Here is a 115,343-nt window from a genome sequence, read left to right as displayed (position 1 = left end):
CCCCATACCTCGATGCCGCGCCACGGATCAGGCGCATACAATGCTTCGCGAACAATGCCACCGTCTATGACAAGTTTGCCTCCGGGATGCACCACGATGCGTGCCTGCGGCACCATGTGCAACTCATCCTGCACGGTGAGGGTGACACCAGCGGGTATCTCGATGTCCTGATAGAATTTCAAGGGGAAGTCCCAGGTCTCGCTTTGCGGTATCGGGTACGGCACTGGATCGTAACCCCACCCGTACTTCGCGATGCTGGACGTCATCAGATTCCGGTGCATGCGGCCAATCTGTAGCGGTGTGAGGCTCATGTCGTTCGCATCGGGCGTCCCCACGGCCATCAGGTTGTTGTAGTACGTCAGGGCATAGCCCACATCGCAAGGCGGGCTTGGCGGCGTACTCAGCCAACTTGGATAGTCTGCAGCGCTGGTGCCATAAACATCATAGAGGAACTCAGCTTGGTTCGAGTAGGAGCAAGTCTCCATCGTAGATGAAGGGTTCAGATAGATGTGCCTTAGCCCAAGCGCGTGACCAAGCTCATGCACCATTTCGTCCGCGTATTGCGCGAGTGCGAATTGGCTCAAGTAGATTGACCCATTGCACATCGAAACAGCTGCGTATGTATCACCCACAAAGGTGTTCTGTGTTACTGGGCAAGGTGGAGGTCCAGCGAATGGATTAGGCCCTCCGCATCTTCCGACATGTACATGCAGGGTGCCCACCGAATTTGGGTCCTCGATCAGTGCGGCGGTGGTGAGCAGATTTCCAAAGGTGGGGTTCCAGCTATTTTCGTACAGATAGGTGTCGTAGATGAAGCGGACATCCACCACCTTGAACCGAATCTTGATGTCCGTGTCCGGATAGCTGAAGCCGGGAATCAAGGAACTCGGCGCCTCGAGCTGCGCGAAGTAGGGCAGCGTGTACTGCTCGACCAGATCCGTTAACTCCTGTCGGCCCTCAGGAGTATCAGAGAACGAGAGAAATGGAATAACCGCTGCATCCCCATCCTCGTGCCGCCAGACATGCACGGTAACACTCACCGTCTTGTAGGCGGTTGGGGAATAGTTCAAGGCCGTGCCCAGTTTGTAGCTCCCTTGCTGGCCGTAATAGTTGCTCGCCCACGGGTTCACGGCATCGCAGGGTAATACTTGGCCCGAAGAGGTCGAAGACGTGATGGCAAGTGTGGCTATCGCAGCTAGGCGGACCAAGCGCTTATTCTGTATCGGCTTCATGATGTTCACGTTCATTGGAATGGCACAACGAACCTAGCTCACGGCCCCGATACTGACAAGCTCGCCCGATGGCTCCATTGGACCTTCTTGCGGACCACCATCGCTCATCCCCACCCTCATCCAGCCTTCAACCCACCCAACCTGTCATTGCGAGGCTCTGCGAAGCAACATCCCCTACGACTAAGTTTGCGCCCCATGGACCTCAGCAAGATCATCACTGTTGCCGGCAAGCCCGGTCTGCACCGCGTAGTGGCTCAGGCGCGTCAGGCGCTCATCACCGAATCGCTCATGGATGGCAAGCGTGCACCGGTGCCCTTGAGCGTGAAGGTGAGCAGCCTCGATGAGATCAGCATGTTCACCACCGGCGACGATGTGCTGCTGAAGGACGTGCTCGCGAAACTGCACGAGGTGAACGGCGGAGGCGCCGCCGTTGATTCGAAGAGCGACGACAACACCCTCTGGGAAGCGCTCCTCAAGGCCCTGCCCACTGCCGACCGCTCGCGCATCTATGCCAGCGACGTGCGCAAGCTCTTCACCTGGTACGGCCAGTTACTGAAGGCTGGCGAGTTCGAGAAGAAGGAGGAGGAGCCAGCGAAAGAGGCTGAGCACAAAGAGGCCGCTCCGGAGAAGAAGACCGTGGAGAAGGCCGCGAAGAAGAAGGCCGACAAGGCCGCCAAGGTGAAGCCGGCGAGCAGCGGCGCGCCCAAGGCAGCGGCCGTTCGCCGGGGTGGCCAGCGCGGCAGCTAGGCCGCCGCGATCCAAGCCCGGCCCGGAAGGGTTTCAAGGCAATCCATGAGGCGCGTCAGGCAGCAGGCTCTGCGCCCGGCTATCTTGCTCGCCCAACGCCACGCATGAAACTCCTCCGTACGCTCTCGGCCCGCACCCTCGCTCTTGCTGCCATCATCGGATTGGTCGCCGTATTGGTGGCCTGGAGCCAGGATCAGCTGCCGCGAGCAGCCGCCTATCACTCGCAGGCCGAGATCGACGCCTTCCGAGGCGGCGGCCAGGGGCTCTCCAGCGGCGCCAACAACTTCTTCCGCGCCAGCGGCGATTGCTACGGCTGCCACGGCCCGGACAACATCGGACCGGTGTTCGCCAACCGCGATGCCAACGGCAACGACGTGAACCCGATCGATGCCTGGCGCAGCAGCATGATGGGCAACAGTGCCCGTGATCCCTTCTGGCGCGCCAAGGTGAGCCATGAGGTGACCGTGAATCCGGCGCACCAAGAAGCGCTCGAGGACAAGTGCACCAGTTGCCACGCGCCGATGGGCCGGTACGATAAGCACCTCATGGGCGCTGGCCCGTTCAGCATCGCCGAGCTCGTGCAGGATCCCATCGCCCTCGATGGCGTGAGCTGCCTGGCCTGCCACATGCAGAAGCCGGACAGCCTGGGCTTGCTTTTCAGCGGCAACCTGAAGTTCGAGACGAGCGGCATCCTCTACGGCCCCTACGGCGGACCGGAGGAAGAGCCCATCTTCGGATCGCCCATGGCCGGCTTCGTGGGCTACGAGCCGCTTTGGGGGCCTCACCTAAGTGATGCAGGCACCTGCGCCGGCTGCCATACGCTGATCACCGAGACCGCCGACCTCGATGGCAACCTCACGGGCGATGAGTTCGTGGAGCAGGCCACCTACCACGAGTGGCTCAACTCGTCCTACAACACCGATGCGGATCCCGAGAACGGCCTCAGCTGCCAGGCCTGCCACATGCCGCGGATCGATGACGCCGTGGTGATTTCCGCTCTGTACGACTTCCTCACGCCGCGCACGCCTTTCGGTAAGCACCACCTTGTCGGCGCCAACGTGTTCATGCTGAACCTGCTCAAGCACAATAACACCGCGCTCGAGCTCACGGCCAACCAGGTGCATTTCGACAGCACCATCGCCCGCACCGAGCGCATGCTGCAGCAGCAGAGCTTGTTGATCGAGACCCAGGTGGTGGACCGTAACGCGGATCTCGCTTCCATCGATGTGAAGCTCACCAACCTCGCCGGCCACAAGTTCCCCAGCGGTTACCCAGCGCGCCGCGCCTTCATCGAGCTGCATGTGCAGGACGATGCGGGCAACACCCTCTTCCGCAGCGGCAACTGGGACGGCACGTACGAGGTCGTGGGTCACGATGCCGATTGGGAGCCGCACCACGATGTGATCACCAGCGAGGACCAGGCGCAGATCTACGAGATGGTCATGGGCGATGTGAATGGCGATAAGACGACCGTCCTCGAGCGCGCGAAGGAGCCCTTGAAGGATAACCGCCTCGCTCCGCTCGGATTCACCACCTCGCACATCAGCTACGACACCACGCTGATCGCCGGTGTCCCGCCGGACGACCTCGACTTCAACAAGTATCCCAACGGCACCGAGGGCAGCGGAACCGACATCACGCATTACCAGATCGCCATGGGTGGATATTCCGGCGCGATCACCATCACCGCGCGCGTGTGGTACCAGAGCGCGCCGCCGCGCTGGATGGAGGAGATGTTCGAGTTCAACACGCCCGCCATCGACACCTTCCGGGACATGTACGAGGCCGAGGACGGCAGCCCGACGCTGGTGAAGGAGGAGGTGATCGTGGATACGAGCCTCGAGATCGACAACCTCGCCGAAGCAGGGATCCGCATCTTCCCCAATCCAGTGCGCGATGGCCTGCTCCGCTGCGAAGGTCTCACCGAGAAGGTGCAGAGCATCGAAGTGCTCGATGTGAAAGGCGCACGCGTGGCCATGCTGCGTCCGAACGGAGAGCGCAGCTTCACCGTGCGACTGCCCGACGCGCCCGGCACCTACCTGGTGGTGATCGAAGTGGCCGGCAAGCGCTTCGTGGAGCGCGTGGTGAGGCCCTAGCGCTTCTACCTTGCCGCCATGAAGACCAGAAGCCTGCTGCTCGTCGCCGCGTTCGCGCCATTGCTCGCGGGCGCCCAGCATCCCGTGATCCAAGGCATCCTCGATGAGGTGCGCATCGACAGCATGATGCTTTGGGTGAGCGAGGTCAGCGGCGAGGTGCCTGTGATGATCGATGGGCAGGAGCACACCCTGCTGAGCCGGCACAAGAACAGCGAAGGCAACAACCTCGCGCAGGCGTGGCTGATGCAGAAGCTCGTGCAGCTCGGCTATGCGCCCTTGGAGCAGCCCTTCAACAGCACGGGAAGGAACATCCTGGTGACCAAGCCCGGCAATGGGAGCACCGAGGAGATCGTGATCATCTGCGCGCACTACGATGCCATGCCCGCCGGCATCGTGAACGCACCGGCGGCCGACGATGACGGCAGCGGCGTGGCTGCGGTCCTGGAGGCGGCGCGGGTGCTGCGCGACATCGACTTCGTGCATCCCATCGTGTTCGCGCTCTGGGACGAAGAGGAGCAAGGCAAGGTGGGCAGCGCATTCTATGCAGGCGCGATGGCCGCGAACGATGCGCTCATCAAGGCCGCGATCAACATGGACGCCATCGCCTACGACGGCAATGCCGATGCAAAGGCGCGCATCCACACGCGGCCCATCGCCAACTCGCTAGCCATCGCCGATACGGTCTTCAGCGTGCATCAGCAATACGGCATCGGCCTCGACCTGATCCTCACCAACCCGGGCGCAACCTACAGCGACCACGCTTCGTTCTGGAACGAGGGCTACGGTTCCGTGCTCGTGATCGAGGAGTTCACCAACGACGGCAACCCGCATTACCACACGCCCACCGACCTCACGCAATACTTCGACGTGCCGTATTATGAGAAGCTCGCCAAGCTGAGCATCGCCAGCACGGCCGCGCTTGCGATCCCGGTCACGGTCGACATGAACGTGGTGGAGGTCAACGCCGCGCCCCTGGCGCTATACGCGTACCCGAACCCCACCGGGGATGCCGCAGGGCTATGGATCGAAATGCCCGTTGCCAGCCGTGCGCGCCTTTCGATCCACGATGCGCTTGGCCGCGAGCTGGACCTGCTTCATGACGGCATGCTCCCGAGTGGGAAGTCGGCGTTCACGGTTGACCTACACGGGCTGCCGGCCGGCGGTTATGTGGCCCGCGCCGCGATTGAGGGCCGCGAGGTCAGGTCGGTGCGGTTGATGAAGCTGCCCTGATCAGTCCTTGGTGAAGGGCTTGGCCAACACCCGGCCATCGCGCTCGGTGATCAACAGGAAGTAATTCGAGGGCTTCAGCGCGCTCACATCAAGCGCGAGCACGCGATTCGCCACGATGCCCTGTTCCATCACGACCTCGCCGCTGAGGTTGATCACGGAGATCGATCGCGCATCTACGCCACCCAGATCAACGGTCAGCCGGTCGGCGGCGGGTATCGGGCTCAGGCGCACGTCGGCGGATTCCCTCACCTCGGCCACGCCCGTGGGGTCGATCACCGTGATGGTGCCGAACTGCGTAGCCGCATGCCCATTCCCATCGCATTCGTAGTTGTACACGCCCGGGATGGTGAAGGTGAAGGTGTACGTCCAATTCCCGCTTGCGGTGTTGCCGCTGGTGAAGCCTTGCGGGTTGCTCGGGAAATCGCTCAAGGTGCCATTCACGTTGTGCGTGCCGCTCTGGTTCTCCCAGCGCACCTGATCGCCCACGTCGATGGTGAGGAATTGCGGGCTGTAGTAGGGGTCGGTGCTGCCGATGGTGCTGCCTCCGGATTGCACGATCCAGAGTGCGGCGGAAGCGGTGAAGGGGAGCAGAAGAAGGATGGAGGCGAGAAGACGCATGCGGTTCTTGAGTTTGGCGCGAAAGATACCCGGGGTACTAACCGGGCCCGATCTTCCTGCGCACCATGCTTGGCATCGCACTCACCGGACGTCCGGCCGCACGTGTTCGTCGATATAGCCCAGCACCTTCTCCATCAGGTGCAGGCGGTCCTTGCCGCGCACGTTATGGCCATGGCCCGGGTAGTTGAAGAAATCCACCTGCACGCCAGCGGCCACGCAGGCCTTCAGGAACTGGTAGCTGTGCTCGGGCACAACCGTGTCGTCCTTGCCGCCAGTGATGATCAGCAACGGATCCTTCAGGTCCTTGGCGATGTTGCTCAAGGTGGTGGCGGCATAGCCTTCAGGGTTCTCCTGTGGCGTGTCCATGTAACGTTCGCCGTACATCACCTCATACAGGCTCCAATCGATCACCGGCCCACCGGCTGCGCCGGCCTTGAACACGCCGGGATGCCGCGTGAGCATGGCGGTGGTCATGTGCCCGCCGTAGCTCCATCCGTGGACGGCTAAGCGGTCGCCATCCACCCAAGGCTGTTCCTTCAGCCAGGCCACGCCGCGCATCTGGTCCTTCACCTCCACCACGCCGAGCTGGCGGTGCACCACTTGCTCGAAGTCACGGCCACGGCTCGGCGTCCCATGCCCATCCACGGTGAAGACCACATAGCCGCGCTCGGCCGCGTGCAGCATCCATGCGGGCGCGCCTCCGAGGAAGGAGTTGCTCACCAGCTGCACATGCGGTCCGTTATAGACGTAGATCAGCACCGGGTAGCGCTGCCGCGATTGGAAGGTGCTCGGCTTGATCACGCGCGCGTTGAGCCTGTCGCCGTTCTCGCCTTCGATGCTGAGGAGTTCGATGGTGCCCACCTGATGCCCCGCGAACGGGTCCTTCGCGTCAACGAGGGTCTTCATCGCTGAGCCATCGCGCGTGTTGCGGATCATGCTGCGGTTGGGCACCGTGAGGCTGCTCCACGTGTCGAGGAGGTATTTGCCATCGCTGCTGAGCTGGCCGTGGTGCGTGCCAGGCTCGCTCGTGAGCCGCGTGGTGCGCCCGCTGGCGAGGTCGATGCGGAAGAGGTGCGTCTCCATTGCACCGGCGGGATTCTTCGGGTCGATGTTGCCCGTGCCCTCGACGATCGCGAATGACTCCTTGGGGTCGAGGCCCACGATGCGCTCCACTTCCCACGCGCCCTGGGTGAGCTGGCGCACGAGCCCTTTCTTCACATCGTAGAGGTAGAGGTGCTGCCAGCCATCGCGACGGCTGCGCCAGATGAACTGCGTGGGCCGTGTCTTCAGGTGGCGCGCGGCCTGAAGCGGCTCGATGTACTTCTCGTCGCGCTCGGTGAACACAGTGCCTTCGGCTTCGCCGGTGGCGGCATCGTAGCGCACCATGCGCAGGTTCTGCGTGGCGCGGTCGATGTGGGCCACGAGCAAGTGCTGCTCGTCGGGCTCCCAACTGATGTTGGTGAGGTACTGGTCCAGCGGCTCGCCCGTCTTCAGGAACACGGTGCTGCCTGTGTTCATGTCGTGCACGCCGATGGTGACGTGGTGGCTGGCCTGCCCCGCCATCGGGTAGCGGATGGGCTCGAATGTGCTGGGCTTGGTGCCGATGTCCTCGAGCATGTAGGTGCTCACCATGGATTCATCCATGCGGTAGAAGGCGAGCTTGCCGCCCTTCGGCCCCCAGAAGAGGCCTTTCTCCACGCCGTATTCCTGCCGGTGCACGCTCTGGCCGTTCACGATGCCGTTGCCGCCATCGCTCGTGATTGGCGTGGGCTTGTTCTTGCCCTGGCCGGCGCGCATCACCAGGATGTTATCGTCCTTCACGAAGGCCACGGCTCCAGTGCTGGGCTCGATCTCCTCATGACCGGCACCGGCCTCGATCCTCGTCACGTCCTGCAATTCGGCTTTCGCGAGGTCGTAGGCGTAGAAGCGCTGGTTGTGAACGAAGGTGAAGCGGTTCGCATTGCTCCAGGTGATTGGCAACCACGCTTTCAGTTTGGCGCTATCCGGAAGCTGCGCATTGATCGCGCTCAATTCCACCAGCACGCGGTCCATGCTCTTGCCGATGTCGCCGCGCATGAGCTGCTCGCCCTTCACGTAGCTGTAGCGTTGCGCGCCTTCGATCCATTGCAGGCCGCGCAGGCGCTCCGGCGCGAGTTCGGTGCCGGCCTTCAGAACGGCATCTTTCAAGGTGAGCGGTTGCAGCTGCGCGGAAAGCAGCAGGGCTGTGCCAACGAATGAGGGCGCCAGGAGCGCGCGGAGTGCGAGCATGAGATTCGGGTTGCGGTGGGCGAAGATGCCGAAAGCGCCTGATCACTCCGGATCACTGAACGCCGGATCGTTCAGGAAGCGCTCATCGGTGAGGGCCATGGGCTCAGCACCACAACATCACCGGTGCGCAGGCAGCTCCTTCATCACCATGTACCTGAACCGCAGGTCCATCTCCCGGCCCTCCAAGGTATCGAGCATGGTTTCCGTTACCCGCAGGGGGTACAGCACTGGCCCATCGGGGCCTTTCATGATGCACAGCCATTGGTCCCAGCTCAACCCCTTAGGCTGGTTGGCGAGCAGCACGGCCAGGGTGGTGGCGTTCAATGGCGAGGGCTGCTTCGCAAGCACTGGCTGCTCCGGTTGAGGCGGCGCTAGTGCCAACACCCAAATGGGCAGCAGCGCAAGCAAGAGAACGAGTGTGCGCTGTCTCATGGCTCCATAAGGATGATGCGTGTGCTCAGCAATCGTGATCCCCAAACGAGACGGCACTGGTACATCCCCGATGCCGCTTTCAGGTCCAGCGCATGCTCACCGGTCCATGGCGAGATGCGCCGCCGCAGCAGCGCGCGGCCCTCCGTATCCAGCACCTCCAAATTGCCCGCCTCCGGCTGCCCGGGCCAGCGCAAGAGCACCGTGCCGGTGGTTGGGTTTGGGCTGGCGCGCAGCACTGCATCGCCGGGCCATTCCAAAGCGCCGGTGCTCAGATCAAGGCTGTCGCAAACGCTGCCCACAACCGGGCCTAGGCCGTAATTGGGGCGGTAGGGAATTGAGTTCGCTGACCATGTTGCGCGGTGGTGCCCATGCTGCACCACACCGCAGGCATCGCCAGGCAGGTCCGGCTCGTTGATCACGTGCATGTAGCGGGTGCTGTTGCCGGTGCTGATGTAGATGCGGCCATCGCGGGCCAGCATGGGGTAAACGAAATAGGTGGCGAAGACGGGGTTGTCGTCATAGAAGCCGTCGTAGAAAGCCACCGTATCGATCGCTGCCAGGTCGCCATCCGGCTCGAGCTGCAATTGGTAGATGTAGATCCCAGCGGGCACGTAGATCTTGGAGCCATCGGGGGAGAACTGGCCCACACGGAATGTTGCTTGTTCAGTGAAATTCACGTTGCGCCGGTTCGAAAGGATCCCGGTGCATCGATCGAAATCGTAGATGTCCAAGCCGCTGACGAATTGCCCGTATGCTAGGCGATCACCTTGCATGGAGAAGATGGCAGCTGGAGTTGAGCCCTCCATCACATCACCGATAGCCTGATAGAACGGGCCATCGATCCCGCTAGGCGAAAGGAGAAAGAGCACGAATTCATCGTTCATCATGCCATGGCTCAATAGCCACCAATCGCGCCCATTGGCGTGCTTTACTACGCCCAGCCCACCCCTGAGCATCGGTTCCTCAAGCAGCACATTGTTCTTCGAGGAAACACCAGCCAGGGTATCGCCATCAAGGCCTTGAACGATCACCGAGTAGTACAGCTTGCTTGAATAGACATTGTTCGAAACCGGCCAGTACGCATCCGGTACATTGTGGAAGAGCAGGAACGAATCCGGATGCGCGGGCCAGGGCACGATCAGTTGTGAATAACTGGCGCGGAGCCCATCATCGGTGCTGCCTATTGAGGATGGATTGAAGCCATCCCCGTTGAGCATGGGCAAATGTGCCGCATTGTTGAAGCGCCAACCGTTCATGTACGCGAATAGCGAATCCTCTTCATTGGTGATCATCGCCACACCTTCTTCCATGAAGAGGGAATGAGGCTCCTGCACGCTGTACGTGACCTCATCGGAAAGGAAGAGGGTCTTGTTCCCGCCAAATGCTGGTGCTGGACCACCCGGATACCCTCCCGCCCATCGGGCATCGTATTGCTGGCAGTGACCAACGCAAACGAAGAATAGAGCATGCCATAGGGCCATGCAGCAGCAAACGACTGAGCCTCGTTCATTGGACCGCGAAGCCCAGGGATGCAAGACAGCGGACATGAGCCTAGCGCTCAACCGCCAACTTGCCACGACCTATTACTCCCGTAGCTCCGACCAAGGTGTAGTGGTAGATGCCTGATGCCAAGCCTGCAAGGTTTACTTCGGTTCGGGGTTGATCTGCAGGGATCAAGGTGCGGAGCACCTCAGCGCCCATGGCATTCACCATCACCAACGAAGAGGGATCCTTCAGCGCGGCATCAAGGATCAGCAATGCTTGGTCCTTCGCCGGGTTGGGCACTAAGGCGCATAGAAGCTGCGCAGCCATGGGCCTGCGTTTCGTGATCAAGCCTTGCTGCAGGCAAAGCGCGGCATCGTCGTACTCGTGGGCATCGTCGATCAGGCTGTAGAGGGAGCGCGCGCGGAACACGGCATTCCCGCCAGAGAGCGGGCACTGGTCGGCGACGGCCAGCAGCGCTTCAGCTTGGGCAGGTGTGAAGTCCGTGATGTTCTTCGCGAGCGTAGCCAGATGCACCTCGTTCACCGTCTTGTTGTTCGCTTCGATGTGGTCGCCCGTTGCGATGGCTGCGTTGGTGGCCCGCACGCCTTCGGCGGTGAGGGCGCGGCTGTTCGTGGCCAGGCTCAGCGCATCGCCATGGTAGGCCAGCAAGGCCGCGATGGAGGCTTGCAGCGTATTGATCGCCTGTGCATGTGCTAGCCGCTGCGCGGCCGTGATACTCTCATCACCTACGGCTTGGACTTCGGCATGCAACTGCAACCGCAAGGCGACCAGTTGCGCAGCGCCCAATGCCAGGGCCGCGCTCACGGTGGCATCCAGGCCATAGAGCGCCAGTTGCTCGCCTTCGAGCTGTTTCAGTTGCGCGAGCACCTCCGTCTCCACATCGGTGTAGAATTCCTGGAGCAAGGGGTTGCCGATCAAGCGCTCAGGCTCCTCCGTAAGCAGTTCGTACAGGTCGCCCTTCATGGTCCAGCGCGTCTCGGGCGTGTAATCCGCATTGTCCAAAGTGCCGTCTGCGATGCGTTGCATCAGTTCAGGGGAACAACCCGTGCAACGCTCGCCCAAGCCATCACACGCGAAATCACTTTCGCAATCGTAGTTCGGCTCTTCCTGCATATTCAGGAACCACCCGAAAGCAGGCCAGATTGAAGTAGGCACATAGCTGCCACCAGAAGGCGGCTGCAAAGACCCGTTCACCTTGAACTTATACAGGTCTGCATTGGTCGCATTCTCATAGTACGCCTGGTAACCACCACTTGGCGCGGCCTGTTGCCATGTATTCCCCTTGTAGAACTGCTCCCCGATGATGGCATCGAACTCCAGATGCAGTCCCCAGCGGTGGTTGCGGAAGGTGTTGCCCTTGAGATCGACGTCGCTGGCATAGCCGCTCAAGAGCATGCCGTTGGTGGTCCTATCCACAGTATTGCAACTGATCAGCATGTCCTGGCCCTCCCAGTTGCGAATGCCGCTCTGAGCCAGGTTGGGGTAGGTGGCGTATTGCGGATCCGTATTGTCCACCGTATTGCAGCTCAGCACAACGCGCTGGCAACCGCTGGTGATGATGCCATTGAGGCTGTGCTGCCGGTGAGTCATGCTGATGGTGTTGTCCAACGCCTGCCAGTTGGCGGCCGAGCTCAAGTTGATGCCGTGGCGCGAGGCGGGGTTGCTCACGAACTGCAGGGTGTTGTGGCGGATGATGGAGCTGGGGTTGGTGCCCAGCGCTTCGGCCACGCGAATGCCGCAGTAACCACGGCACGAGATGCACTCCTGGTCATCGCCGAAGGTGATGTGGTTGCCCTCGACGAGCACGCTATTGGCGCCATCGTTGAAGCGCAGATCCATGCCGTGGTACTTGCAATGGACGCGGTTGTCGAACACCCTCACCTCGCGGTAAAAACTGTGCTCGATCCGGTGTGCGGTGCCCATATCGGTCATGCGGTTGTGCGCGGAGACCACGTTCATGTTGTTGGTGTACAAGCCCCAGCGGCAATAGCTGAAGGAGGCTTGGTCGGTGGCCGCGCTGCCGTACCCGTACTGCTTCAAGCTGCTCCATGCGCCTTCGCTATCGGCGTAGATGGCGCTGCCGTTGGCCACGCCTAGGTCGGTGTATGCCGCGTCAGGTTGAATGTCATTGAAAGTGCAGCCCTCTTCGCTGACATCGCTTCCATGCGCCACGATTCCGTTGCTCATGTGGTGGATGCTGTTGCCACCGCCGGTGAAGTCCAGGCTCATGTCATTCACATCGAAAGCGGCGTAGCCCACATCGCCGAGCACGCTGGTCTGGTTGGCATACGGTTGCGCGAGCGGGCCTTCGGCATGCGCGCTTGTATTGCTCACGCTAATGCTCACGCTGTTGTACTGCCCTTGCCCGGGCACGCTGAAGGCCACGCGGTTGTTCACGAGCTCCGAGCCATCGACGATGAGGATGGCGCTGTTGAGCGCCTTGAATGCGTTCTCAGCATCGGCGATGCTCGATTCGTTCATCAGCACGATGCAGCCATCGTTGGCGGATATGCCTTTCCACATCACGTTGTTGCAGGCGGCGAACGAGCTGCTCTCGATGCGGAGGTAGCGGCCCGGTTCCATCAGCACCTGTGCGCCCGGCGCAACGGTCACCTCAGCATTTTCGAAGGTCACGTCCTGATCAATGAGGAAATCGCCCTGGATGGCCACGGGTCCGGTGAAATACGCATTAACTGAACTGGCCGTACTTCCAGCCGGGATGATGGTGGCCGCAGCACAGCACGGATACACATCCACCTGCTGGGTGCTGGTGCTGGCTACGCCGTTGAGGATCACGGTGTGGGTGATGGTGTAAGTACCCGGCGCGGCCGGTGGGATGGGGGCGCATGCAGTGCAGCCGTTGGTCGTGGTGATCTCCGCGAAGTAGTCGTAAGTGTAGCTGCTGGCACCATTGACGGGCGTGGTGCGGTTGTCACCCCAGGTCCAGATGTGGATGGCGGCGGGATCCTGGAAGTCGGCTTGCACGTTCACGATGCCCGTGCATGCGTCTTGTTGTATGGTGAATTGCGGGTTCGGACCATCGACAAGGCAATCCGTGAGGATGATGTTGGCGGCTTGCGTGAGGAAGCCCGGAGGGTCGACCTCGTTGCCTTGCGGATCGAACACCGTGGTGAAATTGAGCAGGCCGGCATTGCCGATCGTGCCGGTGTAGAACACGTTCTGGCTGGGTGGCGGCGCGCTGTTGACGGTGAAGGGGATGCAGACCACTCCGCCGAACCCGGCGAACAGCACGGGCGCATTCAAGAACTCGATATAGACATGCACCACGGCCATGCCGGGTGGCAACGTGAACGGCGGCGCCATCGCAGGGCCTATGTAGCTGTTCGAGCTCAGGGTGAAACTGCTCGTCGCGCCACTCAGGTCTGTTGGCGGTGACAGGAAGCTCGGATAGATCAAATCGAACTCCACTGCGCCCACATTGGGCACCACGCTGTGATAGGCCATGCAGAGCGTCACAGGGCCTTCGGTGCAGTCCCCAGCGCCACCCACGACTAAAGGGCATCCCTCGAGAATGTTCACGATGGCATTGTCCCAAGGGTCCTCGTTGCCGGGGCCGTCCACATGAACCTCGTTGAGGTAGGTGCCCAGGTTGGTGAAGAAGCCCACATAGGTGAAGGTCTGGCAGCCCGGCGGCAGGTCGATGGTGATGCCGCTGCCGGCGAGCGGGTTGGTGTAGCCCGGCCAGAGCTGGAAGTACTGCGGGTCACCGAACACGATGGCATCGGTGATGGTGACACCAGGGATGGTGCTGCCCGTGTTGTTGCACACCGTGATGGTGTAAGTGACGGGTGAGCCGGCGTAGGTCTGCGACGTGGAGACGGTCTTGGAGACGGTAATCGGGTCGCCGCAGAGCTGCGATCCCACGGTGAAGTTCGCCGTAGCCGAGCAACCGAGCAGTGCATCTGTTACATCCACGGTGTAGTCGCCCGGAGCAAGCCCGGTTGGGTCTTCGTCAGTGGAACTGTTGCTCCAGCTGAACTCGTATGTCCCAGACCCACCCACAACAGTGATATCAATCAGCCCATCCTCCTGCCCAAAGCAGGCATTGGTGACCACGCCGGTGATCTCGATCACTGGGCGGATGCGCACATCGTCGATGTACACCGTGCCGTTCCCACCGTTCTGTGAAGCGTAGGCCACTAGCCAGTTCGCGCTCGGCCCGGGAGGGAAGGTGAATGGAGCCGTCGTGTAGTTCACCCACTGGTTGTTGAGCGGCTGGGCCGCCGTGAACGTGATAGCCGCGAACGTGGGACCACCGCCGCACGAAATGGCGCCCCCGTTCACGTCGGTTTGTCCTTGTGCTTGCGTGCACGGTTGCTGCTCGAATGCGCGGAAATCCACCACTGCGTTGCACGGTGATGCTGGCACTCGCGCCCAGAAGTCCAGGACATATTTCAAGTTGGGCTGCATGGGAACGCAGAGTTCGAATGCCAAGCCCTCTTGATTGAACGACGGGCTGCCAGGTGCGCCGGCTACCACCATGGCGGCGTAGTGCTGGTTGAGCGGCGCGCCATTATGAGAAGGAGGCACCGGCAGCGGGCTGGATGAGCAGAAGTTAAAGTAGGTGAGGTTGCCAGTTGGGGTTCCGGAATCCTCAACCCAATTCGTCCCATTGAAGTACATGTGGTCCGGTGTATTCCCTTGCATGGGTCCGGAGATCCTGAAATTCGAGTAGGGCATGCAGTACTCGGATGATATACTCTCCAAATCCCAGCCGTTCACGATGTTGCAGTCTTCGCAACTGGCAGATGGCTCGACCATGATGAAGATGTGCGCGTAGTTCCCGTGGGTGCCGTTGCTGGAGTTGATCGGATGGTATCGGAGTACGGCCCAGCCCAGGAAATCCGGATCCGGTGTGTAGTCGATGGAGGTGCTCGTTATATTGTTGACCACCCCGCCGCCAACGAGGATCTCCACGCAGGGGTCGTATTCATCTGCCACGGTATTGGGCTTCGCCTGGTCCTCATCATTCAGGAGGAAGTCGTCAATGATGAGTGGGGCCGCTTGTCCTTGCTGATAGGTGTACTGCTCGCCGGTGGCGTATCGGAACATGTCGTCCACTCCCGCAATGCGCGAACCGCAGGGTGGATAATTGGTGGCAACCGTGCCGATCCAGGCCGGGTCCGTGCCAACGGTCGTAGTTGTCCGGTAGCCCAGATCGCACAGGACCTGTGCCTCGGCAAGCGTGGGTATGCGGGTCTGGCCGGTGAACACCGCAGGCTCCATCAAGAACGCAAGGCCTCCGGAACACGTGCCGTCCAAGTGGCTGAGGCTGGTTCCTGGAATGAACCCGGCCGGTGAGAAGGCAGGCTCATTGGCGTTCGGGCCGGTGAAGGTCATGCCGCAGTTGCCATTGAGAGCAGCACCCGAATACGTTATCGCATTGCACACCCATTGATTCGTCACTACGGGTGCTCCAGCGACCTGCAAGCGAGTGTCCCAGCGAGAATAGTAATTCGAGCCACCGATCGCACTACCGCCGGCCGCATTGATCAATGAAGCGACACCAAGGGTGTGCAGCGCCTCGTGGAAGATGACCGAATGCAGGTCAAACGGCGGAACCGGGACGGGCGCCGCCGGGTTGAGGTGCCAACTGGTATTCGGGAATTGATTAAAGTCAACTTGGATCCGACCATGGAACAGTTGGCCTGCGAAATTCGGGAACGGTGCGCCTGCAGTGGTTTGCGGAATCCAAGAGTCATAGCCGCCGTTGATCGTTTTCCAGACCTCACCATCCAACACCCGGCGCTGCATGGTTGCTGGTGTGACATATTCTCCATTACTGAAATTGATCGGGCTATAAATAGACGTGCCTTGTGCCAATACGCCCGGGACCTGAAGCGGTGACAATCGCATCTGAATGTTCACGAAGCCCGTTGAAGGCGGCTGGAGTGTGTACGGATGATTGGCGGGCTCAATCAGCTCAGATAGGTCCCGGAATACACGGCACGCTATGTCGCGGTACGTTGGGCCCCATATTGGATCGTTGAAGCCCGTGTTATTGTCCGTGAACACCAGATTGAACCACCCGGCTACGCACGAGGTCGCCCCCCCCCCAAAGGCAGGGGCTGCTTCAGGCACAACCAGGTCGTGCATGGGGATGGCTTCTCCGAAACGGTCGTAGGCAACAACGTTGGCATGGTCAGGGATGCCATTGATCTGGGCGCACACAATGCCTGACAAGGGGAGCATGGTGCAGGTCATCCAGAATGAAGCAATAATCTCAGAGGTGCGGCTCAAGGGTTTCATGGCGCTTTCGTGTCGTGAATGCTTGATCGAGCGGCTCAAGGCGTGGCAACAAAGGAGAGGCGAAGCGCACGGCCGTCCGCGTAATTCAAAGTGGCGAGATGAACACCGGGCTTCAAAGCCCCGATCCCTATGCGGGATGCGTCGCCGAACGCACGTGAAAAGAGTCGTTTGCCGCAAGCATCGTACACGACCAGGGTCCCTGAACCATGGGGTGCATTGCCGAGGTCAACGACCCACCCATTGGCATCCATATAGATGCGAGGGACTGCCTGCGTCGAGTGATAGAAGCCTAGGCTGGGATCCAGGTTTATCGCGAATGGAATGACCTCCGTGCAGCCGTTCGCTGCGGTGACCGAAACGCTGTGCTCTCCAACGGGAAGGTCATTGCGACTGAAGAGGTCCGTTACGCCATCACTCCAAACAATCGTGTAAGGTCCGTACGCGTCATCTAGCAAGATGCTCGCTCCGCCTGGTGCAGACACCGCAGCAGCGTCGATCGTGTTGACTTCAAAAGGGAAGCAGAGCACCGGCGTGGGTGCTCCGTACGCATACACCTGCGGGGCGCAAGGTTGCCCTTCACCCCTGAGGCAGAAGGAGAACTGCGAGCTCGTGCTCAAGCTCGTGCTGCTGATCTGCAGGTAGTATGAACTGTTCTCGTAATTCCCTAACTCGGTTAAGATCGTGTCTGCAGGAGTAAGGCTGAAGCACTGCGCTGGCACGAGTTGGCTGCAATCCGGTCCATGCCATATCGTGATTTGCACCGAGTCCGTGGTATAGAATGGACCAGGACTGACTTCCAAGGTGAAATAGCAAAGGGGCTGGAAGCGGTACCAAACATCGTTCGAAGGAACCGTTTGATTCAACGCGTAACCCGAACAGGCCAATCCAGAAGAGGGATAAGGGAACTCTGGACCAGCTAAGGTGGTTGATTCGGTGAACACCTCGGTGCCCGGCACCCCGATCGGCTCCCAAATGCACATCGCTCCGGATTCGTTGATGATGAGATTGGTGGCGGATAAGCATGAATCGTTCGGAGCTTGCGCCAGGGCCGCAGCGGGCATCAACAGCAGCAGTGTTTGGAGCCGTTGCGTTGGTCTCATGCGTACAGGACATTTCGTGCAATTCATCCCGCAGTGGGCTGTTGAGCAGAAAAGGTCAATCCATCAATCCTCTGGTCGCACACCGGCAATCCCATAGATTCCTGCACCCTCGTTGCCGTCCGCTCCAATGGCCATTCGTGAAGCAGTCCCCTCTCCTTCAGAACAGCGCTTGCTCACCCGAGCGCTGCTCATATGAACGAAGGTATAAACATCTTCTTGTTTTGCCTAACGCGTGTCGGCAATTCGTTCTGCATCACTCACGGGTTGCCACACAGGTTGCTGCGCCGCGCCCCGCTTCCGCGTTCATGGATTGCGGTGTTACGCCTTTGGCTTCGGCTCATTCTGGCAAGCACGGAGTACTTACCAGGCAGTCATGAGGTCCGATCGAAGCGTAATTTCCTGCGAGGGTTGGGCAACGGTGGGTTCGTGCGAGATTTTACTTCGATGCCAAAAGGGGAACCGAGGCTGAATCTGTAGGGTTTGCCCGTGCCAGTGGACGCCCTCACTGCGGCTCGCTGAACGCCGGATCGTTCAGGAAGCGCTCATCGGTGAGGGCTTCCAGGAAGGCTTTGAGGTCGGCGCGCTCCTGCGCATCAAGGTCGATCTGGCCGCCGGTCCAGGGCCACATGTGATTATCGAGATTGGGCTCATTGATGTTCACGCTGTCTGCGTAGAAGTCGATCACTTCTTCCAGCATGGCGAAGCGCCCATCGTGCATGTAGGGCGCGGTGACGGCGATGTTGCGCAGGCTGTTCACCTTGAAGCGGCCGCGATCGCTCACGAGGCCAGTGATCTCCGCCAATCCTTGATCCGGTCCGGGCGCCATGCCGATGTTGCGCAGGTCGTGGTCCTGGAAGAGCGGCGCCATGTGGCAGAGGTCGCACTCGGCCTCGCCGAAGAAGAGGTCCATGCCGCGCACCTGGGCATCGGACATGGCCGTGGCATCACCGCTGTAGTAGTAGCGGTCGAAGGGCGAATCGAAGCTGAGCAGCGTGCGCTCGAATTGCGCGATGGCCTTCACCACGCGCACGCTGTCAATGTCCGGGGATCCGAAGGCGCGAGCGAAAAGCTCGGGATAGTTGGGCAGTCGGCGGAGCCGTTCCTCCACCACGGGCCAGCGGTTGCGCATCTCGAGGTGATTCACCACGGGGCCGAAGGCTTGCTCTTCCAACGAAGCCGCGCGGCCATCCCAGAAGAGGAGATGGTCCCAGAGCATGTTCTGCACGGGCATCGATTGCCGCCGCCCCACGGACCCATCCGATCCGAGCGAGAATCTACGCGGGTCGCTGAAGGCGAACTCCTGCTGGTGGCACGATCCGCAGCTGAGGCTATAGTTGTCCGACAGCGCTTTCTCATAGAACAGCTTGCGGCCCAGCGCAACGCCTTCCACGGTGAGCGGATTGTCGGCGGGCAGGTTCATCGGATGCGGCAGGTTCTGCGTCCAAGGCGGCAGTTCCAGCGCCAAGGGCGTGGGCCCCGTGAAGGCATCCGCCTGCTCCACGGCGGGATCCTTGCGGCACGCCGCGATGGCGAGCAAGGCGAATAGGAAGGGGAGGCGCCGCATGCGTGGCGAAGATCGATAGTGCGACGATCAATGGCGGTGGCCGGGAGGGCCGAAACGCGGATCAACGAGGAAGGCCGAATCGGTGAGCGTGCGCAGGAAGGCAACCAGGTCCGTGCGGTCCTGCTTGGAGAGCCGCACTTCGCCTTTGCGCCAGGGCAGCATGTGCTCATCGAGCGTGGGCGATGCCGTGAACACGTCATCCGCATAGAAATCGACGACCTGCTCCAGCGTGGCGAATCGGCCATCGTGCATGTATGGCGCCGTCACGGCGATGTTGCGGAGCGTAGGGGTCTTGAATCGCCCCGCGTGCCAGGGCAGGCCCGTGCGAGCACCCATGCCGAGGTCCGTGGGCACGCTGTCGAGCCCGATGTTCAGCACATGATGCCCCTTGAAGAGCGGCGGCTCGTGGCAATCGACGCAATGCGCGCGGGTGAAGAAGAGGTCCTTGCCTCGCTTCTCCTGCGCATTGAGCGCATCGGCCTGTTTCCCGTAGAAGTAGCGGTCGAATCGCGAATCGAGTGAGACCATGGTGCGCTCGAACTGCGCCAGGGCGAATGCGATGCGCAGGCTGTCGATGCGGGCATCGCCGAAGGCGGCGGCGAAGAGCGGCGGATAACGCTTGTCCTGCGCAAGGCGATGGCTCACTTCGATCCAGCGGCTCGCCATCTCGCGGTGCGCGGTCACCGGCTCGAAGGCCTGCAGCTCGAGGCTGAGGGCGCGGGCGTCCCAGAAGAAGAAATGGTCCCACGCCAGGTTCATCAAAGGCATGCTGTTGCGCGCCGTGCGCTGGCCGCTCATGCCGCTGGAGAAGCGCGCGCTGTCCGCGAAGGCGAAGCGCTGCAGGTGGCAACTGGCGCAAGAGAGCGAGCCATCGGCGCTCAGTGCTTTTTCATGAAAGAGCATGCGGCCCAGCGCTGCGCCTTCCACGGTGAGCGGATTATCGTAGGGGGAATCGAGGCGGAGCGCGGTGTCGGCGATAGCCCAAGCGGGGAGCTCGAGTCGCAGGGGTGTTGATCCGGTTGGTGCAGCGTTCTTGGGCGGATGATGGCATGACATCAGGGCCGCGAGAGCGGTCGGAAGTACGAATCGATTCGCTGACATAGCGGGGTCCGGATTCAGCGCCGCCGCTTCTTCGATCGCAATGGTCTGCGACTCATATGGAAAACACTGTACACAATGGCTAGGCCACCCGTCAACTCGAACACGATGCAATATGGGAAGTCCTGGACCGGGGCGTATCGGAAACCGTTCACCCGTTCAGGGTAGCTGCATGTCACGCGAACCAGGTCCTCAATGGCTTTGAGCACTGCTTTGTCGAAGCGCGCGCCAAGTTTCGGTTGCTCGAGCTCGTAGTGCAATGAGGCCTCCTGCCATTCCTGCCAAGCCAGGTCACGCAGCTCAATGGCCTTTGCCTTCATGCGCGCTTGCGCTTCAGCATGGCCTTCACCTCCTTCAGGGAGTATCCCTTGCCTTTGCCTTGCCGCCGCGCTTCTCGCCGCTCCTCGAGCATGGCCAATTGCTCCTTGGTGAATCGGAACTCGCCGGCCTCAGCCTCCAACGCCTTGCTCACCTTGGCCAGCACATGTTCATCATTGGTGGCAATGATGCGTTCGATCAGGTCGAGCTTCGTGAACATGATACCGTGTTTCCGCCAAAGCTATGCGCCGGGCATGCCCGTTGGATGCTGGTCATTGGCATTCAACCCTCAGCCCTCGAACGCTGCAGCATCAGTGACGGCTGTTTACCCTCAACCTGCCTTGTCATCCCGGGCTTGACCCGGGACAACCCCCAACCCCCAACCGCCTAGATGATATTCACCTCGCGCTCCAGCTCCACGCCGAAGCGCTCGCGCACACTGCGAAGCACTTGATCGCTCAGTTCCCAGACCTCAGCGCCCGTGGCGCCGCCGTGGTTCACCAGCACCAGTGCCTGCTTCTCATGCACCCCGCATGCGCCGATGCGCCTGCCCTTCCAGCCGCATTGCTCAATGAGCCAGCCTGCCGCAAGCTTGCTGTGGCCTTCGCCTGCTGGATAGACCGGTGCGTTCGGGTGAGCGAGCTTGATGCGCTCTGCGACGCGTGCATCCACCACCGGGTTCTTGAAGAAGCTCCCTGCGTTGCCCAGCACCTTGGGGTCCGGCAGTTTGCTGCTGCGGATGGCGATCACCGCGTCGCTCACATCCTTGATCGTCGGTTGCGCCACGCCCATCCGGGACAGCTCACCTTGGATGTCGCCGTAGGCGGTACGGATGAGGTGATCGCGCTTCGTGAGGGTAAAGCTGACATTCAGGATGATGAATCGATCCTTGCCTTCGCGTTTGAAGAAGCTCTCGCGGTAGCCGAATGAACAAGCCGAGCGATCGAAGCGAATGACCTCACCATCGCTCACGCGCAAGGCTTCCAACGAAACGAAGCAATCCTTGATCTCCACGCCGTACGCACCGATGTTCTGCATGGGCGCTGCGCCCACCTTGCCGGGAATCAGGCTGAGGTTCTCGAGCCCGCCCCAGCCCTTGGCCACGCAGTGCATCACCAGGTCATGCCACACCACGCCGGCGCCAGCGCGCACCACGACGCGATCGTCCATCTCGGCTTCGATTGCGATGCCCGGGACTTCATTCAGCAGCACCAGTCCTTCGAAATCGCGGGTGAAGAGGATGTTGCTGCCGCCGCCAAGCACGAGGCGCGGCAGGGCACTGAGCTCCGGCGCGGCCAGCAACGCGCGCAATTCTTCCACCGCTTGGAAGCTGCAGAGCGCATCCGCCTTAACGGCGATGCCGAAGGTGTTGAAGGGCTGGAGGTCGGCGTTGCGGAGCAGGGGCATAGGCGCGCAAGTTTACCGGTGAAGACTGACCGGTTCTCGTTACCGCGTTTTTTCCACGATCGCTTGCATTTGCCCGTCGAGCATATACATTCGTTCCACCAGTTAGCTATCGCTCGATTAGTTTGAACTTGAATGAAGCCTTTTGCATCACCTTCACCATGCCCAGCGATGCCTCATATCTGAGCGGCGTCCGCACCTTGAGCCTTGCGCCCTGCGCCTTGCGCCCTGCGCCCTGCGCCTTGCGCCCTGCGCCTTGCGCCTTGCGCCTTGCGCCTTGCGCCTTGCTTATTCTTCCAGCCCAACAAGGTAGGCCATGGCCTCCTTCACGAAAAAGCCCCCAGCGCTTGCGACGCCAGGGGCCGGTTGCTACATGTCCCACTAACACGCGAATGAAAATGGAAACGAGCTAGGCAAAGGTACCGACCCCGCCCGGAAGCAACCGCGAGCCGGGCGGGGCGGTGAGCACCCGGTATCTTCGAAATCGAAGCCGGAAGCGGAGGCAGCGCGCACGCCAGTGCCGCTGTCCTCCATGTGCCGAAGACGCGGTAGAAGGATTTGAACAAGATCGAGGAACATGCGCTCAGCGCTGCTGTCCATAATGCTGCTTTTTTCCGTGCTGCAAACGCGCGCACAGAATCTTGTGCCGAATTGGAGCTTCGAGGAGATCAGCAGTTGCCCGCAATACCAAGGCGATATCGAGAACGCCATCGGTTGGCTCACCTTCAGAGGCGAGTATTCCTGCGACCTCTATCATGTGTGCGGACATCCGGATTCGTGCGGAGTGCCAATCAATTTTGCGGGTGAGCAGCTGCCTTCCAGTGGGCAGGCCTATGCCGGCATCCACACATTCAGCGCGGATGACGCCTGGCCTTGGTACACGAGAGAGTGGGTAGGTGCGCAACTGACTACTCCGTTAGTTGTCGGCGCGACTTATCATGCTACGTTCAAGGTCAGTCTCACACTGGGTTGGGGAACTGGAGCCCCGTTGTTCGAGAGATGCCGCTTCGCCAATGACCGAACCGGATTGTTCTTCACCATGAGCCAATGGCTTCAGGACGACTTTGATCCTGTGCCTGGTTATGCCCACGTGTTCGGCACCGAAGTGGTTGAGGACACGGTGGGCTGGACCCTGATCAGCGGCAGTTTCGTGGCCGATAGCGCGTACCAGTACGTGGTGGTAGGCAACTTCTTCAGCGACGAGGAGACGAATTGGTCGCTAATGGACCCCAATGGCACCGGCTATCTGGCCTATTACTACATCGACGATGTGTGCGTCTCACCGAATCCGCAGTATTGTGCCATTGCGTCTGGCCTGGCGATCAGGCCGGGGCAAGGGTTCAGGGTTTGGAGCGACCTTTCGAGTGGCACCTTGAACGCCGCTGGAATTCAGGGGCTTGGTGTGGAGCGCATATCGGTGGTGGATGCAATCGGCAGATCAGTCGCACAGCCGCTGGCGGTTACTGGCTCGGATAGCTGGAGCGTTTCGGTCAGCACATGGGCGAGCGGTGCATACATCGTGGTAGTTGAACTCGATGATGGCAGTCGAATAGCTGAGCGTGTGTTCCTCGGTCGTTAAACCGAGAAAATGAGACAGATCAATCGAGCGTGGATCCTGGCACTGGGTTTCTGCGCGATGACGACGTGGGCAAATGCCCAATTCACCAATATCGGTGGAGGAGGTTGGTGGCGCACCAATCAGACGGGAGCGAATCTTGGTAGGGGTTTGGCGGTCGGCAACCTGACGACCACCCCGTTCCCGGCGGCCTTTCAGGTACATGGGGATCTAATGGCCACGTGGACTGGCGAAGTGTTCCGCACCAATACGTCCCAGACCATTCTTGGCGTGCCGAACCCCACGTACTGGCGCATGTTCCATGGCGGCTCTGGCGCGACCGATGAGAGAGGCCAGCTCTTCGCGGTTCCGAATCTGGGGCACTTCAACATCAATGCGCCCAATGGGCACTTCCAGTTGCATACCCAGAACGTGCAGCGCGCTCGCCTGAATGGCAACGTGACCAGTAACATGGGGCCGCCCACCGCACCGCCATTCCTGAACGTGAATCGCGATGGCTTCTTTGCCCTCAGCGGCACCGATAATGCCTTCAACAATGTGAATAGCCGCGCGCCGTTCACGCGGTTGCACCTTGTCGATAATGCCGTAGACCCCGCTAACCCGACCGTGTATGCGCAAGAGCATGGCTACCGGCCCTGGCAGCGCAATGGCGTCACCTTCACGGGCAACAGCGACCAGAGCTACATCGGCCATAAGTACGATGCCAATGACAACACGGATTTCGTGGTGCAGTGGAGCGATAATCCGAACGGGAGCCCTTGGGGTGTGGACCGCATGAAGTTCGTGTTCACCACGCAATACAATGCCGGTCAAGCGCGCGGCGCGCAATCGGTCAACGGCCTTGAAGCCATCCGGTTATGGCCAAGGAACAACTTCGATGTGAACGTTGGCATTGGTGATTTCTTCGCAGGCAACCAGTTGACACCGGCGGTGGTAACGGATCCAACTGAGCGTGTGGATATCCTGAATGGCCGCTTGCGGATCAGGCAGCTGCCGGATGATTCGGCGGCGGTCGATTCCTTCTACGTGATGGTGGTTGACCGTACAACACTTACCCCCGGCAATCAGGAGCGCGGCGTAGTGAAGTGGGTAGATCCATCAACCCTCGGCGGAGGCGGTGCTGATTGCGATTGGACCGTCGAGAATGACGGCACTTCTGGTCCAGCGGTTTCGCACAACGTGTACACGGCAGTTGGCGTCAGCGACGACTGCCCTGATGATGATGACGCGGTCGGCATCGGCTTGAACCTTCAGAACTCACAATCGCCTGGCAAACTAGCGGTGAGGAGCACTCAGTACAGCAAAGCCGTGCATGTTGATCAACTCTCGACAGAGCCAAACGTCCAAGGACTCGGAGTCGAAGTTGCAGGCGGCACAACCACCACCACGGGCATCCATGTCCAGACTGAGCAAGGCTCTGCGAGTGGGGCTCAGAACCGTGGAGTGGATATCAGCGCTGTGGGAACCGGGGCACCCGGGAATTCTTGGAATTACGGCCTGGTGGCGAATGTGGTCGGGAGCAGTAGCCGTACCCGCGGCATCACAGCCAATACGTTCGGTGGCACTGTCACTGGTTACGCGGGCTGGTTCCAGGCATTCGACCCCGCGCCATGGGTGTACGGCGTTTCGGGTCAAGCGCGCGGTGGCCAGCGCCGAATCGGCGTGGAGGGCTTAGCGGTTGGTTCTGACCTGAATCAGATTGGAGTCATGGGCGCATCAACTTCGGGGACAGGCAACTGGCCAATACCGTTGAATGTGCCTTACATCGGTACGGCCGGCTTTGCACGTCGCGCAGACTCTACCACCTATGCCATTGGCGTGTATGGCGATGCCGTAGGTCCGTTCTACGAGGACTCTCTGAATACCACGGCCTGGGCCGGATACTTCAACGGCGTAGTAAAGGCTACCGGCAAGATGATCTGCACTGAGCTGCATGAAGTCTCCGATGCCTCATTGAAGACGGATGTTGCGGAACTCACGGGGGCGATGGCAGTGGTGAATGAACTGCGGCCATCAACATACCACTTTGCCGCTCCGGTCGGCTTGGATATCGACCTGCCTACTCAACTTCAATACGGGTTCCTCGCGCAAGAAGTGGAGGAGGTTCTTCCCAGTTTGGTCGGGAGGACGACATTCCTGGGCGAGGTCGATTCCTTGGGCAATGTGCTCTCCACGCAGTCCACGGTGAGGACCCTGAACTACCAAGGGCTTATTCCTGTAGTGGTTGCGGCGCTTAAAGAACAGCATGCTACGATCGACAGCATGCAAGAGCAGCTCCAAGCGGCACAAAGCGCCATCGCCACCATGCAGCAGCAACTCGCCACCTGTTGCGCCCAGCCTCCGGTTGATAGCGACCAACGCTCCGGTTCCGGAGTGGAAGGCGAGAAACTCACCCCCAGCCAAGAGCGCCTGCTCCGCATCGCTCCCAATCCCTTCACCGACCGTACCACCTTGTTCTGCACGTTGGAGCGCGCGGGCCGCATGCAGTTGCTGGCCAACAGCGCCGATGGCCGCAGCTTGATGGTGCTGAGCGAGGGCCAGCGCGAGGCCGGTGAATTCCAGTACGAGTGGAGCACGGAGAAGCTCGCGCCCGGCGTGTACTACATCACCCTCTTGCTCGATGGCGAGCCGGTGGTGAAGCGCGCGGTGAAGGTGGGGAGGTAGTTCTTTTTCAGGCCCCGAAAGACGCGGCCCGGCGCTTACGCCCGGGCCGCGCCTATTTGGGTCCTCACTCCTCATGCTACCTTCGATGCCATGAAGAAGACCCCGGAACTGCTTGAGAAGAAGAGCGTGCTGCGTTCCCTCAAGGAGCTGCCAGATCGATTCTCTGCGGATGACGTGATGGAGCGCGTGATGCTGCTGGAAGCCATCGCTGAAGGGCTGGCCGATATCAAGGCAGGCCGCGTGGTGCCGATCGCCGAGGCGAAGAAGAAGCACCGGCAATGGCTGAAGTGAGCATTTCTGCCAGGGCCATGCGCGACATGGCACGGATACACCATTACATCGCTGAGCACGGGGCGGAGCGTTATGCGGACCGGATGATTCAGCGTTTCTACCGTTCCTTGGAGGCTGTGGCCTTGTTCCCTAGTGGCGGTCGCATGGTGCCGGAATTAGGCCTCCCATCGATTCGCGAGACCATCGTTGGGGATTATCGCCTCATTTACCTTGTTGGTGATCGCGATCGTTGCGACCTCATCACCATTTTCCATGGAGCTCGGCGCTTCCCCCATGGCGCCATGCGCGCGCGGAGGGAGTAAGCGGTTCGCACCACCAACGCCCATGCGCGCCCTCGTCTGCGTCACCAACGACCTCAGCACCGACAACCGCGTGCACCGCACCTGCGTGGTGCTGCGCGAGTTGGGCTACGAGGTCCTGCTGGTGGGGCGGCTGTTGCCCGATAGCCTTCCGCTCCAGCGGCCCTACGCCACCAAGCGCATGCGGCTGTTCTTCCGCAAGGGGCCGATCTTCTACGCCGAGTACAACCTGCGGCTCCTTTTCCTCCTGCTCTTCAGCAAGGCCAACCTGATCGTGGCCAACGACCTCGACACCTTGCTGGCCTGCTACCTGGCGAAGGGGAAACGCGCGCTGGTTTATGACAGCCACGAGTACTTCACCGAGGTGCCGGAGATCCAGGGCCGTTTCGCGAAGCGCGCATGGCTGGCCATCGAGCGCTGGATCTTCCCGAAGCTGAAGCACGTGATCACCGTGAACGGCAGCATTGCCAACGCCTACCGTGAGCGCTACGGAGTGCCTGTGGAGGTCGTGCGCAACATCCCCATGCACAAGGAGCTCGGGCCGTTGCCGTCGCGCAAGGACCTGGACCTCCCAGAGGACCGCTTCATCCTGGTGCTGCAGGGCAGCGGCATCAACGTGGACAGGGGAGGCGAAGAGGCGGTGCTGGCGATGAAGGAGCTGCCCGATGCCCTGCTGCTCATCATCGGCGGCGGTGATGCCTGGCCCGTGCTGGAGCGCATGGTGATTGATCACGGGATTCAGGACCGCGTGCGCCTCTTGCCGCGCATGCCCTACGAGCGCATGATGCAGTTCACGCGCAACGCCGACCTCGGCCTCTCGCTCGACAAGGACACCAGCCTCAACTACCGCTTCAGCCTGCCCAACAAGCTCTTCGACTACTTCCGCGCGCACATCCCGGCGCTGGTGAGCGAACTCCCGGAGGTCGCCGCGATCGTGCGTCGGTACGAGGCGGGCATCGTGATCCCGCGCGTGGAGCCTGCGCTGATCGCCGCCGAGGTGCGTCGCTTGATGCCCGACCGCGCGCGCCGTGACGCCATGCGGCTGAAGGCTATTTTCGCCGCCACCGAATTGGATGGCGAGCGCGAGAAGGAAGCGCTGATGGCCTTCCTGCAACGCGTTGTCTGAGCGCCATCTCCATATCATCAGCTTCGACGTGCCCGCCCCGCCGAGCTATGGCGGCGTGATTGACGTGTACTACAAGGCGAAGGCGCTCGCGGAGCTGGGCGTGAAGGTGCACCTGCACTGCTTCCACTACGGCCGTCCGAAGGCGAAGGAACTGGAGCGGTTCTGCGCCAGCGTCCACTACTACCCGCGCAACACCGGCAAACTGCAGTTGCTCAACGCGCTGCCCTACGTGGTGGTGAGCCGCCGCAGCGAAGCGCTGATGGAGCGCCTGCTCCAGGATGCGCATCCCATCCTCTTCGAGGGGCTGCACTGCTGCTACCACCTCGGCGATCCGCGCCTGCACGGCCGCATCCGGATCGTGCGCGCGCACAACGTGGAGCACGACTATTACGGCGCGCTCGCGAAGGCCGCGTCGAACACCTTCCGCCGCACCTACTTCATCAACGAGGCGCACAAGCTGCAGCGCTTCGAGCCGGTGCTGGCCGAAGCCTCGCGCGTGCTGGCCATTTCACCGAAGGATGAGGCCTACTTCGGCTCGCACTTCCACAACGTGGCGCATGTGCCAGCCTTCCATGCCAGCGAGAAGGTGGAGGTGCCCGATGGTCTCGGCGATTTCGCTTTCTACCACGGCGCGTTGGGCGTGGCGGAGAACGATCAGGCGGCGCTGTACCTGGTGAAAAAGGTATTCGATGGCCTGCCCGTGAAGCTCATCATCGCCGGCAGCGATGCCAGCGCAGAGCTGAAACGCGCGGTGGCCAAGGCACCGAACGTGGAATTGCGCGAGGGCATCGCCACAGAGCAGATCCATGCGCTGGTGCGCGCCGCCCAGGTGAACGTGCTGCCCACTTTCCAGGCCACGGGCATCAAATTGAAATTGCTGCTCTGCCTCTTCAACGGCCGCCACGTGGTGTGCAATACGCCGATGATCGAGGGCACGGGCCTCGAAGGGCTCTGCCATGTGCACGACGATCCGCAGGGCATGCGCGAGAGCATCTTGGCCTGCATGGGCAAACCCGCGAATGGCCAGGCGCTGGAAGCGCGCGCGCGCGTGCTGGAGGAGCGCTTCAGCAACCGCAGGAACGCGGAGCTGATCCTGGCGCTTCTCGCTTGATCACACCGCCCTTGCTGCGCTCAGCTCGAGCAGCTTCCCCTCCTCGCAGCGCACCACGCGCGCGGTGAGGCTCTTCATGTGCGAATAATCGTGCGTGGCCATGATCACGCTGCGGCCGGTGGTGCTGATGGAGAAGAGCAGGTCCACGATCTCGCCCGTGGTCTCAGGGTCGAGGTTGCCGGTGGGCTCGTCGGCCAGGATCAGCTCGGGATCGTTCACCAGCGCGCGGGCCACGCTCACGCGCTGCTGCTCGCCGCCGCTGAGCTCGTGCGGCATCTTGTAGCCCTTGTTCGCCAGCCCCACCTTCTCCAGCACCTCCTGGGCGCGGCGGTCCATCGCCTTGCGGTCGGTCCAGCCGGTGGCGCGCATCACGAAGAAGAGGTTCTCCTGCACCGTGCGGTCGCTCAGCAGCTGGAAGTCCTGGAACACGATGCCGATCTTCCGGCGCAGGTAGGGTACCTGCGCGCGCTTCAGTTTCCGCAGGTCGAAGCCGCAGCAGAAGCCCTCCCCCTCGGTGAGCGGCACGTCGCCGTAGAGCACGCGCATGAGGCTGCTCTTGCCGCTGCCGGTGCGTCCGATGAGGTACACGAACTCGCCCTTGTACACGGCGAAATCAACGTGGTTGAGCACCAGGTTCTCGCGCTGGAAGATGCGCGCGCTGTTGAGCTGGACGAGCGGGGCGGTGGACATGGGTGCGGGCAAAGGTGCGCACGTGGCCAATACCTGCGCCCATGATCGCGTTGGATTGAGCGGCCCAATGCTTGCGAAGCGCCAACACCTCCGGGTGGAAATCTCCGCAGCCCGATGCCTTAGCGCCGCATGCCGCCCCTTGACCTTTGAACGCAATGATGACCCTGATTCCGAGCCACGGCTGGCTGTCGCGCCTAACCGTGCTGCTGGCCGCGTTCGCCCTCGGCCTTTCCGCCAGCGCACAGCGACCCGCGCACTACACCCACCAGGATGCCGACCTGGGCAACGCCATCGAGCTTTTCGGCATGGAGAAGTACGGTGCCGCGCAGTATGAATTCCAGCGGGTGGCCGACCGCATCACGGACCTGCACGACCCGCGCCGCACCGAAGCGGAGTTCTACATCGCCCTTTGCAGCGTTCGGCTCTTCAACGACGATGCCGGCTACCGCCTCAAGCGCTTCATGACCGAGCACCCGGAGGACCTGCATGTGCCCTTGATCAAGCTCGAGCTCTTCCGGCACAGCTTCAACCAGAAGGACTGGAAGGACGTGATCGCCTGGAGCGAGCAGGTGGTGGCCTCCGACCTGAGCCCCGCCGATGCCGAGGAGTACCGCTTCAAGCGGGGCTACGCGTATTTCCAGGACGGCAATAGCGAGAAGGCCCTCGCCGAGTTCAGCCTGGTGAAGGACAGCGAAGGCCTATTCGGCGCTCCAGCGCTGTACTACGCCTCGCACATTCACTACGAGCGCGGCCACCATGAGACCGCTTTGCAGGGCTTCCGCAAGCTCGAGCAGAATGCGGATTTCGGCAAGCTGGTGCCCGTGTACATCGCGGAGATCCTCTTCGTGCAGGGCAAGTACGATGAACTGGCCGAGTACTTGAAGCCGCTGCTGAGCGACCCCGAGGGCGTGAAGCGGCAGGCGGAGCTCAATCGGCTGGCAGGCGAGGCGAATTACCGGCGCGGCAACTACGCCGAGGCATTGCCCTACCTGCAGAAGAGCGCGCAGCGCGTGGGCGTTGACCGCAGCGACCGCTACATCCTCGGCTACGCTTATTACAAGACCGGCGATTGCCCGAAGGCCCTCAACGAACTCGTGATCGTGGCCAATGCCGACGACAGCCTCGCGCAGCTGGCCAGCTACCACATGGCCGATTGCTACCTGAAGCTGAATGAGAAGAACTACGCGCGCAACGCGTTCAAGAAGGCCTACGAGATCGGCAAGCCGGGCGAGGGCGAGGCGAAGGGCGACCCGCAGGTGACCGAGGATGCGCTCTTCCAGTACGCCAAGCTGGCCTACGAGCTCAGCTTCGACCCCTACCACGAGGCCATCACCGCCCTCCGCAGCTACCTGCGCGCCTATCCGAACACGCCGCGCCGCGACGAGGCCTATGAATTCCTGCTGAACGTCTACCTGAAGACGCGCAACTACGAGGACGCGCTCGCCTCGCTCGATGAGATCCAGAACAAGGACCTGCGCTTGAAAGAGGCTTACCAGAAGCTGGCGTACAACCGCGGGGTGGAGTTGTACGAGGGCCGCAAGTACAGCGATGCTGCGCTCTTCTTCGAACGGGCGCTGAAGTACCCGGTGAACCAGGGCACCAATGCGCGCGCGCACTTCTGGATGGCCGAGAGCCATTACGGCAAGGGCGACCTCACGGCAGCGCTCCAGAAGTACGACGACCTGCGCAATTCACCCGGCGCGTACAGCACCGACCTGTATGAGCAGGCCGGCTATGGCATGGGCTACGCCTACCTGAAGCAGAAGGATTACACCGAGGCCACCGTGGCCTTCCGCCGCTATGTGCTGAGCAAGAAAGGGGAGGCGAGGCAGCGCGCGGATGCCATGCTGCGCACCGGCGATTGCTACTTCGTGCTGAAGGACAACGAGCAGGCCGTGAAGTGGTACGACGATGCCATGCGCACCGGATCGCCTGACCGCGACTACGCGATGTACCAGAAAGGCGTGTGCCAGGGACTGCTGCGCCGCTATCCGGAGAAGATCGCCACGCTGAAGGCGCTGCTCGCGGAGCTCCCCAACTCGCGCTACGCCGCCGATGCCAAGTTCCAGCTGGGTGAGACCTACATCGTGCAGGGCGGCGACAGCGAGGCGCTGAGCTATTACACCCAGGTGACCAACGTCCACCCGAACAGCCCGCTCGTGCGGCAGTCCATGCTGCAGAGCGCGCTCATCCACAAGCGCCAGGGCCGCACCGAGGAGGCCATCTCCGGCTTCAAGGCCGTGGTGGAGAAGTACCCGACGATGGACGGCGCGCGCGAGGCCCTGGCCGGCCTGGAGAACATCTATGTGGAGCTGGGACGCGTGAGCGAGTACGAGGCCTATGTGCGCTCGCTGAAATGGGTTGACCCCGGCACTTTGGAGTTCGACGAGAAGTACTACCAGAGCGCGGAGAAGCTCTACTTCGAGGAGAAGTGCCCGCAGGCCATCGGCGCCTTCGGCGACTACATCAGCAAGTACCCGAACGGCGGCTACGTGCTCAATGCGCTGTACTACCGCGGCGATTGCCACTACCGCGCAGGCAGCTACGAGCAGGCCCTGCCAGACCTGGAAGAGGTGATCCGCCGCGACGGCGTGCAATTCATGGAGAGCGCAACGGCCATGGCAGCCGACATCAACTTCCGCGACGAGCGCTGGGAAGGCGCGCTGGATCACTTCAGGCGCCTCGAGCCCATCGCGGCATCGCCGCAGAACACGCTGGTGGCGCAAGTGGGCCAGATGCGCTGCCTGCGCGAGCTGGGCCGCATCCCTGAGGCCGGGGCCGCAGCGGAGAAGGTCGTGGCCAACGAGCAATCGAACGCCGACCTCAAGAGCGAGGCCAACATCCTCATCGCCCGCAATCTGGCTGACAAGGGCGAGCTCGACGCGGCTTACACGAAGTTCAAGGCCGTGGCCACCGGAAGCACCACCGCGCGCGGCGCTGAGGCCAAGTACAACATGGCCTACATCCGCCACCTGCAGGCCCAGTACCGCAAAGCCGAGTCGGAGATCTTCGAGCTGGCGCAGAGATTCCCGAGCCACGATTACTGGAAGGCGAAGGCCTTCATCCTGCTCGGCGATGTGTACGTGCAGCTCAACGACATCTTCCAGGCGCGGGCCACCTTGCAGAGCGTGATCGACAATTGCCGCGAGCCGGAACTGGTGGCTGAGGCGCGCCAGCGTCTCGATGCCATCAATGCCAGTCAGGCGCCACGCGACCAGCTCGTGCCCGGAGGCTCAGACGACGTCATCATTCCCATGCCTGGCGGCAACGGCCAATAACCCATGAAGCGCATCATCTCCTTCCTCGTCGTCCTGCTGCCGTTCGCGCTCCTCGCCCAGAACGAAGGCCAGTACGTGATCCAAGGCATCTGGAACCCCACGCTCATCGATGCGCAGAAGATCGATCTGCGGCCCGAGGGCATCGACACCATCCTGCCCACCCTGCCCGTGAGCTATAACCTGTTGCCGGCCAAGGCCGATATCGCGCCGCGCGCCGACAGCCTGGCCGCCGCCAAGCTCAACGTGGAGAAGGCGCAGGCACGGCTCTACAAAGGCTTCGTGAAGGCCGGTTACGGTTTGTACAACACGCCCATCGGCGAGCTCTACTTCAACCAGGGCCGCTCGCGCAAGAATGGCTACGGCTTCCACCTGAAGCACATGAGCAGCAACGGCGGCCTCGACGATGTGGGTCCGAGCCGATACAGCAACAACAGCATCGATGCCTTCTACCGCCACATCATCCAGAAGAACGAGGCCAGCGGCAGGCTGATGTACGACCGGCGCCGCATCAGCTACTACGGCTACCCGAGCAACGACAAGCTTGAGGATTCGCTCAGCCTGCTCGGAGGCGACAAGGACCGCCTGAAGCAGTTCTACAACGACATCGGCTTCGCCGCGCGCGTGCGCAGCCTCTATGAGGACAGCAGCCGCATCGCGCACGATGTCGGCCTCGAGGCGCACACGTACAGCAATTTCAGCGGCAGCCGCGAGACCAACATCCGGGTGGTGGCGGAAGCCGGAAAGCAGGAGAAGACCGAGTACTACCACGCCACGCTGCTGATTGACAACAACGCCTTCCGCGGAAGGGTCTCGCCCGACTCATCGGAGTTCAGGCAGAACGGCACGCTCATCGGCCTCTTGCCCAGCGTGCGCACCGTGGGCCGCAAGTACTTCGTGCGCGCCGGCGTGGGCCTCTACCTCGATGCGCTCGGTGAGACCACCTTCCACTTCTTCCCGCAGGCCTACGCGCACTACGCGCTCTTCGACAATATCCTGGTGCCCTACGTGGGCCTCGATGGAGAGCGCCGGCGGAACAGCTTCCGCAGCCTCACGCGCGAGAACCCCTGGCTCAACCCCGCTCCGCGGCAGCGCAACACCAGCAAGCTGTTCGATGCGTATGGAGGCCTTCGCGGCAGCTTCGGCAACCACATCGGTTTCGATGTCCGCGCGAGTTTCAGCTCGCTTGACGACATGCCCTTGTACATCAACACGCCCAATACGCCCTTCGGCGACCGCATGGATGTGGTGTACGACGAAGTGGAGATCATGGACTTCAGCGGTGAGCTCACGTACAGCACCGCCAAGGACACGCGCCTGAGCGCCCGGATCGACGTGTACACCTACGCCACCCGCGTGGAGGACGAGCCCTGGAACCTGCCGCCCTACAAGATCACCTTCGCCGCACGCCACAACCTGCGCGATAAGCTCGTGCTGAAGGCCGAGGCCCTTTTCCTGGGCCGAAGAACCGCCTACCGCGCGCCCGAGGCCAGCACCGACAGCAGCGTGGTGGCCGTGAGCACCCGCACCCAGCTCGATGGCTTCCTCGATCTCTACCTCGGCGCCGAGTACCGCTACACCAAGCGCCTGAGCATGTTCCTCGACATCAGCAACCTCAGCGCGAGCAAATACGAGCGCTGGTACCGCCACCCCACGCAGCGGGGGCTGATCATGCTCGGGGCGACGTACGCATTCTGAGCGCCCGTGTTGGGCTCAGGAATCGGCGGAGAAGCTGGTCTTCAGCAGAGGTGAGGAACCAGTTTCAAGGGCTTCCATGCCCCCTGTAAACGCCCCCTTCTGAACAAGCGTTAATTATCAACAGAATCCGCGTCCGTGTTGGGAAAACGGCCCTGTTAACCGGGTGTGAAAAGGTACCTTTGGGAGCCTTTGAAAAAAGGGCGATTTGAGCATAGAAACCATGTCAGAGACAACCCTGGAAATGAGCGAGAAGAAGAAGGCGGCGGCGAGCTATTCAGCCGACAGCATACAGGTATTGGAAGGCCTCGAAGCGGTGCGTAAGCGCCCGGCCATGTACATCGGCGATGTGGGCGTGAAGGGCCTTCACCACTTGGTGTACGAGGTGGTCGATAACAGCATCGACGAGGCGCTGGCCGGCCACTGCGACACCGTGGAGGTGACCATCACCCCCCAGAACGGGATCCGCGTGAAGGATAACGGCCGCGGCATCCCGGTGGACATGCACGCCAAGGAGGGTCGTAGTGCTTTGGAGGTGGTGATGACCGTGCTGCACGCCGGAGGCAAATTCGACAAGGACAGCTACAAGGTCTCCGGCGGCCTGCACGGCGTGGGCGTGAGCTGCGTGAACGCGCTCAGCACCCTGTTGCGGGCCGAGGTGCACCGTGACGGCAAGAAGTACGAGCAGGAGTACAGCGAGGGCAAGCCCCAATACGCCGTGCGCGAGATCGGCACCACCGACTACCGTGGCACCATCGTCACTTTCCAGCCCGACCTGAGCATCTTCCAGGTGGGCGAGTACAACTTCGACACCCTTGCCGCACGCCTGCGCGAGCTCGCCTTCCTCAACAAGGGCATCCGCCTCAGGCTCACCGACGAGCGCCGCACCGGCGCCGACGGCAGCTTCGTGAGCGAAGAGTACTACAGTGACCTTGGCCTGGTGGAGTTCGTGAAGTACCTCGATGGCACGCGCATGCCGCTGATCGAGGATGTGATCTACATGGAGGGCGAGAAGCAGGGCATCCCGGTGGAGATCGCCATGGTGTACAATGACAGCTATAACGAGAACCTGCACTCGTACGTGAACAACATCAACACGCACGAAGGCGGAACGCACCTGGCCGGTTTCCGGCGCGGCCTCACCCGTACGCTGAAGAAGTACGCCGACAACAGCGGCGCCACGCAGAAGCTCAAGTTCGAGATAAGCGGCGACGACTTCCGCGAGGGGCTCACCGCCGTGATCAGCGTGAAGGTGCAGGAGCCCCAGTTCGAGGGGCAGACCAAGACCAAGCTGGGCAACAATGAGGTGATGGGCGCAGTGGACATCGCCGTGAGCGAGATGCTCGAGAATTACCTCGAGGAGCACCCGCGCGACGCCAAGCAGATCGTGGAGAAGGTGATCCTGGCCGCCACCGCGCGCCATGCCGCACGCAAGGCGCGCGAACTGGTGCAGCGCAAGGGTGCCTTCAGCGGCGGCGGCCTGCCCGGCAAGCTGGCCGATTGCCAGAGCAAGGATGCCGGCGCCAGTGAGCTCTTCCTGGTGGAGGGCGATTCAGCGGGCGGCACCGCCAAGCAGGGCCGCAACCGCGAGTTCCAGGCCATCCTGCCCCTGCGCGGCAAGATCCTCAATGTGGAGAAGGCCATGCAGCACAAGATCCTCGACAACGAGGAGATCCGGAACATCTACACCGCGCTCGGCGTGCACATCGGCACCGAAGAGGACAGCAAGGCGCTGAACATGACCAAATTGCGCTACCACAAGATCGTGATCATGTGCGACGCGGACGTGGACGGCAGCCACATCCAGACGCTGATCATGACCTTCTTCTTCCGTCACATGCAGGCGCTGATCGAAGGCGGCCACCTCTACATCGCCACCCCGCCGCTCTATCAGGTGAAGAAGGGCAAGGAGCAGGTGTACTGCTGGAATGAGAATGAGCGCGATGCGGTGATCGAGGCCATGAAGCGCGGCAACAAGGACGCCAGCGTGCATGTGCAGCGCTACAAGGGCCTGGGTGAGATGAACGCCGAGCAGCTATGGGAGACCACCATGGACCCCACGCGCCGGACCCTTCGTCAGGTGACCATCGAGAACGGCGCCGAGGCCGACCGCGTCTTCAGCATGCTCATGGGCGATGAAGTGCCTCCCCGCCGCGAGTTCATCGAGAAGAACGCGATCTACGCGAAGCTGGACGTGTAGCTCGACCCACCCCGTCAAAGCGAAGGCCCCAGAGTTTCTCTGGGGCCTTCGCTCTTCTCGTGGGATGCGGGAAATCTGGTCTTCTACTTCAGCACCGTCACATGCCCGACCCTTTCGGTCAGCTCGTTGGTGAGCTTGTTCTTGAACTTCATCTTCCACACATACACATCCTCCTGCACCACTTCGCCTTGGTAATCGCCGCTCCAGGGCGCATGCACCTGTTCACTCCGGGTGAGCAGCAATCCCCATCGGTCGAAGATCATGAACTCGTAGTCCTTCACGAGCTGCGGAAGGTTGAAGATGGGCATGAACGTGTCGTTCTCGCCGTCGCCATTCGGAGTGACGGCGTTGGGCACCCAGACCACGAGCGCGTCGAGCACCTCGACCGGCTCGCAATGCGTGTCGGCGCAGCCGTTGGCATCGTAGGCGGTGAGGCAGACCATGTACGTATCCCCTAGTCCGCCGGGGAAGGTGAACGATGGTGAGGTGGCTGTGCTGCTTCCCACGCCTCCGAAATCCCAAGAGAAGCTCACCGCATTCGGCGTGGAGGTGTTCGTGAAGTCCGCGGTTGATGAGCCTACGAAAAGCGTCTCTGGCGCGAAGTCGAAGTCGGCCACAACGGGTGCCGGACGCGTGATCGTGGCCATGCCGGTTGCCGAGCAGCCGTTCGCATCCTGCATCAGCACCACATATTGCCCGGGGCAGAGTCCGGTGAACACGTTGCCGGAGCCGAATGCGCCGCCGTTCAAGCTGAAGAGCGCACCTTCTGGATCGACCACGGTGATGCTGCCGTCGCAAGCGCCGGGGCAGGTCTCGTCGGTGACGAGGATCGTGTCGATCACAAGCGGTTCCGGTTCATCGATGCTGAACGGAACGATGGTGAAGCATCCGTTCTCGTCGAGGACGGTCACGGTGTATTCGCCAGCGCAGATGCCCGTTGCACTGGGCGAATTGCCCGCGATGGAGCCTGACCAAGCGTAGTCGTATGCACCGTTGCCGCCCGTTGCGGATACGCTTGCCGTTCCATCGCAAACGCCGTTGCAGATGGCGTCTGTCAAGGCGACTACGGGAACGATCGCATCCGTGAAGATGATCGTCACCTGATCCTGCGTGGCGCAGCCATCATTGGAGAGCACGCTCCAGGTTAGCGTGTATGGGCCGCCGGCGATCGCGGTCACGGTGCTCGTCGGCGAACCGGGATCGCTGAAGGTGATGCCGGCCGGGCCGCTCCACGAGCCGCTTGCCCAACTGCCCGTGGCGTTCAGTGTGTATTCGAGCGTGCAGCTCACTGCATCGGGCCCTGCGTTGGGCGGCGCGATGAAGAATACCGTGGCCGTTGAGCTCGCAGAGGCATTGGGGCAGGGCGACAGGCCGAGGACCGTGTAGGTGTAAACGCCTTGCGCGCTTGTCGCAGGGTCGAAGATGCCATTGCTCGCTTGGCCGCCGGGTCCGGTCCACGTGCCGCCGGGCATGGGCGTGCCGCCAAGGAGCGTGAAGAGCTGGATGGGCGCCGCCTCGGGGCACAGCGTGATGCTGCCGTTGGTTCCGGCATCGGGCAAGGGGTTCACCGCCATGTTGACCGTGGCGCTCTGGTCCAGGCAGGGTGCTGTGGCTTGCACGGTGTACACGTATGCGCCGGGCGCGTCGATCGCCGGATCGAAGGTGCTCTCCGTGGGCGTGCCATTGGGCGCGGTCCAATCGCCACCAGCGTCCGGCGTTCCGTTCAACAGGTTGAAGAGGGCGACGGGTGCATCATCGGAGCACAGCGTTGCGCTGCCGTCGCTTCCGGCGCTCACCGGTGCCACCACGTTCATGATCACTTCACTCGTGTCGTTCTCGCAGGGCGCAGGCACGAAGAGGATGTAGCTGTACGCGCCCGCAGGCTGGGTGCTTGGATCGAAGTTGCCTGGGGCCGGGCTTCCATCCGGCGCGAACCAAGAGCCTCCTGCGTCCGGGCTTCCGCCGAGAAGGTCGAAGAGGTCGATTGGCGCGTTGTTCCCGCAAAGCGTCGTTTCGCCATCGAGGCCGGCATCCGCGTTCGCGAGCACATTCACGGTGATCGCGGCCGATGCTGATGGACAAGGAGCGATGCCATTCACCGTGTAGGTGTAGTCGCCCGGTGCATTCGTTCCGGGCGTGAAGAGGCCGCTGGAAGCACCGCCACCGGGTGCGGTCCATGTGCCGCCGGGGTCCGCCGCGCCGAGTACCGGGAAGAGGTCCACCGGATCGCCCACCACGCACAGGTTGATGATGTCAGGCATGCCAGGGTTGGGCATCTGCGTCACCGCGACCGTGACGGTTGCGGCATCGGCCGGGCATGGCGCCGAGCCTTGAACCGTGTAGGTGTACGCATCGGGCGCATCGGTCGCTGGATCGAAGGTGCCGCTGAACGGGTCGCCGTTGCTCGATGTCCACGCGCCACCGGCATCGGGCGATCCACCCAAGCTGGGGAGGAGCAGCATGGGTGCATTGCTGATGCAGAGCGTGAGGGTGCCATCGAATCCCGCATCGGGCGGTGCGATCACATCCACGGTCACGGTCTGACTCACGCTCGCGCACGGCGGCGGAACGGTGATCGTGTACGTGTACACGCCTCCGCTCATCGTACCGGGATCGAACAGGCCATCGAATGATGCGCCGCCTGGCGTGGTCCATTGGCCACCTTGGTCCGGCGAGCCTTCGAGGTAGCTGAATAGCTCATCCGGCGCATCGGAGCCGCATATGCTCAGGAAGCCGGGGCCGCCCGCATAGGGCTCATCAACCACTGTCACCGTCACCTGCGATTGATCATCCGGGCAGGGCGCCGTTCCGTTCACCGTGTAGGTGTACACGCCAGCGTTCATGGTCGCGGGGTTGTACATCCCGCCCGCCACCGGCGAGGGACCGCTCCAAGTTCCACCCGCCTGCGCGCCACCACCGAGCTGCGCGAAGAGTGATGTTGCGGGGCTGCTGATGCAGAGGGTGAGGGTCCCATCGGTGCCTGCGTTCGGCGGTGCGATCTCGGTGATGGTCACGGTGCTGCTTGCGTTCACGCACGGCGGCGGAACGGTGATCGTGTAGGTGTACACGCCGGGGTCCATCGAGGCGGGGTCGTACAGGCCGCCAACTACCGGTGAAGGACCGCTCCAAGCGCCTCCGAGATCAGGTGTGCCGCCTAGTTCCGCAAAGAGGTCGATGGAGGCGTCCGTTGCGCAGAGCGTAGCGCTGCCGGGCGTGCCTGCGTCAGGCGCAGCCACCACGTTCACCGTCACCTGCGATTGATCATCCGGGCAGGGCGCTGTTCCGTTCACCGTGTAGGTGTAAACGCCAGCGTTCATGGTCGCGGGGTTGTACATCCCGCCCGCCACCGGCGAGGGACCGCTCCACGTTCCACCCGCGTGCGCGCCGCCGCCAAGCGCTGCGAACAGCGATGCCGGCGGACTGCTGATGCAGAGGGTGAGGGTCCCATCGGTGCCTGCGTTCGGCGGTGCGATCTCGGTGATGGTCACGGTGCTGCTTGCGTTCACGCACGGCGGCGGAACGATGATCGTGTAGGTGTACACGCCGGGGTCCATCGAGGCGGGGTCGTACAGGCCGCTAACTACCGGTGAAGGACCGCTCCAAGCGCCGCCGAGATCAGGTGTGCCGCCTAGTTCAGCGAAGAGGTCGATGGCGGCGTCCGTTGCGCAGAGCGTAGCGCTGCCGGGCGTGCCTGCGTCAGGCGCAGCCACCACGTTCACCGTCACCTGCGATTGATCATCCGGGCAGGGCGCCGTTCCAATCACCGTGTAGGTGTAAACGCCAGCGCTCATGGTCGCGGGGTTGAACATCCCGCCCGCCACCGGCGAAGGACCGCTCCACGTTCCACCCGCCTGCGCGCCACCACCGAGCTGGGTGAAGAGTGATGCCGCGGGGCTGCTGATGCATAGGGTGAGGGTCCCATCGGTGCCTGCGTTCGGCGGTGCGATCTCGGTGATGGTCACGGTGCTGCTTGCGTTCACGCACGGCGGCGGAACGGTGATCGTGTAGCTGTACACACCGGGGTTCATCGAGGCAGGGTCATACACGCCGCCGACTACCGGTGAAGGGCCGCTCCAAGCGCCGCCGAGATCAGGTGTGCCACCTAATTCAGCGAAGAGGTCGATGGCGGCGTCCGTTGCGCAGAGCGTAGCGCTGCCGGGCGTGCCAGCGTCAGGCGCAGCCACCACGTTCACCGTCACCTGCGATTGATCATCCGGGCAGGGCGCTGTTCCGTTCACCGTGTAGGTGTAAACGCCAGCGTTCATGGTCGCGGGGTTGAACATCCCGCCCGCCACCGGCGAGGGACCGCTCCACGTTCCACCCGCCTGCGCGCCACCACCCAGCGCTGCGAACAGCGATGCCGGCGGACTGCTGATGCAGAGCGTGATTGCCCCATCGGTGCCCGCGTTCGGCGGAGCGATCTCGGTGATGGTCACCGTGCTGCTGGCGTTCACGCACGGCGGCGGAACCGTGATCGTGTAGGTGTACACGCCGGGGTTCATCGTGGCAGGGTCATACACGCCGCCGACAGCAGGTGAAGGGCCGCTCCAAGCGCCGCCTGCATCGGGTGAACCGCCCAACTCACTGAAGAGCAAGAGTGAAGCATCGGTGGCACAAAGTGTCGCACTGCCAGGAGTCCCTGCATTCGGATTCGTCGCCACGCTCACATTAACTGTTGCGGAAACCGAGGGGCATGGGGCAGTTCCGTTGACCGTGTATGAGTACAAACCGACTGCATCCACACCGGGCGTGAAGCTTCCGGTGGAGGCGCCTCCTCCGGGCGCAGTCCAGCTTCCGCCGAGGTCAGGCGTACCATTCAGTCCTGTGATCAGTGCTGTGGCCGGGCTCGAAGAGCAGAGCGTGAGGCCGCCATTGATGCCCGCGTCGGGCATGGTGTTCACTGTGACTGTGACGAGCGCGATGTCAGCTGGACAGGGAGATGCGCCATTGACTGTATAGGAGTAAACGCCTGATGCATCGATCCCAGGGGTGAAGGTGCCCGAATGAGCGGCTGCATTGAAGCTCCATGCACCACCACCTTGCGGTGCACCATTCAACAAGCCGAACATGTCGAATGCCGCATCGATCTCACATACCGTGATTCCTCCATCGCCACCTGCATTGGGCGGGATGTTGATGGTGACCGTTACCGTAGAGGCTGCGTCAATGCACGGTGCAGCGCCGGCGACCGTGTAGGTGTACACGCCCGCGCTCATGGTCGCGGGATCGATCATGCCGCCGACAACCGGCGAAGGACCGCTCCAGGAGCCGCCAGCATCCGGCGTCCCGCCGAGCTGCGCGAAGAGTGAAGCAGGAGCATCACTCGAGCAGAGCGTGATCGCACCATCGGTTCCGGGATCGGGCGGCGCGTTGATCGTCACGGTCACCGTCGCGCTTTCGTCCGGGCATGGTGCGGTTCCGGTCACCGTGTAGGTGTACACGCCCGCGAGCATCGTGGCAGGATCGATCATGCCGCCGACGACCGGCGAAGGACCGCTCCATGTTCCACCGGCATCCGGTGTTTCGCCGAGCTGAGCGAAGAGACTTGCGGCAGCATCCGAGGAGCAGAGCGTGATCGCACCATCGGTACCGGGATCCGGGGGCGCATTGATCGTCACGGTCACCGTTGCGCTCTCGTCAGGGCATGGTGCGGTTCCGGTCACCGTGTAGGTGTACACGCCAGCACTCATCGTCGCGGGATCGATCATGCCGCCGATAACCGGCGAAGGACCGCTCCATGTTCCACCGGCATCCGGCGTTCCGCCGAGCTGCGCGAAGAGACTTGCGGCAGCATCCGAGGAGCAGAGCGTGATCGCACCATCGGTACCGGGATCGGGCGGCGCATTGATCGTCACCGTCACCGTCGCGCTTTCGTCCGGGCATGGTGCGGTTCCGGTCACCGTGTAGGTGTACACGCCCGCACTCATCGTCGCGGGGTCTATCATGCCGCCGACGACCGGCGAAGGCCCGCTCCATGTTCCACCGGCATCCGGCGTTCCGCCGAGCTGCGCGAAGAGTGAAGCAGGAGCATCACTCGAGCAGAGTGTGATCGCACCATCGGTTCCGGGATCGGGCGGCGCGTTGATCGTCACGGTCACCGTCGCGCTTTCGTCCGGGCAGGGTGCGGTTCCGGTCACCGTGTAGGTGTACACGCCAGCACTCATCGTCGCGGGATCGATCATGCCGCCGATAACCGGCGAAGGACCGCTCCATGTTCCACCAGCATCCGGCGTTCCGCCGAGCTGCGCGAAGAGACTTGCGGCAGCATCCGAGGAGCAGAGCGTGATCGCACCATCGGTACCGGGATCGGGCGGCGCATTGATCGTCACCGTCACCGTCGCGCTTTCGTCCGGGCATGGTGCGGTTCCGGTCACCGTGTAGGTGTACACGCCCGCACTCATCGTCGCGGGTCTATCATGCCGCCGACGACCGGCGAAGGCCCGCTCCATGTTCCACCGGCATCCGGCGTTCCGCCGAGCTGCGCGAAGAGTGAAGCAGGAGCATCACTCGAGCAGAGTGTGATCGCACCATCGGTTCCGGGATCGGGCGGCGCATTGATCGTCACCGTCACCGTTGCTTGCTCATCGGGGCAAGGCGCTGTGCCGGTCACGGTGTAGGTGTACACGCCCGCGAGCATGATGGCAGGATCGATCATGCCTCCGACGACCGGCGAAGGCCCGCTCCATGTTCCGCCAGCATCCGGCGTTCCGCCCAGTTGCGCGAAGAGAGAAGCAGGAGCATCACTCGAGCAGAGCGTGATTGCACCATCGGTACCAGGGTCGGGCGGCGCGTTGATCGTCACGGTCACCGTCGCGCTTTCGTCCGGGCATGGTGCGGTTCCGGTCACCGTGTAGGTGTGCACGCCCGCGAGCATCGTGGCAGGATCGATCATGCCGCCGACGACCGGTGAAGGACCGCTCCATGTTCCACCGGCATCCGGCGTTCCGCCCAGTTGCGCGAAAAGTGAAGCAGGAGCATCACTCGAGCAGAGCGTGATCGCACCATCGGTACCGGGATCCGGGGGCGCGTTGATCGTCACGGTCACCGTCGCGATCTCATCGGGGCAGGGTGCAGTTCCGGTAACGGTGTAGGTGTACACGCCCGCGCTCATGGTCGCAGGATCGATCATGCCGCCGACGACCGGCGAAGGACCGCTCCAGGAGCCGCCAGCATCCGGCGTTCCGCCGAGCTGCGCGAAGAGTGAAGCAGGAGCATCACTCGAGCAGAGCGTGATCGCACCATCGGTACCGGGATCCGGGGGCGCGTTGATCGTCACGGTCACCGTCGCGATCTCATCGGGGCAAGGCGCTGTGCCGGTCACGGTGTAGGTGTACACACCCGCGCTCATCGTCGCGGGGTCTATCATGCCGCCGATTACAGGGGAAGGTCCGCTCCATGTTCCACCGGCATCCGGCGTTCCGCCGAGCTGCGCGAAGAGTGAAGCAGGAGCATCACTCGAGCAGAGCGTGATCGCACCATCGGTACCGGGATCGGGCGGCGGGTTGATCGTCACGGTCACCGTTGCGCTCCCGTCCGGGCAGGGTGCGGTTCCGGTCACGGTGTAGGTGTACACGCCCGCGAGCATCGTTGCGGGATCGATCATGCCGCCGACGACAGGCGAAGGCCCGCTCCATGTTCCACCGGCATCCGGTGTTCCTCCGAGCTGAGCGAAGAGACTTCCGGCAGCATCCGAGGAGCAGAGCGTGATCGCACCATCGGTACCGGGATCAGGAGCCTGGTTCACCGAGATGGTGAGGGCTGCCACATCGTTGGGGCAAGGCGCGATGCCGGTAACGGTGTAGTTGTATACGCCCGGAGGATCGGTTGCTGGATCGAAGCCGCCGCTCGACGCGCTGCCGCCCGAATCGGTCCATGAACCCGTTCCATCGGGGGCACCGCCCAATTGAGACACGAGCACCACAGGCGCACTCGTGCTGCACAACGCAATGCTCGCATCGTTGCCAGCATTCGGGGGCATGCTTTCGGTCACGGTCACCGTGGCCGAGGCATTCGGGCAGGGTGCCGTGCCGTTCACGGTGTAGGTGTACACGCCCGGGTCCATTGTAGCCGGGTTGTAGTTGCCTCCGACCACGGGTGAAGGCCCGCTCCAATTGCCACCGGCCTGCGCGCTTCCACCGAGCAGGGCGAACATGGATTGGGTGGCATCTGTGCTGCAAACGGCGAGGCTCGTCGGCGTGCCGGCAACAGGCAGCGGATACACCGTCACATTCACCGTGCTGCTCTGCGGTGCGCCGCAAGCACCGGCACCACCCACGGTGTAGGTGTATAGGCCTGGCGCATCAACCCCTGGCTGGAAGGTGCCGCTGTGCGCGCCCCCGCCAGGTGCGGACCATGTGCCGCCGGCGGTGGGCGTCCCGCCTAGCTGGGCGAAGAGGTTGATCGCAGCGCCGTTGCTGCACGCGGCCACATTCGCACTCGTGCCGGGATCCACCAGGTTGTCCACCGTGATGGTCATGCAATCCGTGCTCGTGCATAGCGGATGCCCGATCTGGTACACGGTGACGCAGTACTGCGTGGTGCCGCCCACTGTGGCCACCGGATTGGCGATGTTCGGATCGCTGAGCCCAGCGGCCGGAGACCAGTTGTACACGAAGTTGCCGCCGGGGCAATTGGCCACGCCGCTCCACAGCTGACCCGTGCCTGGACCCATCGGCGAAGCGTAGGCCACGCCTCCGCTGCTGTTGAAGAGCGTGAACGATTGCTCGCCGTTGTACAGGTTGCCGGCCACATAGCTCACCACAACCGTGGCGCCCGACGTCACCGGGATGTTCACGCTGGCCTGCGCGCCGTTGTTCAGCCAATAGCTGTACGGGGTGCCATTCACCGTCACCGTTACGTTGGATCCGTTCGAGCCAAGGCCGAACAGGCCGGTCCAGCCGTCACCGAATGAATCGTACAGGGTGAGCGTGTAATCGCAGTTGGTGGGGAAGCCGCCGCTGGTCACGGTGGCATTCAGTTGCACCGGCGTGTTGCAGGTGGTCGCATCGGGCCCTGCATTCACTTGCGGCGCAGGGATGATGTTCACCGTGAGCGTGGTGTCGTAATCGCATCCGAAGTTGTCGGTGACGTGGTAGACATAGTCGTAATTCCCCGGGGCGGGCGGCGTCACGCACGCCTGGTTGCAATTGGCGCTCTGGTTGGTGATGTTCGGCCCTGTCCAGTAGCTGCTGTCGCATTGCGCCCCATACACGGGCGTGAACGTGATCAGGTCATCGTAGAGCGCCGGATTGAAAGTGATGTCCCAATCGCACAGGAAGCCGTTGTCGCTGGCCCACATGTCGCAGATCTGGATGGTCCACGTCCCGTTCAATTGCGCGCCGATCAATCCGGTGAATGGGTTGAGGCTCTCATAGGTGCCGGCGGGCAAGGTGCCGCCGGCGTTGTCCACCCATGTGCCGTTGGTGGCGGTGGGGCTCCAGCAATAGGTGTAGCAGGTTCCTTGCGCATTCGGCGTCAGGTCATTGTCCACGGGCACGCCGAGGAAAGTGGCACCGCCACCCTGCTGGTGCATGATAACGCTCTCGCCGGTGGGCGCGATCAAGCTGATCACGAGGTCGCCGATGAAGCTGTGCTCGATGTCTATGCAGATTGAAAGGAGGTCGTTCGCCGATGTGACCGTTTGCCCTGGGGCGAACTGCGTGAAGGTGACCGTGCTCGTGAAGCACTCACCCACGTTGTCAGGCAGGAAAACCCCGCCGCCGGCATTCGGATTCGGCAGCTCATTCCAAGTGGTTCCTTGCACCACACCGTTCAAGCAGAGGGTCTCGCCGACACAACCTGTGAGGGTGCCGCTGGTTCCGGTGAAGGTGGGAGGCGTGCCCACCAGCGTGACCAGGTCCACGAGATTGGTGCTCGCGCAGCCATTGTTATCGAGCAGGTAGAGCTGCGCGGTGTAGCCGCCGGGCTGCGCGTAGGTGTGGTTCACGATGACCGGCGCATTGTTCAGGATGGTGCCATCGCCGAAGTCCCATCTGCGTGAGGCGATGTTGAATCCTGGCGCTGCGAAGCTGCCCGTGCTGTTGAAGGTGACGCTCTCGCCGGGGCAGATGCGCATGGGGTTGGTGGGGCCGTGCGTGGCCACGGCGATCGGCCGCACGCAGGGCTGGTAGCAGGTGATGCTGGCCGCGAAGACTCCCGTGCCCGTGTTATTGCTGCGGAAAACGATGGTGAGGCAGCCGCTGCTATTGCCCGCGCTTGCGCTCACGATCTGGCCTTGGCCCGCGTTGCCGGTCCAGGTGGCGAGCACAGGGGCCGCCGTGCTGTTGCCATCATAGACGGTCATGAAGTCGATCGGCGCGGCGCCGGCGGTGCTCAGGTTGAACGTGATGAAATTCAACGAGATGGCAGTGCCGGAAGCATCAGGGCAGATCGTGTAGGTGTAGTTCTCGTTGTTGCCGTAGCCGCTTGCTCCTTGTCCGCCGCTGTCGAGGAAAGCGCCTACGCACGTGCTCGCCGTTCCATTGAAGATCGGGAAGGGCTGTGCATGAGCATCTCCTGCTGCCAGCCATAGGCACGCTGAGCCGAGCAGCAAGCGCGTGAGCCGGGCATTCAGTCGGATCCGATCGTAACGAAACGCCATCCAGCATCCTCGACGGCCCGTTGCCCGCCATCAAGCGTTGGAAATGTATCCGCGTGAGGGATACACTGGAAGGCTCGCCGCTGCTATTGGACGAACCCCAGCGTGTTCACGGCCAACGGGCTCGTTCAGCCTTTGGACAAGGCTCAGCGCAGGAGGTTCACGTGGCCGTGGATGATGCGCTTCTTTGGGGTGCTCAGTGCATGCACCCTCAGCCGGTACGGATAAACCCCCTGTGGCAGCGGGCTTCCATCCTTGGTGCCGTCCCAGCGGAAATCCAGCTCAGTAGTCGAGAAGACCACCTGTCCCCATCGGTCGAAGACGAGCAACTCGAAATCATCCGGGGAAAGGTCGTTGCCGCTGATCGAGAAGGTCTCATTGGGCTCGACGCCATTCGGCGTGAAGGTGTTGGGCACCCACACCATGAATTCGTCGTGGACATCCACCCAAGTGCGAATCGTATCCGTGCAGCCCAATTCGTTCGCTACCACGAGCATCACCGGGTAGGTGCCGCCCGCGTCGTCAGGGAATTCAACCAACGGGTCCTGTTCCTCGCTCGTCCCGAACTCGCCGAAGTCCCACCACCAGCTCACCGCATTGGGCACGCTCTGGTCGGTGAACTGCACGCGCGGGTCGTTGATCGTTGGCGGGTGAGGCGACCAGCTCAATAGCGCCGTGGGCACCGTGAGCGTGCGGATCATGTTGTAAGCGGTGGTGTCCGTGGCACAGCCGTTCGGCCAGGTGATGAAGAGGGAGACATTGAAGTTGCCGGCGTCCTCGTAGCTGTGGGTAACCACGGAATCATCGACCAGTTGCGCGCCATCGCCGAATTGCCAGAGCACGCTTGCGCCCTCGGTGGTGTCTCGAAGGGCGAATTGCACCGTGAAGGGCACGCAACCGAAAGTGGTATCGGCGCTGAGTTCGGTCACCGGCACGTGCAGCACTTCGAGCCAGGCGCAGCGCGTAACGGGCGGTGTTTCGCAACCATCGCTGATGGTGACGCAGATGTTGGTGCTCTGCGGCGGCAAGGCCCACAGGCTATCGAGCAGCTGAGGCCCACTGCCCCAATCGAACTGGTAGGCGCCATCGCCCCCGCTGTAGCCCGTTGCGCGGTAGAGGACGGGCACGTTGAAACAGGTGGTATCGTCGATCAGCGGATCAAGCGTGAAGGCCGGGCGCACATCGATGGTGGCGCTCACCGGGCCGAGGATGCAGCCGTTGGCATCGGTCGCGATCACGGCGTATTCCGTGGTGTCCGCGGGGCTCACGCCATGCGGGCCAGCGCCCACGGCGCCGTGGCTCCATTGGTAATTGATCGTGCCTGTGCCGCCGAATGCCGATGCGCCCAGCAGTCCTGTCCCCGTGAGGCAGATCAGGGTGTCTTGCGGCACGGCTGCCCATTCGAGCGGCGGCGGTTCGGTGATCGTTGCCGTCAGTGTGTCCAGGCAGCCGTTGCCTTGCGGTCCTTCGCTGATGAAAGCCGTGTAAGTGCCGGCTGCAGCGGTCAGGAGGTCGCCATTGGACCCGTTCGTGGCCTGCACCGTGGCGCCGGAGGCATCCACCCACAGGTAGTTCCAAGGGCCACCCAAGCCGGTCGTGATCAATTCAATGCTGCCCGTGCCAGCGTTGCATGCCACATGCACCACGATGCTGTCGTTCTCCAGGAACGACGGTGGAATCACATCAACGGTGTCGCTCCCGAAGCACCAGGGCTGACCGAATGGGTGCGCGATCACCACTAAGGTGGTCGGCTGCGTGATCTGCGTGGTCACGTTCGGCGAATTGGGGGAATCCACGCCCGCTGCCGGCGTCCATTGCCAGGTCACTGGTCCCGCTCCAGGCCCGCAATTGCCCGCTCCTGCCCACAACTGGCCTGTGGCCGGGCCTTGGGGCGAATCGTAGAGGATCGTGCCATCGTATCCGAGCAATTCGAACGAGTTCTCATTATTCCAAATGGTGCCCGCCTGATAGAAGATCGAGATGCTCGCGCCCACAGGGATGATGAGTGAGACCGTGATCTGATTCGGGCCAGGGGCAACCGTGTAGGATGTGGTCGCACCATTGATGGTCACCTGCACATTCGCTCCGCCATTCCATCCGTCGCCAAAGGATTCATTCAGCACCAATGTGTAATTGCACGTGGGCGGAGGCGGGGCATAGGCCACGATTGATGCGTCGATGGTGGCAGGTTCGCTGCAGCTGGATCCCAGCGTAACGATGGCTTCCACCTCCGGAGCGTTGGTGACGGTTACCGTGATCGTGGTGTCATAGGAGCAGCCGAAATCATCCGTCACGGTGAAGGTGTAATCATAGGTGCCCGGCACGGTCGGGGTGATGCTCGCTTGGAATGGGTCGTTCGGATTGGGCACCACGCCAGGCCCCGTCCATGCACCATCCGTGATCGCCGGAGTGAAGTCGATGAGGTCGGGGTACAAGGCCGGGTTGAAGTTGATGTTCCACGAGCAGAGGAAGCCGTTATCGATGGCCCACAGGTCGGACACGCTGAAGGTCCACGTCCCATTCAATGGGCAGCCCACCAGGTTGCTCAATGGCTGCACGCTGCTGTATGTGCCGGGAATGAGGGCATTATTCGCCGGGGTGCCGCCGGGCATCACGTTCGGTGAAGCCCCAAAGGCGGCGCTCTGCGCGAAGGTTCCAAGGGTGGCGGTCGGGCTCCAGCAATAGTTCCAACAGGTGCCGGGCATCGGATTGGCAGCGTTGTCCGTGTCGTTGGCTCCACCGATGTAGGTGCCGCCGCCGCCTTGTTGGTGCAGCACCGTGGTTTGGCCGCTCGGACAGGTGATGCTGATCACCAGGTCGCCCATGAAACTGTGCTCCATGTCCACGCAAACGCTCCATAGGTCGTTCACCGAGGTGAGCGTAGTGCCCGGCGGGAACGATGTATAGGTGAGTTGGCTCGTGAACGTCTGGCCGACGTTGTCCGGCAGGTAAACACCAGCACCGAAATCGACGCTTGGCAAGGCGGTCCATGTAACAGGCGAAGCCGTACCGAAAAGATCCACGGTGCCCCCCTGGCAAACGGACAGGCTCTCCGTGGTGCCGGCGAAGATCGGCGTGGTGCCAACGAAGACCTGAAGGTCCACTGTTTGCGTATTCGTGCACCCGTTGTCGTCGGTCACGGTTAGCTGCGCGGTGTAAGCACCTGGTGTCCCGTAGGAATGCGTGACCACGGGTGTCGATGCCGTAGTGCCATCGCCGAGGTCCCATTCATATTGCACGAGATTGAATCCGGGCTGTGCGAAGGACCCGGAACCGTCGAAGGTGAGCACTTCATCCGGGCAGACGAGCGCTGGCAAGGGCTCGCCGACGGTAGCCACGGCCATAGGTGGGAAGCATGGGGTCACGCAGGTGATGGTGGCGGCGAATACCCCGGTTCCAACTTCATTGGATTGGAATACCAGCGTGAGGCATCCAGATGCATTGCCGGGTGATGCGGATACCACAACGCCTTGAAGTCCTGTTTCCGTCCAGATGCCCAACAGGGGTGATGCCACGCCGGGGCCATCGTAAATGGCGAGATTGTCCAAAGGACCGACGCCAGCGGCGCTGAGGTCGAAGGTGATGAAGCTCAGATGAATGCTCTGACCAGGCGTGTCCGGGCAAATCGTCGCTGTGAAGTTCTCGTTGTCGCCATAGCCGGTAGCTCCTTGGCCACCGCTATCAAGCAAACCGCCGGTACAAGTACTGATGGCTCCGTCGGCTATGGTATAAAGCTGGCCGTACGAATAACCTGGCGCAATGAGGCCAAGACCCAAGGCTATTCCGGGTAGATGACGCTGAAGCAGCGACTTGAAGGGGGTGATGGGCATTGAGAAGGATCCGCAAGATCGGAATTACCCGCATGTGACGCGCATACGGTCGTGAGCGGCGCCTTGGAGGGCTGGCCTAGGGACGAAATGCGCGCGGCGCCCTGTGTTTCAGAGCGCCGCGCTGGAAAAAACGGTCAATTCCGCTATTTGATCAGGGTCACATGCCCCATCAATTCCTTCCGGGTCTCGGAATCCTTGATCTCGTACGTGATCCGGTAGGCGTACACATCGGTCTTCAGGACCTTGCCATTGTTGTTGGCAGCGCCGTTCCAGAAGTTCTTGTAGTCATCGGTTTGGAACACCACTTGGCCCCAGCGGTCGAAGACCTTCAGCTCGAATGTGGTGATCGCATCGATGTTCGTGCTCATGCCCCAGGTCTCGTTGATGTCGTCACCGTCGGGGGAGAATGAGTTGGGCACGTAAACGAACAGCACATCGTCGATGACCACCGTGTGGCAGATGGTATCGGCGCAGAGATTCTCGTTGAAGGCCACCATGCACACCTCATATTGGCCGGGCTCTCGGTTACTGAATTCGTAGAACGGGGCGGGGTCATTGGTGGTCAACAAACCAGCGATATCCCACCAATAGGTCTGCGCCCCGGTGCTGGTGTTGCCGAACCAGATGCGCGGGTCGTCCACATCGGCGGGGATCGGGTTCCAGACGAAATCGGCCACCACCGGCGGCGGCCCTTGCACGAAGCCGAAACCGGCGGCAAGGCAGCCGGCGGCATCCTGGATGCGGATAGGGTAGTATTGCTCGCAAGCACCCGTGAGCAGGGATTCCGGCTGCCAGTTCTGGCCATCGTCGAAGCTGTACAGCACGGCCTCCGGATCGTAGACCTCCACCTCACCGTCGCAGTAGCCCGAACAGGTCACTGGCCGCACCACGATGCTGTCGATCACCAGCTGGGGCGGCTCGCCAATGAGGAATTCGTTGGTTCCCGTGCAACCGTTGTCATCGGTCACGGTGAGGGAATACGTCCCGGCGCAGAGGCTGGTCACGCCATTCACGCCGATTCCGGATTGGCCTGTGCTCCACGCGAAGGCGAAATCGCCATTCACATCGGTATTGCCGCCCGCCACCGTCGCACCGGCCGTGCCATCGCAGTAGGTGTAGCAGATGGCATCCGTTGGGGTGAAGTCGATCACGATGGTATCCGTGAACGTGAGTTGAACGCTGTCGATCAGGTAGCAGAAGGCGCCATCATCCTCGATCCAGTAGAACCAATGCGTGCCGCCCATGCCAGGCTGCACGCTCACGGTGGTCTGCGTGGCATTCGCATCGGCGAACACGGCGCCAGCAGGACCGCTCCACACGCCAACGCCCGTATTGCCGGGTGAAACCGAGAGGCCGTTGGTGAGGTTGCATGAGTACCCGCCGGGCCCCATCACGACAATGCCGCAGCAGGTCGGATCATCGGCTGGAATCACGGTGATGTCGAGTTGCGCGGTTGCTACGCAGCCGGCAGCGCTGGTGACCGTGTAGGTGAAGAGGTCCGAGGTCTCCCAGGTGGGGTCGAACTGGTCATCGACGACAGCGCCCACCGAGTTGGTCCACTCGCCACCTGGGTCAGGGGTGCCCAAGAGCGAATCATTCATGAAAATGGCCAATTCATTCGCGCAGATCGTGATGGCGTTGTCCAATCCAGCATCGATGCTCGGGTCGGGGGCCACCATGACGCTGTCGGTAACGGCGCATTCAGGCGATCCCACGGGATACGCGCTCAGGTAATACCATGTGGCCTGCGTGGTGTATACGTTGGTAGTGGGATCGTTCACGTCGTCCAAGCCGTTGGGGGGGGTCCACTCCCAAACGATCGGGCTGGTGCCGCCGCCGCAAACGATCACGGTGCTGAAAGCCACGCCGGTGGCTGGGCCTTGCGGAGACTGATAGAGGATGACGCCCACATCGTTGGTGAGCCGGAAGGAGTTCTCGTTGTTCCAGATGGAGCCGGCCGTGTAGGTAAGCGTGATGGTCTGTCCGGTGCTCACATTGAGCGGGATGACCTGCTGCAAGGTTCCAGCGGTGGTGATGGCGTAGTTGGTGGTGACACCGTCTATGTTCACCGCCAAGGTCGCGCCGCCGTTCCAGGTATCACCGAAGGTCTCGTTCAATTGCAGCAGCCACACGCAATTCGTAGGTGGGCCGTTGGCCACCACTGCGCCTGCCATGGGCTCAGGGTCATTGCACAGGATGATGTCCGGTCCCGCATCGATCTCCATCTGCGGCGCCACGGTCACTGCAACCGTGGTATCGTAGGTGCACCCGAAGTTGTCGATCACGGTGAAGGTGTAATTGAATACCCCAGCTCCGGTCGGCTCCGCAGAGGCCGTCATCGGGTCGTTCGGGTTGAGCGCGATGAAAGGGCCGCTCCAGTAGGCCGAATCCAAGGTTGAAGTGCCAAGCACCGGTGTGAATTGGGTCACGGCTGGGATAATCGCCGGATTGAAATTCAACTCCCAGCTGCACAGGAAGCCATTATCAGCTCCCCAGAGATCGAGCGACGTGAATGTCCAAGTGCCGTTCAACGGGCAATTCTGCAAGTTGGACCAGGGTTGCACCGTGGAATAGGTGCCTGGGATCAGCGCGTTGTTCGGAGGGGTGCCACCGTTCATTACGTTGGGTGTGGCTCCGAACGCAGCGCACTGTGCGAACGTGCCCAAGGTGGCGGTTGGGCTCCAGCAATATTCCCAGCAGGTTCCGGGCACTGGGTTCGCATTGCTGTCGCCATCATTTGCTCCGCCGATGTAGGTGCCGCCACCCCCTTGCTGGTGCATGATGATGACCTGTCCATTGGGACAGGTCACTGAGAGCACCAAGTCACCCGTGAAGCTGTGCTCCATGCTCACGCAGATGCTCTGCAGGTCATTCGCGTTGGTGAGCAGCTGCCCGGGATCGAACTGGGTGAAGTTGATCTCACTTGTGAACGGCGTGCCCACATCATCGGGCAGGTAAACCCCATCGCCGAAGTTGGCTTCGGGTATGCCGGTCCAGGTCACGGGCGTGGCCACGGCGCTCAAGTCAACCGTGGCGCCCAAACAGGTCTCAAGGCTTTCCATGGTCCCTTGGAAGCTCGGAGTGGTGCTCACGAGGATCTGAAGGTCAACCACGTTGCTGTTCACGCAATCGTTATCATCAATCAGATTGAGTTGCACGATGTACTCGCCCGGTACGGTGTAGGAATGGCTCGCCGTAGGGCCGGTAGCGGTGGTCCCGTCATCGAAGACCCAGGTGTAGCTGACGATGTTGAATCCGGGAGCAGCAGTGGAGGCAGTACCGTCGAAGTCGATGACCTCGCCCTGACACACCAGTGCAGGCCCCGGTTCGCTCATGGTGGCCACCGCTTCCGGGCGGTCGCACGGCGTGAAACAAGTGATGCTCGCTGCGAAATCGCCCACGCCGGTTCCATTCGAGGTGAACCGCACCGTCAGGCAGCCGGTTGGATTGAAGGTGGTGGCGGAAACGACCAGGCCTAGCAGGGCGCCACCCGAGTAATTCCCCAAGAAGGTGGCTCCGGTATTGTCGCCATCCCAGATGCTGATCGCATCCCAGGTATTGTTGGCCCCGCTCTGATCCAAGTTGAACACGGCCCAAGTCAAAGAAATGCCGTCACCGGGTTGATCCGGGCAGATTACCACGGTGAAGTTCTCGTTGGTGCCGTATGAGGCCGCCGGGCCGCCGCTGTCCTCGAGCACACCTGTGCAAGTGGTGACGCTGCCTGCTGTGATGCTGAATTGCTGGCCAGCGGCTGGATTGGCGATGAATATGATCGCCAGCGGAAGGATGAGGTGTAGGAATCGTAGCTGCATGCGGTATGTGACGTGCGTTACCGATGGGGCCCCAACGGCCCCGATGATTGATTCAGAGCGCGGTGCCGAGGTTGCCCGGCCCCAAAAATAGGCCCCGGCCTTGCGGGCCGGGGCCTAGGAGCTCACAGAGATATGAACCCTAGCGCAGCAGGCTGACAGTGCCGTTGTAGGTTCCGCCCAGGGCTGCACCATCCTTCATCTCCACCATCCACACGTAATCGCCGGTGGGGCAGGGTGCGCCCACGCCATTGACACGGCCATTCCACGGGCGCTTCACATCTGAGGTCTCGAAAATCAGCGCACCGGTCCTTGGGTCATGCACGGTCATCCGGAACCGGCGGCCAAGGGTCTTCAGCGCATCCGGGATGAAATGCTCCTCGACGCCGTCGCCGTTCGGTGAGAACGCCGGTGCCGCCAGCAGGTTGTAATCCTCTTTGATGTGTACGATGCGCTCCGTGCGGTCCGAGCATCCGATTGCATTGGTCACCACCAGGCTCACCGTGTAATCGCCCTTGTTCTTGTATACGTGGGTAGGCACCTGGAGCGTACTGGTATTGCCATCGCCGAAGTCCCAGAAGTAGCTGCTGCCCTTGAGGCTCTTGTTTTCGAAATGCACAGAAGGCACCCGGTCCAAGTATTCCTGGTGCATGGTGTTGAAAGCCGCTTCTGGGCGCTCGTGGATCACGATCACATCAGAAACCGGTTTGTTGAAGATGGTACCGCCCGTGGCTGAGCTCATGGAGAGCGTTACCTCGTAGCGCCCGGCTTTATTGTAGGCATGCCGTGGCGAAGGGTCGGTGCTGAAGCTGCCATCGCCGAAGTTCCACAGCATGCGGGTATCGGCCGAGGCCATGTTGTTGAGTTCGAACTCCACGGAGGTTCCCGGGCAGCCCTGGGTGATGCTCGGTTTGATCATGATGTCGCCGGTTGCGGACGGAACCGGACTGGCTGCCGCGTTACGCGCATCATCGGTTGGGTTGCTTTCGGCTTTCGGCGCCGCCGGTGATCCGAGTGTAGCGGTGCCCGTGGTGATGGGGTCTTTCGAGGCGCTCTTGATTACGGCAGGACTGGCATGCGCGGCTTGCACAACGGGCTCTGCAGATTGGAGGTCCACGAAGCTATGGTCGGCCTGAAGGCCTGCGGTCGGCACCGGGGCTTCAGTCGCGGGGCTTTCTGCGTTCACTGCAACGGCTTGGTCGGCAATGCCGGCATCACCAGAGGCCGATAACAGGTAAACGGTGGTGGAAAGCGCCACGGCCCCGCCGAGCAGCAGAGCCAAGAGCCCCAAGGACCACCGGCCCTGCTTGAGGTCGTTCCGGCTGAGGCCCTTCTCGAGCTGTGCCCAATCGGCCGAGTTGTAAGGCACTTCGAAGTGCTCCAGCGAATCGCGCAGGGCCTGCTCGAAGGCGTCAGGTTTATTCTTCATCTCCATCGCTCAGTTGATCTTGTTCTCCTGCCGCAGCAGTTTCTTCAGGTTGTTCTTCGCTTTGGCCAGGTTGCTCTTGCTGGTGCCCACGTTGATCCCCAGGGCATCGGCGATCTCCTTGTGGGTCATTTCCTCGAACACATAGAGGTTGAATACCGTCCGGTAGGCCGGGGTCAGTTTCTGCATGGCGTTGATCACATCAGCCGGTTTGAGGTCCGGGAGGTCGTCCCCAGCATCATCCGCCAGCGTATCTTCCTCGTCCTGGTCCTTGAAATCCTCGATGCTTCGCTCCTCGCCGAGCAACAGGTAACTGTGCTTGCTGCGTCGGAAGTGGTCGATGGCCGTGTTCACGATGATGCGCCGGATCCAGCCCTCGAACGACCCGGCCCGGTTGAAGGATTCCATGTTGCGGAACACCTTGATGAACCCGTCTTGGAGGATGTCCTTGGCCTGATCGGTGTTCTTGGTGTAGCGCATGCAAACCGCCATCATCTTCCCATAGAAGAGCTCATAGACCCGCTGTTGGGCGCGCCGGTCACTGGCCATGCAGCCCTCAACCAGTTCGGCATGGGCCGCCTGCTGGCTTTCGGTGTTCACCCACGAAAGGGTGAGCCGTTGTGGAATCCGCTCCGCTGACATGAACGGTGCCTTATGGACCTGGCTTGGTGCGGACAAGGTAGGCATCGGGCTGAAGACGGGGCTAGTGTCCCATGGATGCCTGACGGATCGTCCTTGCCGTGAACAAAGCCATGAACAGGAGTTGATGAAAGTCGCCCGACGCTGCCGGGCCCATCGCCTACATTCGCGCCGATGCAGCGGCAAGGAGCCGCTCGAATTAACACCTAACCCCCGCACGTTCAGGATGAAAGTCACTGTTGTTGGAGCTGGCAATGTGGGCGCCACTTGCGCCGATGCCGTAGCACGCTGGGAGCTCGCCAATGAGGTGGTGCTGCTCGATATCAAGGAAGGTTTCGCCGAAGGGAAGTCCTTGGATATCTGGCAGACCGCACCGATCAATCTGTTTGACTCGCGGGTGGTGGGCAGCACGAACGATTACACCAAGACCGCAGGGAGCGATGTGGTGGTGATTACCAGTGGCTTGCCCCGCAAGCCGGGTATGAGCCGGGACGACCTCATCGCGACCAATGCTGCCATCGTGAAGAGCGTGACCGAGAACGTGGTGAAGCATTCGCCAGGCGCCGTAATTATCGTGGTGAGCAACCCGCTCGACGTGATGACCTATTGCGCCTATGTGAACAGCAAGCTGCCAAGCACCAAGGTCTTCGGGATGGCAGGCATCCTCGATACGGCTCGCTACCGGGCCTTTCTCGCTACGGAGCTCAATGTGAGTCCCAAGGATATCCAGGCGGTGCTCATGGGCGGGCACGGTGATACCATGGTGCCCCTTCCTCGCTACACCACCGTCGGTGGAATCCCGGTCACCGAGCTCATCGCCAAGGACAAGCTCGATGCGATCGTTGAGCGCACCAAGAAGGGCGGCGGTGAGATCGTGAACCTGTTGGGCACTTCCGCCTGGTACGCTCCCGGCACCGCCGCGGCGCAGATGGTTGAGGCCATCGTACGCGACCAGAAGCGCGTATTCCCATGCTGCGTGTGGCTGCAGGGCGAATACGGCCTCAAGGATATCTACATGGGCGCTCCCGTGATCCTGGGCCGCAATGGCGTGGAGCGCATCATCGAACTGAAGCTGAACCAGGAGGAGATGGAGCTCTGCCAGGCCTCGGCGAAAGCCGTGAAGGAGGTGATGGACGTGCTGGACAGGATGAGTAGCGTAACGGCCTGACCTAAAGCCACCGCATGAACGAAAGGCGCCCACAAGGCGCCTTTCTCGCGATCACCGTTGGATGATCAGCCGTTGCGCCGCGGAATAGGGCCCGTTCCCGAGCCTGACCATGTACAGACCCTCGGCTAGGCCGTTCAATGCGATGGTGAATCGCTCGGTGTTGATTGTCCCGCGTTGGAGTTCTTGTCCCACTGCATCGTACAGCACCCATGATGTCCCCTGGGGCACGGCTTCGGCCACGATCACCGCGTGATCGGTTGCCGGATTGGGGAAGAGGCTGAAGGCACCCGCCATGCTCACCGTGCCGGCCACGGTGCTCAGCTGATCGCTGCGCCAGAAGCTGAGGCCGCCGCGGTAATTACCCACGACCAGGTCCAACTGGCCATCGCCTGTGAAATCGTGCAGGCAGAGCACCGTTCGGGCGCCATCGTCGATCCCGCGCCAGGCCGTATCCAACAGCGTCCAGGCGCCATCGACGTTCCCATCGATGTTCCCATAGTGGTAAATGGCGCCGCTTTCCGATCCAAGCAGCAATTCGCGCTCACCTTGGTCATTGGTCAGGAAGTGTGGCGCCGAGTGCCCGGTGACGTTGATCCACTCAACGGTGCTCACGCCTCCAAGGGCCTCGGAGACCAGGGTCCACGCAGGATTGGCGGCGGAGCCCGTATTGCGGTAATGGTTCAGGTTCCCGTTGCGCTCCCCGATGATCAGGTCGAGCAGGCCGTCTTCATCAAGGTCGTGGAAGATCGGCGCCGCGAATTGGCCGACGTCGATCATGGTGCCCCCCGCGTCGGTCACATTCACCTGTTGCAGCACGAATTGCGATTGCGGGCCTGTGGCGGTGTTGCGATAGAAGTGCAGCCGCCCTTGCAGGTCACCGATGTACAGGTCGAGGTCGCCGTCGCCATCCACATCGCCGAAAGCGGGGTGCATGCTGAGCCCGATGCCGCTCGCGGAGAGCCCGAGCCAATCGTCCGTGACCAGCTCAAAGGACGGGCTGGTGGCGCTGCCGGTGTTGCGCAGCAGGGCCACCTTGCCCACGTAGCTGCCGCCCGTCTCGTAATAGCCGTGATTGCTCACGATCAGATCCATCCGGCCGTCGCCATCCTCATCGAAGGCAACCGGGATGGCGCCCAGTCCCAGCTCAATCATGCGATCCTGGAACAGGTCCTGTTGCTGGAAGTCGAGGACCGGTGCGGCATCGGTGCCGACGTTGCGGTAGTACCAAACGCTACGGAAGTCGTGTGAGAGCGAGCCGGCATTAGGGGTCACCAGCAAGTCGCGACGGCCATCGCGGTCCACATCCACATAGAAAGCCGACGGGAAAATGGGCATGTCCACGCTCACGTCATAACTGGGGAAGAGCGTGTCCTGGCCGGTCATGTTGGCGTTCAGCACGGTGCCGCCATTGGATAAGGCCACCAGGTTGGTGAAGGAGATGTCACCAAGCAAGAGGTCCTTGTCGCCATCGCCATCGAGGTCGATGGGCGTGATGGTGCTCCCCGCATGGGCGCGGTCGTCGCTTTCGTCATCGGCTGGCGTGGTGCCTTCAGGCCGCAGCTCGGGATTGGGCACATTGAACTGACAGGGCACGTTCAGCGTGACGGAGTTGTTGTTGAAGTTCTCGGCAAAGTATCCCCAGCACTTGTTGCGCTGCTCGAACTTCAGGCTGTCGCAGGTGCCGTATGCCTCCATGCTCAGGTTCTTGTGGTACTCCACATAGGTGCCCAGCAGGCTGAAGGTGATCACGTCGAGGTCGCCGTCGCCGTCGATGTCCTCGATGCCGGGCAGATCGACCTGGGAGATGAAGAGGTTGGCATCGGTCTGCGCGCCGTTGGGCGATACATAGGCGGAGTAAACCAGGCTCTTCACGGGCTCAAAGGCCAGCCCGTTGTTATCGCCGGTGTTCTTCCACACACCGAAGCCGGCCTGCGTGTACGAACAGATATCGGCCTTGCCATCGCAGTTGTAGTCGCGGGCGAGGGCCCAGTCGTGTAAACGGTCAAGGGGCGGCACATGGTCGTAGTCGCGCAAGGGGCGATAGTGCGCGGTGCCCTCCATCGCGCTCGTGCGCAACAGCATCACAGCCTTGTGTCCGCTGGGGAAGGAATACGAGTGATCGAAGATCAAGAGGTCCCTCAAGCCATCGCCGTTCAGGTCGATTTCACTGATCTGCGCGTAGTTGATCCCGCCCGTCCAGGCCAGATCGAGCAGGGCGCCCTGCTTCGTGACAGGAATAGCCGGATCGAAATGCAGGTCCCATTGGGCGCTGGCGCCAACGGCAGTGCAGGCGAGGAGGATGAAAGAAGGCAGTATGCGCGGAACGCTCATGGTGATGGATTGACGCTGGAGCGCAAAGGTCGGTTGCGCCGACGGGGAGCTCTGCTGACAAAGGCCGTCTTTCTTCACGCTGAGGCGTTGAGCCTTAGCGCTTGACGCCTAGGCGAAAACACAGCCTTCCCCGCATCGCCCCTCCGTCTATATTTGCCGCCTCTTTTTACGAACCCCCCCTTTCAGTCATGCAGAATAGAGGCGCGCTCTGGGTCTTCACGGTCCTGTTGGCGCTCGCTTGCGCTTACCAGCTCTCCTTCTCCTATTTCACCTCCGGGCTCGAGCGCGAGGCCAGGGCCGATGCAGGGGCCAGAGCCGATTCGGTGCTCTCGGTGCCCGGCAATGCGGGCAAGGACAGCAGCGCGGTGGCGCTGGAATATGAGAACGCCTACTTGCGCGAGCACGCGGAGGACAAGGTGTATCCGTTGCTGGGCTACTCCTACCGCGAATGCAAGGAGAAGGAGATCAACCTGGGCCTCGACCTGCGCGGCGGCATGGCCGTAACGCTGGAAGTGAGCGTGCCGGAGCTCATCGAGAACCTTAGCGAAGAGAGCACCGACCCGGCCTTCAAGCAGGCCATGGCCAGCGCGCGCCAACGGCAGCTTAATGACAACCGCGACTTCGTGACCCTCTTCGAGGAGGAATGGAGCAAGGTCCAGGATCGCCCATCGCTCGCGGCCATCTTCTACAGCCCGGACCGCCAGGGCATGTTCGATCGCGAAGGCGACGATGCCTCGTACATCAGCGCCCTGCGCCGCGAGGCGGAGACCGCCCTGAGCAACACCGAGAGGATCCTGCGCACCCGCATCGACAAATTCGGTGTGAGCCAGCCCAGCATCCAGAAGCAGGCCTTCAGTGGCCGCATCGCCATCGAGCTGCCCGGGGTTAAGGACAAGGAGCGCGTGCGCCGCGTGCTGCAGAGCACCGCCAATCTCGAGTTCTGGGAGATGCACGCCAATACCGACATCGGCCCGCTGCTCTTCAGCGGCAGCGCCGATGAGGCGCTCAGCAAGGCCCTGTACCCGGAGCTCGCTGCTGCGGATAGCGCCGAAGCGGATTCCACGACCATCAGCGCCGACAGCACGGCCTCCCCTGCGGATAGCTCAATAGCCAGCGATACCACTGTGGATTCGCTTGCCGCCGATTCAGCAAGCCAAGACAGCCTGTTGGCCGACGATGAGATCGCGGAAGAGGACACGCTCACCGCCGCTGAGACCCGCAAGCGCGCACCCCTCAGCAGCCTCTTAGGCCCCAGCCTTGACAGCCGCCGGCAGTTCGCCCTGGGCCCGGTAGTGGGCCGCGCCTTGCTCAAGGACACCGCGGAGCTGAACCGCTTGCTGGCCATGCCCGCCGTGGTGAATGCGCTGCCCCGCGATGCGCGTCTGGCCTGGGGCGCCAAGCAGCAGGAAGGCACTGCTGGTCCCTTGCTCGAGCTCTATGCGATCAAGGTGCCATTTGACGGCAAGCCGAAGCTCGATGGCAGCGTGATCACCAACGCATTCCAGGATTTCGATTTCAAGGGCGAGGTGCAGGTAATCATGAATATGGATACCGAAGGCGCGCAGATCTGGAAGGTGATGACCGGCGAGAACGTCGGCAAGTACATCGGCATCGTGCTCGACGGCCTCGTTTACAGCGCCCCCGAGGTGCGCGGCGAGATCCCCGGCGGAACCAGCACCATCTCCATGGGGCAGGGCGATCTGAATGCCCAGATCCAGGAGGCCAGTGACCTGGCCAACATCCTCAAGGCTGGAGCCCTGCCGGCGCCTGCTCGGATCATCGATGAGACCGTGGTGGGCCCCTCGCTCGGCCAGGAGAACGTGAATACCGGCCTGATGAGCTTTGGCATTGCCTTGCTGCTCGTGCTCCTTTACATGGTGCTCTATTATGCACGCGCCGGCTGGGTGGCCGACCTGGCCCTGCTCGTGAACCTCTTCGTGCTCATCGGGGCATTGGCCTCATTGCAGGCCGCATTGACCCTGCCCGGCATCGCGGGCATCGTGCTCACCATGGGCATGGCTGTTGATGCCAACGTGCTCATCTACGAGCGCATCCGTGAGGAACTGCGCCATGGCAAGATGCTCAAGAGCGCCGTGGACCTCGGCTTCAAGGGAGCGCTCTCGGCGATCATCGACTCGAACGTCACCACGCTGATCATCGCCGTTATCCTGCTGATCTTCGGAAGCGGTCCCGTGCAGGGCTTCGCGGTCACGCTGGGCTTGGGCATCCTCACATCGCTCTTCACTTCGCTGTTGCTCTCGCGAATGATCATCACCTACCGGCTGGAGAAGGGCAAGCCCTTCTCGGTCTGGAATAATTGGAGCAAGAGCATCTTCGTGAACGCCAATTATGACTTCATGGGCAAGCGCAAGGTGTTCTATGCGGTGAGCGGCCTGCTCATCGCGGCGAGCATCGGGTCCATGGTGGTGAACGGCTTCAATTGGGGCGTTGACTTCAGCGGCGGCCGCACCTACGTGGTGAAGTTCAAGAATGATGTGAATGTGGAATCGCTGCGTGCCTCGCTCGACGGGACCTTGGTCATGGAAGGCGAAGCGAAGAGCAGCACCAACGTGAAGACCTACGGCAGCGACCGCCAGCTCAAGATCACCACCAAGTTCCTGATTGAGCAGGCCGATACCGTAGCGGACCGATTGGTGGAGGAGCGCTTGCGGGCGGGCATCGATGCCGTGGTGGGCTTCGAGGCCGCCTCCACTGCTGAGCCTGCTCCTACTGACAACCCCGTGACCGGGGCTATTGCTGAGGACGGTTCGACCGCTGGCATCGACACGCTGAATGGAATGGATGCCACCGTCTCTGCCGCTGATCCTGCACCGGCTGACAACCTTGGAGGCACCGCTCCTGTGGCAGCAAACAAGAACGGCCGGTACGAGATCACCGAGAGCCGCAAGGTTGACCCCACCATCAGCGACGACATCCAGAAGGGGGCTGTCACCTCATTGCTCATCGCCTTGGCGCTGATCTTCGTGTACATCGCCATCCGCTTCAGGAACTGGCAGTTCGGCTTGGGCGGACTGGTCTCGCTGGCGCACGATGCCATCATCGTGTTGGGCATCTATTCCTTGTTCTACAAGATCATGCCCTTCAGCATGGAGATTGACGAGGCCTTCATCGCCGCGATCCTCACGGTGATCGGCTACTCGATCAACGACACCGTGGTGGTGTACGACCGCGTGCGCGAATACCTGCGCGATCACAAGCGGGAGCCCTATGTGGTGGTGATCAACAAAGCGATCAACTCCACCCTGGGCCGTACCATGAACACCTCGCTCACCACCTTGCTCGTGCTGGCCGTGATCTTCGTCTTCGGCGGCACCGCGATCAAGGGATTCGTGTTCGCGCTGCTCGTGGGCATTGGCGTGGGCACCTACAGTTCGGTGTTCGTGGCCACCGCGACGGTTACCGATCTGCTCAAGGGCAAGGACCCGGCGCGCGAGGCTTGATCCCGGACCATCCAACAGGAAGCCCTGCCAGCGCTGGCAGGGCTTCCTACTTTTCGCCCCCATGCCGGTGCCTCTACTCTTTGATATCAGCGGCGGTGAATTCCTGGTCGTGATCCTTTTCGTGCTGCTGTTCTTCGGCGCCAAGGGCATCCCAGACATCGCACGCGGCATGGGCCGGTTCATGCGGCAAGTGCGCGATGCCAGCAATGAGGTGCAGCGTGAGATAAATCGGGGCGCGAACGATGTGCGGCGAGCCGCGCTTGAGCACCAGCGCCAGTTCAACAGGGCAGTGGAAGAGCCGTCCGAGCAGCCCGCACCCGGTGCTCATCCAGGCGACGCGAAGCCAACGGATCCCGCATGACCGAGCTCTTGGTCACGCTGCTGGGTCTCATGGTGCTGGCGGCCGGTGCGGAAGCCATGGTGCGCGGCGCGGTGGACCTCGCTTTGCGCGCCCGCATCTCGCCGTTGGTCATCGGGCTCACGGTGGTAAGCATGGGAACCTCGGCGCCCGAGCTGCTGGTGAGCCTTACGGCCGCCTTGCATGGCGCGCCGGCCATCGCCATCGGCAATGTGGTGGGCAGCAACATCGCCAACATCAGCCTGATCCTGGGCCTGGCCATCCTGATCTTCCCCATTGAAGTGGACCGCGATGCCCGGCGGATACACTGGCCCGTGATGATGGCGATGAGCCTGTTGTTCTGGCATCTCCTCAGCGATGATCTGATCTCACGCTGGGAGGGCCTTGTGCTCATGACCGCACTGGTGGCATACGTGGGTTGGATGGTGTGGTCCTCCCGGCGCTCGTCGCTCGTTCGTGCCGAAGAACCCCCGAGGATGGCCAGGTGGAAGGCCTTGCTCCTGCTGGTGGCTGGTGTCGCGGCCTTGGCGAAGGGATCCGACTGGTTCGTGCAGGGCGGCGTGGGTCTGGCGCGGCTCGCAGGTGTCAGCGAGTTGCTCATCGGGGTCACGGTGATCGCCTTCGGGACCTCCGTGCCCGAATTGGTCACCAGTTTGGTGGCCGCATTCCGCAAGCAGCCCGATATCTCCTTGGGCAATCTCGTGGGCAGCAATGTCTTCAACCTGCTTGGTATCGTGGGCATTAGCGCAACCGTGCAGCCGATTGCCGCAAGCCATGAGAGCTTCCGTATCGATTTGATCGCGATGCTTCTCACCGCAATCATCCTGTACCCGCTGATGCGTTTCGGCCCTCGAATGGGCCGCTGGCAAGGCGCAATCCTGGTGGCGGCCTACACGGCTTATCTCGTGTTCGTGCTCAGGCGCGGCTGAGCCTTCCCCTTCGCCATTATCACTTGCCGCACCTCGTGGCCGCCCCGATCCCTTGGGTGATTCACCGATTCAATCGCGCATTGATCCCGAACATCGAATCATTTCCATCAGTCCCCCCGCTTCTCAACAAGAGTTGGTAAGAAAATCACCCGATTTCTGCCCACACCCCCCCTCTGGAATACATTCGTGGCCGAAAAAACACCCGATTCCGAATGCCTACCCCCCAAATCCGCATCAAGGCCCTCGAAGACGTGCTCAACCGCGCTCCCCGCTTCGTGGATCCCCCATCACAGAAGATCAGCGACTACTTCGGCGCACATGTGTTCGGTGAGGATGCCATGCGCATGTTCCTCACCGAAGAAGCCTGGTACGCAGTGCGCCAAGCCACGCAGCACGGTGCGCGGATCGACCGCAAGCTGGCCGATCAGGTGGCGAGCGGCATGAAGGAATGGGCCTCCAGCAAGGGAGCCACGCACTATACGCACTGGTTCCAGCCGCTAACGGGCCTGAGCGCTGAGAAGCACGATGCGTTCTTCGAGCCCATTGGGGGCGGGCGCAGCATCGAGCGCTTCGATGGCAGCATGCTGGTGCAGCAGGAGCCTGATGCCAGCAGCTTCCCCAGTGGCGGCATACGCAACACATTCGAAGCCCGTGGCTACAGCGCTTGGGACCCCAGCAGCCCGGCCTTCGTGATCGGCCGTACGCTCTGCATCCCGACCATTTTCATCAGTTACACCGGCGAGGCCCTCGACTACAAGATGCCCCTGCTGCGCGCCATCCGCGCTGTGGATGAAGCCGCTACCGCCGTGGCCCAGTACTTCGACAAGGACGTGACCAAGGTGACCTGCACCTTGGGCTGGGAGCAGGAGTACTTCCTGATCGACAAGGCGCTCTTCTTCGCACGGCCAGACATCATGATGACCGGCCGCGCCCTTTTCGGCCACATCCCCGCCAAGGGCCAGCAGTTGGAGGACCACTACTTCGGAAGCATCCCCGACCGCGCCCGTGCGTTCATGCGCGAATTCGAGACCGAGGCCCTCATGCTTGGCATCCCGGTGAAGACACGCCACAACGAAGTGGCCCCCAACCAATTCGAGTGCGCCCCGGTGTTCGAGGAGCTCAACCTGGCCGTTGACCACAATGTGCTGCTGATGGACGTGATGGAGAAGGTGGCCCAGCGCCACGACTTCCGCGTGCTGCTGCACGAAAAGCCCTACGCCGGGGTGAACGGCAGCGGCAAGCATAACAATTGGAGCTTGGCCACCAACACAGGGGTGAACCTGCTGAAGCCCGCCAAGACCCCGAAGGAGAACATCCGCTTCCTGACCTTCTTCGTCAACACCATCGCGGCCATTCATGCCAATGCCGATGTGCTGCGCGCCAGTATCGCAAGCGCCGGCAACGATCACCGTTTGGGCGCGAACGAGGCACCACCGGCCATCATCAGCACCTTCATCGGTGACTACCTCGGCGGCCTTCTCGATGGCCTGGAGAAGAACCTGAAAGGGGCCATGACCCCGGACCGCAAGACGGAGCTCAAGCTCGACATCGGACGCATCCCGCCGGTGATGCTCGATAACACCGACCGCAACCGCACCAGCCCTTTCGCCTTCACCGGCAACAAATTCGAGTTCCGCGCCGTGGGCAGCAGCGCCAATTGCGCAGGCCCGATGACGGTGCTCAACACCATCGTGGCCGCTCAGCTGCGCGCCTTCAAGAGGGAAGTGGATGCCCTGTCCGATAAGGGCACCAAGAAGGACGAGGCCATCCTGCGCGTGATCCGCGACCTGATCGTGCGCAGCAAGGCCATCCGATTCGAAGGGAATGGCTACGGCGACGAATGGGTGAAAGAGGCAGAGAAGCGCGGCTTGAGCAACATCAAGGATACCCCCCGCGCGCTGGATGTGTGGAGCCGCAAGGAGACCGTGCAGCTCTTCGATGAGCTGGGCGTGCTGAGCCCGGTGGAGACCGAGGCCCGGCATGAGATCGAGCTCCACAGCTACACGCTGAAGATCCAAATCGAAAGCCGCGTGGTGGGCGATCTGGCCCAGAACCACATCGTGCCCGTGGCTATCGCCTACCAGAACCGCTTGATTGAGAACGTGCGCGGCTTGCGCGAGGTGCTGGGAGCCGATAAGGCAAAGAAGGCCACGGCCACCCAAATCAGGCTTATTGAGGAAATGAGCGAGCACGTGAGCGCGGTGGTCTCGCTGGTGGATGAGATGATCGAGGCCCGCAAGAAGGCCAACGCCATCGAAGAGCCGCGTGCAAAGGCCGTCGCCTATTGCGACCACGTGAGGCCCTACCTCGAGCGCATCCGCTACCACGCCGACAAGCTCGAATTGCTCGTAGATGACGAGTTGTGGCCGCTGCCCAAGATGCGCGAGTTGCTCTTCACGCGCTGACTTTCAACCGGTACGGGTGGGTCCGGGAGCCTGTTTCCCGGCCTTTCCGTTGCCCTTTCCCCGTTGGATCACTTGTATATCTTCGCCGCGACCCGATTGGAGCCACCATTTAACATGCTGATGATGACACGGAAGATCCTGGCCAGCTTGGTGCTGTGCCTGCTCACCACGGCTGCGGCCTTTGCGCAGGGGGGGAACCGTCTGGCCACGGAAGCCGGCGATGCCTTCCAAAAGGGCTACTACTTCAACGCCATTGAGCTGTATAAGAAGGCGTACACGGTGGAGAAGAAGGCCGCCACCAAGGCCGAGCTCATCTTCATGGTGGCCGAGAGCTACCGCATGCTCGGCGATGCGCCCCAGGCCCAGGTCTGGTACGAGAAGGCGGTTAAAGCCCAACTGGCGGATCCCGTGGCCTATTTCTGGGCCGCTGAGATGCAGAAGCAGCAAGGCAAATACGCCGACGCCATCGCCAACTACAACAAGTACAAGGAGAAGAAGAGCAACGACCCCCGTGCCGATGCCGGGATCGCCGCTTGCCAGCAAGCTCAGAAGTGGAAGGACAGCCCCACCCGCTACTCCGTTGACCCCGAAGTGCTGCTCAATACCCCGCAATGGGACTTCAGCCCGGCCTTCGCCGACAAGAAGAACGAGACCGTGGTGTTCTCAAGCAGCCGTCCCGCCGCTACCGGCAGCGCCACCGACGACATCACCGGAGACCCCTACACCGACCTCTTCACCAGCACCCGCGACCGCTTGGGTAAATGGAGTGAGCCCGTGAAGCTGCCGCTCGAGATAAACAGCGAAGGCCACGAGGCAGCGCCCATCTTCAACAGCAAACGCACCGTGATGTACTTCACACGCTGCCCCAGCGAGAAGAAGAAGGTCATGGGCTGCGACATCTGGATGAGCAAGAAGGTGGGCAACAACTACAGCGCCCCCGTGATGCTCAAGCTCAAGACCGAGGCGGGCAAGGAGGATTCGCTCAACATCGGCCACCCGGCGCTCGGCCCTGACGATGATTATTTGGTATTCGCCAGCAATTACCCCTTCGCGGGCCACAAAGGCGGTCGCGACATCTACAAAGTGGCGCTGAACAAGGACGGCATGCCAACTGGCCAGCCCACCAACCTGGGCGCCGACATCAATACCGGCAAGGACGACCTCTTCCCCTTCGTGCGCTTCGATGGCCAGCTCTACTTCAGCAGCAATGGCCACCCTGGCATGGGCGGCATGGACATGTTCGTGGCCGAGAAGACCGCAAACGGCCTATGGACAGCGCCAGAGAACCTGAAGTCGCCCTTGAACAGCCCCGGCGATGATTTCGGGATCGTCTTCGATGGCGAGAACGACCGCGGCTTCTTCACCACCAACCGCGCCGGTGGCAAGGGCCAGGACGATATCTGGCGCTTCTACATGCCCGACCTGATCTTCGCTCTGCAAGGCAACGTGTACGACAAGGAGACCGGCCTGCCCATCGAGAACGCAAAAGTGAGCGTGGTGGGCACCAATGGCAGCAATTTCAGTGCGCTTACCGACGAGAATGGCGGCTTCGCCTTTGTGGAGAGCGGCAAGGACCGCTACATCAAGGAAGAGACGAGCTACAGCATCCTGGCCGAGAAAGAAGGCTACTTGGTGGTGAAGGACCAGATCACCACGGTGGGCCTGAAGGAGAGCACCACTTTCGTGAAAGAGTACTTTCTGGAGCCGATCAAGGGGCCCATCAAGCTGCCCCAGATCCTGTACGATGTGGACGAATTCTTCCTTCGGCCTGAGGCGAAGGACAGCCTCGAGGTCCTCTACACGACACTGGTCGATAACTCGAACATCGTGATTGAGCTCCGATCGCACACCGATGCGCGCCCCACCCGTCGCTACAAGGGCGGCAACAAGGAGCTGAGCCAGCTGCGCGCCCAAAGCGTGGTGAACTACATGATCGAGAAGGGCATCCCGGCCGATCGCATGGTGCCCGTGGGCATGGGCCCCGATGAACCTGTGATCGCCATGGACCTCATCAAGAAGATGGCCACCAACGAAGAGAAGGAGGCCGCGCACCAGAAGAACCGCCGCACCGACTTCAAGGTGCTGCGCACGGATTACGTGCCCAAGGAGAATTAGCGACCGCAACAACGGAAGGGCATCCACCACCACGGCGGATGCCCTTCTTCTTTTCAGCGCATGAGCAGCAGCCGATACGAGCAGCGCGGGGTCTCCTCCAGCAAGGAGGATGTCCACCGCGCCATTGCTGCCCTGGATAAGGGCCTCTTCCCGCGTGCTTTCTGCAAAGTGGTGCCCGATGCGCTCACCGGCAGCGCCGAGCATTGCATCGTGATGCATGCCGATGGCGCCGGCACCAAGTCATCACTCGCCTACGCCTATTGGAAGGACACCGGCGACATCAGCGTATGGAATGGCATCGCCCAGGACGCGGTGGTGATGAACCTCGACGACCTGCTCTGCGTGGGCGCGGTTGATGGGATCCTGCTCAGCAGCACCATCGGCCGCAACAAGCGCCTGATTCCCGGGGAGGTGGTGAGTGCATTGATCGAGGGTACCGAGCGCTTCCTCGCGGATATGCGTGCCCTGGGCATCGGTATCAACAGCACCGGAGGTGAAACCGCCGATGTGGGCGATCTGGTGCGCACCGTGATCGTGGACAGCACCGTGGTGTGCCGCATGAAGCGCAACGACGTGATCGACAATGAACGCATCCAATCCGGCGATGTGATCGTCGCATTAGCCAGCGATGGCCAAGCCAGCTATGAGCGTTCCTTCAATGCGGGCATGGGCAGCAACGGACTCACCAGCGCACGGCATGATGTATTCGCGAAGGAATTGGCCGCTAAGTATCCGGAGACCTTCGATCCTGCAACGCCTGCCGAACTCGTGTACAGCGGCCAAGCGCGCTTGACGGACCCGCTGGAGGGAACGCCGGTCGATTTCGGAAAGGCCGTCCTCTCGCCCACGCGAACCTATGCCCCGGTGGTGAAGCAGGTGCTCGATGCCATGCGTCAGGAGATCCATGGCATGGTGCATTGCAGCGGCGGCGCGCAGACCAAGGTGCTGCATTTCATCGATGGCTTACGGATCATCAAGGACAACCTGTTCCCAACGCCGCACCTCTTCGCCGCGATCCAGCGAATGAGCGGCACCGGATGGGAGGAGATGTACAAGGTCTTCAACATGGGCCACCGCCTTGAGTTCTACGTGCCGCCAGCTCGCGCGCAGGAGATCATCGCCATCTCGGAGTCATTCGGCATCGCTGCAAGGATCATCGGCAGGGTGGAGGCGGCGGCTGTGAAGGAAGTATTGCTCAGCGGCGAGCAGGGCACATTCACGTACACCTGAGCGTCCCCTCATGCCTTCAACCGTGCCATCCATGGACGCATTCCCATGAGTGATCTCCTCGCCAAGCTCTCCTCGCTGCACGACCGCCGCAACGAGATCGGCAAGCAGCTCGCCGACCCCGCTGTGATCGCCGACCAGAAGCGATTCATCGAGCTTAACCGCAGCTACCGCGACCTGGAGCCCATCGAGCAAGCCTTCTTCCGATTCAAGAGGCTGCATGACGACCTCGCGGGAGCGGAGGAGATCCTCCGCACGGAGAAGGATGCGGAGATGCTCGAAATGGCGAGGATCGAGCGGGACGAGAGCCGCGCAGGCATCGAGTCGATGGAGGAGGAGGTGCGCATGATGCTGGTGCCGAAGGATCCGAACGATGCGCGGAACTGCACCATGGAAGTGCGCGCGGGCACCGGGGGCGATGAGGCCAGCCTCTTCGCGGGCGATCTGTTCCGCATGTACAGCCGCTACATCGAGGGCCGCGGCTGGAGGATCGAAGTGGCCGATGTGAGCGAAGGCACGGTGGGCGGCTACAAGGAAGTCATCTTCAATGTGATCGGCGAGGGCGCCTATGGCGTGCTGAAGTTCGAGGCCGGCGTGCACCGTGTGCAGCGCGTGCCCGCCACGGAGGCGCAGGGCCGCATACACACCAGCGCAGCCACGGTGAATGTGCTGCCCGAGGCGGAGGAATCCGATGTGGATGTGAAGGAGAGCGACGTGAAGATGGAGACCGCGCGAAGCGGTGGGGCCGGTGGCCAGAACGTGAACAAGGTGGAGACCAAGGTGCGCCTCACCCATATCCCCACCGGCACCGTGGTGATGTGCCAGACCGAGCGCAGCCAATTGGGCAACCGTATGAAGGCCATGCAGATGCTGCGCACGAAGCTCTACGAGGAGCAGGTGCTGAAGCAGGAAGCCGCTGTGGCCGCTCATCGCAAGAGCCAGGTGAGCAGCGGCGACCGCAGCGCCAAGATCCGCACCTACAACTATCCGCAGAGCCGCGTCACCGATCACCGGATCGAGCTCACCGTGCACAACCTGCCGCAAGTGCTCAACGGCGACCTGCAGGACATCATCGACGCATTGCAGCTGGCCGAGCGCACCGAGAAGCTCAGGGCCGAGGCCGGGCTCTGAGGCCACGGCTACCTTGTGCACTCCACGCCTCATGGAGAAGCACCTCCGCGCCTTGCGGTTCATCATGGCCCTGCTGGTCGTCGCGCTGGCAACGCTCATTGCTTGGCTCCTGACGATGGATGAGGAGGCTTTCGAAGCCATGATTGACCGAAGCTTCGGCTACGGTGCAATCCCTGATTATCCTGATAAGCTGCCCCTGCCTACCCGCATCAGGCTGATCTGGGCGGCATCCTCATGGGCTGCAGCGGCGGGTGCGGCGGCCGCATGGCCTTGGCTGACCAGATTGCTTTTCACTGGATTTTCCGGTGCCTGGCAATGCAGCCGATCTGCTATTGCCCAAACCTGGGCCACAATGCCGAAGTGGGAGCGTTGGTTCTTCGCGCTCACATTGCTCGCCTGCACGGTCATGCGCATCGCATTCGCGTTACTCGACCCGCCCCAGCTCGACGAGGCGCTCAATTGGTTGCTCTTCGGGGAGCATGGCCCGCTGGTGGCCCTTTCGTGGTATGCCGCGCCCAATAACCACATCGGGCACACGATCGTGTCATCTGCACTCGGCCTGCTCCCTGTTGATCCCTTGATCGCCTTGCGTGCTCCGGGCATTGCCGCAGCCGGCCTCGCGCAAGCCGTGCTCTTCGTGCTGCTCCGCCGGATGTGCGGCGCGGTGCCCGTGTTCATGGCATTGGCCTTCGCGCTGGCCGCACCGCTCATGCTGCAGTTCGGGCACTTGGGAAGGGGCTACGTCATGGTCATGCTCGCCTTCGCGATGGCCTTTGGTGCGGCTGCGCATTGGCTGAGGTCGCACGATGCGCGCGCGCTGCATGCCTTGGTGATCACTTGTGCCTCTGCGGTGTTCGTGATGCCCTCAGCGTTGTACGGATGCGCTTCCCTCTACGCGATGCTCTTGGTGATGAGCGCAAAGCGCTGGCACGTGCTGCGTGCAGCTGCGTGGACCCTGGCCGGCATCCTGATGCTCCATGCGCCAGCGCTCATCGTCAGCGGCCCTGCAGCATTCTTGGAGAACCGGTGGGTGCAGCCGATTGGCCCGGCAGCGGTGATCGAAGGCTGGCGGCCGCATGTTGTCCGGGCATTCGAGGGCCTCATGGGGGTGCGGTACGGGTTCTTGGTGGCGATGGCAATGATGATGCTGGCCATCGTGCGCTCCAAGGGCAGGAAGAGGCGGATCGCCATTCTGGTTCTTGGCGTAACCGCCGTGGCACTGGTGCTGCCGGTCATTCATGGGGCATTGCCTTTCGAACGGACATGGATCTTCCTGGTCGTCCCGCTGGCCGTTGCCATGGGCATCGTGGTGCAGGGAGCGTGGGCCGCGAAGCGATGGGCGTGGCTGGCCATGGCCGTTTCGATGATCCTCTTCGTTGCTCAGGCCGTGCGATTGCGGCAAGAGCTCCCGGCGGCCGAGAACGAGGCCTTCCGGGCGGCAAGTGCATGTGAGGCATTGCGGAGGGCGGCCCCGTTCAGGATTGTGGGGCAATCCCAGCCCTTGTCCACATACGTGCTTTTCGATGCGAAGCGAAAGCGCTATTCATTGGGGATCAGCCTGGAGGCGGCTGGCGCCGATGCCCCTGTGCCTGCGGGTGCTGCGGTGATCGGCCCTAGAAGGGACGCTCATGCCCTGCAGGGCGACCGCCTCCTCTTCGCCGACGAAGGCGACGACGCCATCTGGATCGCTGGCTCCGGGCATCGGCGGTAGGCTGGCTTTCCACGTTCGGTTGGCTTGAAAGTGATGGCCGTCAATGGAGGAGGGCTTGGCGCAGAGCTAACTTGCGAGCTCCACAGCCGAACGGCCGCGCGCTTGTTCTTGAGCATGAAGAAACCACTCCTTTTCCTTGCCGTCACAGCGTTCATTGGTGCATGCCGAAGGGACGAACCAGTTGCACCTGCGCCAACCGATCCGGAAATGGCCACTTTGCGCGTTCACGTGGTGCCCGAATGGGACGGACAGCCCTTCGCGGCCTTCACTGAATACCTCGCGCCAGGCGACATCCGTTTCCAAGCGGAGATGCTGCGCTTCTACTTGAGTGATATCCGCGCGGTGAGCGCGTCGGGAGAGGAGTTGCTCAGTACCGTGAAGCTCCTTGACATGGGCGACGGTACAAGCAGCTTCGACCTGAGCGTTCCCGAGGGGACTTGGCTTGGGCTCCGCGCGGGGCTGGGCCTGCCGCACGACCTCAACTATACCAACGTGGCGCTCTATGGCGATAGCCACCCCATGAGCGTGAACACCGGCATGTACTGGAGTTGGGCCACGGGCTACAAATTCGTGCTCTTCGATGGGCGCTTCAATCCGGATCCGCTCAGCACGGGCGCTATGCTCTCGCCATTCTCCGTGCACACAGGGATGGACACCTGCTTCACTACGGTTGACCTCTTCCCGGCGCTGCCCTTCAGCACGGCGAAAGGGCTGGCCACCGACGTGACGCTCCGTGTAAAGGTGGACGGCTTCCTGCAAACCCCCGAAGAGACGATCGACGTAGTGACGGAGAACCAATCGCATGGCGCCAATTATCCGCTGGCGCTGAAGCTCACGCGAAATGTAAGGCGCAGCCTCAGCCTTGAATGATGCGGTGGGCGGTGATCATCTGCGCGGTTGCCTTGCTGGCTTCTTGCCGGCATGCCACGGATGAGCTGCTGGAACCGGACCGCCCCTTCAACTTGTTGCTGCCTCAGGGCTTCCCAGCGATTACCGCACCAAGCGACAACCCGCTCACCGAAGCGAGCGTGGCCCTGGGCAAGGAGCTGTTCTTCGACAAGCGGTTGTCACGAACAGGGACGGTCTCATGCGCTTCGTGCCACTTCCCCGACCATGCCTTCAGCGACACGCTTCCGCTGAGTTTGGGCGTGGATGCCCTGCCGGGCATGCGCAACGCAGCCCCGCTCATCAACCTCGCCTGGCACAACGGCTACTTCCGTGATGGAGGCGTGCCCACCCTCGAGCAGCAAGCCATCGCCCCGATCCACGACCCGGTGGAGATGGATTTCAGCATCACGCGTGCGGCTGCCGACTTGCGCAACCTGGAGCCTTATGCCTCGCTGAGCTGGCGTGCATACGGCAAGCCGATGGATGCCTATGAGCTCACACGCGCATTGGCGGCCTACCAGCGCACCCTGGTCAGCGGCTGGTCGCGCTATGACCGTTTCCTGAGCGGCGACGCCATGGCCTTGAGCGCGAGTGAGCAGCATGGCCTGGCTCTCTTCCAGAGCGATGCGCTCAATTGCACGGCTTGTCATAGCGGTTTCGATCTGAGCGACCACGGCTATCACAACGTAGGGCAATACCTCGGCTATGCCGATCCAGGCCGCGAGCGGATCACGCTGGTCCCTTCAGACCATGGCAAATTCAAGACACCCACCCTGCGCAACATCGCTTTGACTGCTCCGTACATGCACGACGGTAGCATGGCCACCCTTGAGGAAGTGATCGACTTCTTCGCCAGCGGCGGGCTGCCCCATGCGAACCGCGACCCCGAAATGCAGAGCTTTGCGCTGAGCCCGCAGGACAAGGCCGATCTGATCGCCTTCTTCCATGCGCTGACCGACGAGCGACCCATTGATCAAGTGCCATGAGGAACCTCATCCGAATCAGTCTGTTCGCCATTGTCGCATTGGCCGCCTGTCGCCCGGAGCCGGAACCGGTCGATCCCGACGATGGCGGCGGCAGCCACACCACCACACCCTACACGCTGGCCATCCCAGCCAATTTCCCGCCGATGACCATACCATCGGACAACCCCATGACCGTGGAAGGGGTGAAGCTGGGGCGCTACCTCTTCTACGAGGAGCGATTGAGCGGCAACAACACGCAGAGCTGCGCCAGTTGCCACGCGCAGGCTTTCGCCTTCAGTGATCATGGCAGCCAATTCAGCACCGGTATCGATGGCCTGCAGGGCGACCGCAACAGCATGGTACTGCAGAACCTGGGCTGGGAGACGCGCTTCTTCTGGGACGGGCGCGCGATGACGCTCGAAGAGCAGATCCTACAGCCGGTGGAGAACCCGATCGAGATGCACGAGACTTGGCCGAACGCCGTGGCCAAGCTGCAAGCGGATCCCGCTTACCGCGAGCTCTTCCACGACGCGTTCGGAACATCGAGCATCGATAAATACAAGGCGGCGAAGGCCATCGCGCAATTCCTCCGGACCTTGATCAGCGGCAATTCGCGATTCGATCAATTCCAGCGCGGGGAGATCTTCCCGACGCTGCTCGAGCAAGGCGGGATCCTGCTCACGCAGCAAGAGGGCGGAGACCCCGCGAATGGGTTGGGCGGGCAATGGGGCGCCGATTGCTTCCACTGCCACCCGCATGGCGGCGCACGGTTCACCGATGGGCTGCTTCGCAACAATGGCCTCGACAGCCAGTTCACGGATCTTGGCCTTGGCGGGATCACGGGCCTGCCGCAGGACATGGGCCTGTTCAAGACGCCCTCGCTCCGCAACGTGGCCGTGAGCGCGCCCTATATGCACGATGGCCGGTTCAACACCTTGGAAGAGGTGATCGAGCACTACAACAGCGGCGGCCATCCTTCACCCACTATCAGCCCGTTCATGAAATACACGGTGGGCGGGCTTCAACTCACGCAGGACAAGAAGGACCAGCTGATGGCCTTCCTGAACATGCTCACGGACCCGGAGTTCCTGAGCAATCCCGAGTTCAGCGATCCGGGCCCGCCGTGATCATTCCCGTTGAGTCGTAGCCTCGGCTCCCTGCACTGGCGATCGGAACTGGGAGATTTGGCGTTTTCCCGCCTTATGCCGCGGCAACGCGTTCCTGCTCCGGAGACCATGCATAGCAGCGCAGCTTGTCGCCGAAGACCTCCGGCTTGAAGAGGCTCTGACCCAGCAGCAGGCGCGCGCACTCCTGCACGCCTTCGGTGATGCTCGGGTGCGGATGGATCAGGTTGGCCAGCTCATGCACCGGGATGCCAAGCTTGATCATCAGGCTCACGGCCTCGATGGCGCTGCTGGCGTGCTCACCTACGGCGCGCATGCCCAGGATGCGCATTTCGGGACCGTCAGTGGCGATCACCTTGAAGAAGCCCTGCGTGCGGCGCATGGCAATGGCCCGTGCGAGGCAGGAGTAGTCAACCCGGGCCATCCGGTAGGCGATGCCGCGCTTGCGGCACTCCTGCTCGTTGAGGCCCACGCCCGCTACCTCGGGATCGAGGAACATGATCGCGCTGAGGTTCTCGTAGGTGAGCGGAGCGGCAGCCACGCCTGCGATGCGCTCCACGGCGTGGCGGCCTTCCATCTCGCCGAGGTTCACCAGCATGTTGGTTCCGGTGGCATCGCCCACGGCGTGGATGTGAGGGGCGGAGGTGGCGGTGCCTTCAACGACGATGTTCCCGCTCTTCGGGTCGGTGCGCACACCGGCGGCAGCGAGGTCGAGCGCCATGGTGTTCGCCACCCGGCCCACGGAGAGAAGGGCTTTCTCCACGCGAACCGTCTCTCGGCGGCCATCGGGATAGGAGAGGGTGTATTCCACTTCGTCATCCACGGGTGCGATGCGCTCGAGTTTCGACTGCCGATGGATGATGACGCCGCTCTTCTCGAGCTTGGTGGCGATCAGCTCGCTCACATCTTCATCCTCGAAGGGCAGGATCCGGTCGGCGCGATCGATCAGGTGCACACGGGTGTTGCCGAGCAGGGAGAAGATGGTGGCGAACTCGCAGCCGATGACGCCGGCGCCGATGATCACGATGCTCTTCGGGTAATCGGTGAGCGAGAAAATGCCGTCGCTGGTGAGGATGCGCTGCTCATCCACGGGGATCTCGGCCAGGGTGCGCGGTCGACTGCCGGTGGCGATCACCACATGGCTGGCGCGGATGTCGCGCACGAAGCCTGGGCGCTGGATGCGCACTACGTTCGGGTCCAGGAAGTGCGCATCGCCGCGCTCATGATGGAAGCCCTTGCCGTTGCTGGCGAGCAGCTGCATGTGGCAGGCGTAGAGGTACTTGCGCTCAAATGCGGCCTCGCTCACCGCCTTGGTCACTTCACTCCAGTCGAGGCGGAAGGGCTCGCGGCCGCGCGTGCGCATCAGCGCGTTGGCGTTGGAGGCGCGCTGGGCGATCTCCCACATGGTCTTGCTGGTGAGCGCTCCGTTGTAGATGCCGGTGCCGCCCACGCGGTCGCGCTCGATCAGCACGGTGCTCAGGCCCAGGTCGATGCCGCGCATGGCGGCGGCGTACCCGGCAGGTCCGGCGCCGATCACGCAAAGGTCGAAGTGCTCCATTGGAGGGATTGGGGCCGTGATACGATGACGGAAGGCGATGGTTCCTTGGGGCTGGTCCTTGGTCGGGTATGCGCACCTCTTCGTCGGGAAGGGAGGGTCGTGCGTATCCAGCGCTTCCATCCAAGCGTAGCAAGGCGCGAGAAGAACCGACCACGTGGGACTGAACCGCCGCTGCATCGCATTCAGCCTGGGCCTGGCCGCCGCCATCGGTGCCGCGGCGCAATGCCCGCAGCTCTATGATTACTACGGGACGCCTTCCGCAGCCCCCCAATGGTACAGCTGCAGCGGCACCAACTTCACCCTGGTGGTCGCCACGCCGCAGACGGTGGGCGCGTACAGCATCAACTGGGGCGACGGAAGCCCGGTGCAGAGCGGCGCTTCGCTGATGCCGCCCATGACCGTGACGCACCTCTATGCGTCGGCCGTGGCCACCTACACGATCACCTTCACGGAGATCGCCACCGGCTGCACGGTCACGGGAACACTCACCATGGAGCAAAGCTCGAGCGCGAGCATCCAGATCCCCGTGGGCGGCCTCACGCAGGTGTGCGCCCCGCATCCCGTTGATTTCGTCAACAGCAGCACGAATGTCTCGCCGAACACGGTCTTCACCTGGAACTTCGGTGATGGGTCGCCGATCCTCACCTTCGACCACACGAATCTCGGCCAGACCGTAACGCACACCTACCAGCAGGGCACGGTGGACTGCGAGACCACGGTGGAGCTCACGGCGGAGAACACGTGCAACACCTTGCAGGGGGGCGCATCGCTGGCCACCTTCAATCCGATCCGCATCTGGGACATCGACGATGCCAGCATCGCGGCGAGCGCGACGCTGCTCTGCTGGCCTGACCGCACCGTCACCTTCGCGAACACCACGGACCGCAACTGCCTGAATCAGGGCAACATCTTCCAGCGTTACGAGTACTGGAACTTCGGCGATTACTGGGGCCAGGGACAGGACAGCATCATCGATTGGACGCCATGGCCGCCGACATTCCCGCGGGTGATCCAGTACCCGGCCATCGGCACCTACGAGGTGATGCTCCTCGACAGCAATTACTGTGGCATCGACACGGCCTTCATCCAGATCACGATCGTACCGCCCCCTTCGGTCTCCCTGAGCGTGAGCCCTGATACCATCTGCGTGGGCGAGACCGCCTACTTCGATCAGACCACGACTGGCGGCGCCAACTACTTCGAATGGAACTTCGGTGCGGGCGCTGGCTTCCAGTGGACGGGAGCCGGCGATCAGGCGCACACCTACAACACGGAGGGCACCTACACGGTCTCCTATGCCGCCAGCATCCAAGGTGCAACAGCCGGTTGCGCCGATACCGCTTCGGTGACGGTGGTCGTATTGCCGCGCCCCACTGCAGATTTCACGCTCGATCAGGATTCCGCCTGCGATTCCATCACCGTGACCATCTCAGACTTGTCGATCGGAGCGGTGAGCTATGCCTGGGACTTCGGCGATGGAAGCACGAGCACCGTTCCGAACCCGGCGCCGCATTTCTACGGTTCGGCGGGCATCTACACCATCAACCTCACCGTGATCAATGCAATGGGCTGCACGCACAGTTTCTCGCGCCCAGTGAATGTATATGCGCCACCCAATGTGGGCATCCAAGTGGCCAATCTCTGCTTCGGTGAGACATCGGTCCTCACGCCTGTGATCGGCACTGATCCCGGGAATCCAGTGACGAATTGGGCTTGGGACTTCGGTGATGGCGGCACATCCACGCTGCAGAGCCCCACGCACCAGTACGCCTCTGCCGGGCCATATACCATCACGTTGAGCGTGACCACGCCCTATTGTGGCAACACGGGCACGCAGGCCGTTAACGTGCAGGCCCGGCCGAATGCTTCCTTCACGCCGGTGCCGGTGCTCGGCTGCTCGCCCATGAACGTGAGCTTCACCAATACCAGCACCGGTGCCACGCAATATCTCTGGCTCTTCGGCGACGGCGCCACGGCGAACACCGTGGATGCTTCGCACACCTATATCAATCCCGGCGCAACGGACACGGTATTCACCGCCACCCTGATCGCGAGTTCCCCTTTCGGATGCGCGGACACCGCGATGGTTGACATCACGGTGGCACCTGGCGTGTTCGCGGGCTTCAGCCACAATGCGGTGCCGGGCTGTGCGCCCATGGATGTCACTTTCGTGAACAGCAGCACAGGCGCCGCAACCTATTCGTGGGACTTCGGTGATGGCAGCACGAGCACGGCGGTGAACCCAGGGCACACCTATGTGAACAATAGCTTCTTCCTGAGCATCCATACCGTTTCGCTCACCGCTTTCTCACCTGCGGGTTGCCAGGCCACGGTAACGCAGCAGGTGATGGTGTATCCCACGCCCGACTTCAGTTTCGTGGCACAGCCCGATAGCGGCTGCAGCCCGCTCACGGTCACTTTCCCCAGCGTGGTGGGTGCGGTGAGCTACAACTGGGATTTCGGCGATGGCAGCACGGGAACAGGCCCTTCGCCCACGCATACCTACTTCAACAGCAACACCAACGAACAGGCCTTCGGCATCACGCTCGTAGGCGCTAATGCGTTCGGCTGCGTGGACACTGCTTCCGCGAGCGTGCTGGTATTCCCCAATCCCACGGCGCTGGTCACCGTGTCGCCTGCCATCGGGTGCCATCCGTTCACCACGCAGCTCACCAACGCGAGCCTGGGCGCGAGCAGCTTCGTCTGGAACTACGGAGATGGTCAGCAGAGCGACACCGCTGCAGCGGTCCATGGGCACACGTGGTACAACTTCCCCGGACCGGGCACGGTGAGCTATCCGGTGAGCCTCATGGCCATCACCGATCATGGCTGCACCAGCACGGCCACGGTCGATGTTCAGGTGCATCCGCAGGTCACGGCAGGCTTTGTTGCGCCGGCCGATGGCTGCGCGCCGCACGCGGTGAGCTTCAGCAACACGAGCATGGGTGCCAACAGCTACCAATGGATCTTCGGCGATCAGCAGGGCAGCACGGCAGCATCGCCCCAGCATATCTACTTCAATCAGGGCTTGAACGATGTCACGTTCCAGGCGCAGTTGATCGCGACCTCCTCCTTCGGATGCAGCGATACCATCGCAGCGCCGATCCTGGTGCACCCGCAGCCGATCGCGCAGTTCATCCCCGGTGTGCCCAGCGGTTGCCAGCCATTGAGCGTGCCATTCCAGGACCTCACGATCGGCGCCGTCAGCTCGCAATGGTCCTTCGGTGATGGAGCCTTTCTGGACACCGTGCCCGGCAATCAAACGCACAGCTATGCGCATTCGAGCGCGATGCCGGTCACATTCAACCCGCAAGTGATCGCTACGAACAGCTTCGGTTGCAGCGACACGACCACCGCTGCGGTCGATGTGTACCCGGCGGTCACCGCAGCGTTCACCGTCATCGGTGCCGGCTGCTCGCCGCTCACCGTGCAGCCGCTGAACAATAGCTCGGGCGCTAGCAGCTACTTGTGGGACATGGGCGATGGCATCACGCTGGTGGGCAGCGACCCTACGCACACCTATGTGAACACAGGCTCCGCAGACCAGGTGCGCACCATCACGCTCACAGCCACATCGTCTTACGGCTGCATCAGCATCGCGCAGCAAACGGTGATAGTATCGCCGGTTCCGCAGGCCGCATTCATGGCCACACCCTTCACGCAGCAATTCCCCAATGCCACCGTGACGCTGAGCAATGCCAGCAGCCCTGGCAATTGGAGCCACGCCTGGGGCTTCGGCGACGGCGGGGCATCGAACCTGCAGGAACCAGGCTCGCACACCTACGGCTCTTGGGGCAGCTTCACCATCACCCTGATCGTCAGCGGCACGGCCTGCGCTGATACGGCCACGCAGCAGGTGACAATTACCCCGCCGCTGCCCACGGCAAGCTTCCTCGGTCAGGGCGAAGGATGCGCGCCGCTCACCGTGCAATTCACCAATACGAGCCTGCTTGCCCAGAGCTACCAATGGAGCTTCGGCGATGGCGGAACCAGCACGGCCGATAACCCCACCTACACCTACAACGTACCAGGGGTCTATTCCGTGACCCTCACCGCATTCGGCGTGGGCGGCGCGGTGAACACCATGACCAAAGTGGATAGCATTGTCGTTCGGCCGAGGGCTAATGCCTTCTTCGTGCTGCAGCCCACCACGGTGATCGTGCCCACGCAGCCGGTGTTCACGTATAACCTGAGCGCTAACGCCGATCAATTCACATGGGACTTCGGCGACGGCACCACCAGCAATGCCTTCAACCCCACGCACTACTACGAGCAGGCGGGCACTTTCGACGTGATGCTCATCGCCAACAACCAGTGGAATTGCCCCGACACCTTCACAGTGGTGGGCGCCACCACGGGCGAGGTGAGCGGTGAGATCGAATTCCCGAATGCCTTCACACCCGGAAGCGGGCCAACTGACGGGCAATACGACCCGATGGGCTACGACAATGACCACTTCTTCCCGAAGCACGAAGGAGTGGAACGGTACCGCCTTGAGATCTTCAATCGCTGGGGCGAATTGGTCTTCGTGAGCGAGGATGTGCGACGCGGCTGGGACGGCTGGTACAAGGGAGCCCCGGCCAAGCAGGATGTCTATGTCTGGAAATGCAACGCCACATTCAGCGATGGCCGTGAAGCCGTGCTGAAAGGCGACGTCACCCTTTTGCGCTAGAACACATGGAACGGAAACTCTCCACCGCGCTTTTGTTGATGGCAGCCACCGGCCTGTTCGCACAGAACGGCTACAGGCGCCCGCACAATCAGATGCTCGATCAGGCCAAGTTGCATCTGGCCGCCGAGGATTATACCGAAGCCGCGCGCATCTACAAGAAGCTGCTTCCGGTCGACACGGCCTTCGTGGAAGTGTACTACGAGTACGGGGTGTGCCTCGCCAACCTGCCGGGTCAGCGCGATAAGGCTGTGCCTCACCTCGAACGCGCCGTCCGCGGCGGGCATACTGAAGCCCATTACGAGCTGGCGAAGCAGCGCCACCGCCAGCAGCGCTTCGATGAAGCCGCCGACCTGCTCCTTCGTTACAAACAGCTGAATTATCGTGCGGTGAAGGACGCTGAGGTTGATCGCCTTGTCGCCATGGCCAACACCGCTAAGGACCTGGTGAGGCAGCCCATCGAAGTGGAGATCCGCAACCTGGGCGCGCTGATCAATTCGCCGCAGCACGACTACTGCCCACTGATCACGGCCGATGGCAACACGATGTACTTCACCAGCCGACGCGAAGGCACCAGCGGCAACCTGAAGGACCCCACAGGCCAATGGCTGGAGGACATCTATGTGGCCAAGCGCATCGACGAGTTGTGGACCAATGCCTTGAACGTAGGCGGCCCGCTGAACACCAACACGCACGATGCAACCGTGGGCCTCAATCCTGATGGTTCGAGCATGATCGTGTACCACACCAGCGAGGACCTGGTAGCCGGCGACCTCTTTGAAACGCGCTTGCACGCTGGCAAATGGCAGCAGCCTCAACTGATGACCGCTCAGATCAACAGCAAGCACCACGAGCCAAGCGCCAGCATAGCGCCCGGGGGCGATGAGATCTATTTCACCAGCGATCGCCCCGGCGGCTTCGGTGGCCGCGACCTGTATCGCATCCGCAGGCTGCCGAATGGTGAATGGAGCCTGCCGCTGAACCTCGGGCCCAAGATCAACACGCCTTACGATGAAGACGCCCCCTTCATGCACAGCGATGGCATCACGCTCTTCTTCAGCAGCAAGGGCCATCGCACCATGGGCGGTTACGACATCTTCAAAGCCACGCTCACTGATGCCGACATGAACGGCTGGAGCCTGCCCGAGAACATGGGCTACCCGCTGAACACGGTGAATGATGACATCTACTTCTGCTTGAGCGAGGACGGCTACACCGGCTATTTCAGCAGTGAGCGGCCCGGCGGCATGGGCATGCAGGACATCTATCAGGTGAGCTTCCCCGGCAGCCAGCTCGATTACATGGTGGCCCGTGGCGTGGTGGCCGATGCGGGCGATGAGCCCGTGAAGGCCCGTATCCTGCTCACCGATGAGTTCGGTGACGAGGTGGTCGGCGTGTACAACACCAACGAAAGCACCGGCCGCTACATCATGGTGCTGAGCCCCGGCCAGAAGTACAACATGAGCGTCGAGGCGCCCGGCTTCGCCATCCATCGCGCGGCAATCGTCGCGAAGGCCACCGATCACGATGGCCGCGAGATGGCGCTCGACATCCGCCTGGACCGCGACGCCTCCGTGCAGCGCATGAAGTAGCATGAATGGGCCGCGCACGAGAGCAACGTTGTCAGGGCTGTTGGCAGCTTTCGCGCTGACGGCCCAGGACGCGCAGTTCTCGCAGTTCTATGCCCTGCCCACCTTCGTGAGCCCGGCGTTCGCAGGCACCGGGACACAGACCCGCATGGGCGTAGCTGTGCGCGATCAATGGCCCGCATTCCCCGGCGCCTTCATCAGCAGCAATTTCGCGCTCGATCACTACATGCCCGGCGTTAACAGCGGCGTGGGCCTGCTGGTGTCGCATGACAAGGCCGGAAGCGGCGCGCTTCGGTACAGCAGCATCACTGGCCAGTATGCATACGAGATCGAGCTGAAGCGGAAGGTCTTCCTGCGTCCAGCGCTCCAGATCGGCTGGGCAAATCATGCGGTGGACTACTCGAAGCTGGTCTTCAGCGATCAGCTGGCGCGCGGCGGTGACGTGGGCACCTATGAATACCTCGCGGGCCGCAGCGTCAACTACGCCGATTTCGGGGGAGGGCTGCTCTACTTCACTCCGAAGTATTGGCTGGGCACGAGCTTCCACCATCTCAACCGCCCGAATCAATCACTGCTGGGCAACGAGGCGCGCATGCCCATCAAGTTCAGCATGCATGGCGGCTGGCGCACGACGTTCCGCACGCCCATCATCAAGCAGCACCCGCAGAACCTGGTGCTCGCCTTCAATTACCGCTCGCAGGAGAAGTATGATCAGCTCGACCTTGGCGGGTACTTCGAGCGGTCGCCATTCTACGCGGGGCTGTGGTACCGTGGCATCCCCTTGGTCAAGCGCTACGCCCAGGGCTTCGCGAACCGTGATGCCCTGGCATTCCTCGGCGGCGTCATCATCAATGACCTGCGGATCGGATACAGTTACGACCTCACGGTGTCACGCCTCGCCGGGCAAAGCGGTGGAGCGCATGAGATCACGCTGGGCTACGAGATGGCCTCGCGCAGCAAGAAGCGCAGCATGAGCAAGCGCCGCGTGGTGCCTTGCGCCAAGTTCTGATCGGCGCAAGGTTGGGCATTGAGGCCGGTGCGCGGCCGCCTCTGTTCTTAGGGGTTGCAGGTTGCCATGCCGCGGAGGCCTCAACCATTTCCTGAGCCAACCTGCGACCCTCAACCTATCCTCTCCGAAAGCTCCAGCCACCGGTCCATCATGAGATCCAGCGCTGCGATGGTCTTCTCGAGCTCGATGCTGTGCTCCATCATCTTGTGGTGATCGGTGCCGCCGGTGGCCATGGTCGCCAAGAGCTCCTCCTTGCGCGCTTCCAGCTTCGGCATCTCCTTGTCCATGCGCTGCAGCTCCAGTTTCTCAGCGTAGGTGAGCTTCTTGCGGTCGCCTTCGTTGGGCACCGTCGCCGCTAGGCCCTGCGTAGCGGCCTTGGTGCTCCCGGCCCCGCTTTCGCGGCGTGCGCGATCGGCTTCGGCCTTCTCCGCCTCCCGCAGCTCCGTGTAGCTGCCCACCCATTCCTTGATCACGCCTTCGCCTTTGAAGACAAGCAGTTTCGTGCAGAGCTTGTCCATGAAGAAGCGGTCGTGGCTCACGATGAGCTGGCAGATGTCGAGGTCCATGAGGAATTCCTCGAGCGCATTGAGCGTGGGTATGTCGAGGTCGTTGGTGGGCTCGTCAAGGACTAGCACGTTCGGGTTCTTCATGAGCACCATGCACAGGTAGAGCCGCCGGCGTTCGCCGCCGCTCAGCGTGCTGATGGCCTGGTACTGCTGCTCCTTGTCGAAGAGGAAGCGCTCGAGCAATTGTGATGCGGTGAGCGTTCGCCCCTTGTTCAGGGGAATCACTTCCGCGATGTCACGCACGGCCTCCACGATCCGCTGATCCTCCTTGAACGCCGGCATCTGCTGGCCGAAGGTGCCCAGCACCACGGTGTCGCCGATGCTCACGGTGCCCTGATCGGGTTTCATGCGGCCCAACAGCAGCTCGATGAAGGTGGTCTTGCCGATGCCGTTCGGGCCTACGATGCCGATCCGATCCCCGCGTTTCAGCGAATAGCTGAAGTGCAGCACGATGGGCCTGTAGCTCTCGGGCCTATCCCGGGAACCGAAGGCCTTGGTAAGGTTGCGTGCCTCGATCACCTTGCCACCGAGCCGGTCGGTCTTCACCTCAAGCTTCACCTCCTCTCGATCGAAGCGCCGCGTGGCGTCGGCCTTGATCTCCTCGAACTTGTCCAAGCGGCTCTTGCTCTTTGTGCCGCGCGCGCGGGGCATCTTGCGCACCCATTCCAGCTCGCGCTTCATCAGCCCGCGCAGGTGCTGTTGCGTGGCCTCGCGAACCTCATCCGCTGCTGCCTTCTTCTCCAGGTACCAGGTGTAGTTGCCCTTGTAGCGCGTGAATTTCCCGAATTCCATCTCGATGATCTCGTCGCAGACATTGTCGAGGAAGTACCGGTCATGCGTTACCAGCAGCAGCGTCATCCCCGGGGTGTTCAGCTCTTCTTCGAGCTGCTCGATCATGTTCATGTCGAGGTGGTTGGTGGGCTCGTCGAGGATCAGCACATCAGGCTGGTCGATGAGCACCTTGGCCATGGCCAGTCTTTTCTGCTGGCCGCCGCTCAAGGTATTCACGGGTTGCTCCAGGTCTCTCAGGCCGAAGCGATGCGCCAAGGCCTTCACGCGCGCCTCATGGTCCCAAGCCTTGAGTTCTTCCATGCGCTCGATGGCCTTATGCATGAGCTGATCATCCGCATGCTGAGCCAGCGCATGCTCATAGGCCTTGATCGCATCGCTCACCGGATCGTCGCGGTCGAGCATCTCATCCACTACCGTCCGCGTGCTCGTCATCTGCACGTTCTGGTCCAAGTATCCCACGCGGATGCCCTTGTTGAAGGTGACGATGCCGCTATCCGGCCGCTCCACTCCGGCGATGCATTTCAGCAGGGTGCTCTTGCCCGTGCCGTTGCGCGCCACGATGGCCGTCTTCTGGCCTTTCTCCAGGCCGAAGCTCACGCCCTCGAAGAGCTGGCGCGGGCCATAGCGCTTGGCCAGGCGTTCGACGGAAAGGACGTTCATGGGGAGCTCGGAAGGGGCGCGAAGGTCGCATGCGCGGCGGACTCCCAACTCCAATGGCTCCTAGGTTTGCCGAATGCTCCGCACCCGCATCGCCCCAACACCAAGCGGCTTGCTGCATGCGGGCAACGCGATCAACTTCCTCCTTACGGATGAGGTCGCGCGCAGCTTCGGGGCCAGCATCCGTTTGCGCATCGATGATCTTGATGCGGACCGGCTGCGGCCGGCGTTCGTAGAGGATGTCTTCGAGTCCCTTCGCTGGCTTGGCATCGCTTGGCAGGAGGGACCCGTGGATGCCAAGGATCATGAGCGCCGGTTCTCGCAGCACGCCCGCGTCAGCCGATACCTGGAGCAGATCGATCTGTTGAAGGAGCAGGGCGACCTGTACGCTTGCGCATGCTCACGCACGGAGCTTCGTAAGGGCGCCTGTGCGTGCCGGAATGGCAGCAGGAGCATGAATGACCCGCGGGCCGCGTGGCGCTTGCGCCTGCCGAGCGATGCGGAGGTTCGCGTCGTGGACCTTTTCGGTCGGGAGCGTTGGCTTAGGCTCGCCGCGCTCATGCCCGATCCCGTGCTTCGGCAGCGCGAGGAGTTGGGTGCACGTCCCGCGTACCAGATCGCTTCGCTGGTTGATGATGTTGACCACGGCGCCACGCACATCGTACGCGGAGAGGACCTGTTGCCATCATCCGCCTGCCAGCTGTACCTCGCGGAGCGGCTCGGGCTGGAAGCCTTCACGAGTGTCGTTTTCCTGCATCATCCGCTCATCACGGATGCGGCGGGCGCGAAGCTCTCGAAGAGCGCTGGCGCGGATTCGCTGAAGGCGATGCGCACCCAAGGCGGTGATCCGACCGGGCTTCGTGCCCGGGCCCATGACCTTCTGGCGCGATTGAGGAGGGGCGCTCCGTAGGGACTGCGACCATGGTGGGTCCTCCGGCGGATCCCAGCGCCACAGGGCTGAGCTGGGCGGATGCTGAAGAAGCGCGGGCATAGGATCCTGCGATGAACGAGGAGCGGAACAGACGAGCCATGGGGAAGGGGGATGGACCCCAGAAAATTGCGCCTTCCAATAGCCCTTGGTTCAACCCGATCGGGTGAAGGCACTCCACCGGCGGGTGAACGGATACCGGGCTATCGGGCTACCATGACCGGTAGGATCCGCGTTCCTTCCGGCGCGGAAAGCCGAAGGGTGTAGTGGCCTGCACCTTGACCGCTCAGATCAAGCAGCAGACCATCGGCGTCGATGGACACCGGAATCTTGAGCTCCCTTCCGGATGCGTCGAAAAGGTGTGCGCCGGTGGATCGGAGCAGTACGCCCGGCCAGTGCACCCGCAAAGGGCCGGATGCGGGTTGCGGCCAAAGCCGGGGCCCGGCCCGGTCCACCGGCGTTCCCGCAACGGCGGTCACCAGGTCCACATCCATTTGGAACAGCAGGGCTCCGCCGAACTTGCTGTTGAAGGGCTGGAACGCGAGGCCGTTGTTGTTGATGAAGCCGCCCACCACCAGATCGCCATGCACATCCACGCCCCAGGCGGCCGCCGTGTCGTTCGGGAAGATGTGGCCGCCTTTCAGCTCGGGAAGGTCCGGATCCGTGATGTCATATACCAGTACCTCACTATCGCCGGCGCTCATCACCAGCAGGCTGTCGTTGAGCGCCAGCACAAGTTCATTGGCGTGCCCATCGCTGCCGAACCAGCTCAGGCCGAAGCAGCCCCATGGGTTCAGCCATTCGAGCTGAGTCGGAGCCAGGGGATTGCTCACGTCCAGCACTTCGAGCCCGCAGAAATCCGTTGCCAAGAAGAGCCGGTCGCCCAGTAGCTTCACGTTGTTGTACGCTACATTGGTGAGTGCCGGGTGCTGCGGATTGAGGTATTGCGCGAGCTGGAAAGGTGCTGCGGGGTCGCTGATGGAAAGCACGCGCAGGCCGCCAGCATCGTATGCGAGGTACATGATCGTATCAGCGATGACCATGCCGCGCGCGTTGGGTGGATAGCTGGCGATGCCCGGCCAGGCTGGATCAGGCTGGTAGCTGCCGTGGTATTGCGGATCGGCCGGGTCGCTGATGTCCAGCACGAGTATGCCATCGGCCATGGCCCCTATGTAGGCGTAGTTGCCTTGCACCTGCACGATGGCCCCACCGTGGGTGAAGGGAAGGTGGTTGTACTGCCCGAGCAGCTGCGGATCGGCGGGATCGCTGATGTCGAGCACCGCGAGGCCCGGCGTGCCGCTATCCAATTCGCCGAGCACGGCGTAGAGCAGGTCGCCATACTGCTCGAGGTTGATCACTTTGTGCCCGCCGAAGCCTGCAGGCAGCATGCGCTTCACGATCCCCGCCGAAGTTGGCGTGCTGATATCCCACACGTACAATCCCGAATCGCGGCACGCGAGATACACATACGGCCGATCCAGGCGGTCGATGCGGCTGCTGAGGACGGGTGCGCTGAAGCCTGCCGGGAATTGCACGTACGGGAACTGATGGCGGCTGAGCTCCGTGAGATTGACCGCATCGATGGACTGCGCAACGGAGGCGGTTGCGGAGCATGTGGCCGCCGCGAGCGCGATCATGCGGCAAGTCCGTTCCATATGCCGAAGGTAGATCAACCGGTCCGTTTGAAATTGCGCGCAACAAGCCGCACTGAGGTGCCTTTCTTGCTGGTAATGGTGTGCTCCGCCTTCAGCCTGCCTGCGAACGTGCGGATCATGCCCAGGCCGAAGCCGGTGCCGCCTTCCGATACCGACGCGGGGTCGGCCATGCCTACGCCATCGTCGGCCACTTCCACCACCAGTGCCCCATCCGATTCCTGCACAGCAACGGTAAGCGTGCCCGTTCGGGCATGGGGCCATGCGTATTTGAGCGCGTTGGTGATGAGCTCGTTGAGGATGAGCCCGATTGGCACGGCCGTGTCCACGTCCAGCCTGATGGGTGCCACGCGCAGGTCGGTGCGTACGCGATCGGCCATGCCGTAGCTTGTGATGAGGCCGTTGACCAGCTTATCCAAGTACATCGGCATTGCTACGCCGGTGAGGTCGCCTTCGCGGTAAAGGTCCTGGTGGATGAGCGCCATGCTCTTCACCCGGAGGCGGCTGTCGTTCACGGCCTCCTTCGCTTTGGTGTCGGTGATGCCTCGCCCTTGGATGCTCAGCAAGCTGCTCACGGTCTGCAGGTTGTTCTTCACCCGGTGGTGGATCTCGCGGAGCAGCAGTTCCTTCTCCTTCAATTGCGCCTCGATGACCTGTTTTTGGGCCAATACCTCCCGTTCGCCCCTCCGCTTCATGCGATACGCCCGGAAGGCGAATAGCGCGGCAACGAGCAGCACTGCGGCACCTGCGGCGATGGCCTTGATGGTGAGGGCGCGGCGCTCAAGCTGGGCCTTGTTCTCGGTGATGAGCGCGTCCTTCTTTCCGCTTTCGTACTTCTCCTGCATCTCAGCGATCTGAGCGCTTCGCTCCGTACTGAAGATCGTGTCGTGCAACGCGGTGGCCTGCTTGAAATGAAAGAGCGCCGAATCATGCAGGCCCCGCTCCTCGAACCAATCGCTGAGGAACTCATGCGCATTAGCCTGCACATCGCTCGCCTTCACGGCGGTGGCGAGCGAAAGGCCCTCGCGCATGTGCATCAGCGCACTGTCCTGATCGCCTGCCTTGCCGTGCAGGCGGCCGAGATCGGCCAGCATGTTGGCCCGTGTGTTCTCATCTTCGCCCACGGGCATGATGGCCATGGCGCTCCGCAGGATGTGCAGAGCCTCCGCGCTCCGCCCCAGCTCGTCCAGGGCGTTGGCCAGGTTCATGCGCGTGGTGGCGGCATAGCGATCGAACCCTAGGGCGGTCAGGATCGTGTCCGCCTGCCGGTAGTACGCAACGGATTGATCGAATTCCCGCTGCTCATACAGGATGTTGCCCATGTTGTTGGACACGTTGGCCATCCATACGGAGTCGGGAATGCCGCGGAAGCCCCTGAGCGCGACCTCGTACTGAGCTGCCGCCTTGTCGAACCGGTGCAATTTCTCGTGCACCGTGCCGATGTTGTTGTACGCCATGGCGGTGTACCAGGGATCGGCCCCGCGCTCGAAATGGGGAAGCGCCGCGAGGTAATGCAGCAGCGCATTGTCATGGTCGCTGCGGCTCGTATAGCACATGCCCGTGTAGTTGTGCCCCTTGCCGATCTCCAGATCCATGCCGCTGCGCTCGGCGATCCCCCTGTACTCCGCAGCGAACACCAGTGCGCTGTCGGGATCATTGAACACGGTGGCGCGCAGCAGCTCGGTTAGCACCCCCAGCCGCGATGTGTCTTGCGGCAGCCCATCGCGCACGCGCAGCAGGCTGTCGAGCTGGGCATTCGCCTGCATGGCGATGAATACAGCGATGAGGGCCGTAGCACGCATGGCCGCAAGTTGGGGAAACACCAAGCGCCCCCCAACTCAGATCATCCGCAGCTGCTTCAGCACCTCACCTCGGAAGCTCCGCCCGATCGGAAGCCATTTGTCCCCCACATGCAGGCCGTTGTCGCTCACGGCCTGCACACGCTCCAGGTTCACCGCGTGGCAGCGGTGGATGCGCTGGATACGCTCGTCCGCCAAGGTGTCCAGCACGTCCTTCAACATGCGCGGCACGGTGAAGGTGCGTGATGCGGTGTGAACGGTGGTGCTGTTGTCCTCTGCTTCCAGGTACAGCAGCTCGCTCACGGCCACGCGGCTCCATTGCCGCCCATCGCGCACGAAGACCGCTTTGCCTGCGGGTGCCATCGATCACTGTTTGATGAAGCGCGCTGTGCGGACCTCCCCGCCGTCCGTCCAACGCAGCATGTGCATGCCCGCGCTGAGATCACGGACATCCATGGTCATGAACGGCTGCGCGGTTCCTGAGTTGACCACGCGACCCTGTGCATCCACCACTTCGAAGGCTGCACCCGGGACAAGTCCTGTCATGTTCAACACATCGATGGCCGGCACAGGGAAGAGCGCAACACCGCCACTCTCCGCTGCGACGACCCCGGTATTGATGTTCACCACCACGGTGATGTTGATGCTGTACGAGCAGAAGTTCGCGTCCATCACGTCGCAGCTGTAGTTCCCCCCTGCAGTGATGGTTGTGGTGGGCGATGTGGAACCCGTGCTCCAGTTGTACGAGTTGAAGGAGGCGTTCAAGCCGAGCTGGTACGGAAGGTCACTGGCGAGTATGGTGATCGTCGGCGCCTGCATGGCATTGGTGCTCGCGGTGTACTCATCGGCACCCATGTCGCACATCGGGTTGCCGCGTGCATCGCCATCGATATCGCTCGCCACCACGAAGAAGTATTCGCCCATGTTGTCCATGGCGCAGTTGTTCAGGTGGAGATCGGGCTGGATGGGGAACACGGGATCCACATCCGTGTCGCCTGATCCCTGCCCCGTCCCGCTCTGGTGCGCTGGGATGGTGACGTGCTCGATGCCAGCTACACTGCTGATGGTGGTGCCGGAGGAGAACAGGCAGTTGTGGTCCTCGGTGGCCACATTGCCGGCTACGTTCACGTTGTAGGCCAAGCCGCCTGCAGAGTTGGCGAAGATGTTATTGCGCACCAGCGCATCCTGCCCGTCGGGGAAGTTGCTCAAGTGGTAGAAGGCGTAGCTCTGGAACTGGTTGCCAGCGGCCACGAGCACGCTGTTGTGCACGATCTTCATGTCCCAGAGATTGTACACGGCCAGGCCCCAAACATCGCCAGGGGCGCTGCAATAGATCATGTTGTTGCTGATCATGTTTCCGGTGGTGCTCTGCGTATTCCCCACCTCGATTCCGGTGCAGCCTCCGCTCACGGCGATGGCCCTGATGTCGTTGCGGCGGATCTGGCTGCCGCCGTCGAAGAAGGTGGTGCGGATGCCCACGTACCAGCTGCCCACGGTGGTGCTGAGGTCATTGTCGCCGATCTGCCCCCTGCAGTTGTTCAGGTACACCCCCGTTCCCACCTGCTGGCGGAATTCGTTGCCGGTGATGATCAACCCGTCGGACCGCGCACCTGCGAAACCGTAACAATCCAACTCAATGGCCGTGTTGCCATCGAGGAAGGAATTATCGATGATGATGACGTCCTGCGGGTTGTTGTTGGTATTGATGACCGCCTGATCGCAATGCACCAGGATGCGCTCGAAGTAGGCCGAGCCCGATGGGTTGGCGCTTCCGTGGAACACGCACTGCTCGATCGTCATGCCCGCAATGGCATTGAAGAAGTGCACGGCGCGGGCGTACGTGTAGTCCAACGGACGGAAGGTGAGCTTCTCCATGCGGACGTCATCGGTGCCATCGATGCGGATGATGAAGTTGTCCGCCGATCCGCTGGCGTCGTGCTCGAGGTTCACGGCCTGCGCACCGTTGGTCTCGTTGCGGAACGTGATGGTTCCGGGCGTGCCGGGCACCGCGCCCAGCACATATTGTCCGCTATAGGTGCCCGGCCGGATGTTGAAGGTGACATTGCCCATTGCGCCCTGGCTCATGAGCGCGTTCACAGCAGCGGTGATGGTGGCGTAGTCCGGGTTGTTGCCGCCCACGGTCTTGGTGCCCGTGAGCTGGGCGCCAGCAATGAACGGTGCAACAAGCAGGGCGAGAAGCGCTGAGAGGTGTTTCATGGGGTTGAGAGTTTATTCAGTAGTCCCTTGCCTTTGTTCAGGAGGTTGCCGGAGCCGCTTTTCTGCGGCGCGGCGCCAGTGGATTGCTGCCTGGTGCTGGATCCCGTGGCGGGCTGCGGCGCGCTGCTTCCCGTGCACAGCATGCCGGGTTCAAAGCTGCGGATGCGCGCGATGTTGTCCGCGTCGGTCCACATCCACACCTCGAGCGCGATGAACTTGTACTCTTCGCCCACCTTCTGCCCGTTCTTCCAGCCACCGCCGAACCGACCGATGTGCATGCGGGTATGCTTGTCCTGCGTGGCGTTCCAGAGCTCGATGGCGTCCTGCTGATGGTGCTTCACGCCGGGATCGGGGCAGTATTGCTCCGCATAGGTGCTCTTTCCGCCGAACGCGGCGGCCACGGCCCCGTTGATCACCTCGGCACCCTGCGGTGTGAGCCGCGTGGTGCTGCCCTCCGCGAAATAGGATGGTGCCAGCATGCGCATAAGATAGGCCTCGAACTGCTTGGCGTTGCTCTCGCGCAGGAGCTTGTGCGTATGCAGGAATACCTCCATATCGCTCTTGAACTCCGGGATGCCCACCTCGCCTAGTGCGGCCAGATCGCGCTGTGCCTGTTGCTCCTCCAGCAGATTGCGGAAGGTAGGCATGGCCCGCAGCTCCTCCGCTGGCAGGGTGCGCTGATCGCCTTCCGTGCGGTCGCGCCCGATGGCGACGATGTTCTCCTTCCACGGCGCACTCACGGCGTCGCGGTAGAAGCGCGTGTCGATCCTCTCCCGGATGGTGGTGAGGTGCACGTTGCTGGTCTTCGCGTCATACTCCACCTCCACCGGTATGGTGAAGGAGAGCGGCGTATGCCAGAGGACGCCCTCGCCTTCGGGGATGCGCAGGTAGTGCAGGTCACCGACCATCTTGCCCGCGCGGTGTCCAAGGAATTGGAGGTAACGCTCGCGGATCATCCCGAGCATCTCGTCCTTGCGGGGAGCCGGCAGGCCGAAGTACTCGTTCTCCGCCACCTTGAACTCCCGGAAGCTCGTGCTCGCACCATAGTGGTAGCGTGCTATGCCGGTGATCTTTACCGTAGCCTTCGGATACTCGGCCACCTCGGCGCTCCGCGTGACATAGGCTACACGGTCCCACATGTATTGTCCGTGCGCGCTGTGCCACTCCTTCGTCGTGGGACCGGGCGAAAGCTCCACCTTGAGCACACCGGTCTTGGTGAGGTCCTTGATGATCTGGGCGTCGGATGGCTGGGCGTGGACCGCGAACGCAGCTAGGCCCAATGTGACGATGAGTGAAAGGGTGCGAGCGCGCATCGCTGTGGTTGTTCTGCGACACGAACGTGCGAAGACCGATCCATCAACGCCCTGAAGATCGGGTGAATGCACCCCAGGATCGGGTGAATGTCACAAGGTCCTGATCCGCGCCATCAGCGCCTCCTTGTGGGTTTTGCCCACGGGCAGGCTCAAGGGGCCGAGCCGCACATAGCCCTCCTCCACGGCAGTGATTCGCCGTGTGTCCACCAGGTGACTGCGGTGAATGCGCAAGTGATGCGGGCTCTTGAGCTTCTCTTCAACAGCGCTGAGTGTACTGGTGATTACGTACTTCTTCGCCGGGGTGAAGAGCGTGACGTAGTTGTCGTCGGCTTCGGCGTAGTGGATCTCATCGATGGCCACCTTGAGCAGCCTTCCTCTCTCGCGGATGAAGATGCTATCCGCGATCACGAAATCGTTGCGCTGGGCGTCGGTGGGGGCTTCAGTCGCTTCCACATCATTGGCGAATCGGGCAAGCGCCAGCTCGATCTGCGCGCGCAGATCATTCTCATCGAAGGGCTTGATGATGAATCCGGCCGGACGAAGCGGTTTCACGCGCTCGAGGGTGGCCTTGTCGCTGTGGCTGGTGACGAAGATGAAGGGCACGAGGTGCTTCGCTTTCACCTTTTCGGCCAGCTGCACGCCATCCGCTCCATCGCCCAGGTTGATGTCCAGGAGCAACAGGTCAGGCTTATGGGCGGCGATCTCCGCCATGGCGTCGAGGGCATTGTCACAGGCTGCGCATACCTCATAGCCGAGTTCCTCGAGGTGCGCGCGCAGGTCCGCTGCGATCAGAGGTTCATCTTCGACGATGAGGATGCGAACGGCCGGCATGGCTGCGCAAGGTCGGGTAATCGTGGGGGTGGCGCAATGCTCGACCTACCACGTGCTCATCCTCTCCCCCCGCAACGCACCTTCCACCCGGGCCATCACATCGCCGCTGAGCAGGTCATGCGCCTCCACGGCCTTCAGGTTCTCTTCGAGCTGCGCCACTTTGCTCGCTCCAAGGATCACGGTGCTCACGCGCGGGTTCTTCAGGCACCATGCGATGGCGAGCACGGGCAGGGACAAACCAAGCTCCGCCGCGATGGGCTTCAGCTTCTCCACAGCCATTAAGCGCGCTTCGTTCAGTTCGCGCTCCCGCAACCAATCGAGCCCCTGAGCGGTGAGGCGTGTGCCTTGCTGCGCGCTGGCGCCATGCTTGCCACTGAGCACGCCGCTGGCCAAGGGGCTCCAGATCGTGGTGCCTAGGCCCACAGTATCATAGAGCGGCGCGAATTCATGCTCCACCTTTTCCCTGTGGAATAGGTTGTACTGCGGTTGCTCCATCACCGGGCCGATGAGGTGGTGCCGCTCGGCGATGGCATGCGCTTCCTTGATCTGATCAACGCTCCATTCGCTGGTGCCCCAGTAGAGCACCTTGCCCTGCATGGTCAGCTGGTGCATGCTCCACACCGTCTCGTCGATGGGCGTGTTGGGATCCGGGCGGTGGCAGAAGTACAGGTCAAGGTAGTCCACCTGCAAGCGCTTGAGTGCATCGTGGCAGGCCTCCACCACGTGCTTGCGATGCAGTCCCAGTTGGGTGGGCAGCTTCCCGCCCGCGCCGAAAAAGGCCTTGCTGCTCACGATCCAGGTGTCGCGCGGCCAATCCATCCGCTTCAGGATGCGGCCCATGACGCGCTCGCTCTCGCCACGTGAATAGATCTCCGCATTGTCGAAGAAGTTGACGCCGCTGTCGTAGGCCAGCTTCATCAGCTCGGCGGCGGTATCGTCCGTGATGAGCTTGCCGAAGGTGAGCCAGGAGCCCAAGGAGACTTCGGAGACTTGAAGGCCGGAGCGGCCGAGGCGGCGGTAGCGCATATCGTGTGCGGGTTGAGGGTTGCAAGTTGTGCAGGTTGCGGGTTGGATGCGCGTGCATGTCTTGGGGTGCATTGTTCCAGCTGCCGCATAGGCGGTTTTCAACAAAGGCTGAGAACTTGGGCGCCTCCTCCCGAACAGTTCAACTTGGGTGAACGTCCTCTTCACGCGACCGCCATCCCTTCGTCGCCGAAATGGGAATCAATCGCCGCCATGCGTGCAGCAGGTGCCACCGAGCAGGTGGCCCTTGCGGCCATGACCACGCGCATGCCCGGGAGGGCTCACACCGGCCCAGCCAGCCGGTGAGGTGAACGCCGCATCCGCTGGCGGCGGAAGGCGAGAAGAGGCTCCGGGGACGGGGCCTCTTCGCATTCGAGCCCTGTCAGTTTCCACCTGCGCCACCGACCTTTCGCAGCAGTGGCCGCCCCCGTCATCGACGTCATCATCCCCGCTTACAACGAAGCCGACGCCATCGCGCTGGTGATCGGCGACATCCCCAAGGGCCTCGTACGGTGCGTGGTGGTGGCCAACAACGGAAGCACCGATGCCACACGTGCCGTGGCGGAGATGGCGGGAGCCATCGTGGTGGATCAGCCTCTTCGCGGCTATGGCAATGCGTGCCTGAAGGCCATGGAACAGATCAGCGCACATCAACCAAAGCCGGACATCGTGGTCTTCCTCGATGCCGACCGCAGCGATCATCCCGAGCAGCTGCCGCAAGTGATCGCACCCATCGTGCGCGGCGAAGCGGACCTGGTGATCGGATCACGTGCCCTCGGCAGCAAGGAGCGCGGGTCCATGGTTCCCCAGCAGGTCTTCGGAAATTGGCTGGCCACGCGCATGATGCGCTGGATCTATGGCGTTCGCTTCACGGACCTGGGGCCTTTCCGGGCGGTGCGCTATGAAGCGCTCCTCGCCATCGGCATGTGCGACCGCACCTTCGGCTGGACGGTGGAGATGCAGGTGAAGGCCGCCAAGCTCCACCTTCGCTGCGTGGAAGTGCCCGTGGATTATCGAAAGCGCATCGGCATGAGCAAGGTGAGCGGTACGGTGTACGGCACCGTGATGGCCGGCTACAAGATCATCGCCACGATCCTCAAGTACCGCTGATGGCGATAGCTCTGCTGATCCTGTACGGCCTGCTGCTGAGCTTCATCGTGCTCTTCAGCATCACGCAGCTGCAGCTCACCTTCGCATACTTGCGCAACAAGCGCAGGCGCAAGCACGAAGCAGCCGCATGGCCCCTGGGCAAGCCCCTGCCCGTAATCACCGTGCAGCTGCCGCTCTACAACGAGCGGTTCGTTGCCGAGCGACTCATCGATCAGGTGGCGCGGCTCGATTGGCCTGCGGAGAAGCTGGAGATACAAGTGCTCGACGACAGCAGCGATGAGACCCGGACGCTTTGCGAGGAGCGCGTCGCGTTCTGGCATGCGCAGGGCCTCGACATCGTCCACGTGCGCCGTCCGGACCGAGCGGGCTATAAGGCCGGGGCGCTGGCCTATGGCACGGAACGGGCCAAGGGAGAGTTCATCGCCGTGTTCGATGCCGACTTCATGCCGCCCGCCGACATGCTCCGGCAGGTGCTGCCTTGGTTCCAGGATGAGAAGGTCGGCTTGGTACAGACCCGTTGGGGCCACTTGAATCGCGGCAACAACCTGCTCACACGGCTGCAGGCATTCGGCCTCGACGCGCATTTCAGCGTTGAGCAGACCGGCCGCAGTGCCTTGGGCTGCTTCATCAACTTCAACGGCACGGCAGGCGTGTGGCGCAAGAGCACCATCGCCGATGCCGGCGGCTGGCAGCCCGATACGCTCACCGAGGACCTCGACCTGAGCTATCGCGCGCAGCTGCGCGGCTGGAGCTTCCGCTACCTTGAGCACGTGGAATCGCCGGCGGAGCTGCCCGCCGTGATGAACGCGTTGAAGGCGCAGCAATACCGATGGAACAAGGGCGCCGCCGAATGCGTGGTGAAGAACCTGGGCAAGGTGCTGCGCGATCCGGTGCTCCCTTACGGAACCAAGCTCCACGCGACCCTGCACCTGATGAACAGCACCGTCTTCATCAGCATCCTCGGCACGGTGCTGCTCAGCGTGCCCATCCTCGTGGTCAAGCAGCGACACCCGGAGTACGCCATCCTCTTCGACACCGCCGTGGTCTTCACTTCGGCGCTGCTGGCGCTGATCGCCTTCTATGCCGTGGCGCACAAGAACTACAAGCAGGGTTGGCGCGGCGCACTGCACTTCCTCGGAATCTTCCCGCTATTCCTCGCGGTGAGCATGGGCCTGTCATTGCACAACGCGATCGCGGTGATCGAAGGCTACATCGGCCGCCGAACGCCATTCGTGCGCACGCCCAAGGTGGGCGCGTGCAGCGATGGCGCGCAGTGGACGCGCAATGCCTACCTCAAGAGCGCGATCTCGCCGCTGTTGCTGGTTGAGCTGGCCGTCGCAGGCTATGCGCTATTCGGCATCGCGTACGCCGTTCGCGTGGGCGACTTCGGCCTGCTGCCCTACCACCTCATGGTGGCCTTCGGTTTCGGTGCGGTGGCTTGGTACTCCCTGGTGCATAGCCTGCGGACGGCGGGATGAGCACGAAGGACCGTTGGATCGCCTGGGGCGGCTTCATGATGCTGTTGCTCGGCGTGGCCTTCCTGGGCTACGGCCCGCACCGGAGCGAGAGCGCGTTGCTGCTGGGAGGATTCGCCGTCGCGTTCCTCGGCTATCTCTTGCTCCATGCGCGCATAGGCGGAATGAGCCCGCGCGCCTTTTTCGTGCTGGTCATCGCGCTGCGCGTGCTCTTGCTCTTCGCGCCCATCACGTGGACGGACGATCACTTCCGCTATTGGTGGGATGGGGTCTGCACCGTCAACGGCCTGTCACCATTCGCGCACCCGCCGCGTGATTTGCTCTCCCTGCATCCCGGGCTCTTCAGCGCGGATCACCTCGCCATGCTCAACTCGCCCGGCTTCCACTCGGCATATCCGCCTCTGGCGCAAGCGGCCTTTGCGCTGGCGGCATGGCTTGGCGGCGCTTACCCCGATGCATGGATGCTCTTCATGCGCTTGATCATCGTGCTCTGCGAGGCCGTGAGCATCGCCCTGCTGATGAGGCTATTGCGCCGTGAACGGGCCGGCCTGACTGCCGTCGCGCTCTACGCCTTCAATCCGCTGGTGCTGATTGAGCTCACGGTGAATCTGCACACCGAGGCGCTGATGATCCCGCTCTGCCTCGGAGCGGTGCTGATGCTGCGCAGCGATCGGTTGTGGGCCGTTGGCTTGCTGATCGGGCTGGCGGCATCCGCTCGACTGATGCCGATAGTGTTCATCCTGGCTTTGCCCGCCGTCGTCGGGATCAAGCGAAGCGTCCTTCCTGCGGCCATCGCAGGCTGTGCCTTCGCCTCGAGCTGGCTGCCTTTCTGGACACCGGAGCTGATCCCGAATTTCCTGTCGAGCCTCAAGCTCTTCGGCACCTATCTCGAGTACAATGGCGGCCTCTTCGAGCTGCTGCGACGTGCGCTGGGTGATGATGCGGTGAAGGGGACCGGGCTGATCGGTGCGATCACGTTGTGCGCGCTCATCGCGTATGCGATCATCCGTTTCCGCAAGGGTGCCATGGAACTTGGTGAGGCCATGCTCTGGCTGCTGGCCATGGTGCTCTTCGGGTCCCAAGCGGTGCACCCGTGGTACATCACGCCGCTGATCGCTTTCGCTGCGCTCACCCGTTGGCGCTGGCCGCTCTGGTGGAGCCTGCTCATCATGCCCACCTATCTCACCTACGGAAGCGAGCCGTTCGCGCAGCCCTATTGGTGGATCACGATGGAATATGGAGCGCTGGTTGTTTTGATCGGGATCGAATGGCTTGGCCGAGCGAGCACTTGGCCGGAATCGGTGGGAAGCATTTCCATGTACGACCTTCGCTGAGCATGCTGCGCTCGACCCTGCTGCTCTTTGGCTGCACCTCCATCATGCTGCACGCCCAATGGTCTTGGACACCCCTTGCGCCCCTTCCCATGCCCACCGCCAACCACGCAGTCTGCGCGGCAGTGGTGAACGGCTCACGGAACGTGTATGTCTTCGGCGGCATCACCGCGGGCCTCACCAGCGACGACATCCACCGCAGCGCCTTCCGCTATGATGTGGATATCGATGCTTGGTTCCCCCTGCCCGTTCTGCCTGACACCTTGGGCAAGATCGCGGCCTCGGCGAGCGTGGTGGGCGATACCGCCTACGTGATCGGCGGCTATCACGTCTTCAATGGCGCGCCCTTCGAGTTGAGCAGCAACAAGGTGCATCGCCTCAATCTTGCCACGAACACCTGGATGCCCGATGCCGCACCGGTGCCCGTGCCGATCGATGATCAGGTACAGGCCGTATGGCGCGACAGCCTCATCTATGTGATCACCGGGTGGAGCAACAACGCCAACGTGGCGAACGTGCAGGTGTACGATCCCGCGCACAACAGCTGGAGCGTGGCCGCACCGGTGCCCAACAACAACCAGTACAAGGCCTTCGGCGCGGGCGGAGCGATCATCGGCGATACGGTCATTTACCACGGTGGCGCAAGTACGGGTCTGAACTTTCCCGCGCAGGACCGTGTGCGCATCGGCGTGATCGATCCGGATAACCCGCTTGCGATCGATTGGCTGCCCAGCGCGGTCGGAGGACAGGGCGCACGATACCGATCAGGCCCGGCGGTGGTGAACGGCAAGGCCACGTGGATCGGCGGCTCGGCCATCAGCTACAACTTCGATGCGCTGGCATACGCAGGCGGAGCGGTGGTGAATCCTGCCACGGCGATCCTGCAATGGGGCGGCAGCGGCATGAGCACCATTGGAACCGCGCCTACCCATGTGATGGACCTGCGCGCGGTCGGGGACATCGGCAACGGGCAATTGATCGTGGCTGGCGGGATCGGCTTGCAACGGGCCGTGCTCGACAGTGTGTGGCTCGTGGACGCGAATGCGACCGGAATCGAGGGCGATGCGAAGCCCCAAGCATTGGTGCATCCGAATCCGGTCGTGGATGAACTGCACATCACCTATCCTGACCGTGCGTTCACCCGGTTCGCGCTGTTCGATGCGGTAGGCGAGCTTATCCTTCAAGGGCCGCTTGCCGCAGCTCCCGCGCGCATTCCCGTCGTTGGAATCCGAGCCGGACACTATTTCATCCGGCTCGAAGGCCCTGACGTGACGTGGACCGTGCCCGTCGTGAAGATCCCGTAGCCCGGAACAAGTCGCACGCAGCGGCGTATGAGGCCCGCCCCTTGATCCGGGCGTCCGTGGGCCGCATTACCGCCATCTCATTCATCCGCAACGCCACTACCAAAGTGATGCTTACGGTATTCCTCGTGCTCGCGGGGCTGGCGCTGGCCTCCATCGTGATGAGCTACCGCACGCATATCGGCGCAGCCACGGAACAGGAGTTCACCCGTTTGGCGGGCATCACCATTCCGCTCGCAAGGGCCATTGATGCCGAAGGTCATGAGCGACTCACTGTTCAGCACGCTGACGGTGGCACGCTCTTCAATGGGCCTGATTCAGCGACCTACGCCGCGCTCCGCGCCCACCTGGTCCAAGCCCATGCGGATCACGCCCTTGGCAGCGATGTGTACACGATGGTGAAGGACCCGGTGAGCGGTGAATTCAAGTTCATCGTCACCAGCGGCCCCAACCCCTATTTCAAGCACGTTTGGGAGCAACCGCACCAAGAGCACATCGAGCAATATGAGAGTGGCGCATCCATCGGGCCCTATACCGATGAGAACGGCACCTGGCTCTCGGTCTTCCGGCCGATCAAGCTCAACGGGCGCACGGTCGCCATCGTGCAGGCCGACAAGCAATTCGACCCGTTCCTCGCTGAAGTGCGGTCAGGCTTCCGCAGGACACTGGTTGCATACACGGCCATCTTCATCCTTGCCGCTGCACTCCTGCTCCGTTGGATGCACCGGATCCTGAAGCATGAGGATACCATGAAGGAGCGCTTGCAGCGCACCGCCGAGATGCTCCGTGAGAAGAACGATGACATCATGGCCAGCCTCCGTGCGGCCGAACGGCTGCAACGCTCTGTGATGCCCGATCATCAGGTGGTGCGTGAGGCTTTCCCGGAGTTCGGCGTGCTCTTCATGCCCAAGGACCTGGTGAGCGGCGACCTCTACTGGTATGAGCACGTGGGTCAACGTGCGTACCTCGCCGTAGGCGATTGCACGGGCCATGGCATCCCCGGCGCCATGACGAGCATGCTGGCCGCGAGCGCGCTTCGCACAGCGTTGCTGAAGCATGAAGGCCGCCTGGACCTGATGCTTGATGCGCTGGACCGAGATGTGCGCAAGCAATGGCACCAGGAGGATGACCGCTCCGCCGGCATGGACATCACGCTCTGCTGCATCGACTTCGCCGAGGGGCGCTTCACCTACGCCAGCGCTGGAAGGCCATTGCTCCTGCTGCGAGGCGGCCAAGTGCACAAGCTCGACGCGGATCGCGCGGGCATCGGAGGCTTCCAGGAAGGGCACCGCTACTGCGAGCGCGAGGTGACTGTGCGCGCCGGCGATCGCTTCTACCTGTACAGCGATGGCTTCGTGGACCAGATGGGCGGCGAAAGGGGAAAGAAATTCAAGAACGAGCAGCTGTTCAGCCTGCTGCCGACCATCCAAGGCCTCGGCCTCACCGAGCAGATGACCTTGCTACGACGGTCATTCACCGAATGGAAGGGCAACCAGCCGCAGATCGATGATGTGATCGTGCTCGGTTTCGAGATTCCGGATTCAGCGGCCTTCGCGAATCGCAGCGATGCGCAGAAGCGCGCGTGATCAGTGGAGCGGCGCCCTAGCCAGGCCTAGCCGTTCCCGCATGGGATCGTCGGCGTGGCTGTTCTGCTGCCAATAGGGCTCCATCACGTGATGCGTGCGAACGGCTTCCGTGGTGAGCGTCCTTGCGCTCGCTCCCCAGCCGTCGGGCCGGGTCTCGGCCCAACCCTCAATGGCATGCGGGAACACTGATGCGAAGCGGATTGATAGGGTGCGGCTCAGCGAAGGCATGCTCAGGGTGTAGGTGCTGACGGCTCCTTCGGATTTCAACTCCGCGGTGGCTTCAACCGGTGCGGCGGGCTTATGCATCAAGCGCAGATAGCGCAGGCTGGGCAGCACTCGGACCTTGCCCGTCGGCAGCTTCTTCGGATCGATGCGCACCTGATTGAACAGCGCGTCCTCCAACCAGGCATCTTCCACTTGGAATTCGCGATCGCCTTCGGTTTGGAAGTAGCTGAATGATCGTCCAGCGTAGGCGCTATTCCGCCGGTTCAACTGCGCGAATACCTGTCCGCACCAGTCCTGCACGCTATTGTTCACCTTGAGCGCCGGGCTGCCATCCACGGGCGAGAACACACTGGTCATGTGCGAGTAGTCGTAGATGCCCGTGCTGTAGCGCTCGATCAGATTGGTCTTCAGCACGCTGGTGCGGGGTGCGTCGCCTTCACCTTCATGCTTCACGTGCTCGTTCACCAGAAAGTCCTCAGTGACCTGGATGAGCACGGCATGGCCTTCGCGCATCTCGCCGTAGCGGGCCTGCTTCAATGAATAGCGTGCGACCTCGGCCTTGCCTTGGTGCCAGAAGGCGTTGAATTCCTCGGAAGGCACCGCTCCGGTTCGATCTTCATTTTCCTGCGAACCCGCGCCGCAGGTGGCGAGCAGCAGCATGATCAGCGCGATCCCGCTGGAGGAGAGCATCGTCATTCTCATGGCCCTAAGGTCGGCCGGCGCCCCGAAGCCTGACCTTCGCGCTGTCAGTAAGGGCCAATCCAAGCGACCGGCCACCGCATCCGTCCATGATGAATACGCGAACATCCATGTCACGAATTACCTACCGCGCATCCCTCGCCTTATTCACGCTGCTCATCACCACTCCCACTTTCGCGCAGGTCGATGGCTTCAACAAGGGCAAGGGCAACATGGACCTTGTGCTCTCCTTGGGATACGAGCAGGGACTGGACTATTACCTCGCTGAGGGCACGGCTGGCTTGTCGCGTTATAGGGCCTCGGCCTCGTTCTTCGCCGCGCGGGGCATCACCGACAAGCTCGATGTGCAATTGAGCCTGCCGTTCATCCTGAGCAATGGCACTTCTGGGCTGCAGGATGGCCAGCTCTTCGTGAAGTGGTTGCCGGTGAAGGCGCGCATGGGCAAGGGCACCTTCACTTTCGGCGCGGCTCTGGGCGGCAGCATGCCGTTGACGGCATATCCCACCGAGGGCTTGGGCGCGATCGGTCAGCAAGCGAGCAGCATCGTGCCCATGGGTGTGCTGCAATACCGCACCGATGGCGGCACTTTCGTGAGCCTGGTGGGCGGGCAGATGGCCGTTGGCCCCCCGACTCCGGATGCCTACATCGGCACCTTGCGGCTTGGCCGTGCGACAGGCACCTACTACGGCGAGCTGTACCTGCAAACGCAACAGGCAATGGGCGGCAAGGATTACAGCGGCACGGGTGACAAGGCACCGGCTACGTTCAAGGAGCTGGGGGTTGATTTCCTGAGAGCCGGGGTGAAGTACTACAAGCCCTTCGGCAACCGCTACGGTTGGGTGGTGGAGGCGGCGTACAACCTGGCAGGGCGGAACGTGGATCAGAGCTTGCTGGGGGCAGGGTCCTTCATCGTGCACTTCAGGAAGTGAAGGCGCTCATCCGCATCATCTGAGGCTAGAGCGCATCTCAAAATTGCTTTTGGTAGCGAGCGAGCGGGATTTCGCGTTCAGGCGAGGCGTCGAACCCGAGCATAGTCGGGTACTCTGTGAGGGCTTCGACAACGACGCATGGGCGCGAAAGGCCCTCGCGGAGACCGAAGGGCATTCTTGAGATGCGCTCTAGTTCATCCGTGATCTCTCTCACGGAATCCTGGCCCGGCTGGCAGTACGTTCGCGCTCGCTGTGCAGCACTACCTCGACCTCGTCACAACCTCTTACCGCGACTATTGGAATTACCTCGTCCATGAGGTGCTCCATCCCTCGTGGCACAACTACTTCTGGTGGCTCATAGGTCTCTCGCTGTTCGCTTGGCTGGCGGAGACCGTGTTCCCTTGGCGCAAAGAGCAGGCGCGCATCCGGCAGGACTTCTGGCTCGATGGCTTCTACATGTTCTTCAACTACTTCCTATTCTCGCTCATCGGCTTCAACGCCATCGGCAACGTGGGCGTGGACCTGTTCAGCCGGTTCCTCGGGCTCTTCGGCATCAGCAACCTCGTCGCGGTGAGCATCGCGTCGTGGCCTGCCTGGCTCCAATTGCTCACGGCCTTCGTGGTGGCCGACTTCGTGCATTGGAACGTGCATCGCATGCTGCACCGAGTGCCCTGGATGTGGGAATGGCACAAGGTTCACCACAGCGTGAAGGAGATGGGCTTCGCAGCGCACCTGCGCTTCCACTGGATGGAGAACGTGATCTACAAGACCGCGCAGTACATCCCGCTGGCCATGATCGGGTTCGGGCTCGACGACTTCTTCATCATGCACATCATCGCCACGGCGATCGGGCACCTCAACCATAGCAACATCCCGCTCACTTATGGCCCGCTGAAGTATGTGCTGAACAACCCGGCCATGCACATCTGGCACCATGTGAAGGAGCTTCCCGCCGGTCGTCCGCACGGCATCAACTTCGGCATCAGCCTGAGCTTGTGGGACTATCTGTTTGGCACGGCCGTGATCCCGAGGGATGGCCGCGACATCGAGCTCGGCTTTCCTGACGAAGAGCGGTTCCCGAAGGACTTCATCGGCCAAGTGACGCACCTCCGCCGATGAGCCGATGGATCAACGACTGGAAGCTGCTGCTGGTGGCCGCGGTGCTGATCGGCGGTGCGCCCTTCGTGCCTGAGCCGCATCTGGTGGGCAAGATCCGCTGGGTGGGCGGTGGTGCAGTGGGCATGCAGGCCATGGATTGGCTCGATCTGGTCTGGCATGCTTCGCCCTTGTCCCTCCTGCTGCGGTTGGCGGTCCTGCGGCTCAGGAAACCGCGTACCGCATCGTGATGCGTTCGGGGAGCGCATGGCGATGCCGCATATTAGCGGCGGATGGCCACGCGCACGGAAGAAGGGACGTACCGCAAGCTGCTGGAGCAATTGGTGAAGAAGCACACCAGCGAGCTCGCGCGCTTCGCCAGGGCCCGCGTAAAGGATCCCGATGTGGCGGATGACCTGGTTCAGCTGACCTTCATTGCGGCATGGGACGCCATCGGGCGCTACGCCAACGAGAGCAGCCACCGCACCTGGCTCTTCGCCATCCTGAAGCACAAGCTCGCAGACCATTACCGCAAGCAATACCGTGAGGCCAGGCACCTGTCAGGCGCGGCCGATGCCGACGACGAGCGGCTCATGGGCATCTGCGATCTGCAAGGCAACTGGACCCATCGGCCCCATGAGGCGGAGGACTTCCTCATTTCCGCCGAGGATCAGCGCAATGAGCGCCTGGATCGCGCCCTGCGTGCCTGCCTGGACAGCCTGCCCCCGCATTGGCGTAGCGCCGTGGAAATGAAGTTCCTGTTGGATCGCGACGCGAAAGAGATCTGTGCGGCGCTCGGGATCAGCGACACCAACTACTGGCAGCAGATCCATCGCGCGAAACTGCGGTTGCGTGGCTGCATTGAAGGCTTGCTCGGTGCCTCGGAGAACTGAACCATGAGCCTCTTCCACTCCCTTTTCCTCTCCTGCCGGAAGGCCACCGAACTCATGGAGCGGGCTACGGTGTCGCCCTTGCCCATTCACAGCCGTTTCCAACTGGTGGTCCATAAGGCCGCGTGCGCGGCATGCGCGCTCTTCGCCAAGCAGAGCGAGGCCATTGATCAGTTGATGGAGCAAAGGGGCGGGTCCAACCAAGGACCGGATACCGCACGATTGGAGGATCGGATCATCGAGGCGCTGCCCGCCTCCGATAAGCCATGAGGATACTGCAGGTCCATCGGTCGGTCATTCTTTGCGTCCTCGCGTGGAGCACGGCCTTCGCATCGGCCCAACGCGTGAGCGACCCTGCCTATGCCGAGCGACTCAAGGGCCTGCTCGACGAGGACACGCCTGCGCTCACCGTGGCACAATGCGCAACCCTTGGCGAAACCGTATTCCTCGATGCCCGTGAGCGACCGGAGTTCGACGTGAGCCATCTGCCTGGCGCGCGTTGGGTGGGCTACGATGATTTCGAGCTGTCTCGTGTGAAGGGCATCCCGAAGTCCGCCACCATCGTGGTGTATTGCAGCGTGGGCTACCGCAGCGGAAAGATCACGGGTCGCTTGCGCAAGGCCGGATACACCAACGTGCGCAATCTCTACGGCGGCATATTCGAATGGGTGAACACGGGGCTCGCGGTGGAGGATGCGAAGGGCCCCACGCCGCGCGTGCATGCCTACGACAAGGACTGGGGCCGCTGGCTGCGGAAGGGAGAGAAGGTGTATTGAAGCGTCAGGGTAGGCAATGATCAGCGACCGCGGCACGAAGCACAACGGACCGGACCCCCTGATCGGCAGGTAACATTGAACGAACCAATCGCTGCGAGAGAATGGACGAGACCTATTACAAGCCCGCCGACCTCAAGAAGTTCGGCCAGATCACCGAGTTCCAGAAGGAGCTTGGCGACAAGTTCTTCAGCTACTATGGCGAAGTCTTCAAGGAAGGAGCGCTCACTGCGCGAGAGAAGGCCTTGATCGCACTGGCCGTGGCGCACACGGTGCAATGCCCGTACTGCATCGATGCCTACACCGCTGATACGCTGGAGAAGGGCTGCAGCGAGGAGCAGATGATGGAAGCGGTGCACGTGGCCGCCGCGATCCGTTCCGGCAGCAGCCTGGTGCATGGCGTGCAGATGATGAACAAGGTGAAGGAACTCACCGGAGGATGAAGTCGCTGAACGCGCAGCACCATCCGCTCAGCGCCGCTGCGCGACAAGTGGAATTGCTGGAGGACCCTGCTGGCCCTGGACCGCTCTTTGACGGGCGATTGAAGCAGGCTGGTCTGGGGAGGTTGAAGTCCGCGAGCTTCGATACGCTGCAGGTGAACATCGGCAAGATGTGCAACCAGACCTGCACCCACTGCCATGTGGATGCCGGTCCCGACCGCAAGGAGAGGATGGACCGCGCCACCATGGAGCATTGCCTTCGAGCGGTGGAGGCGCATGGCGTGCGCACGGTGGACCTCACCGGCGGCGCACCTGAGATGCACCCGGAGTTCAGATGGTTCGTGGAGGAGCTGCGGGCGCGCAGCGCGCATGTGATGGTGCGCTGCAACCTCACGATCATCCTCGCCAACAAGAAGTACCACGGCCTGCCTGAGTTCTTCCGGATGCACCGGGTTGAAGTGGTGAGCTCCTTGCCCTTCTACACCGCGAACCGCACCGACAGTCAGCGCGGCGAGGGCGTCTTCGCCAAGAGCATCGAAGCCTTGAGGATGCTGAACGCAGTGGGCTATGGCGCCGATGGCAGCGGCCTCACGCTGAACCTCGTTTACAATCCGGGGGGCACCTTGCTCCCAGGGCCGCAGGAGGAACTGGAGCGCCAGTTCAAGAAGGAGCTGCGCGACCGGCACGGCATCGTGTTCAACAGCCTCTTCGCCATCGCCAATATGCCCATCAGCCGCTACCTCGATTACCTGGTGCGCACGGAGAGGTACACAGCCTATATGGAGCGCTTGATCAGCGCCTTCAATCCCGCTGCCACCATGGGCGTGATGTGCCGCAGCATGATCAGCGTGGGCTACGATGGCGGTCTCTATGATTGCGACTTCAACCAGATGCTGGAGCTGCCTTTGAGCGCAGGCATGCCCCGGCATATCCGCGACCTGTCCGATGCGAGCGTGGTGGGCCGGGCGATCGTCACCGGCAGGCATTGCTACGGCTGCACGGCAGGCGCGGGCAGTAGCTGCGGAGGGGCCACGGCATGAGCAAGCCCTTGCTGATCCTCTTCCTGCGCGAGCCCGTCCTGGGCAAGGTGAAGACGCGGTTGGCAGCGAGCCTGGGTGATGTTGGAGCGTTGCGCATCTACGAGCGCCTTCTCACGCACACGCTGCGCGAAGCATCGAAGGTGGAAGCGCGCAGGCAGGCCTGGTACTCGCAGGCCTTGATCGGTGACGACCTTGCTGCGCCTTTTGGATTTGAAGCAAGGGCGCAATGCAGGGGTGACCTCGGCGCGCGCATGCGGCATGCCTTCGGACAAGGATTCGCCGAAGGGCATGCACCCATCATCATCATTGGGAGTGATCTGCCCGGCGTGCGCACGCAACTGTTGGATGATGCCTTCGCCGCCCTGGGCGCGTACGATGCGGTGTTGGGGCCGTCGGCCGATGGCGGCTACTACCTCTTGGGCCTGAATGCTCCGCTCGATGCGCTCTTCGCCGAGAAGCAATGGAGCGGTCCTACGGTGTTCGCGCATACCGCCAGCGACCTGGTGCTGCACGGACGCAGCTATCATCTGCTGCCTGTGCTCCGCGACGTGGATACGGCCGATGACCTTGGCCAAGTGCGGCTCCCGTGAAGGCGCGCGGCACAGGATCGCTGCTCATTGGTTTGGGCTCAGTTCGATGGTGCATCACATGTAAGGGGATCACCCCGTCAGCGACCTCTCCGGCGATGACGATCGGATCAGTGGATGAGAACCTGCTCCTCGCGGCTCGCAACGGCTCGGACGCTTCAAGCCCGCTCGCGCTCCTGGCCAGCGTGAATGAGGGAGAGCTCGCCTCCACGCTGCGTTCAGAGTCACGTGCCCGAGCTTTTTGGATCAATCTCTACAACGCCTTCGCGCTCATCGCCCTGCGCGGCGGTCCCGTGGATTTGCGTTCGCGCATGGCCCGTGCCAAGCATTACACCCGTCGTATGATCCACATCGCCGGATACACGCTCTCGCTCAACGACATCGAGCACGGCGTCTTGCGCGGAGGTCGGTCGTGGTGGAGCTTCGGCTATTTGCGCGATCCGTTCGCCTCGCGCTTCGTGAAGCGCTTCCGCCTGCCATTGGATCCGCGCATCCACTTCGCGCTGAATTGCGGGGCTGCCAGTTGTCCGCCTATCGCCTTCTGCACCGGCGAGCGCTTGGAGGAACAGCTTGAACGGGCCACGGCCGCCTATCTGGAGACGGGCGCACGGTTCGACCCTGGCACGAACACCGTGGAAGTCCCGCCGCTGCTGCACTGGTACCGAGCCGATTTCGGAGGCAGCGCTGGCATGCTCGCGCTGCTTCGGCGCTTTGGCACGATACCTTCAGCGGCACGGCCGCGTATCCGCTTCACCACCTACGACTGGACACCGATCACCCCATGAACCTGAACGGACTGACCTCATTCGCCTTCGTCGCTTGCCTCAACGCCTCCTGTCAAGCCGCGCCATCTGCGGTATCCAATGCGCCGATGCCATCCAATGCTGGGCCTGCAGCGATGCGGCACGATAGCGCACCGGACACGGATCCTGAAGTTCCGCTCCAAGAAGTGCCCATGGTGATCCCTATGGAGGTCCAGGCGCCGACCGGCGCAGTTCCGAAGAGCGGGCAACTGGTGGAAGCGGAACCCGCGCCAATGGAAGTTCAAGCTGCTTTCGACCACGCGCTCTGGAACTCGCTCCTTCAAGCGCATGTGAGCGCCGATGGCATGGTGGACTATGGAGCTTTCGGCAAGGATGCGCGATTGGCCGAATATCTCGGCAAGCTCAGCGCGACGAAGGCCGTGGACACCTGGCCGCGGAACGAGCGCCTCGCCTTCTGGATCAACGCCTACAACGCCTTCACCATCCGCCTCATGCTCGACCACCCCACGGTGAAGAGCATCAAGGACATCAACGAGCCTTGGAAGAAGAAGTTCTTCAGCCTGAACGGTGCACGCACGAACCTCGATCAGGTGGAGCACCAGGAGCTGCGCGAGAAGCTGGGTGACGAGCGCATCCATTTCGCCATCGTGTGCGCCTCGTTCTCCTGCCCGCAGCTCTGGAACAAGGCGTTCACGGCGGACGGCCTGGATAAGCAGCTCGATGATGCCGCTCGCCGTTTCATCAACGACCCCAAGCGCAACGTGCTCGGAGGCGAACCTCAGCTCAGCGAGATCTTCAATTGGTTCAAGGGCGACTTCACGAAGAAGGGAAGCCTGGCGGCGTACATCAATCGTTACGCACGCACGCCCATCCCTGCTGATGCGACCATCAAGCACCTGGATTACGATTGGCGCCTGAACGGCAAGCGTTGATCCAGGTCCCGGTCATTCCCGACCGAATTCCTCCCGCAGCACGCGCTCTGCGGCCTTGCCTTGCGGACTGAAGCCATTCGCGCTCATTTCGTGCTTCCCGCCATCGGCGAACCACTTCCATACGAAGCAGCCCGCGTACCAGGGTTGGCCCGGCAGTACGCCGAAAAAGGCCTTGTGTGCCGCGGCCTGGGCATCGTCGTCGCGCGGAGCGCTTCGATCCTCCTTCCACGGCTCCACGGTGCAGTTGCTCGTGCAGGTGTAGCCCACCTCCGTGAACAGGATAGGTCGCCCGTGGCGCTGCGAAAGTTCTGCGAGCATGGCCGTGTGCTTCGTCCAGCCCATCGCGATGGTGTCCGCATTGCTCGTGGCTGCAGAAGTGAGCGGAAAGTAGCCATCCACGCCGATGAGGTCCAGCGCAGGCCAGAACGGTACGTGGCTCACCTCGTCCCAGTTAGCCGCATAGGTGAGCATGCCGTTGTAGACCGATCGCACCGAATCGATCAACGTGGTCCAGAACGCTGGCCGCGCTTCGGTGAACTTCCGGAGCTCCGTGCCAATGCATAGGAGTTCAACTTCTTCACGCGCTGCGATCCTGGCGTACGTGATCAGGTAGGCCAGGTAGCTCGACGCGAAAGCGTCCGGGTCGGCCGGCACGAAGTTGCCCGTGAACTCACCATGTCCCAGCCACAAATGCGGCTTCAACATCACTTGGAGACCCGCGGACCGGGCCATGCGCACCTGCTCCGTGATGCCTGCCTCCGATTCTCCCCAGTATTGCCAGCGTTCGCCTTCCCAGAACAAGTTCTCGTTGTCGCCAGGCCCGTAGGCGTAAGGCACCACGGCCACCCACTCGGCACCCATCGCGGCGATGCTGTCGAAGACGGCCTGTTCAACGGGGCTTGGCGGGGCCGAAAAGCTGAGGCCTTGGATGGTGTTGATGGAAGTATCGGCGCGCGTGATAGGAACGCGCGCAGGAGTTTCCACCTTCACCGGCCGATGCTCGCTCGCATCTCCGTTGCTCAAACAAGCCGCAAGGAGGATCATCCCCGTCAGGTTCACCATCAGCCCTCGACCATCGTCGCGCATTTCGCACCGAAGATCGCATGAAGCACGTCGTCATCATCGGGAATGGGATCAGCGGGATCACGGCGGCGCGGGAGATCCGCAAGCGCAGCGATGCGCGCATCACGGTGATCAGCGGCGAGAGCGCGCACTTCTTCAGCCGCACGGCGCTCATGTATGTGTACATGGGCCATATGCGCTACCAAGACATCAAGCCATATGCGGACGACTTCTGGGCGAAGAACCGCATTGAGCTGAAGCGCGCGTGGGTGAAGAGCGTGGACACCGCCGCGAAGCGCGTTGCCTTCGAGGATGGGGGCACCATGGCCTATGATGCGCTGTTGATCGCGACCGGATCGCGTACCAACAAGTTCGGCTGGCCTGGGCAGGATCTTCCGGGCGTGCAAGGGCTCTACAGCTTGCAGGATCTGGAATCAATGGAGAGGGACACCAAAGGGATCGGCCGTGCGGTGATCGTGGGCGGAGGGCTCATCGGCGTGGAGATGGCCGAGATGCTGCTGAGCCGACGCATAGGAGTCACCTTCCTCGTGCGCGAAGACCTCTTCTGGGGCGGTGTGCTCCCGCAGCAGGAGGCGAAGCTGATCGGCCGCCACATCGCGGAGCACGGCGTGGACCTGCGCTTCAACACGGAGCTGGATAGCATCCTGCCGGGCGCCGATGGCCGCGTGCGCTCGGTGGTGACCAAGAGCGGCGAAGAAATCGTGTGCCAGTTCGTGGGCATCACCACGGGCGTATCACCCAACATCGCCTTCCTCAAGGACAGCGGCATCGCATGCGATCGCGGTGTGCTGGTGAGCGAGTACTTGGAGACGAGCGTGCCCGTGGTGTACGCGGCAGGCGATTGCGCGCAGTTCCGCAAGCATCCCGATCCGGAGCGCCGCTCGGTGGAGCAGGTCTGGTACACGGGCCGCATGATGGGAGCCACAGTGGCGCGCACGATCACCGATGAGCGCACGGCCTACGCGCCCGGTCCGTGGTTCAACAGCGCCAAGTTCTTCGACATCGAGTACCAGACCTACGGCTGGGTGCGCAACCGCCTGATGCCCGGTCAGGCGGAGTACTACTGGGAACACCCGGATGGCCGCCTCGCGCTGCACCTGGTGTGGAACGAAGAGGACCGCCGCTTCATCGGCGTGAACGCCTTCGGCATGCGGCTGCGTCACGAGGTCTTTGATCGCTGGTTGCGCGAAGACGTGAGCGTGGATCATTTGGTGGAGCACCTGCGCGAGGCCAACTTCGATCCGGAGTTCTTCGCACAGCATGTGAAGGCGATCGCCATCTCCTTCAAGCGCAACAGTGCAATGCACGCATAAGGGATCCATGAGCCACAAGGACCAGAGCATTTCCATTGCCGCAGCGCACAGCGGCGTGCTCGACGGGCAGCAACGGTTGGCCCTTGCCCTAACCGCATTCGGCGTGCTCGGCCTGTTCGTGACCATTCCAATGGAGAGCATCCCGGGACGTATTCCTTGGCTGCTGGCATGTCTCCTGTTGATGTCCGTGGGTGCCGCGATCTACATGCGCCGCAGCTACCTCTCGCGGCCCGCCGGGATCCG

77 protein-coding genes (2 of these 77 cut by a window edge) are annotated in these 115,343 nt (G+C 62.2%); 46 read left to right on the top strand and 31 right to left on the bottom strand.

The features are described from left to right. On the bottom strand, window positions 1-1,232 hold the 5' end (the start) of the coding sequence (locus IPM12_02480) for a hypothetical protein (GenBank protein MBK9146669.1). The gene continues 2,401 nt to the left of window position 1, outside the view; only the first 1,232 of its 3,633 coding nucleotides appear in the window; the start codon lies at window positions 1,230-1,232; the stop codon falls past the left edge of the window. A gap of 195 nt (window positions 1,233-1,427) precedes the next feature. Here IPM12_02480 and IPM12_02475 point away from each other — a divergent pair, with 195 nt between their 5' ends. The 3 genes from IPM12_02475 to IPM12_02465 all read left to right on the top strand — a co-directional run bounded on the left by IPM12_02475 (window position 1,428) and on the right by IPM12_02465 (window position 5,305). After that, window positions 1,428-1,979 (top strand): DUF5606 domain-containing protein, encoded by a 552-nt coding sequence (locus tag IPM12_02475; GenBank protein ID MBK9146668.1) that lies wholly within the window; start codon window positions 1,428-1,430, stop codon window positions 1,977-1,979. A 104-nt stretch (window positions 1,980-2,083) separates the two neighbouring features. Beyond that, a complete protein-coding gene (locus IPM12_02470; protein MBK9146667.1) occupies window positions 2,084-4,075 on the top strand; it encodes a T9SS type A sorting domain-containing protein in 1,992 nt (663 codons plus the stop codon). 18 nt (window positions 4,076-4,093) lie between these two features. Continuing rightward, entirely contained in the window at window positions 4,094-5,305 is a 1,212-nt protein-coding gene (locus tag IPM12_02465) for a M20/M25/M40 family metallo-hydrolase (protein MBK9146666.1), read from the top strand. On the opposite strand, the gene IPM12_02460 is transcribed toward IPM12_02465, so the two are convergent. From IPM12_02460 to murB, 11 genes are all read right to left on the bottom strand, one after another. Next, window positions 5,306-5,923: a hypothetical protein gene (locus IPM12_02460; GenBank protein ID MBK9146665.1), complete on the bottom strand. Its 618-nt coding sequence runs from the start codon at window positions 5,921-5,923 to the stop codon at window positions 5,306-5,308. A gap of 81 nt (window positions 5,924-6,004) precedes the next feature. Beyond that, entirely contained in the window at window positions 6,005-8,191 is a 2,187-nt protein-coding gene (locus tag IPM12_02455; GenBank protein ID MBK9146664.1) for a DPP IV N-terminal domain-containing protein, read from the bottom strand. Between the two features lie 117 nt (window positions 8,192-8,308). Next, window positions 8,309-8,623, bottom strand: coding sequence for a hypothetical protein (locus tag IPM12_02450; protein ID MBK9146663.1), 315 nt, complete (start codon window positions 8,621-8,623; stop codon window positions 8,309-8,311). Then, on the bottom strand, window positions 8,620-10,104 hold the full coding sequence (locus tag IPM12_02445) for a T9SS type A sorting domain-containing protein (protein MBK9146662.1): 1,485 nt from the start codon (window positions 10,102-10,104) through the stop codon (window positions 8,620-8,622). The genes IPM12_02450 and IPM12_02445 overlap by 4 nt, the downstream gene beginning before the upstream one ends. A gap of 70 nt (window positions 10,105-10,174) precedes the next feature. Further along, window positions 10,175-16,399, bottom strand: coding sequence for a right-handed parallel beta-helix repeat-containing protein (locus tag IPM12_02440; GenBank protein MBK9146661.1), 6,225 nt, complete (start codon window positions 16,397-16,399; stop codon window positions 10,175-10,177). A 35-nt stretch (window positions 16,400-16,434) separates the two neighbouring features. Continuing rightward, entirely contained in the window at window positions 16,435-17,499 is a 1,065-nt protein-coding gene (locus IPM12_02435; protein ID MBK9146660.1) for a hypothetical protein, read from the bottom strand. Window positions 17,500-18,001: 502 nt separating this feature from the next. Then, the gene (locus IPM12_02430; protein MBK9146659.1) at window positions 18,002-19,063 is read right to left on the bottom strand and encodes a cytochrome-c peroxidase; all 1,062 of its coding nucleotides are present in this window, start codon (window positions 19,061-19,063) and stop codon (window positions 18,002-18,004) included. Between the two features lie 27 nt (window positions 19,064-19,090). Continuing rightward, entirely contained in the window at window positions 19,091-20,119 is a 1,029-nt protein-coding gene (locus tag IPM12_02425) for a c-type cytochrome (protein ID MBK9146658.1), read from the bottom strand. 59 nt (window positions 20,120-20,178) lie between these two features. After that, complete coding sequence (locus IPM12_02420) at window positions 20,179-20,481, bottom strand: type II toxin-antitoxin system RelE/ParE family toxin (protein ID MBK9146657.1); 303 nt, start codon at window positions 20,479-20,481, stop codon at window positions 20,179-20,181. Beyond that, on the bottom strand, window positions 20,478-20,699 hold the full coding sequence (locus tag IPM12_02415) for a hypothetical protein (GenBank protein ID MBK9146656.1): 222 nt from the start codon (window positions 20,697-20,699) through the stop codon (window positions 20,478-20,480). Before IPM12_02415 ends, IPM12_02420 begins: the two co-directional genes overlap by 4 nt. Before the next feature lie 167 nt (window positions 20,700-20,866). After that, window positions 20,867-21,886, bottom strand: a complete 1,020-nt coding sequence (murB, locus tag IPM12_02410) for a UDP-N-acetylmuramate dehydrogenase (protein ID MBK9146655.1) — start codon at window positions 21,884-21,886, stop codon at window positions 20,867-20,869. A gap of 574 nt (window positions 21,887-22,460) precedes the next feature. On the opposite strand from murB, the gene IPM12_02405 reads away from it, so the two are divergent. The 6 genes from IPM12_02405 (at window position 22,461) to IPM12_02380 (ending at window position 28,950) form a co-directional block, all read left to right on the top strand. After that, window positions 22,461-23,462 (top strand): T9SS type A sorting domain-containing protein, encoded by a 1,002-nt coding sequence (locus tag IPM12_02405; GenBank protein ID MBK9146654.1) that lies wholly within the window; start codon window positions 22,461-22,463, stop codon window positions 23,460-23,462. Between the two features lie 210 nt (window positions 23,463-23,672). Beyond that, the gene (locus IPM12_02400; protein ID MBK9146653.1) at window positions 23,673-26,123 is read left to right on the top strand and encodes a tail fiber domain-containing protein; all 2,451 of its coding nucleotides are present in this window, start codon (window positions 23,673-23,675) and stop codon (window positions 26,121-26,123) included. 90 nt (window positions 26,124-26,213) lie between these two features. Continuing rightward, window positions 26,214-26,414 carry a hypothetical protein gene (locus tag IPM12_02395; GenBank protein MBK9146652.1) on the top strand — a complete coding sequence of 67 codons (201 nt, stop codon included), beginning with the start codon at window positions 26,214-26,216 and terminating at the stop codon, window positions 26,412-26,414. A gap of 26 nt (window positions 26,415-26,440) precedes the next feature. Beyond that, complete coding sequence (locus IPM12_02390; protein MBK9146651.1) at window positions 26,441-26,716, top strand: type II toxin-antitoxin system RelE/ParE family toxin; 276 nt, start codon at window positions 26,441-26,443, stop codon at window positions 26,714-26,716. A 22-nt stretch (window positions 26,717-26,738) separates the two neighbouring features. After that, window positions 26,739-27,839, top strand: coding sequence for a glycosyltransferase (locus IPM12_02385; GenBank protein MBK9146650.1), 1,101 nt, complete (start codon window positions 26,739-26,741; stop codon window positions 27,837-27,839). 28 nt (window positions 27,840-27,867) lie between these two features. Then, window positions 27,868-28,950, top strand: a complete 1,083-nt coding sequence (locus IPM12_02380; protein ID MBK9146649.1) for a glycosyltransferase — start codon at window positions 27,868-27,870, stop codon at window positions 28,948-28,950. On the opposite strand, the gene IPM12_02375 is transcribed toward IPM12_02380, so the two are convergent. Next, entirely contained in the window at window positions 28,951-29,640 is a 690-nt protein-coding gene (locus tag IPM12_02375; GenBank protein MBK9146648.1) for an ATP-binding cassette domain-containing protein, read from the bottom strand. It abuts the gene before it with no gap. A gap of 158 nt (window positions 29,641-29,798) precedes the next feature. Between IPM12_02375 and IPM12_02370 the strand changes: the two genes are divergently transcribed. From IPM12_02370 to gyrB, 3 genes are all read left to right on the top strand, one after another. Continuing rightward, the gene (locus tag IPM12_02370; protein MBK9146647.1) at window positions 29,799-32,918 is read left to right on the top strand and encodes a tetratricopeptide repeat protein; all 3,120 of its coding nucleotides are present in this window, start codon (window positions 29,799-29,801) and stop codon (window positions 32,916-32,918) included. A gap of 3 nt (window positions 32,919-32,921) precedes the next feature. Next, entirely contained in the window at window positions 32,922-34,613 is a 1,692-nt protein-coding gene (locus tag IPM12_02365) for a hypothetical protein (GenBank protein MBK9146646.1), read from the top strand. Between the two features lie 241 nt (window positions 34,614-34,854). After that, the gene (gyrB, locus tag IPM12_02360) at window positions 34,855-36,810 is read left to right on the top strand and encodes a DNA topoisomerase (ATP-hydrolyzing) subunit B (protein ID MBK9146645.1); all 1,956 of its coding nucleotides are present in this window, start codon (window positions 34,855-34,857) and stop codon (window positions 36,808-36,810) included. An 83-nt stretch (window positions 36,811-36,893) separates the two neighbouring features. Here gyrB and IPM12_02355 read toward each other — a convergent pair whose 3' ends face one another. The 6 genes from IPM12_02355 to IPM12_02330 form a co-directional block, all read right to left on the bottom strand. Then, a complete protein-coding gene (locus IPM12_02355) occupies window positions 36,894-43,211 on the bottom strand; it encodes a gliding motility-associated C-terminal domain-containing protein (GenBank protein MBK9146644.1) in 6,318 nt (2,105 codons plus the stop codon). After that, on the bottom strand, window positions 43,208-47,410 hold the full coding sequence (locus IPM12_02350; protein MBK9146643.1) for a PKD domain-containing protein: 4,203 nt from the start codon (window positions 47,408-47,410) through the stop codon (window positions 43,208-43,210). Before IPM12_02350 ends, IPM12_02355 begins: the two co-directional genes overlap by 4 nt. A gap of 143 nt (window positions 47,411-47,553) precedes the next feature. Continuing rightward, window positions 47,554-51,237 (bottom strand): PKD domain-containing protein, encoded by a 3,684-nt coding sequence (locus tag IPM12_02345; GenBank protein MBK9146642.1) that lies wholly within the window; start codon window positions 51,235-51,237, stop codon window positions 47,554-47,556. 143 nt (window positions 51,238-51,380) lie between these two features. Beyond that, window positions 51,381-55,049 carry a gliding motility-associated C-terminal domain-containing protein gene (locus IPM12_02340; GenBank protein MBK9146641.1) on the bottom strand — a complete coding sequence of 1,223 codons (3,669 nt, stop codon included), beginning with the start codon at window positions 55,047-55,049 and terminating at the stop codon, window positions 51,381-51,383. 139 nt (window positions 55,050-55,188) lie between these two features. Further along, window positions 55,189-56,475, bottom strand: coding sequence for a PKD domain-containing protein (locus IPM12_02335; GenBank protein MBK9146640.1), 1,287 nt, complete (start codon window positions 56,473-56,475; stop codon window positions 55,189-55,191). Between the two features lie 9 nt (window positions 56,476-56,484). Beyond that, window positions 56,485-57,072 carry an RNA polymerase sigma factor gene (locus IPM12_02330; protein ID MBK9146639.1) on the bottom strand — a complete coding sequence of 196 codons (588 nt, stop codon included), beginning with the start codon at window positions 57,070-57,072 and terminating at the stop codon, window positions 56,485-56,487. Between the two features lie 265 nt (window positions 57,073-57,337). Here IPM12_02330 and mdh point away from each other — a divergent pair, with 265 nt between their 5' ends. Beyond that, window positions 57,338-58,279, top strand: coding sequence for a malate dehydrogenase (mdh, locus tag IPM12_02325; GenBank protein MBK9146638.1), 942 nt, complete (start codon window positions 57,338-57,340; stop codon window positions 58,277-58,279). 51 nt (window positions 58,280-58,330) lie between these two features. On the opposite strand, the gene IPM12_02320 is transcribed toward mdh, so the two are convergent. Continuing rightward, complete coding sequence (locus IPM12_02320; protein ID MBK9146637.1) at window positions 58,331-60,610, bottom strand: T9SS type A sorting domain-containing protein; 2,280 nt, start codon at window positions 60,608-60,610, stop codon at window positions 58,331-58,333. Window positions 60,611-60,798: 188 nt separating this feature from the next. Between IPM12_02320 and secD the strand changes: the two genes are divergently transcribed. From secD to IPM12_02265, 11 genes are all read left to right on the top strand, one after another. Further along, window positions 60,799-64,071, top strand: a complete 3,273-nt coding sequence (gene secD / locus IPM12_02315) for a protein translocase subunit SecD (GenBank protein MBK9146636.1) — start codon at window positions 60,799-60,801, stop codon at window positions 64,069-64,071. A gap of 61 nt (window positions 64,072-64,132) precedes the next feature. After that, complete coding sequence (locus tag IPM12_02310) at window positions 64,133-64,432, top strand: twin-arginine translocase TatA/TatE family subunit (protein MBK9146635.1); 300 nt, start codon at window positions 64,133-64,135, stop codon at window positions 64,430-64,432. Beyond that, window positions 64,429-65,358, top strand: coding sequence for a sodium:calcium antiporter (locus tag IPM12_02305; protein MBK9146634.1), 930 nt, complete (start codon window positions 64,429-64,431; stop codon window positions 65,356-65,358). Before IPM12_02310 ends, IPM12_02305 begins: the two co-directional genes overlap by 4 nt. A 212-nt stretch (window positions 65,359-65,570) precedes the next feature. Then, window positions 65,571-67,763 (top strand): glutamine synthetase III, encoded by a 2,193-nt coding sequence (locus IPM12_02300; protein MBK9146633.1) that lies wholly within the window; start codon window positions 65,571-65,573, stop codon window positions 67,761-67,763. A 123-nt stretch (window positions 67,764-67,886) separates the two neighbouring features. Continuing rightward, entirely contained in the window at window positions 67,887-69,878 is a 1,992-nt protein-coding gene (locus IPM12_02295) for an OmpA family protein (GenBank protein ID MBK9146632.1), read from the top strand. A gap of 60 nt (window positions 69,879-69,938) precedes the next feature. Next, window positions 69,939-71,108, top strand: coding sequence for a phosphoribosylformylglycinamidine cyclo-ligase (locus tag IPM12_02290; GenBank protein MBK9146631.1), 1,170 nt, complete (start codon window positions 69,939-69,941; stop codon window positions 71,106-71,108). A 39-nt stretch (window positions 71,109-71,147) separates the two neighbouring features. After that, complete coding sequence (prfA, locus tag IPM12_02285; protein ID MBK9146630.1) at window positions 71,148-72,236, top strand: peptide chain release factor 1; 1,089 nt, start codon at window positions 71,148-71,150, stop codon at window positions 72,234-72,236. A gap of 352 nt (window positions 72,237-72,588) precedes the next feature. Next, the gene (locus IPM12_02280; protein ID MBK9146629.1) at window positions 72,589-73,947 is read left to right on the top strand and encodes a hypothetical protein; all 1,359 of its coding nucleotides are present in this window, start codon (window positions 72,589-72,591) and stop codon (window positions 73,945-73,947) included. A 207-nt stretch (window positions 73,948-74,154) separates the two neighbouring features. After that, window positions 74,155-74,817 carry a hypothetical protein gene (locus tag IPM12_02275; protein MBK9146628.1) on the top strand — a complete coding sequence of 221 codons (663 nt, stop codon included), beginning with the start codon at window positions 74,155-74,157 and terminating at the stop codon, window positions 74,815-74,817. Further along, window positions 74,814-75,821, top strand: coding sequence for a c-type cytochrome (locus IPM12_02270; GenBank protein MBK9146627.1), 1,008 nt, complete (start codon window positions 74,814-74,816; stop codon window positions 75,819-75,821). Before IPM12_02275 ends, IPM12_02270 begins: the two co-directional genes overlap by 4 nt. Further along, window positions 75,818-76,927 (top strand): cytochrome-c peroxidase, encoded by a 1,110-nt coding sequence (locus tag IPM12_02265; GenBank protein ID MBK9146626.1) that lies wholly within the window; start codon window positions 75,818-75,820, stop codon window positions 76,925-76,927. Before IPM12_02270 ends, IPM12_02265 begins: the two co-directional genes overlap by 4 nt. 73 nt (window positions 76,928-77,000) lie before the next feature. On the opposite strand, the gene IPM12_02260 is transcribed toward IPM12_02265, so the two are convergent. Continuing rightward, the gene (locus IPM12_02260) at window positions 77,001-78,482 is read right to left on the bottom strand and encodes an NAD(P)/FAD-dependent oxidoreductase (protein ID MBK9146625.1); all 1,482 of its coding nucleotides are present in this window, start codon (window positions 78,480-78,482) and stop codon (window positions 77,001-77,003) included. 154 nt (window positions 78,483-78,636) lie between these two features. Between IPM12_02260 and IPM12_02255 the strand changes: the two genes are divergently transcribed. Genes IPM12_02255 through IPM12_02245 form a run of 3 tightly spaced genes read left to right on the top strand, consistent with a single transcriptional unit; the run spans window position 78,637 to window position 85,749 of the window. Further along, window positions 78,637-83,154 (top strand): PKD domain-containing protein, encoded by a 4,518-nt coding sequence (locus IPM12_02255; protein MBK9146624.1) that lies wholly within the window; start codon window positions 78,637-78,639, stop codon window positions 83,152-83,154. Window positions 83,155-83,159: 5 nt separating this feature from the next. Next, complete coding sequence (locus tag IPM12_02250; GenBank protein ID MBK9146623.1) at window positions 83,160-84,743, top strand: PD40 domain-containing protein; 1,584 nt, start codon at window positions 83,160-83,162, stop codon at window positions 84,741-84,743. A 40-nt stretch (window positions 84,744-84,783) separates the two neighbouring features. After that, window positions 84,784-85,749, top strand: coding sequence for a PorP/SprF family type IX secretion system membrane protein (locus IPM12_02245; protein ID MBK9146622.1), 966 nt, complete (start codon window positions 84,784-84,786; stop codon window positions 85,747-85,749). 110 nt (window positions 85,750-85,859) lie between these two features. On the opposite strand, the gene IPM12_02240 is transcribed toward IPM12_02245, so the two are convergent. Beyond that, a complete protein-coding gene (locus IPM12_02240; GenBank protein ID MBK9146621.1) occupies window positions 85,860-87,767 on the bottom strand; it encodes an ABC-F family ATP-binding cassette domain-containing protein in 1,908 nt (635 codons plus the stop codon). Window positions 87,768-87,840: 73 nt separating this feature from the next. Between IPM12_02240 and IPM12_02235 the strand changes: the two genes are divergently transcribed. Then, entirely contained in the window at window positions 87,841-88,674 is an 834-nt protein-coding gene (locus tag IPM12_02235; protein MBK9146620.1) for a tRNA glutamyl-Q synthetase, read from the top strand. A gap of 221 nt (window positions 88,675-88,895) precedes the next feature. Here IPM12_02235 and IPM12_02230 read toward each other — a convergent pair whose 3' ends face one another. The 7 genes from IPM12_02230 to IPM12_02200 form a co-directional block, all read right to left on the bottom strand. Further along, window positions 88,896-90,347 carry a hypothetical protein gene (locus tag IPM12_02230; GenBank protein MBK9146619.1) on the bottom strand — a complete coding sequence of 484 codons (1,452 nt, stop codon included), beginning with the start codon at window positions 90,345-90,347 and terminating at the stop codon, window positions 88,896-88,898. A gap of 14 nt (window positions 90,348-90,361) precedes the next feature. After that, on the bottom strand, window positions 90,362-92,146 hold the full coding sequence (locus IPM12_02225; protein ID MBK9146618.1) for a tetratricopeptide repeat protein: 1,785 nt from the start codon (window positions 92,144-92,146) through the stop codon (window positions 90,362-90,364). Between the two features lie 36 nt (window positions 92,147-92,182). Further along, a complete protein-coding gene (locus tag IPM12_02220) occupies window positions 92,183-92,506 on the bottom strand; it encodes a LytTR family transcriptional regulator (protein ID MBK9146617.1) in 324 nt (107 codons plus the stop codon). A gap of 3 nt (window positions 92,507-92,509) precedes the next feature. Next, window positions 92,510-94,360, bottom strand: a complete 1,851-nt coding sequence (locus IPM12_02215; protein MBK9146616.1) for a T9SS type A sorting domain-containing protein — start codon at window positions 94,358-94,360, stop codon at window positions 92,510-92,512. After that, window positions 94,357-95,673, bottom strand: coding sequence for a hypothetical protein (locus tag IPM12_02210; protein MBK9146615.1), 1,317 nt, complete (start codon window positions 95,671-95,673; stop codon window positions 94,357-94,359). The genes IPM12_02215 and IPM12_02210 overlap by 4 nt, the downstream gene beginning before the upstream one ends. Before the next feature lie 90 nt (window positions 95,674-95,763). Further along, window positions 95,764-96,504: a response regulator gene (locus tag IPM12_02205; GenBank protein MBK9146614.1), complete on the bottom strand. Its 741-nt coding sequence runs from the start codon at window positions 96,502-96,504 to the stop codon at window positions 95,764-95,766. Between the two features lie 45 nt (window positions 96,505-96,549). Further along, window positions 96,550-97,530 carry an aldo/keto reductase gene (locus IPM12_02200; GenBank protein MBK9146613.1) on the bottom strand — a complete coding sequence of 327 codons (981 nt, stop codon included), beginning with the start codon at window positions 97,528-97,530 and terminating at the stop codon, window positions 96,550-96,552. A gap of 414 nt (window positions 97,531-97,944) precedes the next feature. On the opposite strand from IPM12_02200, the gene IPM12_02195 reads away from it, so the two are divergent. The 5 genes from IPM12_02195 to IPM12_02175 are packed head-to-tail and all read left to right on the top strand — an operon-like array spanning window position 97,945 to window position 104,330. Continuing rightward, a complete protein-coding gene (locus IPM12_02195; protein MBK9146612.1) occupies window positions 97,945-98,637 on the top strand; it encodes a glycosyltransferase family 2 protein in 693 nt (230 codons plus the stop codon). Further along, window positions 98,637-100,115, top strand: coding sequence for a glycosyltransferase (locus IPM12_02190; GenBank protein MBK9146611.1), 1,479 nt, complete (start codon window positions 98,637-98,639; stop codon window positions 100,113-100,115). Before IPM12_02195 ends, IPM12_02190 begins: the two co-directional genes overlap by 1 nt. After that, entirely contained in the window at window positions 100,112-101,446 is a 1,335-nt protein-coding gene (locus IPM12_02185; protein ID MBK9146610.1) for a DUF2029 domain-containing protein, read from the top strand. The genes IPM12_02190 and IPM12_02185 overlap by 4 nt, the downstream gene beginning before the upstream one ends. A gap of 2 nt (window positions 101,447-101,448) precedes the next feature. Continuing rightward, the gene (locus tag IPM12_02180) at window positions 101,449-102,747 is read left to right on the top strand and encodes a hypothetical protein (protein MBK9146609.1); all 1,299 of its coding nucleotides are present in this window, start codon (window positions 101,449-101,451) and stop codon (window positions 102,745-102,747) included. A gap of 56 nt (window positions 102,748-102,803) precedes the next feature. Beyond that, window positions 102,804-104,330, top strand: coding sequence for a serine/threonine-protein phosphatase (locus IPM12_02175; protein ID MBK9146608.1), 1,527 nt, complete (start codon window positions 102,804-102,806; stop codon window positions 104,328-104,330). Here IPM12_02175 and IPM12_02170 read toward each other — a convergent pair whose 3' ends face one another. Then, complete coding sequence (locus IPM12_02170) at window positions 104,331-105,257, bottom strand: septum formation inhibitor Maf (GenBank protein ID MBK9146607.1); 927 nt, start codon at window positions 105,255-105,257, stop codon at window positions 104,331-104,333. It abuts the gene before it with no gap. A 107-nt stretch (window positions 105,258-105,364) separates the two neighbouring features. On the opposite strand from IPM12_02170, the gene IPM12_02165 reads away from it, so the two are divergent. The 11 genes from IPM12_02165 to IPM12_02115 all read left to right on the top strand — a co-directional run bounded on the left by IPM12_02165 (window position 105,365) and on the right by IPM12_02115 (window position 112,704). Next, window positions 105,365-106,183, top strand: coding sequence for a hypothetical protein (locus IPM12_02165; protein MBK9146606.1), 819 nt, complete (start codon window positions 105,365-105,367; stop codon window positions 106,181-106,183). Window positions 106,184-106,435: 252 nt separating this feature from the next. Continuing rightward, window positions 106,436-107,302, top strand: coding sequence for a sterol desaturase family protein (locus IPM12_02160; protein ID MBK9146605.1), 867 nt, complete (start codon window positions 106,436-106,438; stop codon window positions 107,300-107,302). Beyond that, a complete protein-coding gene (locus tag IPM12_02155) occupies window positions 107,299-107,529 on the top strand; it encodes a hypothetical protein (protein ID MBK9146604.1) in 231 nt (76 codons plus the stop codon). Before IPM12_02160 ends, IPM12_02155 begins: the two co-directional genes overlap by 4 nt. 42 nt (window positions 107,530-107,571) lie before the next feature. After that, entirely contained in the window at window positions 107,572-108,171 is a 600-nt protein-coding gene (locus IPM12_02150; protein MBK9146603.1) for a sigma-70 family RNA polymerase sigma factor, read from the top strand. Between the two features lie 3 nt (window positions 108,172-108,174). Then, window positions 108,175-108,438, top strand: a complete 264-nt coding sequence (locus IPM12_02145; GenBank protein MBK9146602.1) for a hypothetical protein — start codon at window positions 108,175-108,177, stop codon at window positions 108,436-108,438. Further along, the gene (locus IPM12_02140; GenBank protein ID MBK9146601.1) at window positions 108,435-108,944 is read left to right on the top strand and encodes a rhodanese-like domain-containing protein; all 510 of its coding nucleotides are present in this window, start codon (window positions 108,435-108,437) and stop codon (window positions 108,942-108,944) included. Before IPM12_02145 ends, IPM12_02140 begins: the two co-directional genes overlap by 4 nt. 101 nt (window positions 108,945-109,045) lie before the next feature. Further along, window positions 109,046-109,384, top strand: coding sequence for a carboxymuconolactone decarboxylase family protein (locus IPM12_02135; protein MBK9146600.1), 339 nt, complete (start codon window positions 109,046-109,048; stop codon window positions 109,382-109,384). After that, window positions 109,381-110,421 carry an arsenosugar biosynthesis radical SAM protein ArsS gene (gene arsS / locus IPM12_02130; GenBank protein ID MBK9146599.1) on the top strand — a complete coding sequence of 347 codons (1,041 nt, stop codon included), beginning with the start codon at window positions 109,381-109,383 and terminating at the stop codon, window positions 110,419-110,421. The genes IPM12_02135 and arsS overlap by 4 nt, the downstream gene beginning before the upstream one ends. Next, on the top strand, window positions 110,418-111,011 hold the full coding sequence (locus IPM12_02125; GenBank protein MBK9146598.1) for a TIGR04282 family arsenosugar biosynthesis glycosyltransferase: 594 nt from the start codon (window positions 110,418-110,420) through the stop codon (window positions 111,009-111,011). Before arsS ends, IPM12_02125 begins: the two co-directional genes overlap by 4 nt. Window positions 111,012-111,106: 95 nt before the next feature. Continuing rightward, window positions 111,107-111,793 (top strand): DUF547 domain-containing protein, encoded by a 687-nt coding sequence (locus tag IPM12_02120; GenBank protein MBK9146597.1) that lies wholly within the window; start codon window positions 111,107-111,109, stop codon window positions 111,791-111,793. Then, on the top strand, window positions 111,790-112,704 hold the full coding sequence (locus IPM12_02115) for a DUF547 domain-containing protein (GenBank protein ID MBK9146596.1): 915 nt from the start codon (window positions 111,790-111,792) through the stop codon (window positions 112,702-112,704). The genes IPM12_02120 and IPM12_02115 overlap by 4 nt, the downstream gene beginning before the upstream one ends. Before the next feature lie 12 nt (window positions 112,705-112,716). On the opposite strand, the gene IPM12_02110 is transcribed toward IPM12_02115, so the two are convergent. Then, a complete protein-coding gene (locus tag IPM12_02110) occupies window positions 112,717-113,748 on the bottom strand; it encodes a glycoside hydrolase (protein MBK9146595.1) in 1,032 nt (343 codons plus the stop codon). 59 nt (window positions 113,749-113,807) lie between these two features. Here IPM12_02110 and IPM12_02105 point away from each other — a divergent pair, with 59 nt between their 5' ends. Together IPM12_02105 and IPM12_02100 are read left to right on the top strand one after the other, a co-directional pair. Then, window positions 113,808-115,100: an FAD-dependent oxidoreductase gene (locus IPM12_02105; protein MBK9146594.1), complete on the top strand. Its 1,293-nt coding sequence runs from the start codon at window positions 113,808-113,810 to the stop codon at window positions 115,098-115,100. A 7-nt stretch (window positions 115,101-115,107) separates the two neighbouring features. Continuing rightward, on the top strand, window positions 115,108-115,343 hold the 5' end (the start) of the coding sequence (locus tag IPM12_02100; protein ID MBK9146593.1) for a 4Fe-4S binding protein. It continues 1,336 nt past the right edge of the window; 236 of the gene's 1,572 nt are visible here — the first part of the coding sequence; its start codon is at window positions 115,108-115,110; its stop codon lies off the right edge, out of view.

The sequence above is a fragment of the Flavobacteriales bacterium genome, from assembly GCA_016716605.1.
Lineage (GTDB): Bacteria > Bacteroidota > Bacteroidia > Flavobacteriales_F > PHOS-HE28 > PHOS-HE28.
Note: the sequence above shows the minus strand (reverse complement) of the source record. Positions and strands in the feature narration are given on the sequence as shown.

Excerpts from the sequence above, each read along its gene's own strand:
- IPM12_02475 (MBK9146668.1), top strand. The coding sequence starts at position 1,428 with ATGGACCTCAGCAAGATCATCACTGTTGCCGGCAAGCCCGGTCTGCAC.
- IPM12_02470 (MBK9146667.1), top strand. The coding sequence starts at position 2,084 with ATGAAACTCCTCCGTACGCTCTCGGCCCGCACCCTCGCTCTTGCTGCC.
- IPM12_02465 (MBK9146666.1), top strand. The coding sequence starts at position 4,094 with ATGAAGACCAGAAGCCTGCTGCTCGTCGCCGCGTTCGCGCCATTGCTC.
- IPM12_02460 (MBK9146665.1), bottom strand. The coding sequence starts at position 5,923 with ATGCGTCTTCTCGCCTCCATCCTTCTTCTGCTCCCCTTCACCGCTTCC.
- IPM12_02455 (MBK9146664.1), bottom strand. The coding sequence starts at position 8,191 with ATGCTCGCACTCCGCGCGCTCCTGGCGCCCTCATTCGTTGGCACAGCC.
- IPM12_02450 (MBK9146663.1), bottom strand. The coding sequence starts at position 8,623 with ATGAGACAGCGCACACTCGTTCTCTTGCTTGCGCTGCTGCCCATTTGG.
- IPM12_02445 (MBK9146662.1), bottom strand. The coding sequence starts at position 10,104 with ATGGCCCTATGGCATGCTCTATTCTTCGTTTGCGTTGGTCACTGCCAG.
- IPM12_02440 (MBK9146661.1), bottom strand. The coding sequence starts at position 16,399 with ATGAAACCCTTGAGCCGCACCTCTGAGATTATTGCTTCATTCTGGATG.
- IPM12_02435 (MBK9146660.1), bottom strand. The coding sequence starts at position 17,499 with ATGAGACCAACGCAACGGCTCCAAACACTGCTGCTGTTGATGCCCGCT.
- IPM12_02430 (MBK9146659.1), bottom strand. The coding sequence starts at position 19,063 with ATGCGGCGCCTCCCCTTCCTATTCGCCTTGCTCGCCATCGCGGCGTGC.
- IPM12_02425 (MBK9146658.1), bottom strand. The coding sequence starts at position 20,119 with ATGTCATGCCATCATCCGCCCAAGAACGCTGCACCAACCGGATCAACA.
- IPM12_02420 (MBK9146657.1), bottom strand. The coding sequence starts at position 20,481 with ATGAAGGCAAAGGCCATTGAGCTGCGTGACCTGGCTTGGCAGGAATGG.
- IPM12_02415 (MBK9146656.1), bottom strand. The coding sequence starts at position 20,699 with ATGTTCACGAAGCTCGACCTGATCGAACGCATCATTGCCACCAATGAT.
- murB (MBK9146655.1), bottom strand. The coding sequence starts at position 21,886 with ATGCCCCTGCTCCGCAACGCCGACCTCCAGCCCTTCAACACCTTCGGC.
- IPM12_02405 (MBK9146654.1), top strand. The coding sequence starts at position 22,461 with ATGCGCTCAGCGCTGCTGTCCATAATGCTGCTTTTTTCCGTGCTGCAA.
- IPM12_02400 (MBK9146653.1), top strand. The coding sequence starts at position 23,673 with ATGGCCACGTGGACTGGCGAAGTGTTCCGCACCAATACGTCCCAGACC.
- IPM12_02395 (MBK9146652.1), top strand. The coding sequence starts at position 26,214 with ATGAAGAAGACCCCGGAACTGCTTGAGAAGAAGAGCGTGCTGCGTTCC.
- IPM12_02390 (MBK9146651.1), top strand. The coding sequence starts at position 26,441 with ATGGCACGGATACACCATTACATCGCTGAGCACGGGGCGGAGCGTTAT.
- IPM12_02385 (MBK9146650.1), top strand. The coding sequence starts at position 26,739 with ATGCGCGCCCTCGTCTGCGTCACCAACGACCTCAGCACCGACAACCGC.
- IPM12_02375 (MBK9146648.1), bottom strand. The coding sequence starts at position 29,640 with ATGTCCACCGCCCCGCTCGTCCAGCTCAACAGCGCGCGCATCTTCCAG.
- IPM12_02370 (MBK9146647.1), top strand. The coding sequence starts at position 29,799 with ATGACCCTGATTCCGAGCCACGGCTGGCTGTCGCGCCTAACCGTGCTG.
- IPM12_02365 (MBK9146646.1), top strand. The coding sequence starts at position 32,922 with ATGAAGCGCATCATCTCCTTCCTCGTCGTCCTGCTGCCGTTCGCGCTC.
- gyrB (MBK9146645.1), top strand. The coding sequence starts at position 34,855 with ATGAGCGAGAAGAAGAAGGCGGCGGCGAGCTATTCAGCCGACAGCATA.
- IPM12_02355 (MBK9146644.1), bottom strand. The coding sequence starts at position 43,211 with ATGAGTGCGGGCGTGTACACCTACACGGTGACCGGAACCGCACCATGC.
- IPM12_02350 (MBK9146643.1), bottom strand. The coding sequence starts at position 47,410 with ATGGCGTTTCGTTACGATCGGATCCGACTGAATGCCCGGCTCACGCGC.
- IPM12_02345 (MBK9146642.1), bottom strand. The coding sequence starts at position 51,237 with ATGCCCATCACCCCCTTCAAGTCGCTGCTTCAGCGTCATCTACCCGGA.
- IPM12_02340 (MBK9146641.1), bottom strand. The coding sequence starts at position 55,049 with ATGCAGCTACGATTCCTACACCTCATCCTTCCGCTGGCGATCATATTC.
- IPM12_02335 (MBK9146640.1), bottom strand. The coding sequence starts at position 56,475 with ATGAAGAATAAACCTGACGCCTTCGAGCAGGCCCTGCGCGATTCGCTG.
- mdh (MBK9146638.1), top strand. The coding sequence starts at position 57,338 with ATGAAAGTCACTGTTGTTGGAGCTGGCAATGTGGGCGCCACTTGCGCC.
- IPM12_02320 (MBK9146637.1), bottom strand. The coding sequence starts at position 60,610 with ATGAGCGTTCCGCGCATACTGCCTTCTTTCATCCTCCTCGCCTGCACT.
- secD (MBK9146636.1), top strand. The coding sequence starts at position 60,799 with ATGCAGAATAGAGGCGCGCTCTGGGTCTTCACGGTCCTGTTGGCGCTC.
- IPM12_02310 (MBK9146635.1), top strand. The coding sequence starts at position 64,133 with ATGCCGGTGCCTCTACTCTTTGATATCAGCGGCGGTGAATTCCTGGTC.
- IPM12_02305 (MBK9146634.1), top strand. The coding sequence starts at position 64,429 with ATGACCGAGCTCTTGGTCACGCTGCTGGGTCTCATGGTGCTGGCGGCC.
- IPM12_02300 (MBK9146633.1), top strand. The coding sequence starts at position 65,571 with ATGCCTACCCCCCAAATCCGCATCAAGGCCCTCGAAGACGTGCTCAAC.
- IPM12_02295 (MBK9146632.1), top strand. The coding sequence starts at position 67,887 with ATGACACGGAAGATCCTGGCCAGCTTGGTGCTGTGCCTGCTCACCACG.
- IPM12_02290 (MBK9146631.1), top strand. The coding sequence starts at position 69,939 with ATGAGCAGCAGCCGATACGAGCAGCGCGGGGTCTCCTCCAGCAAGGAG.
- IPM12_02280 (MBK9146629.1), top strand. The coding sequence starts at position 72,589 with ATGCCGAAGTGGGAGCGTTGGTTCTTCGCGCTCACATTGCTCGCCTGC.
- IPM12_02275 (MBK9146628.1), top strand. The coding sequence starts at position 74,155 with ATGGCCACTTTGCGCGTTCACGTGGTGCCCGAATGGGACGGACAGCCC.
- IPM12_02270 (MBK9146627.1), top strand. The coding sequence starts at position 74,814 with ATGATGCGGTGGGCGGTGATCATCTGCGCGGTTGCCTTGCTGGCTTCT.
- IPM12_02265 (MBK9146626.1), top strand. The coding sequence starts at position 75,818 with ATGAGGAACCTCATCCGAATCAGTCTGTTCGCCATTGTCGCATTGGCC.
- IPM12_02260 (MBK9146625.1), bottom strand. The coding sequence starts at position 78,482 with ATGGAGCACTTCGACCTTTGCGTGATCGGCGCCGGACCTGCCGGGTAC.
- IPM12_02250 (MBK9146623.1), top strand. The coding sequence starts at position 83,160 with ATGGAACGGAAACTCTCCACCGCGCTTTTGTTGATGGCAGCCACCGGC.
- IPM12_02240 (MBK9146621.1), bottom strand. The coding sequence starts at position 87,767 with ATGAACGTCCTTTCCGTCGAACGCCTGGCCAAGCGCTATGGCCCGCGC.
- IPM12_02235 (MBK9146620.1), top strand. The coding sequence starts at position 87,841 with ATGCTCCGCACCCGCATCGCCCCAACACCAAGCGGCTTGCTGCATGCG.
- IPM12_02230 (MBK9146619.1), bottom strand. The coding sequence starts at position 90,347 with ATGGAACGGACTTGCCGCATGATCGCGCTCGCGGCGGCCACATGCTCC.
- IPM12_02225 (MBK9146618.1), bottom strand. The coding sequence starts at position 92,146 with ATGCGTGCTACGGCCCTCATCGCTGTATTCATCGCCATGCAGGCGAAT.
- IPM12_02220 (MBK9146617.1), bottom strand. The coding sequence starts at position 92,506 with ATGGCACCCGCAGGCAAAGCGGTCTTCGTGCGCGATGGGCGGCAATGG.
- IPM12_02215 (MBK9146616.1), bottom strand. The coding sequence starts at position 94,360 with ATGAAACACCTCTCAGCGCTTCTCGCCCTGCTTGTTGCACCGTTCATT.
- IPM12_02210 (MBK9146615.1), bottom strand. The coding sequence starts at position 95,673 with ATGCGCGCTCGCACCCTTTCACTCATCGTCACATTGGGCCTAGCTGCG.
- IPM12_02205 (MBK9146614.1), bottom strand. The coding sequence starts at position 96,504 with ATGCCGGCCGTTCGCATCCTCATCGTCGAAGATGAACCTCTGATCGCA.
- IPM12_02200 (MBK9146613.1), bottom strand. The coding sequence starts at position 97,530 with ATGCGCTACCGCCGCCTCGGCCGCTCCGGCCTTCAAGTCTCCGAAGTC.
- IPM12_02190 (MBK9146611.1), top strand. The coding sequence starts at position 98,637 with ATGGCGATAGCTCTGCTGATCCTGTACGGCCTGCTGCTGAGCTTCATC.
- IPM12_02185 (MBK9146610.1), top strand. The coding sequence starts at position 100,112 with ATGAGCACGAAGGACCGTTGGATCGCCTGGGGCGGCTTCATGATGCTG.
- IPM12_02180 (MBK9146609.1), top strand. The coding sequence starts at position 101,449 with ATGCTGCGCTCGACCCTGCTGCTCTTTGGCTGCACCTCCATCATGCTG.
- IPM12_02170 (MBK9146607.1), bottom strand. The coding sequence starts at position 105,257 with ATGAGAATGACGATGCTCTCCTCCAGCGGGATCGCGCTGATCATGCTG.
- IPM12_02165 (MBK9146606.1), top strand. The coding sequence starts at position 105,365 with ATGTCACGAATTACCTACCGCGCATCCCTCGCCTTATTCACGCTGCTC.
- IPM12_02155 (MBK9146604.1), top strand. The coding sequence starts at position 107,299 with ATGAGCCGATGGATCAACGACTGGAAGCTGCTGCTGGTGGCCGCGGTG.
- IPM12_02150 (MBK9146603.1), top strand. The coding sequence starts at position 107,572 with ATGGCCACGCGCACGGAAGAAGGGACGTACCGCAAGCTGCTGGAGCAA.
- IPM12_02145 (MBK9146602.1), top strand. The coding sequence starts at position 108,175 with ATGAGCCTCTTCCACTCCCTTTTCCTCTCCTGCCGGAAGGCCACCGAA.
- IPM12_02140 (MBK9146601.1), top strand. The coding sequence starts at position 108,435 with ATGAGGATACTGCAGGTCCATCGGTCGGTCATTCTTTGCGTCCTCGCG.
- IPM12_02135 (MBK9146600.1), top strand. The coding sequence starts at position 109,046 with ATGGACGAGACCTATTACAAGCCCGCCGACCTCAAGAAGTTCGGCCAG.
- arsS (MBK9146599.1), top strand. The coding sequence starts at position 109,381 with ATGAAGTCGCTGAACGCGCAGCACCATCCGCTCAGCGCCGCTGCGCGA.
- IPM12_02125 (MBK9146598.1), top strand. The coding sequence starts at position 110,418 with ATGAGCAAGCCCTTGCTGATCCTCTTCCTGCGCGAGCCCGTCCTGGGC.
- IPM12_02120 (MBK9146597.1), top strand. The coding sequence starts at position 111,107 with ATGACGATCGGATCAGTGGATGAGAACCTGCTCCTCGCGGCTCGCAAC.
- IPM12_02115 (MBK9146596.1), top strand. The coding sequence starts at position 111,790 with ATGAACCTGAACGGACTGACCTCATTCGCCTTCGTCGCTTGCCTCAAC.
- IPM12_02110 (MBK9146595.1), bottom strand. The coding sequence starts at position 113,748 with ATGATCCTCCTTGCGGCTTGTTTGAGCAACGGAGATGCGAGCGAGCAT.
- IPM12_02105 (MBK9146594.1), top strand. The coding sequence starts at position 113,808 with ATGAAGCACGTCGTCATCATCGGGAATGGGATCAGCGGGATCACGGCG.